General features: G+C 68.1%; 111 protein-coding genes and 2 tRNA genes (2 of these 113 running past the window's edge). 64 read left to right on the forward strand and 49 right to left on the reverse strand.

Annotated elements, in window-relative coordinates; all coding sequences use genetic code 11:
* The 21 genes from pyrF to pyk form a co-directional block, all read left to right on the forward strand.
* Nucleotides 1–32: the 3' portion of an orotidine-5'-phosphate decarboxylase gene (gene pyrF, locus KHB019_RS02230; RefSeq protein ID WP_337458003.1), read on the forward strand. 817 nt of this gene lie to the left of the window's left edge; 32 of the gene's 849 nt are visible here — the last part of the coding sequence; its start codon lies off the left edge, out of view; it ends in the stop codon at nt 30–32.
* A complete protein-coding gene (gmk, locus tag KHB019_RS02235) occupies nt 25–930 on the forward strand; it encodes a guanylate kinase (RefSeq protein ID WP_337458004.1) in 906 nt (301 codons plus the stop codon). The genes pyrF and gmk overlap by 8 nt, the downstream gene beginning before the upstream one ends.
* Nucleotides 931–995: 65 nt before the next feature.
* On the forward strand, nt 996–1,253 hold the full coding sequence (gene rpoZ, locus KHB019_RS02240; protein WP_033107065.1) for a DNA-directed RNA polymerase subunit omega: 258 nt from the start codon (nt 996–998) through the stop codon (nt 1,251–1,253).
* Nucleotides 1,254–1,267: 14 nt separating this feature from the next.
* Nucleotides 1,268–2,464, forward strand: a complete 1,197-nt coding sequence (gene metK / locus KHB019_RS02245) for a methionine adenosyltransferase (protein ID WP_230103219.1) — start codon at nt 1,268–1,270, stop codon at nt 2,462–2,464.
* A gap of 22 nt (nt 2,465–2,486) precedes the next feature.
* Nucleotides 2,487–4,427, forward strand: a complete 1,941-nt coding sequence (locus KHB019_RS02250; RefSeq protein ID WP_325470650.1) for a primosomal protein N' — start codon at nt 2,487–2,489, stop codon at nt 4,425–4,427.
* A gap of 35 nt (nt 4,428–4,462) precedes the next feature.
* Nucleotides 4,463–5,383, forward strand: coding sequence for a methionyl-tRNA formyltransferase (gene fmt / locus KHB019_RS02255; RefSeq protein WP_337458005.1), 921 nt, complete (start codon nt 4,463–4,465; stop codon nt 5,381–5,383).
* Nucleotides 5,380–6,810, forward strand: a complete 1,431-nt coding sequence (locus KHB019_RS02260; RefSeq protein WP_230103222.1) for an RsmB/NOP family class I SAM-dependent RNA methyltransferase — start codon at nt 5,380–5,382, stop codon at nt 6,808–6,810. The genes fmt and KHB019_RS02260 overlap by 4 nt, the downstream gene beginning before the upstream one ends.
* On the forward strand, nt 6,807–7,502 hold the full coding sequence (gene rpe, locus KHB019_RS02265) for a ribulose-phosphate 3-epimerase (RefSeq protein ID WP_290368260.1): 696 nt from the start codon (nt 6,807–6,809) through the stop codon (nt 7,500–7,502). Before KHB019_RS02260 ends, rpe begins: the two co-directional genes overlap by 4 nt.
* A complete protein-coding gene (locus KHB019_RS02270) occupies nt 7,499–7,762 on the forward strand; it encodes a phosphoribosyl-ATP diphosphatase (protein WP_230103223.1) in 264 nt (87 codons plus the stop codon). The genes rpe and KHB019_RS02270 overlap by 4 nt, the downstream gene beginning before the upstream one ends.
* Before the next feature lie 37 nt (nt 7,763–7,799).
* Nucleotides 7,800–8,639: an ATP phosphoribosyltransferase gene (hisG, locus tag KHB019_RS02275; RefSeq protein ID WP_230103224.1), complete on the forward strand. Its 840-nt coding sequence runs from the start codon at nt 7,800–7,802 to the stop codon at nt 8,637–8,639.
* A gap of 14 nt (nt 8,640–8,653) precedes the next feature.
* On the forward strand, nt 8,654–9,415 hold the full coding sequence (gene hisF, locus KHB019_RS02280) for an imidazole glycerol phosphate synthase subunit HisF (protein WP_337458006.1): 762 nt from the start codon (nt 8,654–8,656) through the stop codon (nt 9,413–9,415).
* Nucleotides 9,412–9,783: a phosphoribosyl-AMP cyclohydrolase gene (hisI, locus tag KHB019_RS02285; RefSeq protein ID WP_337458007.1), complete on the forward strand. Its 372-nt coding sequence runs from the start codon at nt 9,412–9,414 to the stop codon at nt 9,781–9,783. The genes hisF and hisI overlap by 4 nt, the downstream gene beginning before the upstream one ends.
* 11 nt (nt 9,784–9,794) lie before the next feature.
* Complete coding sequence (locus tag KHB019_RS02290) at nt 9,795–10,385, forward strand: Trp biosynthesis-associated membrane protein (protein ID WP_230103227.1); 591 nt, start codon at nt 9,795–9,797, stop codon at nt 10,383–10,385.
* Nucleotides 10,386–10,431: 46 nt separating this feature from the next.
* Complete coding sequence (locus KHB019_RS02295) at nt 10,432–10,662, forward strand: HGxxPAAW family protein (RefSeq protein WP_230103228.1); 231 nt, start codon at nt 10,432–10,434, stop codon at nt 10,660–10,662.
* A gap of 2 nt (nt 10,663–10,664) precedes the next feature.
* Entirely contained in the window at nt 10,665–11,462 is a 798-nt protein-coding gene (gene trpC, locus KHB019_RS02300) for an indole-3-glycerol phosphate synthase TrpC (protein WP_337458391.1), read from the forward strand.
* Complete coding sequence (gene trpB, locus KHB019_RS02305; RefSeq protein ID WP_337458008.1) at nt 11,459–12,673, forward strand: tryptophan synthase subunit beta; 1,215 nt, start codon at nt 11,459–11,461, stop codon at nt 12,671–12,673. Before trpC ends, trpB begins: the two co-directional genes overlap by 4 nt.
* Nucleotides 12,670–13,473: a tryptophan synthase subunit alpha gene (trpA, locus tag KHB019_RS02310; RefSeq protein WP_337458009.1), complete on the forward strand. Its 804-nt coding sequence runs from the start codon at nt 12,670–12,672 to the stop codon at nt 13,471–13,473. Before trpB ends, trpA begins: the two co-directional genes overlap by 4 nt.
* A gap of 10 nt (nt 13,474–13,483) precedes the next feature.
* Nucleotides 13,484–14,485: a prolipoprotein diacylglyceryl transferase gene (lgt, locus tag KHB019_RS02315; RefSeq protein WP_337458010.1), complete on the forward strand. Its 1,002-nt coding sequence runs from the start codon at nt 13,484–13,486 to the stop codon at nt 14,483–14,485.
* A 112-nt stretch (nt 14,486–14,597) separates the two neighbouring features.
* Nucleotides 14,598–19,163: a glutamate synthase large subunit gene (gltB, locus tag KHB019_RS02320; RefSeq protein WP_337458011.1), complete on the forward strand. Its 4,566-nt coding sequence runs from the start codon at nt 14,598–14,600 to the stop codon at nt 19,161–19,163.
* A complete protein-coding gene (locus KHB019_RS02325; RefSeq protein WP_230103233.1) occupies nt 19,156–20,622 on the forward strand; it encodes a glutamate synthase subunit beta in 1,467 nt (488 codons plus the stop codon). The genes gltB and KHB019_RS02325 overlap by 8 nt, the downstream gene beginning before the upstream one ends.
* 56 nt (nt 20,623–20,678) lie before the next feature.
* Nucleotides 20,679–22,127, forward strand: coding sequence for a pyruvate kinase (pyk, locus tag KHB019_RS02330; protein WP_230103234.1), 1,449 nt, complete (start codon nt 20,679–20,681; stop codon nt 22,125–22,127).
* Nucleotides 22,128–22,179: 52 nt separating this feature from the next.
* Here pyk and KHB019_RS02335 read toward each other — a convergent pair whose 3' ends face one another.
* Together KHB019_RS02335 and KHB019_RS02340 are read right to left on the reverse strand one after the other, a co-directional pair.
* Complete coding sequence (locus KHB019_RS02335; protein WP_325471529.1) at nt 22,180–23,286, reverse strand: magnesium and cobalt transport protein CorA; 1,107 nt, start codon at nt 23,284–23,286, stop codon at nt 22,180–22,182.
* 59 nt (nt 23,287–23,345) lie between these two features.
* Nucleotides 23,346–23,428 (reverse strand) — tRNA-Leu (locus KHB019_RS02340).
* 95 nt (nt 23,429–23,523) lie between these two features.
* Between KHB019_RS02340 and KHB019_RS02345 the strand changes: the two genes are divergently transcribed.
* Nucleotides 23,524–24,153, forward strand: coding sequence for an ANTAR domain-containing response regulator (locus KHB019_RS02345; RefSeq protein WP_414684026.1), 630 nt, complete (start codon nt 23,524–23,526; stop codon nt 24,151–24,153).
* Nucleotides 24,153–24,716, forward strand: a complete 564-nt coding sequence (locus tag KHB019_RS02350) for a GNAT family N-acetyltransferase (RefSeq protein ID WP_337458392.1) — start codon at nt 24,153–24,155, stop codon at nt 24,714–24,716. The genes KHB019_RS02345 and KHB019_RS02350 overlap by 1 nt, the downstream gene beginning before the upstream one ends.
* Here KHB019_RS02350 and KHB019_RS02355 read toward each other — a convergent pair.
* Nucleotides 24,697–25,101, reverse strand: coding sequence for a hotdog fold thioesterase (locus tag KHB019_RS02355; RefSeq protein WP_230103447.1), 405 nt, complete (start codon nt 25,099–25,101; stop codon nt 24,697–24,699). The two genes, KHB019_RS02350 and KHB019_RS02355, sit on opposite strands and share 20 nt — an antisense overlap.
* A 60-nt stretch (nt 25,102–25,161) precedes the next feature.
* Here KHB019_RS02355 and polA point away from each other — a divergent pair, with 60 nt between their 5' ends.
* The 9 genes from polA (at nt 25,162) to KHB019_RS02400 (ending at nt 35,276) form a co-directional block, all read left to right on the forward strand.
* On the forward strand, nt 25,162–27,795 hold the full coding sequence (gene polA, locus KHB019_RS02360; protein ID WP_337458012.1) for a DNA polymerase I: 2,634 nt from the start codon (nt 25,162–25,164) through the stop codon (nt 27,793–27,795).
* A gap of 35 nt (nt 27,796–27,830) precedes the next feature.
* Nucleotides 27,831–29,507, forward strand: a complete 1,677-nt coding sequence (locus KHB019_RS02365; protein WP_230103237.1) for a DUF885 domain-containing protein — start codon at nt 27,831–27,833, stop codon at nt 29,505–29,507.
* A gap of 2 nt (nt 29,508–29,509) precedes the next feature.
* On the forward strand, nt 29,510–30,535 hold the full coding sequence (locus tag KHB019_RS02370; protein ID WP_230103238.1) for an LLM class flavin-dependent oxidoreductase: 1,026 nt from the start codon (nt 29,510–29,512) through the stop codon (nt 30,533–30,535).
* A complete protein-coding gene (locus KHB019_RS02375; RefSeq protein WP_337458013.1) occupies nt 30,532–31,878 on the forward strand; it encodes an MFS transporter in 1,347 nt (448 codons plus the stop codon). Before KHB019_RS02370 ends, KHB019_RS02375 begins: the two co-directional genes overlap by 4 nt.
* Before the next feature lie 34 nt (nt 31,879–31,912).
* Nucleotides 31,913–32,665, forward strand: coding sequence for an SGNH/GDSL hydrolase family protein (locus tag KHB019_RS02380; protein ID WP_230103240.1), 753 nt, complete (start codon nt 31,913–31,915; stop codon nt 32,663–32,665).
* Entirely contained in the window at nt 32,662–33,288 is a 627-nt protein-coding gene (gene yczE, locus KHB019_RS02385; protein WP_230103241.1) for a membrane protein YczE, read from the forward strand. The genes KHB019_RS02380 and yczE overlap by 4 nt, the downstream gene beginning before the upstream one ends.
* Nucleotides 33,285–34,031 carry a formylglycine-generating enzyme family protein gene (locus KHB019_RS02390; protein ID WP_337458014.1) on the forward strand — a complete coding sequence of 249 codons (747 nt, stop codon included), beginning with the start codon at nt 33,285–33,287 and terminating at the stop codon, nt 34,029–34,031. Before yczE ends, KHB019_RS02390 begins: the two co-directional genes overlap by 4 nt.
* A gap of 22 nt (nt 34,032–34,053) precedes the next feature.
* Entirely contained in the window at nt 34,054–34,881 is an 828-nt protein-coding gene (locus KHB019_RS02395) for an arginase family protein (protein ID WP_337458015.1), read from the forward strand.
* A 131-nt stretch (nt 34,882–35,012) separates the two neighbouring features.
* Nucleotides 35,013–35,276 carry a DUF6458 family protein gene (locus KHB019_RS02400; RefSeq protein WP_230103244.1) on the forward strand — a complete coding sequence of 88 codons (264 nt, stop codon included), beginning with the start codon at nt 35,013–35,015 and terminating at the stop codon, nt 35,274–35,276.
* A 15-nt stretch (nt 35,277–35,291) separates the two neighbouring features.
* Here the strand turns inward: KHB019_RS02400 and KHB019_RS02405 are convergent, their stop codons facing one another.
* Both KHB019_RS02405 and KHB019_RS02410 read right to left on the reverse strand, forming a co-directional pair.
* Complete coding sequence (locus KHB019_RS02405; protein ID WP_337458016.1) at nt 35,292–36,632, reverse strand: MFS transporter; 1,341 nt, start codon at nt 36,630–36,632, stop codon at nt 35,292–35,294.
* Between the two features lie 9 nt (nt 36,633–36,641).
* Complete coding sequence (locus tag KHB019_RS02410; protein WP_337458017.1) at nt 36,642–37,862, reverse strand: methyltransferase domain-containing protein; 1,221 nt, start codon at nt 37,860–37,862, stop codon at nt 36,642–36,644.
* Between the two features lie 43 nt (nt 37,863–37,905).
* On the opposite strand from KHB019_RS02410, the gene KHB019_RS02415 reads away from it, so the two are divergent.
* A complete protein-coding gene (locus tag KHB019_RS02415) occupies nt 37,906–38,337 on the forward strand; it encodes a HEAT repeat domain-containing protein (protein WP_337458018.1) in 432 nt (143 codons plus the stop codon).
* Nucleotides 38,338–38,357: 20 nt separating this feature from the next.
* Here KHB019_RS02415 and KHB019_RS02420 read toward each other — a convergent pair whose 3' ends face one another.
* The 3 genes from KHB019_RS02420 to KHB019_RS02430 all read right to left on the reverse strand — a co-directional run bounded on the left by KHB019_RS02420 (nt 38,358) and on the right by KHB019_RS02430 (nt 42,219).
* A complete protein-coding gene (locus tag KHB019_RS02420; RefSeq protein WP_337458019.1) occupies nt 38,358–38,762 on the reverse strand; it encodes a GrpB family protein in 405 nt (134 codons plus the stop codon).
* A gap of 279 nt (nt 38,763–39,041) precedes the next feature.
* A complete protein-coding gene (locus KHB019_RS02425; protein ID WP_230103250.1) occupies nt 39,042–39,839 on the reverse strand; it encodes a class I SAM-dependent methyltransferase in 798 nt (265 codons plus the stop codon).
* A 22-nt stretch (nt 39,840–39,861) separates the two neighbouring features.
* The gene (locus KHB019_RS02430) at nt 39,862–42,219 is read right to left on the reverse strand and encodes an ATP-binding cassette domain-containing protein (protein WP_230103251.1); all 2,358 of its coding nucleotides are present in this window, start codon (nt 42,217–42,219) and stop codon (nt 39,862–39,864) included.
* Between the two features lie 95 nt (nt 42,220–42,314).
* Here KHB019_RS02430 and KHB019_RS02435 point away from each other — a divergent pair, with 95 nt between their 5' ends.
* The gene (locus KHB019_RS02435) at nt 42,315–42,911 is read left to right on the forward strand and encodes an HdeD family acid-resistance protein (protein ID WP_325471518.1); all 597 of its coding nucleotides are present in this window, start codon (nt 42,315–42,317) and stop codon (nt 42,909–42,911) included.
* 55 nt (nt 42,912–42,966) lie between these two features.
* On the opposite strand, the gene KHB019_RS02440 is transcribed toward KHB019_RS02435, so the two are convergent.
* Nucleotides 42,967–43,731, reverse strand: coding sequence for an SDR family oxidoreductase (locus KHB019_RS02440; protein WP_230103253.1), 765 nt, complete (start codon nt 43,729–43,731; stop codon nt 42,967–42,969).
* A gap of 122 nt (nt 43,732–43,853) precedes the next feature.
* On the opposite strand from KHB019_RS02440, the gene KHB019_RS02445 reads away from it, so the two are divergent.
* The 4 genes from KHB019_RS02445 to KHB019_RS02460 all read left to right on the forward strand — a co-directional run bounded on the left by KHB019_RS02445 (nt 43,854) and on the right by KHB019_RS02460 (nt 46,545).
* The gene (locus KHB019_RS02445; RefSeq protein WP_230103254.1) at nt 43,854–44,327 is read left to right on the forward strand and encodes an NfeD family protein; all 474 of its coding nucleotides are present in this window, start codon (nt 43,854–43,856) and stop codon (nt 44,325–44,327) included.
* Between the two features lie 24 nt (nt 44,328–44,351).
* On the forward strand, nt 44,352–45,281 hold the full coding sequence (locus KHB019_RS02450; protein WP_230103255.1) for an SPFH domain-containing protein: 930 nt from the start codon (nt 44,352–44,354) through the stop codon (nt 45,279–45,281).
* On the forward strand, nt 45,278–46,048 hold the full coding sequence (locus tag KHB019_RS02455) for a glycerophosphodiester phosphodiesterase family protein (protein ID WP_230103256.1): 771 nt from the start codon (nt 45,278–45,280) through the stop codon (nt 46,046–46,048). Before KHB019_RS02450 ends, KHB019_RS02455 begins: the two co-directional genes overlap by 4 nt.
* Before the next feature lie 113 nt (nt 46,049–46,161).
* A complete protein-coding gene (locus KHB019_RS02460) occupies nt 46,162–46,545 on the forward strand; it encodes an RNA polymerase-binding protein RbpA (RefSeq protein ID WP_230103257.1) in 384 nt (127 codons plus the stop codon).
* Nucleotides 46,546–46,554: 9 nt separating this feature from the next.
* Here the strand turns inward: KHB019_RS02460 and lnt are convergent, their stop codons facing one another.
* The 9 genes from lnt to KHB019_RS02505 form a co-directional block, all read right to left on the reverse strand.
* Nucleotides 46,555–48,093 (reverse strand): apolipoprotein N-acyltransferase, encoded by a 1,539-nt coding sequence (gene lnt / locus KHB019_RS02465; RefSeq protein ID WP_230103258.1) that lies wholly within the window; start codon nt 48,091–48,093, stop codon nt 46,555–46,557.
* 11 nt (nt 48,094–48,104) lie between these two features.
* The gene (locus KHB019_RS02470; RefSeq protein WP_325471517.1) at nt 48,105–50,579 is read right to left on the reverse strand and encodes a DEAD/DEAH box helicase; all 2,475 of its coding nucleotides are present in this window, start codon (nt 50,577–50,579) and stop codon (nt 48,105–48,107) included.
* The gene (tatC, locus tag KHB019_RS02475) at nt 50,576–51,337 is read right to left on the reverse strand and encodes a twin-arginine translocase subunit TatC (protein WP_337458020.1); all 762 of its coding nucleotides are present in this window, start codon (nt 51,335–51,337) and stop codon (nt 50,576–50,578) included. The genes KHB019_RS02470 and tatC overlap by 4 nt, the downstream gene beginning before the upstream one ends.
* Before the next feature lie 62 nt (nt 51,338–51,399).
* A complete protein-coding gene (tatA, locus tag KHB019_RS02480; RefSeq protein ID WP_230103448.1) occupies nt 51,400–51,663 on the reverse strand; it encodes a Sec-independent protein translocase subunit TatA in 264 nt (87 codons plus the stop codon).
* 48 nt (nt 51,664–51,711) lie between these two features.
* The gene (locus KHB019_RS02485) at nt 51,712–52,683 is read right to left on the reverse strand and encodes a helix-turn-helix transcriptional regulator (RefSeq protein ID WP_230103261.1); all 972 of its coding nucleotides are present in this window, start codon (nt 52,681–52,683) and stop codon (nt 51,712–51,714) included.
* Nucleotides 52,683–53,666, reverse strand: coding sequence for a helix-turn-helix transcriptional regulator (locus KHB019_RS02490; RefSeq protein WP_230103262.1), 984 nt, complete (start codon nt 53,664–53,666; stop codon nt 52,683–52,685). Before KHB019_RS02490 ends, KHB019_RS02485 begins: the two co-directional genes overlap by 1 nt.
* Nucleotides 53,666–54,643 (reverse strand): FKBP-type peptidyl-prolyl cis-trans isomerase, encoded by a 978-nt coding sequence (locus KHB019_RS02495; RefSeq protein WP_230103263.1) that lies wholly within the window; start codon nt 54,641–54,643, stop codon nt 53,666–53,668. The genes KHB019_RS02490 and KHB019_RS02495 overlap by 1 nt, the downstream gene beginning before the upstream one ends.
* Nucleotides 54,644–54,653: 10 nt before the next feature.
* A complete protein-coding gene (locus tag KHB019_RS02500; RefSeq protein WP_337458021.1) occupies nt 54,654–55,667 on the reverse strand; it encodes a tRNA (adenine-N1)-methyltransferase in 1,014 nt (337 codons plus the stop codon).
* Complete coding sequence (locus KHB019_RS02505; protein WP_290368261.1) at nt 55,664–56,344, reverse strand: HAD family hydrolase; 681 nt, start codon at nt 56,342–56,344, stop codon at nt 55,664–55,666. Before KHB019_RS02505 ends, KHB019_RS02500 begins: the two co-directional genes overlap by 4 nt.
* Nucleotides 56,345–56,436: 92 nt before the next feature.
* Between KHB019_RS02505 and KHB019_RS02510 the strand changes: the two genes are divergently transcribed.
* Nucleotides 56,437–57,291: a PAC2 family protein gene (locus KHB019_RS02510; protein WP_230103265.1), complete on the forward strand. Its 855-nt coding sequence runs from the start codon at nt 56,437–56,439 to the stop codon at nt 57,289–57,291.
* A 6-nt stretch (nt 57,292–57,297) separates the two neighbouring features.
* Here the strand turns inward: KHB019_RS02510 and KHB019_RS02515 are convergent, their stop codons facing one another.
* Together KHB019_RS02515 and KHB019_RS02520 are read right to left on the reverse strand one after the other, a co-directional pair.
* Nucleotides 57,298–58,125: an undecaprenyl-diphosphate phosphatase gene (locus KHB019_RS02515; RefSeq protein WP_325471516.1), complete on the reverse strand. Its 828-nt coding sequence runs from the start codon at nt 58,123–58,125 to the stop codon at nt 57,298–57,300.
* 30 nt (nt 58,126–58,155) lie between these two features.
* Nucleotides 58,156–59,451 (reverse strand): M20/M25/M40 family metallo-hydrolase, encoded by a 1,296-nt coding sequence (locus KHB019_RS02520; protein ID WP_325471515.1) that lies wholly within the window; start codon nt 59,449–59,451, stop codon nt 58,156–58,158.
* Nucleotides 59,452–59,561: 110 nt separating this feature from the next.
* On the opposite strand from KHB019_RS02520, the gene KHB019_RS02525 reads away from it, so the two are divergent.
* A tRNA-Leu gene (locus tag KHB019_RS02525) sits at nt 59,562–59,644 on the forward strand.
* A 53-nt stretch (nt 59,645–59,697) separates the two neighbouring features.
* Here KHB019_RS02525 and KHB019_RS02530 read toward each other — a convergent pair.
* Together KHB019_RS02530 and KHB019_RS02535 are read right to left on the reverse strand one after the other, a co-directional pair.
* Nucleotides 59,698–60,798 (reverse strand): VIT1/CCC1 transporter family protein, encoded by a 1,101-nt coding sequence (locus tag KHB019_RS02530; protein WP_230103268.1) that lies wholly within the window; start codon nt 60,796–60,798, stop codon nt 59,698–59,700.
* Between the two features lie 143 nt (nt 60,799–60,941).
* The gene (locus KHB019_RS02535) at nt 60,942–62,684 is read right to left on the reverse strand and encodes a DEAD/DEAH box helicase (protein ID WP_325471514.1); all 1,743 of its coding nucleotides are present in this window, start codon (nt 62,682–62,684) and stop codon (nt 60,942–60,944) included.
* Nucleotides 62,685–62,809: 125 nt separating this feature from the next.
* Here KHB019_RS02535 and KHB019_RS02540 point away from each other — a divergent pair, with 125 nt between their 5' ends.
* Nucleotides 62,810–63,640: an SGNH/GDSL hydrolase family protein gene (locus KHB019_RS02540; RefSeq protein ID WP_337458022.1), complete on the forward strand. Its 831-nt coding sequence runs from the start codon at nt 62,810–62,812 to the stop codon at nt 63,638–63,640.
* Here the strand turns inward: KHB019_RS02540 and KHB019_RS02545 are convergent, their stop codons facing one another.
* Nucleotides 63,641–64,450, reverse strand: coding sequence for a TrmH family RNA methyltransferase (locus tag KHB019_RS02545; protein ID WP_230103271.1), 810 nt, complete (start codon nt 64,448–64,450; stop codon nt 63,641–63,643). It abuts the gene before it with no gap.
* Nucleotides 64,451–64,514: 64 nt separating this feature from the next.
* Here KHB019_RS02545 and KHB019_RS02550 point away from each other — a divergent pair, with 64 nt between their 5' ends.
* Both KHB019_RS02550 and KHB019_RS02555 read left to right on the forward strand, forming a co-directional pair.
* Nucleotides 64,515–65,354: a Sir2 family NAD-dependent protein deacetylase gene (locus KHB019_RS02550; RefSeq protein WP_230103272.1), complete on the forward strand. Its 840-nt coding sequence runs from the start codon at nt 64,515–64,517 to the stop codon at nt 65,352–65,354.
* Nucleotides 65,351–65,935 (forward strand): histidine phosphatase family protein, encoded by a 585-nt coding sequence (locus tag KHB019_RS02555; protein ID WP_230103273.1) that lies wholly within the window; start codon nt 65,351–65,353, stop codon nt 65,933–65,935. The genes KHB019_RS02550 and KHB019_RS02555 overlap by 4 nt, the downstream gene beginning before the upstream one ends.
* Nucleotides 65,936–65,947: 12 nt before the next feature.
* On the opposite strand, the gene KHB019_RS02560 is transcribed toward KHB019_RS02555, so the two are convergent.
* From KHB019_RS02560 to KHB019_RS02580, 5 genes are read right to left on the reverse strand one after another with little or no spacing between them, the layout of a single operon-like run.
* Nucleotides 65,948–66,754 carry an HpcH/HpaI aldolase/citrate lyase family protein gene (locus KHB019_RS02560; RefSeq protein ID WP_337458023.1) on the reverse strand — a complete coding sequence of 269 codons (807 nt, stop codon included), beginning with the start codon at nt 66,752–66,754 and terminating at the stop codon, nt 65,948–65,950.
* Nucleotides 66,751–67,242, reverse strand: a complete 492-nt coding sequence (locus KHB019_RS02565) for a MaoC family dehydratase (RefSeq protein WP_337458024.1) — start codon at nt 67,240–67,242, stop codon at nt 66,751–66,753. Before KHB019_RS02565 ends, KHB019_RS02560 begins: the two co-directional genes overlap by 4 nt.
* Nucleotides 67,239–68,387, reverse strand: coding sequence for an acyl-CoA dehydrogenase family protein (locus KHB019_RS02570; RefSeq protein ID WP_230103276.1), 1,149 nt, complete (start codon nt 68,385–68,387; stop codon nt 67,239–67,241). The genes KHB019_RS02565 and KHB019_RS02570 overlap by 4 nt, the downstream gene beginning before the upstream one ends.
* On the reverse strand, nt 68,384–70,354 hold the full coding sequence (locus KHB019_RS02575) for an acetyl/propionyl/methylcrotonyl-CoA carboxylase subunit alpha (protein WP_337458025.1): 1,971 nt from the start codon (nt 70,352–70,354) through the stop codon (nt 68,384–68,386). Before KHB019_RS02575 ends, KHB019_RS02570 begins: the two co-directional genes overlap by 4 nt.
* Before the next feature lie 5 nt (nt 70,355–70,359).
* Nucleotides 70,360–71,913 carry a carboxyl transferase domain-containing protein gene (locus KHB019_RS02580; RefSeq protein WP_230103278.1) on the reverse strand — a complete coding sequence of 518 codons (1,554 nt, stop codon included), beginning with the start codon at nt 71,911–71,913 and terminating at the stop codon, nt 70,360–70,362.
* Nucleotides 71,914–72,009: 96 nt separating this feature from the next.
* Here KHB019_RS02580 and KHB019_RS02585 point away from each other — a divergent pair, with 96 nt between their 5' ends.
* Nucleotides 72,010–72,597 (forward strand): TetR/AcrR family transcriptional regulator, encoded by a 588-nt coding sequence (locus tag KHB019_RS02585; protein WP_337458026.1) that lies wholly within the window; start codon nt 72,010–72,012, stop codon nt 72,595–72,597.
* 13 nt (nt 72,598–72,610) lie between these two features.
* On the opposite strand, the gene KHB019_RS02590 is transcribed toward KHB019_RS02585, so the two are convergent.
* From KHB019_RS02590 to pdhA, 3 genes are read right to left on the reverse strand one after another with little or no spacing between them, the layout of a single operon-like run.
* Nucleotides 72,611–73,984 (reverse strand): dihydrolipoamide acetyltransferase family protein, encoded by a 1,374-nt coding sequence (locus KHB019_RS02590; RefSeq protein WP_337458027.1) that lies wholly within the window; start codon nt 73,982–73,984, stop codon nt 72,611–72,613.
* On the reverse strand, nt 73,981–74,991 hold the full coding sequence (locus KHB019_RS02595) for an alpha-ketoacid dehydrogenase subunit beta (RefSeq protein WP_337458028.1): 1,011 nt from the start codon (nt 74,989–74,991) through the stop codon (nt 73,981–73,983). Before KHB019_RS02595 ends, KHB019_RS02590 begins: the two co-directional genes overlap by 4 nt.
* Nucleotide 74,992: 1 nt before the next feature.
* Nucleotides 74,993–76,105, reverse strand: coding sequence for a pyruvate dehydrogenase (acetyl-transferring) E1 component subunit alpha (pdhA, locus tag KHB019_RS02600; protein WP_230103282.1), 1,113 nt, complete (start codon nt 76,103–76,105; stop codon nt 74,993–74,995).
* Nucleotides 76,106–76,274: 169 nt separating this feature from the next.
* Here pdhA and KHB019_RS02605 point away from each other — a divergent pair, with 169 nt between their 5' ends.
* Nucleotides 76,275–76,748: an Lrp/AsnC family transcriptional regulator gene (locus KHB019_RS02605; RefSeq protein WP_230103283.1), complete on the forward strand. Its 474-nt coding sequence runs from the start codon at nt 76,275–76,277 to the stop codon at nt 76,746–76,748.
* On the opposite strand, the gene KHB019_RS02610 is transcribed toward KHB019_RS02605, so the two are convergent.
* Nucleotides 76,720–77,655 carry an alpha/beta fold hydrolase gene (locus KHB019_RS02610; protein WP_325471504.1) on the reverse strand — a complete coding sequence of 312 codons (936 nt, stop codon included), beginning with the start codon at nt 77,653–77,655 and terminating at the stop codon, nt 76,720–76,722. The genes KHB019_RS02605 and KHB019_RS02610 overlap by 29 nt on opposite strands.
* Before the next feature lie 77 nt (nt 77,656–77,732).
* Between KHB019_RS02610 and KHB019_RS02615 the strand changes: the two genes are divergently transcribed.
* The gene (locus tag KHB019_RS02615) at nt 77,733–78,461 is read left to right on the forward strand and encodes a 3'-5' exonuclease (protein ID WP_230103285.1); all 729 of its coding nucleotides are present in this window, start codon (nt 77,733–77,735) and stop codon (nt 78,459–78,461) included.
* A 47-nt stretch (nt 78,462–78,508) separates the two neighbouring features.
* Here the strand turns inward: KHB019_RS02615 and KHB019_RS02620 are convergent, their stop codons facing one another.
* The 3 genes from KHB019_RS02620 to glgA all read right to left on the reverse strand — a co-directional run bounded on the left by KHB019_RS02620 (nt 78,509) and on the right by glgA (nt 80,843).
* Nucleotides 78,509–78,763, reverse strand: a complete 255-nt coding sequence (locus KHB019_RS02620; protein WP_230103286.1) for a type B 50S ribosomal protein L31 — start codon at nt 78,761–78,763, stop codon at nt 78,509–78,511.
* A gap of 92 nt (nt 78,764–78,855) precedes the next feature.
* A complete protein-coding gene (locus KHB019_RS02625) occupies nt 78,856–79,641 on the reverse strand; it encodes an ABC transporter ATP-binding protein (protein WP_337458029.1) in 786 nt (261 codons plus the stop codon).
* Between the two features lie 17 nt (nt 79,642–79,658).
* Complete coding sequence (glgA, locus tag KHB019_RS02630) at nt 79,659–80,843, reverse strand: glycogen synthase (protein ID WP_230103288.1); 1,185 nt, start codon at nt 80,841–80,843, stop codon at nt 79,659–79,661.
* A 46-nt stretch (nt 80,844–80,889) separates the two neighbouring features.
* Here glgA and KHB019_RS02635 point away from each other — a divergent pair, with 46 nt between their 5' ends.
* From KHB019_RS02635 to KHB019_RS02645, 3 genes are all read left to right on the forward strand, one after another.
* Entirely contained in the window at nt 80,890–82,134 is a 1,245-nt protein-coding gene (locus KHB019_RS02635; RefSeq protein ID WP_230103289.1) for a glucose-1-phosphate adenylyltransferase, read from the forward strand.
* A 36-nt stretch (nt 82,135–82,170) separates the two neighbouring features.
* The gene (gene serB, locus KHB019_RS02640) at nt 82,171–82,806 is read left to right on the forward strand and encodes a phosphoserine phosphatase SerB (protein WP_230103290.1); all 636 of its coding nucleotides are present in this window, start codon (nt 82,171–82,173) and stop codon (nt 82,804–82,806) included.
* Between the two features lie 63 nt (nt 82,807–82,869).
* On the forward strand, nt 82,870–83,559 hold the full coding sequence (locus KHB019_RS02645; RefSeq protein WP_230103291.1) for an alpha/beta fold hydrolase: 690 nt from the start codon (nt 82,870–82,872) through the stop codon (nt 83,557–83,559).
* Between the two features lie 10 nt (nt 83,560–83,569).
* On the opposite strand, the gene KHB019_RS02650 is transcribed toward KHB019_RS02645, so the two are convergent.
* Complete coding sequence (locus KHB019_RS02650; RefSeq protein WP_230103292.1) at nt 83,570–84,280, reverse strand: beta-ketoacyl-ACP reductase; 711 nt, start codon at nt 84,278–84,280, stop codon at nt 83,570–83,572.
* 131 nt (nt 84,281–84,411) lie between these two features.
* Between KHB019_RS02650 and KHB019_RS02655 the strand changes: the two genes are divergently transcribed.
* The 4 genes from KHB019_RS02655 to KHB019_RS02670 all read left to right on the forward strand — a co-directional run bounded on the left by KHB019_RS02655 (nt 84,412) and on the right by KHB019_RS02670 (nt 86,399).
* Nucleotides 84,412–84,948 carry a DUF4190 domain-containing protein gene (locus tag KHB019_RS02655; protein ID WP_230103293.1) on the forward strand — a complete coding sequence of 179 codons (537 nt, stop codon included), beginning with the start codon at nt 84,412–84,414 and terminating at the stop codon, nt 84,946–84,948.
* Nucleotides 84,949–85,024: 76 nt separating this feature from the next.
* Nucleotides 85,025–85,390, forward strand: a complete 366-nt coding sequence (locus KHB019_RS02660) for a DUF3099 domain-containing protein (protein WP_230103294.1) — start codon at nt 85,025–85,027, stop codon at nt 85,388–85,390.
* Complete coding sequence (locus KHB019_RS02665) at nt 85,387–85,578, forward strand: hypothetical protein (RefSeq protein ID WP_230103295.1); 192 nt, start codon at nt 85,387–85,389, stop codon at nt 85,576–85,578. Before KHB019_RS02660 ends, KHB019_RS02665 begins: the two co-directional genes overlap by 4 nt.
* Nucleotides 85,575–86,399 (forward strand): SURF1 family cytochrome oxidase biogenesis protein, encoded by an 825-nt coding sequence (locus KHB019_RS02670; RefSeq protein ID WP_337458030.1) that lies wholly within the window; start codon nt 85,575–85,577, stop codon nt 86,397–86,399. The genes KHB019_RS02665 and KHB019_RS02670 overlap by 4 nt, the downstream gene beginning before the upstream one ends.
* Before the next feature lie 9 nt (nt 86,400–86,408).
* Here the strand turns inward: KHB019_RS02670 and trmD are convergent, their stop codons facing one another.
* The 4 genes from trmD to rpsP are packed head-to-tail and all read right to left on the reverse strand — an operon-like array spanning nt 86,409 to nt 88,377.
* A complete protein-coding gene (gene trmD / locus KHB019_RS02675; protein WP_325471494.1) occupies nt 86,409–87,101 on the reverse strand; it encodes a tRNA (guanosine(37)-N1)-methyltransferase TrmD in 693 nt (230 codons plus the stop codon).
* 22 nt (nt 87,102–87,123) lie between these two features.
* The gene (gene rimM, locus KHB019_RS02680; protein ID WP_337458031.1) at nt 87,124–87,747 is read right to left on the reverse strand and encodes a ribosome maturation factor RimM; all 624 of its coding nucleotides are present in this window, start codon (nt 87,745–87,747) and stop codon (nt 87,124–87,126) included.
* Nucleotides 87,710–87,940 carry an RNA-binding protein gene (locus KHB019_RS02685; RefSeq protein WP_337458032.1) on the reverse strand — a complete coding sequence of 77 codons (231 nt, stop codon included), beginning with the start codon at nt 87,938–87,940 and terminating at the stop codon, nt 87,710–87,712. Before KHB019_RS02685 ends, rimM begins: the two co-directional genes overlap by 38 nt.
* A gap of 5 nt (nt 87,941–87,945) precedes the next feature.
* The gene (rpsP, locus tag KHB019_RS02690; protein WP_230103300.1) at nt 87,946–88,377 is read right to left on the reverse strand and encodes a 30S ribosomal protein S16; all 432 of its coding nucleotides are present in this window, start codon (nt 88,375–88,377) and stop codon (nt 87,946–87,948) included.
* Between the two features lie 261 nt (nt 88,378–88,638).
* Between rpsP and KHB019_RS02695 the strand changes: the two genes are divergently transcribed.
* A complete protein-coding gene (locus KHB019_RS02695) occupies nt 88,639–89,727 on the forward strand; it encodes a glutamate--cysteine ligase (RefSeq protein ID WP_443193193.1) in 1,089 nt (362 codons plus the stop codon).
* Nucleotides 89,728–89,729: 2 nt separating this feature from the next.
* Here the strand turns inward: KHB019_RS02695 and glpK are convergent, their stop codons facing one another.
* Nucleotides 89,730–91,229 carry a glycerol kinase GlpK gene (gene glpK, locus KHB019_RS02700; RefSeq protein ID WP_337458034.1) on the reverse strand — a complete coding sequence of 500 codons (1,500 nt, stop codon included), beginning with the start codon at nt 91,227–91,229 and terminating at the stop codon, nt 89,730–89,732.
* Nucleotides 91,230–91,333: 104 nt separating this feature from the next.
* A complete protein-coding gene (locus tag KHB019_RS02705) occupies nt 91,334–92,299 on the reverse strand; it encodes a sugar-binding transcriptional regulator (RefSeq protein ID WP_230103303.1) in 966 nt (321 codons plus the stop codon).
* A gap of 88 nt (nt 92,300–92,387) precedes the next feature.
* On the opposite strand from KHB019_RS02705, the gene KHB019_RS02710 reads away from it, so the two are divergent.
* Nucleotides 92,388–94,106, forward strand: a complete 1,719-nt coding sequence (locus tag KHB019_RS02710) for a glycerol-3-phosphate dehydrogenase/oxidase (protein ID WP_230103304.1) — start codon at nt 92,388–92,390, stop codon at nt 94,104–94,106.
* Between the two features lies 1 nt (nt 94,107).
* On the opposite strand, the gene ffh is transcribed toward KHB019_RS02710, so the two are convergent.
* The 4 genes from ffh to KHB019_RS02730 are packed head-to-tail and all read right to left on the reverse strand — an operon-like array spanning nt 94,108 to nt 97,452.
* Nucleotides 94,108–95,658: a signal recognition particle protein gene (gene ffh / locus KHB019_RS02715; protein ID WP_337458035.1), complete on the reverse strand. Its 1,551-nt coding sequence runs from the start codon at nt 95,656–95,658 to the stop codon at nt 94,108–94,110.
* 13 nt (nt 95,659–95,671) lie between these two features.
* Nucleotides 95,672–96,178 carry an RNA polymerase sigma factor gene (locus KHB019_RS02720; protein WP_337458036.1) on the reverse strand — a complete coding sequence of 169 codons (507 nt, stop codon included), beginning with the start codon at nt 96,176–96,178 and terminating at the stop codon, nt 95,672–95,674.
* Entirely contained in the window at nt 96,175–96,828 is a 654-nt protein-coding gene (locus KHB019_RS02725) for a hypothetical protein (protein WP_337458037.1), read from the reverse strand. Before KHB019_RS02725 ends, KHB019_RS02720 begins: the two co-directional genes overlap by 4 nt.
* A 36-nt stretch (nt 96,829–96,864) precedes the next feature.
* Complete coding sequence (locus tag KHB019_RS02730) at nt 96,865–97,452, reverse strand: TetR/AcrR family transcriptional regulator (protein WP_337458038.1); 588 nt, start codon at nt 97,450–97,452, stop codon at nt 96,865–96,867.
* Between the two features lie 188 nt (nt 97,453–97,640).
* Here KHB019_RS02730 and lipB point away from each other — a divergent pair, with 188 nt between their 5' ends.
* The 4 genes from lipB to KHB019_RS02750 are packed head-to-tail and all read left to right on the forward strand — an operon-like array spanning nt 97,641 to nt 102,477.
* Nucleotides 97,641–98,312 carry a lipoyl(octanoyl) transferase LipB gene (gene lipB, locus KHB019_RS02735; protein WP_325471484.1) on the forward strand — a complete coding sequence of 224 codons (672 nt, stop codon included), beginning with the start codon at nt 97,641–97,643 and terminating at the stop codon, nt 98,310–98,312.
* Nucleotides 98,309–99,301, forward strand: coding sequence for a lipoyl synthase (lipA, locus tag KHB019_RS02740; protein ID WP_325471483.1), 993 nt, complete (start codon nt 98,309–98,311; stop codon nt 99,299–99,301). The genes lipB and lipA overlap by 4 nt, the downstream gene beginning before the upstream one ends.
* 57 nt (nt 99,302–99,358) lie before the next feature.
* Entirely contained in the window at nt 99,359–101,782 is a 2,424-nt protein-coding gene (locus KHB019_RS02745; protein ID WP_337458039.1) for a hypothetical protein, read from the forward strand.
* Entirely contained in the window at nt 101,779–102,477 is a 699-nt protein-coding gene (locus tag KHB019_RS02750; RefSeq protein WP_337458040.1) for a GNAT family N-acetyltransferase, read from the forward strand. The genes KHB019_RS02745 and KHB019_RS02750 overlap by 4 nt, the downstream gene beginning before the upstream one ends.
* A gap of 13 nt (nt 102,478–102,490) precedes the next feature.
* Here the strand turns inward: KHB019_RS02750 and KHB019_RS02755 are convergent, their stop codons facing one another.
* Genes KHB019_RS02755 through smc form a run of 3 tightly spaced genes read right to left on the reverse strand, consistent with a single transcriptional unit; the run spans nt 102,491 to nt 107,493 of the window.
* A complete protein-coding gene (locus tag KHB019_RS02755; protein WP_230103313.1) occupies nt 102,491–102,991 on the reverse strand; it encodes a DUF2004 domain-containing protein in 501 nt (166 codons plus the stop codon).
* Between the two features lie 21 nt (nt 102,992–103,012).
* Entirely contained in the window at nt 103,013–103,888 is an 876-nt protein-coding gene (gene ftsY, locus KHB019_RS02760) for a signal recognition particle-docking protein FtsY (protein ID WP_230103314.1), read from the reverse strand.
* Between the two features lie 53 nt (nt 103,889–103,941).
* Nucleotides 103,942–107,493 (reverse strand): chromosome segregation protein SMC, encoded by a 3,552-nt coding sequence (gene smc, locus KHB019_RS02765; RefSeq protein WP_337458041.1) that lies wholly within the window; start codon nt 107,491–107,493, stop codon nt 103,942–103,944.
* 506 nt (nt 107,494–107,999) lie between these two features.
* On the opposite strand from smc, the gene KHB019_RS02770 reads away from it, so the two are divergent.
* The 5 genes from KHB019_RS02770 to KHB019_RS02790 form a co-directional block, all read left to right on the forward strand.
* The gene (locus tag KHB019_RS02770; RefSeq protein WP_230103316.1) at nt 108,000–108,302 is read left to right on the forward strand and encodes a hypothetical protein; all 303 of its coding nucleotides are present in this window, start codon (nt 108,000–108,002) and stop codon (nt 108,300–108,302) included.
* A gap of 13 nt (nt 108,303–108,315) precedes the next feature.
* Entirely contained in the window at nt 108,316–109,404 is a 1,089-nt protein-coding gene (locus tag KHB019_RS02775) for a GNAT family N-acetyltransferase (RefSeq protein ID WP_230103317.1), read from the forward strand.
* Complete coding sequence (locus tag KHB019_RS02780) at nt 109,401–110,492, forward strand: GNAT family N-acetyltransferase (protein ID WP_230103318.1); 1,092 nt, start codon at nt 109,401–109,403, stop codon at nt 110,490–110,492. The genes KHB019_RS02775 and KHB019_RS02780 overlap by 4 nt, the downstream gene beginning before the upstream one ends.
* A 114-nt stretch (nt 110,493–110,606) precedes the next feature.
* Nucleotides 110,607–111,323, forward strand: a complete 717-nt coding sequence (locus tag KHB019_RS02785) for an ABC transporter ATP-binding protein (protein WP_230103319.1) — start codon at nt 110,607–110,609, stop codon at nt 111,321–111,323.
* Nucleotides 111,320–112,514: the 5' portion of an FtsX-like permease family protein gene (locus KHB019_RS02790; RefSeq protein ID WP_230103320.1), read on the forward strand. 125 nt of this gene lie beyond the right edge of the window; 1,195 of the gene's 1,320 nt are visible here — the first part of the coding sequence; the start codon lies at nt 111,320–111,322; the stop codon falls past the right edge of the window. The genes KHB019_RS02785 and KHB019_RS02790 overlap by 4 nt, the downstream gene beginning before the upstream one ends.

Genomic DNA, 112,514 nt, shown 5'->3' on the forward strand with positions numbered 1-112,514 from the left:
TCGCCGACTACCGGAAGGCTCTCGATGGCTGAGCGAACCGTTCCCGAAGTCGATCGTGCGGCGGCGGCCCGCCGCGCGGTGGAACGCCGTCAGGCGCGTGCGTCGCTCAAGCGCGACCTGAGCATGCGCGTCGTGACCCCGCAGACCGTCGCGGCTCAGGCCTTCGCGGACGCCGACTCCGTGGCCGGATCGATGCGGATCACCGACTTCCTGCTCGCGCTCCCGGCGATCGGCGTCGGCAAGCGGGACCGTATCCTCCTCGACCTCGACATCTCACCCGTGAAGCGGCTCGGCGGCCTCGGCGTGCGCCAGCGTGCGAGCCTCACGCACTGGCTCGACGAGCGGTTCCCGGTTTCGGAGCCCCGCGCCGGGCGCAGCCGCCTGCTCGTGCTTGCCGGCCCGACCGCGGTCGGCAAGGGGACTGTCGCCGCGCACATCCGTGAGAATCATCCGGAGATCCATCTGTCGGTCTCGGCAACCACCCGCGCGCCGCGCCCCGGTGAGATCGACGGCGTGCACTACTTCTTCGTCGACGACGCCGAGTTCGATCGTCTCATCGCGGACGGCGAACTCCTCGAGCACGCGGTCGTGCACAACAGATCCCGATACGGCACTCCGCGCGCGCCCATCGATGCCGCTCTCAGCGAGGGCAAGACGGTTCTCCTCGAGATCGACCTGCAGGGCGCCCGTCAGGTCAGGGCGGCGGAGCCGTCGGCCACGCTCATCTTCCTGCTGCCTCCATCGTGGGACGAACTCGTCCAGCGGCTGGTCGGCCGAGGCACCGAGAACGAGGAGGAACGCACCCGTCGGCTGCGCACCGCGAAGGTGGAACTTGCCGCTCAGGGAGAGTTCGATTACCGCATTGTGAACGAGGACGTCGCCGCAGCAGCGCGCGAGGTCGTAGAATTGTCTGAGGCTCCAGCGCGCTGAACGCTTTCGCGCGCCCGCCGATTCGACTTCGCGACGAACCCGTCGCCTGATCTGGAGGTCCCACCATGGCCGGACACCACACCAAGGGCATCATCGACCCGCCCATCGACAACCTGCTCGACCGCGTCGAGTCCAAGTACGAATTGGTCATCTACGCGTCCAAGCGCGCGCGCCAGATCAACGACTACTACGCCGACCTTCACGAGGGCAACCTGTTCGACAACGTCGGACCGCTGGTCGACTCGTCCGTCGAGGACAAGCCGCTGACCATCGCGCTGCACGAGATCAACGAGGACAAGCTCCGCCTTCGCCACGCTGAGTGACGGCGGCCTCCTCGATGAGCGCGCTGCGCCTTTTCACGTCTGAATCCGTCACCGAGGGCCATCCGGACAAGATCTGCGACCAGATCTCGGACAGCATCCTCGACGGCCTGATCGCCAAGGATCCGGCATCCCGTGTCGCGGTGGAGACCCTGGTCACCACCGGTCTGGTGCACGTCGCCGGCGAGATCCGCACCGAGGCGTACGTCGACATCCCCACCATCGTCCGCGAGGTCGTCAACGGGATCGGCTACACCTCCAGCGACACCGGATTCGACGGCGACTCGTGCGGCGTGAGCGTCTCAGTGGGGGAGCAGTCCAGCGACATCGCCCACGGCGTCGACCTCGCCCAGGAGCACCGCGACGGCACCTCCAGTGATGCGCTCGACGGCCTCGGCGCCGGCGACCAGGGCATCATGTTCGGGTTCGCGACCGTCGAGACTCCCGAGCTCATGCCGATGGCAGGGCACACGGCTCATCGCATCGCGGAGCGACTCACCGAGGTGCGCCGCTCCGGAGAGCTCGACTTCCTGCGTCCGGACGGCAAGACGCAGGTCACGCTCGGCTACGAGGGCTTCACGCCGAAGACGATCGATGCGGTCGTGCTCTCGACGCAGCATCACCCCGACGTCTCGCAGGATGAGCTCAAGGATCAGGTGCGCCGTCTGGTCATCGATCCGGTTCTCGAGGGTACCGGGCTCGAGATGCCGTCGAGCGACCGCTACTTCATCAACCCCGCCGGGCCGTTCGTCACCGGCGGCCCTAAGGGGGATGCCGGACTCACCGGCCGCAAGATCATCATCGACACCTACGGCGGCGCTGCCCGTCACGGCGGCGGGGCGTTCAGCGGCAAGGATCCGTCCAAGGTCGACCGCTCGGGCGCGTACGCCATGCGCTGGGTCGCGAAGAACGCCGTCGCCGCCGGTCTCGCAGATCGGCTCGAGGTGCAGGTCGCGTACGCGATCGGCGTCGCCCGCCCCGTCGGCCTCTACGTCGAGACGTTCGGCACCGGCAAGGTGTCCGACGAGGTGATCACGAACGCGATCCGCGAGGTCTTCGACCTGCGGCCGCAGGCGATCATCGAGCAGCTCGATCTGCTGCGTCCGATCTACCGCCGAACGGCGGCATACGGCCACTTCGGGCGCGAGCTGCCGGAGTTCACGTGGGAGCGGACCGACCGAGCCGACGAGCTGCGCCGCGCCGCAGGGCTGTGATGCGCAGGCGCGGAGCCCGGCGTTGAGCCGGCGCATCGCGCGCGTGCTGCTGGACTCGCCACTGCCGCAGCTCGACCGCCTGTTCGACTACGTCCTCCTCGAGGAGTTCGGCGACGTTCCGGTCGGCGCCCGCGTGCGGGTGCCGCTGCGCACGGCCGGGCGGCTGGTCGACGCCTTTGTCGTAGAGGTGGCGGAGGAGGACGATTCCGAGCGCGCCCTGTCGACCGTCGACAGCGTGACCTCCCTCGTGCCCGTTCTGCCGGAGCGGCTCTACCGCCTCGCGCGCCGCGTGGCCGATCGTGCGGCGGGGTCGGCGTCCGACATCCTTCGACTCGCGATTCCGAAACGTCAGGTCCGCGTCGAGAAGGCATGGAAAGCGGACGCCGCGGCCGTCGCGCCGTCCGACGAGGCGATCGCGAGGGCGGAGGCCGTCCTCGGCGAGTACTCCGGACTCGCCGGTCTGCTCGACGAACGCGGGCGAGGCGCTGTCGAGGCCGTCCCAGGGGTCCGTGATGGGATGCTGCCGTGGACGCAGCTGCTGGCGGCCTCGGCGACGCGGATGCTCGCATCCGGCTCCTCCGTCATCATCGCGCTGCCCGATCACCGCGACCTCGATCGGCTGCTCACGACGCTCGAGACGTTCGTGCCGGCCGAGGCGATCGTGCGCCACGACGCCCGGCAGACCAATCCAGAGCGCTACCGGGGGTTCCTGCGGACCATCGAAGACGCTCCGTGCGTGGTCGTCGGCAACCGCTCGTCCGTGTACGCCCCGGTGGAGGCCGGTCTCATCGCCATCTGGGACGACGGAGACCCGCTGTACAGCGAACCGCTGGCGCCGTACGTGCACACCAGAGACGCGATGCTCGTCCGTCAGGAGCAGGAGGGGTCTGCGCTGCTGTTCGCCGGTCACACGCGCACGAGTGATGTCGAGCGTCTCGTGCAGCGCGGGTGGCTGACCGAAGTTCGTGCGGAGCGCCGCGTCACACCCCGTGTCGTGCTGAGCAGTCCGCAGGAGATGGAGCAGCCGGCGCAGCGCGTGCATTCCACCGCCTACGCCGCCGCACGGAAGGCCAGCGAGGAAGGCCCCGTACTCGTGCAGGTCGCGCGCCCCGGGTTCTCGCCGACGCTGGTGTGCGCCGACTGCCGTGCCCCCGCTCGTTGCGCCCACTGCGGCGGTCCGCTCGGAGCTTCGCACCGCGGTGCTGTGCCGGTCTGCGGCTGGTGCGGCCGTTCGGCCCGCGCCTGGCACTGCCCGTCCTGCTCCTCGACCCAGCTCCGCCTTGCGTCCTCCGGGAGCGAGCGAACGGCCGACGAACTCGGTCGCGCCTTCCCCGGCGTGCGCGTGATCGTCGCAGACAGCGCGCACCCCGTCGAGTCGGTGCCTGCGAGACCGGCTCTGGTGGTCGCCACCAGGGGAGCCGAGCCGCTCGCCGATGGCGGGTACCGCGCCGTGCTGCTTCTCGACGGTCCACGGATGCTGCAGGCTCCTGACCTCCGCATCGCGGAGTCGTGCCTGCGCTGGTGGTCGAATGCCGCAGCCCTCGCAGCTCCTGGGGCGCCGATCCACCTGGTCGGGGTCGACGGTCCGGTCGGCCGAGCACTCGCGACGTGGACGCAGGCCGCGTACGCACGAAGCGAGCTCGAGAGCCGGGAACCACTGCATCTGCCGCCTGCGACGCGTGTCGCGCTCGTCGAGGGGCTGCCGCCGTCGGTGTCCAGAGCACTCGCTGCGCTTCGCGATCTGCCCCTGCCGGCGGACGCCGTCCTCGGACCGGTGCCGATCGAGACCGACGAGGGCCGGGTGCGCGCTCTCGTCCGCTTCGAGTACGCCGCCGGCCCCGCCGTCACCACCAGGCTCAGAGCATCCGTCGTCGCCGAAGCGACAGGGCGTCGTCGTGGACGGGGCCAGAGCAATCGGATCCCGCTCTCGGTGCGTCTGGATATGCTCGATCCTGAGCTTTGACAGTTTCCGAGCTTCCATCCATCCGGAGCACCTTCATGCGTCTTGTCTTCGCCGGCACCCCGGCAGCCGCGATTCCCACCCTTCGCACCCTTGCGATGATCCACGAGATCGCAGCCGTCGTCACCCGGCCCGATGCGCCGCTCGGCAGAAAGCGCGTGCTCACCCCGTCGCCGGTCGCGCAGGTCGCAGAGGAACTCGGAATCCCGGTCATCAAAGCGGCCAAGCTCGATGACGATGCCACCGGCCGCATCGCAGCCCTCCGCGCTGAGCTCGGAGTGATCGTTGCGTACGGCGGACTCGTGCGCGAGCCGCTGCTGTCGACCCCGCAGCACGGATGGATCAATCTGCACTTCTCGCTGCTGCCGCAGTGGCGCGGGGCTGCGCCTGTCCAGCGAGCGCTCATCGCCGGGGATGCCGTGCTCGGCGCGAGCGTCTTCCAGCTCGTCCCCGCGCTGGACGCCGGAGACGTCTTCGCAGCGCGAAGCGTCGCGGTGCCGCCGGACGCCACGGCAGACATCGCCCTCGAGATCCTCGCGGAGGACGGGGCGCAGCTCACCGCAGACGTCGTCGCCGGCATCGCCGACGGCACCGCCGCGTCGCGGCCGCAGGAGGGCGAGCCGACCACCGCCCCGAAGCTGACCGTCGAGGACGGCGCACTGGATTGGACGCAGCCGCTCGACGCCGTCTTCGCACGATTCCGCGGTGTGACACCGGAGCCGGGTGCGCACACGGTCGTCGGAGACCTGAGGGTGAAGATCCTGGCAGCCGCACCGTCTCAGGACGCGGAGCCGCTCGATCCGGGCGCCGTCGCGGCGACCAAGGACGCACTGCTGATCGGCACGGCCACGCAGCCCCTGGCGGTGACGCGCGTGCAACCGGCTGGCAAGCCGGCGATGGACGCGACCGCCTGGTGGCGCGGCTTCCGCGGAGACGAGACCGTGCGAGCGGGCGCATGAGCGGGCCGTCGCAGCGCCGCCCAGCACGACGCCCCACCGGCAGTGCGCCGCAGACCCGGCGCGTGCAGCCGGCCCGTCGAGTGGCCTATGACGTGCTGAGAGCAGTGAGCGAGTCGGATGCCTACGCGAACCTGCTGCTGCCGTCCGCGATCAGCGACGCCCGGCTGACGCCGCAGGACGCGGCTCTCGCAACCGAACTGACCTATGGCACGCTGCGCCGACGAGGCACCTACGACGCGGTCATCGAGGCGGCGGCCGGCCGTTCGACAGCGGACATCGACCCCGCAGTGCTCGATGCCCTGCGGCTCGCGGCGCATCAGCTGCTCGCCACACGCGTGGCCTCGCACGCCGCGGTCAACGAGTCCGTGAACCTCGTCACCGCCGAGGTCGGCAGAGGTCCGGCCGGCTTCGCTAACGCGGTGCTGCGGCGGATCTCGCGCGATACGCCCGGTCAGTGGCAGGAGCGCATCGAGCAGGGCGCGCGGTCCGACGATGAGCGACTGGGTCTGCGCACGGCGCACCCGGTCTGGATCATCCGCGCGCTCCGCAGAGCTCTGGCGGCCGACGGCCGGGTCTCGGAGCTCGAAGAGCTGCTCGACGCCGACAACGTCTCACCGGAGGTCACGCTGGTGGCGCTGCCCGGGCTCGCCGAACCAGGAGAACCGCGCCGGCCATACGCACCGACGGCCTTCGGATCCCCCGGAGGCGATCCGCTCGCGCTGATCAGTGCCTCCGGCGGGACAATCCGGGTCCAGGACGAGGGGTCGCAGCTCGTCGCACTGGCGCTGGCCGGCGCGAAGCCGATCACGGCGGGGGAGAAGTGGCTCGACCTGTGCGCCGGCCCAGGGGGCAAGACCGCGCTGCTCGCGTCGATCGCACGCGAGAACGAGGTCGTCCTCGAGGCGAACGAGGTCGTCCCGACACGCGCCAGGCTCGTCCGCAATGCGCTGAAGGCTGTGCCCGGCGAGGTGATCGTCCACGAGCAGGACGGCAGGCACCTCACCCAGGAGAACCGGGGCGTGTTCGACAGGATCCTCGTCGACGCCCCGTGCACCGGCCTCGGCGCGCTGCGCCGCCGCCCTGAGGCGCGCTGGCGCAAGTCGCCTTCCGACGTCGCCGAGCTCGCCGAGCTCCAGACCGAACTGCTCGCCGGTGCTCTGGACGCGCTGGCACCGGGCGGCGTCGTCGCCTACGTGACCTGCTCGCCGCACCTCGCTGAGACCTCGGGGATCGTCGCAGAGGTCCTGAGGACCCGTGACGACGTGACCCGGCTGGATGCCGCGGCCGTCATCAGCGACGTCGCCATGAGTCCGATCGACCTCGCCGGCGACGGCAGCGGTCACGTTCAACTGTGGCCGCATCGTCACGGCACAGACGCCATGTTCCTCGCGCTGCTCCAGCGCGATTCGAAGGGAGAAGACCGGTGAGCCTTCCGTCCTCGCTGCGTTCTGAAGCACCGCGCATCAACCCCAGCATCCTCTCGGCCGACTTCGTGAACATGCAGCGCGATCTCGCCCGCATCGAGACGGCCGACTTCGTGCACGTCGACGTGATGGACAACCACTTCGTCCCGAATCTGACGTTCGGACTGCAGATGGTCGAGCGCGTCCAGGCGACCAGCCCCATCCCGCTCGATGTGCACCTGATGATCACGGACCCCGATCGCTGGGCTCCTGGCTACGCCGAGCTGGGAGCGGCCAGCGTCACGTTCCACCTCGAGGCGGCATCCGACCCCGTCGCCCTCGCCAGGCGGCTCCGCGACATGGGCGCACGTGCCGGGGTCGCGATCAAGCCGGGTACCGCCGGCGACGCGCTCTACGACATCCTCGACGAGTTCGATCAGATCCTGGTCATGACGGTCGAGCCGGGATTCGGCGGACAGAGCTTCATGCCCGAGACGATGCCGAAGCTGCGTGCGCTCGTGGATGAGGCCAGGCGCCGCGGCTCGAACACCTGGTTCCAGGTCGACGGCGGCATTTCGGATTCGACGATCGAACAGGCTGCGGCGGCCGGCGCCGACACCTTCGTCGCAGGATCCGCGGTCTACGGCGCCGACAGCATCGAGGCGGCCGTCACGGGACTTCGGGACCGCGCGCGAGCCGCTAGCCTGGAAACGTGAAGACTTTCGACGAGCTGTTCGCCGAGCTCAGCGCCAAAGCCGAGAACCGTCCAGAGGGTTCTCGCACCGTCGCAGAGCTCGACGCCGGCGTGCACACCATCGGCAAGAAGATCGTCGAGGAGGCCGCCGAGGTGTGGATGGCCGCCGAGTACGAGTCGGATGCCGAGGCCGCCGAGGAGATCTCCCAGCTGCTCTATCACCTGCAGGTCATGATGATCGCGAAGGGGCTGACCCCCGAGGACGTGTACCGACATCTCTGATGCGCTCCGTCTCGTACCTCTGATCTGAAAGTTCCCCATGCTGCGCATCGCTGTTCCCAACAAGGGCTCGCTCGCCGAGACCGCCGCCGAGATGCTCGCCGAAGCCGGATACACCGGCCGTCGCGACTCCAAGACCCTGCACGTCGTGGATGCCGCGAACGACGTCGAATTCTTCTTCCTCCGTCCGCGCGACATCGCCACCTACGTGGCATCCGGAGCACTCGACGTCGGCATCACCGGCCGCGATCTGCTGCGCGACGTGCCGCAGCAGGCCCGCGAGATCGAAGCGCTCGGCTTCGCGCACTCGACGTTCCGCTTCGCCGCCCCACCAGGACGGTTCCAGACCCTCGAAGACCTGGCGGGGGTCCGGATCGCCTCGGCCTACCCTGGACTCGTCGACGCGTTCCTCCGCGACCACGGTGTCGAGGCGACCCTCGTGCCGCTCGACGGCGCGGTGGAGTCCGCCGTTCAGCTCGGCGTCGCCGACGCGATCGCCGACGTCGTCGAGACCGGAACCACGCTCCGCCAGGCGGGACTCGAGATCTTCGGACCCGTGATCATCGAATCCGAGGCCGTCCTCATCAGCCGAACCGGCGACGTCGACGGGACCGAGCGGTTGCTGCGTCGCCTCCGCGGAGTGATCGTCGCCCGGCGCTTCGTGCTGCTCGACTTCGACCTCCCCGCCAGCCTCGTGGAGAAGGCCGCCGCGATCGCCCCCGGCCGTGAATCGCCGACCATCTCACCGCTGCAGGATCCGGATTGGGTCGCCGTGCGCGTGATGCTGCCGCGCAAGGGCATCAACCAGGTGATGGACGATCTGTACTCGATCGGCGCACGCGCATTGCTGGTCACCGCCATCCACGCTGCGAGATTGTGATCACGGAGACCCAGATGACTCTGACCAGCCGTGTCATCCCGTGCCTCGACGTCGCCGCAGGACGCGTCGTCAAGGGCGTCAACTTCGAGAACCTGCGCGACATGGGCGACCCGGTCGAACTGGCTGCGCACTACGCGGCGCAGGGAGCCGATGAGATCACGTTCCTCGACGTCACGGCGACCGTCGACGACCGGTCCACGACGTACGACGTCGTGCAGCGCACGGCCGAGAACGTGTTCGTGCCGCTCACCGTCGGCGGAGGAGTCCGCTCCGTCGAGGACGTCGCCCGGTTGCAGGGAGTCGGAGCGGACAAGGTCGGCGTGAACTCCGCCGCGATCGCACGCCCTGACCTCATCGGCGAGATCGCCGACCGATTCGGTGCTCAGGTGCTCGTGCTCTCCCTCGATGTGAAGCGCGCTGGGGCCACGGCGTCCGGGTTCGTCGTCACGACCCACGGCGGGCGCACCGAGACGACGCTGGACGCCCTCGAGTGGGCGCGCGAGGCGATCGAGCGCGGCGCGGGGGAGCTGCTCGTGAACTCCATCGACGCCGACGGCACGCGCGACGGCTTCGACCTCGAGCTCGTCGGCCTCATGCGCGAGGTGTCCTCCGTCCCCGTCATCGCCTCCGGCGGCGCCGGTGCCGTGACCGACTTCGCACCGGCTGTCAAGGCGGGGGCGGACGCCGTGCTCGCCGCGAGCGTCTTCCACTCCGGTGCCCTGACCGTCGGCGACGTCAAGGAAGCCATGCGCGCAGAAGGGATCGTCGTGCGATGAGCGAGGCTTCGAAGAGTGGTCTCGAGGCACGGATCGCCCAGGTCGCGTGGAACGCCGACGGCCTGGCACCCGCGATCGTGCAGCAGTGGGACTCGCGCGAAGTGCTCATGCTCGCCTGGCTCGATGCCGAGGCGCTGCGACGCACTCTCACCACAGGTCGCGTGACGTACTGGTCGCGCTCGCGTCAGGAGTACTGGCGCAAGGGCGACACGTCGGGCAACATCCAGCGCATCCGCGAGGCCAGGCTGGACTGCGACGGCGACGCGATCCTGCTGCTCGTCGATCAGACGGGTCCCGCCTGCCACACCGGCACCCGGACGTGCTTCGACGCGGCCGACCTCGAGGCCGTCGACGGCGTGACCGGATGAGTCGGCCCAGAATGAGCATCGCCCAGCGCGGCCGCAGCATCGCCGTCATCGGTTTCCTCCTGGCCGGAGCCATCGGCATCATCTCCTCGACCCAGACGTGGCTCACGGTGACGCGCGCCGACTCCGGCGAGCCGATCCTCGTGGCGGGCGCCGATGCCCTTGCGCTCCTCGCCCCGCTCAGTCTCGCCGTCCTCGCCGTCGGGGCGGCTCTCGCGATCGTCGGCGTGGTGCTTCGATACGCCCTGGCCGCGCTCGCTCTGCTCGCCGGCGGACTGCTCACGTGGTGGACAGCCGACATCCTCTTCTCGACACCGCTGCCAGCCGTCGCACCGACGGTCACGCAGGCCACCGGGCTCGCAGGCAGCAGCACGCTGATGGACATGATCGCATCGATCGAGCCGTCCGCCTGGCCGGTGCTCGCCCTCATCGGCTGGGTCGTGCTGATCATGTCGGCGCTCTTCGCGCTCATCACAGCGCACCGCTGGAAGCGCGGTGGACGCCGCTATCGCACGGATGCCGCGGCGCACGGTGATCACGACGGGCCTGTCGACGCGATCGATTCCTGGGACGACCTGTCGCGTGGCACGGACCCCACACGGTGACCCCGATAGACTGGCTGAGAAACCCACGACCGCCTCGGAGGAGAACATGACCAACCCGATCGCCGACCCCGGCCACGGACACTCGCCTGCGGCCTGGACTGCCGTGATCGTCATGCTGTTCGGCTTCTTCGCCGGCACGATCGCCTTCTGCTTCGAGCAGCCCGTCTTCGTGTGGGTCTCGGTCGGAATCATCGTGATCGGGCTGCTGCTGGGTTGGATCCTCGCCAAGGCCGGTTACGGCGTCAACGGACCCAAGTACGCGCCGAAGGGCCACTGATGGTGCTCGCCGACCTCACGGCCGGCGCAGTCGAGGACGCGGAACGTCGTGCACTCGCCCGGCCCCTGTCCGAGGTCGAGAAGGCGGCTGCGGCACGCCCGGCAGCACTCGACGTATCCGCCGCTCTCGCGCCGGCATCCCGTGTCAAGATCATCGCCGAGGTGAAGCGCGCGAGCCCGTCCCGCGGAGCGCTTGCCGAGATCCCCGATCCTGCGCGCCAGGCTGCGCTCTACGAGACGGGCGGAGCATCGGCGATCAGCGTCCTCACCGAGGAGCGCCGGTTCGGCGGATCGCTCGCAGACCTCGAGGCCGTGACGGAGCGCGTCGCGCTTCCCGTGCTCCGCAAGGACTTCATCGCCACCCCGTATCAGGTGCTCGAAGCCCGCGCCGCCGGCGCCGATCTGGCGCTGCTCATCGTCGCAGGGCTCGAGCCGAAGGTGCTCAGCGAACTGCACGGGCTGATCCTCGAGCTCGGCATGACGCCGCTCGTCGAGACCCACACCGCCGCCGAGCTCGACGTCGCGATCGACCTCGGCGCGACGCTGATCGGTGTGAACGCCAGGAACCTCTCGACCTTCGACCTCGACCGCGATCTGTTCGGCCGTCTCGTCGATCGCATCCCTTCAGGCGTCATCAAGGTCGCCGAGTCGGCCGTGCTCGTCCCCGAGGACGTCGCGCACTACCGCGAGGCCGGGGCCGACGTCGTACTGATCGGCGAGGCTCTCGTCACCGGCGACCCCGTCGCCACTCTGCAGAGCTTCCTCGCCGCGGGAGACTTCGAAGGGAGTCGTGCGCTGTGAGCCTGCGCGACCAACCAGGTCCGTTCTTCGGAGAGTTCGGCGGGCGGTACATGCCGGAATCCCTGATCGCGGCGATCGACGAACTCACCGTCGCCTACGAGCAGGCGATCGCCGACCCCGATTTCCGCGCAGAGCTGGCAGGCCTCCTCAGCTCGTACGCCGGCCGGCCGTCCGCCCTCACGGAGGTGCAGAGGTTCGCCGAGCACGCCGGGGGAGCGCGCGTGTTCCTCAAGCGCGAGGACCTCAACCACACCGGCAGCCACAAGATCAACAACGTCCTCGGGCAGGCTCTTCTGACCAAGCGACTCGGCAAGAGCAGAGTGATCGCAGAGACCGGCGCGGGGCAGCACGGCGTCGCCACCGCGACCGCAGCGGCGCTGTTCGGCCTCGAGTGCACGATCTACATGGGCGAGGTCGACACCGAGCGGCAAGCGCTCAACGTCGCCCGCATGCGTCTGCTCGGCGCGGAGGTCGTGCCGGTGACCACGGGTTCCCGCACGCTGAAGGACGCCATCAACGACGCGTACCGCGACTGGGTCGCGACCGTGGAGTCGACCAACTACATCTTCGGCACCGCTGCCGGTCCTCATCCGTTCCCTGCCATGGTGCGCGACTTCCAGAAGATCATCGGCGAAGAAGCGCGCCAGCAGCTTCTCGACGAGATCGGCCGACTGCCTGACGCCGTCGTGGCGTGCGTCGGCGGCGGCTCGAATGCGATCGGCATGTTCGATGCGTTCCTCGACGACGATACCGTGAAGCTGTACGGCGTGGAGGCAGCCGGCGACGGCGTCGACACCGGGAAGCACGCGGCATCCATCGAGCGAGGGCGTCCAGGCGTGCTGCACGGCTCGAAGACCTACGTCCTGCAGGACGAGGACGGCCAGACGATCGAATCCCACTCGATCTCCGCCGGACTCGACTACCCCGGCGTCGGACCCGAGCACTCCTGGCTCGCCGACATCGGCCGCGCCGAGTACATCCCGGCCACCGATGACGAGGCGATGCAGGCCCTGCGGCTGCTGAGCCGCACCGAGGGCATCATCCCGGCCATCGAGTCGGCGCACGCGCTGGCCGGCGCGTTGCGCCTGGGTCGGGAGATGGGTCCGGATGCCGTGATCGCCGTCTGCCTGTCGGGCCGCGGAGACAAGGACATGGACACCGCTGCGAAGTATTTCGACCTGTACGACGAAGGCGTGGAGGAGGCACGATGAGCCGCGTCGCCGCCGCGATCCAGAAGGCGAAGGATGCGGGACGCGGAGCGTTCATCGGATACCTGCCTGTCGGATTCCCCGATCTGGAGACGAGCATCCAGGCCGCGATCACGCTCGCCGAGAACGGTGTGGACGTCATCGAACTCGGGCCGCCCTACAGCGACCCGGTGATGGACGGCGTCGTCATCCAGCAGGCCACCCAGGCCGCGCTCGCGGGTGGCTTCAAGATGCGCGACCTCTTCACCGCGGTGGAGGCGATCACCGCGGCAACGGACGTTCCCGTCGTCGTGATGACGTACTGGAACCCCGTCATGCAGTACGGGGTCGATCGCTACGCGGATGACCTGCTCGCCGCCGGCGGCGCCGGCCTCATCACGCCCGACATCACCCCTGAGGCGGCCGAGGACTGGATCGCCGCCAGCGAGAGGACGGGCCTCGACCGCATCTTCCTCGCGGCTCCCACGTCGACGGACGAACGACTCGATCTCGTCGTCAAGTCGTCGACCGGCTTCGTCTACACCGTCTCCACGATGGGCATCACCGGCGAGCGTGCCTCACTCGACCAGGCTGCACGCAGCCTCGTCGCGCGGCTTCGCGAGCACGGGGCCGAGAACGCCTGCGTCGGCATCGGCATCTCCACCGCCGATCAGATCGCAGGCGTGGTGGACTACGCTGACGGCGCGATCGTCGGCACCGCTCTGGTCAGAGCTCTCGGCGACGGGGGCCTCGACGCCCTGGCCGAGGTCACCAGGAACCTCGCTGCAGGCACGCCGTCCGCAGTCCGCTCACACGAGAACTAGAATCGCACTCATGTCCCTCGCGCTCCACCCTGCACTCAGCGGCGTGCTCACCAGCATCCCGAGCCCTGACGTCAGCTACATCGACCTCGGCCCGCTGCGGATCCACTTCTACGCCCTGTGCATCATCGCCGGCATCATCGTCGCCACGCTGCTGACCAACCACCGCCTCACCAAGCGCGGTGCGGAGCCGTGGGTCGTCATCGACATCGCGATCCTCGCGGTGCCGCTCGCGATCATCGGTGCGCGCATCTTCCACGTGCTCACCCACCCGAACTTCTACTTCGGCGAGGGCAAGAACACCTGGAACCCGTTCGAGCCGGGCTCCGTCTGGGCGATCTGGGAGGGCGGCATCGCCATCTTCGGCGCCCTCCTCGGCGGCGCGGTCGGCGCGTACCTGGGCTGCAGATGGACCGGCATCCGGTTCTGGACATTCGCGGACGCGCTCGCCCCCGGCATCCTGCTCGCACAGGCCATGGGCCGCTTCGGCAACTGGTTCAACCACGAACTGTTCGGTCTGCCTACCGACCTGCCCTGGGGCCTGGAGATCGAGTCGGACAACGCCGCGTTCCCCCCGGGTCTCGCCGAGGGCACCCTGTTCCACCCGACGTTCCTGTACGAGGTCATCTGGAACGTGCTGGGCGTGCTGTTCATCCTGTGGATCGGCGCCCGCCTGAAGCTGCAGTGGGGCAAGCTCTTCGCCGTGTATCTCATCTGGTACAGCGCGGGGCGCATCGTGTGGGAGTCGATCCGCATCGACCCGAGCGAGATCATCCTGGGGCTGCGCAGCAACGTCTGGGCCGCCATCCTCGGCGTGGTAGTCGGTATCGTGATTATCATCGTCCAGACGCGACGTCACCTCGGCGTCGAGCCCAGCCCGTACATGCCGGGCCGCGGCCGGAAGGATGCCCCCGCTGATGTACAATCGCAGAACGATCTCGATGACTTCGTCGACGTGAGCGAGCCTCCCGCTGAAGTCACCGTCGGAGCCACCGCCACAAGCACTGCTCCCTAGAGCGAGGGCAGCTCCCGACAAGCACCTCCTCTTCGAGTGAGGAATCCACTGCACTGAACGAGCGGGCCGACGGCGTCCCCGGTGTCACCTGATTACCTGAGGGCGGTAATAGATGTACTTCCAGCCTCCTTACGGTGCCTCCGGCGCCTACCCCCCGAAGCAGGGTCTGTACAACCCGGCATTCGAGAAGGATGCCTGCGGCCTGGCCATGGTCGCCACCCTGCGTGGAACCGCAGGACACGACATCATCGCGCTGGCGCTCGAGGCGCTGCGCAACCTGGAGCACCGCGGTGCGATCGGCTCCGATGCCGGCACCGGAGACGGTGCGGGCATTCTCACCCAGATGCCGGACGCATTCCTTCGTGAGGTCACCGCCTTCGAACTGCCCGATGCCGGCGAGTACGCCGCCGGGCTCGCCTTCCTTCCGCTGCAGGCCTCTGAGCGCCGCAGCCAGAAGGCCGGCGTCGAGAGGATCGCGCGCGAAGAGGGCCTGGAGGTCCTCGGATGGCGCGTCGTCCCCACCGCGAACGAGAATCTCGGCAAGCTCGCCGATGAGGCCCGCCCCGCATTCGAGCAGCTCTTCGTCGCATCCCGCGCTGGGGAGCGCCTCTCCGGCATCGCGCTCGACCGCGTCGCCTACCGTCTGCGCAAGCGCGCCGGCCACGAGGTCGGCGCCTACTTCGTCTCGCTGTCCAGCCGCACGCTCGGCTACAAGGGCATGGTCACCACGCTCCAGCTCGAGCCGTTCTACCCCGACCTGCAGGACGAGCGATTCGCCTCCGAGCTCGCCGTCGTGCACTCGCGGTACTCGACCAACACGTTCCCGTCGTGGCCGCTAGCGCAGCCGCTGCGGATGCTCGCGCACAACGGCGAGATCAACACCGTCGGCGGCAACCGCAACTGGATGCGGGCACGTCAGTCGCAGCTCGAATCGGAGCTGCTCGGCGACATCCGTCCGCTTCTCCCGATCTGCACCCCCGGTGCGAGCGATTCGGCCTCGTTCGACGAGGTGCTCGAACTGCTTACCCTGACCGGACGCAGCCTGCCGCACGCGATCATGATGATGGTCCCCGAGGCATACGAGAAGCAGACCGACATCGACCCGGAGCTGCGCGCGTTCTACGAGTACCACTCCAATCAGATGGAGCCGTGGGACGGCCCTGCGGCGCTCATCTTCACAGACGGCACGCTCGTCGGTGCGACCCTCGACCGCAACGGGCTTCGCCCTGGACGGTGGACGGAGACCACGGACGGCCTCGTCGTCATCGGCTCGGAGACGGGTGTGCTGGAGTTCGAGCCGGAGCGCATCAAGCGCCGCGGTCGCCTTCAGCCGGGCAAGATGTTCCTCGTCGACACGGCGGCTGGTCGCATCGTGGAGGACGAGGAGATCAAGCAGGATCTCGCGCGCCTGCACCCCTGGCAGGAGTGGCTCGACGACGGCGCCGTGCGCCTGGCGGATCTGCCGGAGCGCGAGCACATCGTGCACCCGCCGGCATCCATCACCCGCCGTCAGCGGACCTTCGGGTACACCGAGGAGGAAGTCCGTCTGCTGCTGACCCCGATGGGGCAGACCGGCGTCGAACCGCTCGGCGCCATGGGCTCCGACACGCCGATCGCGGTGCTCAGCGAGCGCCCGCGGCTGCTGTTCGACTACTTCACGCAGCAGTTCGCCCAGGTGACGAACCCGCCCCTGGACTCCATCCGCGAAGAGGTCGTCACGAGCCTGCGTTCATCGCTGGGCCCTGAGCGGAATCTGCTGGCCTGGGGCCCGGACCACACCCGAACCGTCGCCGTCGATTTCCCCGTGATCGACAACGACGAGCTCGCCAAGATCCGCCACATCGACAAGGCGCTGGCCGGCCGTTCGGCTGTGACGATCAGCGGCCTCTACCACTTCGACGCCGGCGCCCACTCGATGCAGGAGCACCTCGAAGAGATGTGCGCAGAGGTGGATTCCGCGATCGACGGCGGCGCGGAGTTCATCATCCTGTCCGACCGCGACTCGAACAAGGACCTCGTCCCGATCCCGTCGCTGCTCATGGTCTCGGCCATCCACCACCACCTGATCCGCCGCGAGAACCGCATGAAGGTCGGTCTGCTCGTCGAGGCCGGCGACGTCCGCGAGGTGCACCATGTCGCGACGCTCATCGGCTACGGGGCCTCGGCCGTCAACCCGTACCTCGCGATGGAGACCGTGGAGCACCTCGTTCGCACCGGCTTCATCACGGGCGTCACGCCGGAGAAGGCCGTCCGCAATCTGATCTACGCGCTCGGCAAGGGCGTGCTGAAGATCATGTCGAAGATGGGCATCTCGACGGTGTCCTCCTACGCCGGCGCGCAGGTGTTCGAGGCGATCGGCCTCAGCCAGGAGTTCGTCGACGCGTACTTCACCGGTACGGAGACCAAGCTCGGCGGCATAGGCATCGAGGACGTGTTCGCCGAGAACCAGGCACGGCACGACTTCGCCTACCCGGAGGACGCGGCTGCTCGCGCACATGAGCGGCTATGGACCGGCGGCGAGTACCAGTGGCGCCGCGACGGCTCCCCGCACCTGTTCAACCCGGAGACCGTGTTCCGGCTGCAGCACTCCACGCGCAACCGCCGGTACGACATCTTCCGCGAATACACGAAGCTCGTCGACGATCAGGCTGCTGAGCTGAAGACACTGCGCGGGCTGTTCACGCTGCGCACCGGGGCGCGTCCTGCCGTACCGCTCGACGAGGTCGAGCCGGTCAGCTCGATCGTCAAGCGCTTCTCGACCGGCGCGATGAGCTACGGCTCGATCTCGCGCGAGGCCCACGAGACGCTCGCGATCGCGATGAACCGCATCGGCGGCAAGTCGAACACGGGGGAGGGCGGCGAGGACGTCGACCGTCTCCTCGACCCCGAGCGCCGCAGCGCGATCAAGCAGGTGGCCTCAGGCCGGTTCGGCGTCACGAGCCTGTACCTGACCGAATCCGACGACATCCAGATCAAGCTCGCGCAGGGCGCGAAGCCCGGAGAGGGCGGCCAGCTGCCGCCGACCAAGGTGTATCCCTGGGTCGCGCGGACCCGTCATGCGACGGCCGGCGTCGGTCTCATCTCGCCGCCGCCGCATCACGACATCTATTCGATCGAGGATCTCAAGCAGCTCATCTTCGACCTGAAGCGCGCGAACCCGAACGCCCGTATCCACACGAAGCTGGTCAGCCAGTCCGGCATCGGCGCGGTGTCGGCCGGTGTCGCGAAGGCGCTCAGCGACGTCATCCTCGTCTCGGGACACGACGGCGGCACCGGCGCGAGCCCGATGAACTCGCTCAAGCACGCCGGCACCCCGTGGGAACTCGGCCTGGCCGAGACGCAGCAGACGCTCATGCTCAACGGCATGCGCGACCGCGTCGTCGTCCAGGTCGACGGTCAGCTGAAGACCGGTCGCGACGTGATCATCGGTGCGCTGCTTGGAGCGGAGGAGTTCGGTTTCGCTACCGCTCCGCTGGTGGTCAGCGGCTGCATCATGATGCGCGTCTGCCACCTCGACACCTGCCCCGTCGGCGTCGCGACGCAGAACCCGGCCCTGCGGGAACGGTTCACCGGCAAGCCGGAGTTCGTCGTGAACTTCATGGAGTTCATCGCCGAGGAGGTGCGTGAGATCCTTGCCGAGCTCGGATTCCGATCGCTCGACGAGATCATCGGCCGCGCCGACCTCATCGAGGCGAACGCGGCGATCGAGCACTGGAAGGCCGACGGGCTCGACCTGGCGCCGATCCTCGAGGGTCCGGATTTCCCGGCATCCGAGCCTCGCCGCCACGGCCGCGAACAGGATCACGAGCTCGATGAGCACTTCGACGTGCAGCTCATCTCGATGGCGCAGGACGCGCTGAGGGAGCGGGCTCCCGTCATGATCGAGCTTCCGATCCGCAACACCGAGAGAGCCGTCGGCACAATGCTCGGCCACGAGGTCACCTCGCGCTTCGGCGCCGAGGGGCTCGCGCGAGAGACGATCGATGTCATCCTGCACGGCACGGCCGGGCAGTCCCTCGGGGCCTTCCTGCCCGCGGGCATCATGCTCCGCCTGGAGGGCGACGCGAACGACTACGTCGGCAAGGGGCTCTCCGGCGGTGATATCGTCGTGCGCCCGCACCGCGACTCGCACATGGCCCCGCATGAGAACGTCATCGCCGGCAATGTGATCGGCTACGGCGCCACGTCGGGCTCGATGTTCATCTCCGGTGTCGTCGGCGAGCGGTTCCTCGTGCGCAACTCCGGGGCGACGGCCGTCGTGGAGGGAGTGGGCGATCACGCGCTCGAGTACATGACCGGCGGCCTCGCCGTCATCCTCGGATCGACGGGACGCAACTTCGGAGCCGGCATGTCCGGGGGCATCGCCTACGTCCACGCGCTGTCGGCCGACAAGGTCAACCAGCAGTCCCGCGACAGCGGTGAGCTGCGACTGGAGACGCTGGACCGCGCGGATCTCGAGGTGCTGCGGAGCCTGCTGGCCGAGCACGTCGAGCGAACCGACTCGCCGCTCGCCACGGGCATGCTGGCGGACTTCGACACCGTCGCGGCCGAGTTCGTGAAGGTGCTGCCGCGAGACTTCGCGGCCGTTCAGACCATGCGCCAGGAGGCCGAGGCCTCCGGCATCGACCCGGACGGCGACGCCGTCTGGACCCGCATCCTGGAGGTGACCGGTGGCTGATCCCAAGGGCTTTCTGAAGGTGACCGAGCGCGAGCTGCCGGCTCGCCGCCCCGTCCCCGTCCGCATCATGGACTGGAAAGAGGTCTACGAGCCGGGCGACAAGAACGTGCTGCGCCGACAGGCCGGCCGCTGCATGGACTGCGGCGTGCCGTTCTGTCATCAGGGCTGCCCGCTCGGCAACCTGATCCCGGAGTGGAACGACCTGACCTGGCGCGGCGAAGACCGCTCGGCGATCGAGCGCCTCCATGCCACGAACAACTTCCCCGAGTTCACCGGGCGGCTCTGCCCTGCACCGTGCGAGAGCTCGTGCGTGCTGGGGATCAATCAGCCGGCCGTCACGATCAAGCAGGTCGAGGTGTCGATCATCGACGAGGCCTTCTCCCAGGGATGGGTGGAGGCGCAGCCTCCTGAGCGGCTCACCGGCAAGACCGTCGCCGTCGTCGGATCGGGCCCTGCCGGGCTCGCCGCCGCGCAGCAGCTCACTCGGGCGGGGCACACGGTCGCCGTGTTCGAGCGCGACGACCGGATCGGCGGTCTGCTGCGCTACGGAATCCCTGACTTCAAGATGGAGAAGAGCCACCTCGAGGCGCGCCTGCGTCAGATGCAGGAGGAGGGCACCCGCTTCCGCGCCGGCGTCGAGATCGGCAAGGACATCAGCTGGGCAGATCTGCGCGCACGCTACGACGCGGTCGTCCTCGCCACCGGTTCGACAGTCCCGCGCGACCTGCCGATCCCCGGCCGCCACCTGGACGGCGTGCACTTCGCGATGGAGTACCTCGTCGAATCCAACAAGGCCGTCGCGGGGGACTCCGTCCCGAACCAGATCACCGCACAGGGCAAGCACGTCATCGTGATCGGCGGTGGCGACACCGGAGCGGACTGCATCGGCACCGCACACCGTCACGGCGCACTGAGCGTCACAAACCTCGCGATCGGCAAGCAGCCTGGCCTCGACCGCCCGGAGCACCAGCCGTGGCCCATGATGCCGACCGTCTTCGAGGTGCAGTCCGCGCACGAAGAGGGCGGGGAGCGCCACTACCTGGCATCCACCGTCGAGTTCCTCGCGAACGAGGCCGGAGAAGTGCGCGCGCTGCGCGTCGCCGAGACCGAGTACGTCGACGGCCGCCGCGTCCCCAAGAGCGGCACGGAGCGTGAGATCCCCGCCGACCTGGTCCTCATCGCCATGGGCTTCACAGGTCCGGAGACCGACAGCTTCGCAGCGGATGTCCGTCCCGAGACCGCTGATCGCGGTGCGTTCCTGCGCGATGACTCGTACGAGTCCACCGTCCCCGGCGTGTTCGTCGCCGGGGATGCCGGACGCGGGCAGTCGCTCATCGTGTGGGCGATCGCGGAGGGCAGGGCGGCCGCAGCGGGCGTCGATCGCTATCTGATGGGGACGACGGTGCTGCCGGCGCCGGTCGCCCCGTCCGATGTCGCAATCGGTCTGCAGCCCGCGTAGGCTGGCGACGGCACTGTCGCCATAAAATTCCCCCACCTCTTACCCTGGAGATTCTGTTGAGACGCGCGAAAATCGTCGCCACCCTGGGCCCGGCAACCTCGAGTTACGAGAACGTCCGAGCCATCATCGAAGCGGGGGTCGACGTCGCTCGACTGAACCTCAGCCACGGTGACTACTCCGTCCACGATGCCAACTACGCGAACGTCCGCCGCGCTGCGGACGACGCGGGGCGCGCGGTCGCCGTGCTCGTCGACCTGCAAGGGCCGAAGATCCGGCTGGGCAAGTTCGAGGCCGGCCCGTACGAACTCGCCGAGGGCGACATCTTCAAGATCACCACCGAGGACATCATCGGCAACCGCGAGATCTGCGGCACGACCTTCAAGGGCCTTCCTCAGGACGTGAAGCCCGGTGACTTCCTGCTGATCGACGACGGCAAGGTCCGCGTCGAGGTCGTCGAGACCGATGGCACCGTCGTGACGACCAAGGTGATCGTCGCCGGCGCCGTGTCCAACAACAAGGGCATCAACCTGCCGGGCGTCGCCGTGAACGTGCCCGCACTGAGCGAGAAGGACGAGTCGGATCTGCGCTGGGGCCTTCGCACCGGTGCCGACATCATCGCGCTGTCGTTCGTGCGCAACGCAGCCGACGTCGATCGCGTCCACGAGATCATGGCCGAAGAAGGTGTCAAGGTCCCCGTCATCGCCAAGATCGAGAAGCCGCAGGCCGTCGACGCGCTCGAGGAGATCGTCGACGCCTTCGATGGCATCATGGTCGCTCGCGGCGACCTCGGCGTCGAACTGCCGCTCGAGGCCGTGCCGATCGTGCAGAAGCGCGCCGTCGAGCTGGCCCGTCGAAACGCCAAGCCGGTCATCGTCGCCACGCAGATGCTCGAATCGATGATCTCCAGCCCGGTCCCGACGCGGGCTGAGACCTCGGACGTCGCCAACGCCGTCCTCGACGGTGCAGACGCCGTGATGCTCTCGGGCGAGACGAGCGTGGGCGACTACCCGATCGTCGTCGTCGAGACGATGGCCAGGATCGTCGAGTCAACGGAGGAGCACGGGCTGGAGCGCATCGCGCCCCTCACCAGCAAGCCGCGCACTCAGGGGGGTGCGATCACGCTCGCCGCTCTCGAGGTCGCGGAGTTCGTCGACGCGAAGTTCCTCTGCGTGTTCACGCAGTCCGGCGACTCCGCTCGCCGCCTGTCGCGCCTGCGCTCGCGCATCCCGATGATCGCGTTCACGCCGGAGCCCAGCATCCGTCGGCGCATGGCGCTGACGTGGGGCATCCGCTCGACCCTCGTCGAGATGGTTCAGCACACCGACCTCATGTACCACCAGGTCGACGAGTACCTGCTCGGCAACGGTCTCGCCGCCGAAGGGGACAAGGTCGTCGTGATCTCCGGTTCCCCTCCCGGAATCGTCGGATCCACGAACGACATCCGCGTCCACAAGGTCGGGGATGCCGTGAACGGAGCGGCGCCGATCTACAAGGCCGGCGCGTAAGAGCTGCCCCCTTACCGAAGAAGGACCGTCCCACCGGGGCGGTCCTTCTTCGTCACATCCACTTCTGGCGTTTGAAGATCACATAGAGCACGAGCGCGAACACGATCATCGCGCCGACGGCCAGCGGATAGCCGAAGGCCCAGTGGAGCTCGGGCATGTTGTCGAAGTTCATGCCGTAGATCGCGCCGATCAGCGTCGGGGCGAAGAGGATCGCGGCCCAGCCGGAGATCTTCTTCATGTCCTCGTTCTGACGCTGAGCGACCAGCGTGCCGTTGACGGTGAGGATCTGCGAGAGCGAGTCACGGAGTTCTCCGACCCGCGTGTCCGCCCTGCTGAGATGGTCGGCGACGTCCTGCAGGTACGACTGGAGCGCGTCGGGGATGTCGTAGCGGTGGAAGCCCGCACGGAGCGCCGCCAGCACCTCTGTGAGCCCGGACGTCGCCTGCTGGAGGTCGATGACCTCCTGACTGAGTCGGTAGATGCGCTCGGTCACCGACGCGTCGCCGCTGAACACTTGACGCTCGATCTGCTCCCGGTCGATCTCGAGACCGCGGAGGACGGGGGAGTAGCCGTCGACGATCGCGTCGAGGAGTCGATAGACGATCGCCTCGGGCCCGTGCTGCAGCAGTCGCTCATCGTCGAGGAGCGTCCGATCCCCGCGGTCCGCGGCGCCGGAGGCGTCATCGGCGTCGACGCCGTCGATCCATCGGCCGTCCTGACAGAAGACCGCGACCGCTCGCGGTCGCACGAGGATGTGGAACTCGGCGAAATCGACGTCCTCAGCGGCATCGACGTACCACGCGGAGCGGACGACGAGGAAGAGAGCGTCGTCGTAGCGTTCGAGTTTCGGGCGCTGACCTGCGTGCAGGAGGTCCTCGACGACGAGCGGATGGAGGTTCCAGGTGCTTGCGAGCTCGGCGATGTCCTCCGGCGACGGCTTGGGATAGAGCAGCAGCGCCGTCCGCCCCTCGCCCGCGTCCGTGAAAGTCATGGTGTCCGCGACGCTCGTGTCGCGCGGCGCCAGCACCAGATGTCCGTCGTCGACGTATCGCGTGCGGCGCGTGGCGCCGAACGCAGTGTCGGACTCCGTCGCCCAGCGGCGGCGGAAGACCCCGCCGCGTCTGGCGTGCACCTCGTCGCGTCCAAGCGGCTGCACCATGGCGGTTCCCTTCCCTATGCGGAAGGGCCGCCCGTTTGCCGGACGGCCCTTCCGCGATGTGCCGGCGGTGGGACTCGAACCCACACGTCCTTTCGGACAAAGCATTTTGAGTGCTCCGCGTCTACCATTCCGCCACGCCGGCGCGGTGGTCGCGCCTTCGACTTTAGCGCAGCGCACCGTGCCCTCCCGTCCACACCTGGGGCGGATGCGGCGGGCTGCGAGCCGCCGTCCCCTAGAATGGAACCTGTGACCGAGCAAGAACTGTCTGAGCAGCCCACGGCATCCGCCCCGCGACGCGTCGTCGTCGCCGAAGACGAATCGCTGATCCGACTCGACATCGTCGAGATCCTGCGCGACAACGGCTTCGACGTGGTCGGCGAAGCAGGTGACGGTGAGACGGCGGTCGCCCTCGCAACCGAACTGCGACCCGACCTCGTCATCATGGACGTCAAGATGCCGCAGCTCGACGGCATCAGCGCCGCTGAGCGCCTGCACAAGGCGAACATCGCACCCGTCGTCCTCCTCACCGCCTTCAGCCAGAAGGAGCTCGTCGAGCGTGCCAGCGAGGCCGGCGCTCTGGCGTACGTCGTGAAGCCCTTCACGCCGAACGACCTGCTGCCCGCCATCGAGATCGCCCTCGCCCGCCACGAGCAGATCATCACGCTCGAGGCCGAGGTCGCCGACATGGTCGAGCGCTTCGAGACGCGCAAGCTCGTCGATCGGGCCAAGGGTCTGCTCAACGAGAAGATGGGACTGTCGGAGCCCGAGGCGTTCCGCTGGATCCAGAAGGCGTCGATGGACCGCCGACTGACGATGCAGGACGTCGCCAAGGCCATCATCGAGCAGCTGGCACCGAAGAAGTCCTGATCGAGTTCGGAACGGACGTCCGGCTCCGTCCGCTCGAAGCGCACGACGGGGAGGCTCTCGCCGCGGCGTTCGCCCGCAACCGCGCGCATCTCGCGCCGTGGGATCCAGAGCGGGACGAGTCGTTCTTCAGCGAGCGCGAGCAGCGGCGACTGATCGTCGCACTGCTGGCGGATCGGGATGCCGGACGCAGCGACCCGTTCGTCCTCATCCGCGCGGACGACGACGCGATCGTCGGCCGCGTGAACCTCAGCAACATCGTTCGCGGCGCGTTCCACAGCGCCGACCTCGGCTACTGGATCGACTCAGCCCTGGCCGGTCACGGTCTGATGACCAGAGCGGTCGCGGCGGTCGTCGAGCACGCGGCGTCCGCGTTGGAGCTGCACCGCCTGCAGGCCTCGACGCTGCTTCACAACGCCGCATCGCAGCGGGTGCTCGCGGCGAACGGCTTCGAACGCATCGGCATGGCACCTGCGTATCTGCGGATCGCGGGGGAGTGGCAGGACCACTACCTCTTCCAGCGGATCCTCACTCGAGACGGACTCGTCAGGCCGGCAGCGGTCTGATCATGTTCGTGATCCGGATCGTCGAGCAGCGCCTGCCCTGATCGTCGCTCACGACGATCTCATGCACCATCATGCTGCGTCCGAGGTGGATCGGTGTGCACACGCCCGTGACGATGCCCGATGTCGCCGAACGGGTGTGCGTGGCGTTGATGTCGACGCCGACGGCGAGCTTCCCCGGGCCGGCGGCGAGGTTCGCCGACATCGAGCCGAGGGACTCGCCCAGCACGACGTACGCGCCGCCGTGCAGCAGCCCGACCGGCTGCGTGTTGCCTTCGACGGGCATCGTGGCGACGCTGCGCTCGATCGAGAACTCCGTGAACTCGATGCCCATCTTCTCGGCAAGGGCCCCCATGCCGCGCTGCGTGGCCCACTCCAGTCCGGTCATCCGGGTCTCGGTCACGGATCCTCCTCAGCGGGTGTCTGCCGTCCTCGTTAGGCTGTCAGAGTGACGGACTCCGCAAAGCCTACCCTCATGGTCGTCGACGGCCATTCGCTCGCATACCGGGCGTTCTTCGCTCTTCCGGTCGAGAATTTCACGACCAAGGACAACCAGCACACGAACGCCATCTACGGGTTCCTGTCGATGCTCGTGAACCTCATCAAGGCAGAGCAGCCGACGCACATGGCGATCGCCTTCGATACGTCACGGCACTCCTTCCGTACCGACGAGTACCCCGAGTACAAGGCGACCCGCTCCGAGACCCCGCAGGAGTTCCGCGGGCAGATCCCGCTGCTGCAGGACTGCCTCGCCGCGATGTCGATCCCGGTGCTGACGAAGGAGGGCATCGAGGCTGACGACATCCTCGCAACGCTCGCCAAGCAGGGGTCGGAGCAGGGTTTCGACGTGCTCGTCGTCTCGGGCGACCGAGACACCATCCAGCTCGTCAACGACGAGGTGACGCTGCTCTACCCGTCCGTGCAGGGCGTCTCGCAGCTGAAGCGCTACGACCCGACGACCGTGCAGGAGCGCTACGGCGTCCGCCCGGAGCAGTATCCGGACATCGCAGCACTGGTCGGCGAGACCAGCGACAACCTTCCCGGCGTTCCGAAGGTGGGTGAGAAGACCGCGGTCAAGTGGCTCACGCAGTTCGGGTCGCTCGATGAGCTTCTCGATCGCGCGGAGGAGATCAAGGGCGTCGTCGGCGGCAACCTCCGCGATCACATGGACGACGTGCGCCGCAACCGCAAGCTAAACCGCCTCCTCACGGACGTCGAGCTGCCCGTCGCCCCGGCCGACCTCGTCGTGGTTCCGGCCGATGTGCAGGCGATCCGCGACATCTTCGCCCGTCTCGAGTTCCGCACCCTCCTCCCACGCGTGTTCGACGCCGTCGGCACCGGCGAGGATCCCGCCGAGTCAGAGCCCGCTGTCGCTCTGCCCAGTCCCGTCGAAGCCGACGTGACCGCCCTCGTCGCCTGGCTGCAGGCACAGCAGGGCGAACTGGCGGTGACCGTCGTCACGAACGGCGGCCTCGCCACTCGGGTCGGTGTCGCGAGCCTCTCCGAACTGCGCGAGACGAACTGGTCCGACGACGCAGCCGACGCGCTCCGGCCCTGGCTCGAATCGGATGCCGCGAAGGTGTTCAACGACGCCAAACCGCAGGTGAAGGCACTGCTGCGCGCGGGGATCCGCCTCGGCGGGCTCGCCTACGACACGCTGCTGGCCGGCTGGCTGCTGCGCCCGAGCCTCCCCGACAAGACGCTCTCGCACCTGGTCGAGCGCTATCTCGGCGAGAAGCTCCCGGTCGCAGATCCGACACAGCTCGTCCCCGAGACCGACGGCGCGACGCCGTCGCAGGAGGCGTGGTTCACGCTTCGCACCGCCGCCGCACTCCGCGAGGACGTGCCAGAGTCGGTGGCATCCGTCCTCCTCGACATCGAACTGCCGACACTGCTGACCCTCGCCGACATGGAGATGGCCGGCGTCGCCGTCTCCCACGACGTCCTCTCGACCTTCTCCGGCGAACTCGCGACGCGCACAGATGGCCTCGCGACCGAAGCGTTCGCGCTGGTGGGCCGCGAGTTCAACCTCGGGTCGCCGAAGCAGCTGCAGGAGGTGCTGTTCGAGGATCTGCAACTGCCCAAGACACGCAAGACCAAGACCGGCTACTCGACGGATGCCGCTGTCCTCGCCGACCTGCAGGAGAGCCACCCGCATCCCTTCCTTGACCTGCTGTTGCAGCACCGCGAGGCGACGAAGCTCCGGCAGATCATCGAGACCCTGGACACCGCGATCAAGGATGACAGCCGCATCCACACGACGTACGTGCAGACCGGCAGCCAGACCGGACGCCTGTCCAGCACAGATCCGAACCTGCAGAACATCCCGGTGCGCACCGAGGAGTCGCGTCGCATCCGCAGCGCCTTCGAGGTCGGCGAGGGGTACGAGACTCTGCTGACGGCCGACTACTCGCAGATCGAGATGCGCATCATGGCGCATCTCTCAGGAGATGAGGGGTTGATCGAGGCGTTCAACAGCGGTGAAGACCTGCACCGCTTCGTCGGCGCCCGTGTCTTCGGCGTCGAGCCGGCCGACGTCACATCGGCGATGCGCACCAAGGTCAAGGCCATGTCGTACGGCCTGGTCTACGGGCTGAGCGCATTCGGCCTGTCCAAGCAGCTGCGAATCGAGCAGTCCGAGGCGAAGCAGCTCATGGTCGAGTACTTCGCGCGGTTCGGAGCCGTGCGCGACTATCTGCGCGCGTCGGTGATGAAGGCGAAGGAAGACGGGTACACCGAGACGATCTTCGGTCGTCGTCGGCCGTTCCCCGACCTGTCCAGCCCGAACAGGGTGCTGCGCGAGAACGCCGAGCGCGCCGCGCTCAACGCACCCATCCAGGGCAGCGCGGCCGACGTCATGAAGATCGCCCTGTTCCGCATCCACGCCGACCTGCGCGCCGCGGACATGCGCTCGCGCGCCCTGCTGCAGATCCACGACGAACTCGTCGTGGAGGTCGCACCGGGCGAGTGGGATGCCGCCGAGCAGATCGTCCGGTCTCAGATGGCGGGCGCCGCGGACCTGACCGTCCCGCTCGATGTTCAGGTGGGCCGTGGCCGCGATTGGAACGAGGCGGCCCACTAGACGTTGCGAGCCGGCGCGGCGCTACGCTGAACTTCATGACGCAAACCCCGCGCACACCCACAGCCATCGACAAGGTCGCTGACAAGTGGGTCGACACCCTCGCAGACCTCGACCCGACTCTCGGCACCTATATCGGCCGCGACGAGGGGAACGACCGCTACGGCGACCTCAGCCCCGAAGGGCACGAGCGCTACATCGCCGCCGTGCGGCAGACCCGCGATGAGCTTGCCGCGCTCAACCCGTCCGACCCCATCGACGAGGTCACGAAGACCGATCTGCTGAGCGAGCTCGACCTCGAGCTGGAGTTCGACGACGCGCAATGGCACCTGCGCGATCTGAACGTGATCGCCTCCGCAGCCCAGGACGTCCGTCAGGTCTACGATCTGATGCCCACGGCGACAGCCGATGACTGGGAGACGATCGCCAAGCGCCTCGCGGCGGTCCCTGCTGCTCTGCGCGGCTACGCGGCAACGCTCCGTCAGGGCATCGACAGCGGCGTGGTCCCTGCCCGGCGGCAGGTCGTCGAAGTCGCGGGTCAGATCGTCCGCTACACCGCGGATGACGGATTCTTCGCCTCCTTCGTCGCCGATGCCGCACCGGCCGAGGGCGGGCTTCCCGCATCCCTCGCCCGTGATCTCGCCGACAGCGCGTCGGCCGCCCGCGTCGCCTACGACGAGCTGCGCGACTTCCTCGTCGGAACACTGGCACCAGCGGCATCCGACGTCGACGCGGTAGGTCGCGACGTCTACGCACTGCATTCCCGGCGGTTCCTCGGAGCGAAGATCGACCTCGACGAGACGTACGAGTGGGGTCGAGAAGAGCTCGCACGCATGGTCGCAGAGCAGACCGCGATCGCGAACGAGATTCTGCCCGGATCCACCGTCGAGGAGGCCGTCGCTCATCTGGAGGCCGACCCGTCGCGCAAGCTGCACGGCACCGAGGCGCTCCAGAAGTGGATGCAGGAGACCAGCGACCGGGCCGTCGCCGAGCTCGCAGCGACGCACTTCGACATCCCCGAGAAGATCCGCACGATCGAGTGCATGATCGCTCCCACGCAGGAGGGCGGCATCTACTACACCGGCCCGACAGACGACTTCTCGCGTCCAGGGCGCATGTGGTGGTCCGTGCCGGAGGGCGTGACCGAGTTCGACACCTGGCGCGAGCTGACGACGGTCTATCACGAGGGCGTCCCGGGCCATCACCTGCAGATCGCGCAGGCGGTGTACAACCGTGCGGAGCTCAACTCCTGGCGGCGTCTGCTCGCCGGAACCTCGGGTCACGCAGAGGGCTGGGCCCTGTACGCCGAGCGGCTGATGCAGCAGCTCGGATACCTCGACGACCCGGCGGATCGCCTCGGCATGCTCGACGGCCAGCGCATGCGAGCCGCTCGCGTCGTGCTCGACATCGGCGTTCACCTCGGCAAGGCCCGGCCTGACGGGGACGGCATCTGGGAGGCCGACTACGCTCTCGACTTCATGCGCCAGAACGTGAACATGTCGGATGAGTTCGTGCAGTTCGAGGTCAATCGATACCTCGGCTGGCCCGGACAGGCGCCGTCGTACAAGGTCGGCCAGCGGATCTGGGAGCAGGTCCGCGATGCGTACCAGGCCGAGCAGGGCGACGGATTCGACATCAAGAGCTTCCACAAGCGCGCGCTCGACATGGGCGGTGTCGGGCTGGACACTCTGCGCACGGCTCTGCTGAAGAAGTAGGCATGGACATCGAGTTCGGTCTCGACACGTTCGGCGACATCACCCGTGACGCTGACGGGCAGCTGCTGACGGCCGCGCAGACGATCCGGAACATCGTCGCACAAGCGGAACTGGCGGACAGCGTTGGCGTGGACTTCTTCGGAGTGGGGGAGCACCACCGCACCGAGTTCGCCGTGTCGGCGCCCGAGATGGTCCTCGCCGCGATCGCATCGAAAACGCAGCGCATCCGTCTCGGAACAGCGGTGACGGTGCTCTCCTCGGATGATCCGGTCCGCGTGTTCGAGCGTTTCGCGACGCTGGATGCCGTGTCATCCGGTCGTGCGGAGGTCGTGCTCGGTCGCGGTTCGTTCATCGAGTCCTTCCCGCTGTTCGGATTCGACCTGCGCGACTACGAGGCGTTGTTCGAGGAGAAGCTCGAGCTGTTCGTCGAGCTTCTGAAGGAGCAGCCGGTAATCTGGTCGGGCACGATGCGGCCGAGCTTGGAGGGGGCGGACGTGTTCCCGAAGACCGAGAACGGTCTTCGCACATGGGTGGGTGTGGGCGGCAGTCCGGAGTCGGTCGTCCGCGTGGCCCGGCACGGACTGGGGCTCATGCTCGCGATCATCGGCGGCCCAGCGGCGCGCTTCAAGCCGTTCGTGGATCTCTACCATCGCTCGGTCACGACATTCGGGACGACGGAGCATCCGATCGCCGTCCATTCGCCCGGCCATATCGCTGCAACCGACGAAGAGGCGTGGGAGGCCGCGTACCCGGGGTTCGAGTCGATGAACAGCACCATCGGCAAGGAGCGCGGGTGGCCGCCGTACAGTCGCGCCCGGTTCCAGAACGACGTCGGCGAGGCGGGGGCGATCTACTCCGGTTCGCCCGAGCGCGTCGCGGAGAAGATCGCGGGCACGATCCGCACGCTCGGGATCGGCCGCTTCGACCTCAAGTACGCGACCGGCACACTCGGCCATGATCAGATGATGCGCAGCATCGAGCTGTACGGCACCGAGGTCATCCCGCGCGTGCGAGAGCTGCTCGCATGACCGAGGCCGTGCCGAGCCGGGCGACGCTCGCACACCGGCTCGATGACCTGCCGTTCACCCGCCGCCACCTGCGCCTGCTCACCGGCTCCGGCCTCGGTTGGGCCCTGGACGCCATGGACGTCGGGCTCATCTCGTTCATCCTCGCAGCGCTCGCCCAGCACTGGGACATCACGAAGACCGAAAGCGGCTGGATCGCATCGGTCGGCTTCATCGGCATGGCGCTCGGGGCGAGTCTCGGCGGACTGTTGGCAGACCGGTTCGGGCGTCGTCAGGTGTTCGCGATCACCCTGCTCGTCTATGGCCTCGCGACCGGCGCGAGCGCCCTGGCCGGCGGCGTGGCGATTCTGCTGGTGCTGCGCTTCTTCGTCGGACTGGGCCTCGGCGCCGAGCTGCCCGTCGCATCGACGTACGTAAGCGAGTTCGCACCGGCCAGGATCCGCGGCCGCTTGATCGTGATCCTCGAGGCGTTCTGGGCGGTGGGCTGGACGGCTGCCGCACTGATCGGCTATTTCGTCATCCCGGCATCCGCCGACGGCTGGCGCTGGGCTTTCGCGCTCGGCGCGGTCCCGGCGCTCTACGCTCTGATCGTGCGCTGGGGCCTGCCGGAATCGCCGCGCTGGCTCGCCTCGCGCGGCAAGTTCGCAGAGGCGGAGCGGATCGTCGCGAAGTTCGAGGCCGACGCCGGCGTCGTGGCGAGCCCGGCACCGCGTTCCGGACCGACCAGGGTGATCGCCGCGTCGGCGGCGGCACGGCTCAGCACGCTGTGGTCCACCGAGTTCCGCGTGCGCACGCTGTGCATCTGGCTGGTCTGGTTCTGCGTGAACTTCGCCTACTACGGCGCCTTCATCTGGATCCCGAGCATCCTCGTCGATGCCGGGTACGACCTCGTCCGCTCCTTCGGGTTCACGCTCATCATCACGCTGGCGCAGCTTCCCGGCTACGCGGTCGCGGCCTGGCTCATCGAGGTGTGGGGGAGGCGGGCGACCTTGTCCGTCTTCCTCGTCGGGTCGGCCGTGTCCGCCATCCTCTTCGGAACGGCGAGCGGCGAAGCCGCAATCATCGGCTCCGGCATGGCGCTGTCGTTCTTCAATCTCGGAGCCTGGGGTGCGCTGTACGCTGTGACGCCGGAGATCTATCCGACGTCGCTGCGCGGCACCGGGTCAGGCTGGGCGGCAGGCGTCGGCCGGATCGCGTCGATCGTGGCGCCACTGCTCGTTCCCTCGTTGCTCGTCGCCGGGGGAGCGCCGCTGCTCTTCGTCGTGTTCGCCGCGTTCTTCGTGGTCGCAGCGCTTGCAGCATGGGGACTCGTCGATCGCCGTGGACAGGCGCTCGACGACCGGTGACGCGCGGCCCCCCGGACGGGAATAGGCTGGCTGAGTGAGTGGTGTGAGGTTCGTGGCGATCGGTGATTCGTTCACCGAGGGCGTCGGTGATGAGCTGCCGGATGGTCGCGTACGCGGTTGGGCCGATATCGCTGCCCAGGGCTGGGCGGATGCTGTCGGCCACCCGATCCAGTACGCGAACTTCGCCATCAGAGGCAAGCTCGCCTGGCCCATCGTAGAGGAGCAGCTCGAGCCGGCGCTCGCACTGCGGCCGACGCACCTGTCGTTCAACGGCGGGGGCAATGACATGCTGCGGCCCCGCACGCGTATAGAGCACATCGCCGATACCTTCTCGCGCGTGCTCCGGCGCTGCGACGAGGAGGGCGTCACCCTGATCCTGCTGTCGGGCGCCAACCCGGCGGGCCAGCTTCCGATGGGATCCCTGATCCAGCGTCGTGGCGACGAGCTGTCTGCCGCGGTGCTGCGCAGGGTCGCCGACCGTGACGACGTGATCCGCGCCCTGAACTGGCCCGATCGCGAGCTCTCGACCGGCGCCTACTGGTCGGAGGACCGGCTGCACATGAACGCCAACGGGCACCACCGCGTCGCCGCGCGCGTGCTCCAAGGGCTCGGCTACGAACCGCCGGCGGCGTGGTGGTCCCCGGCGTCGCAGATCGGCGGCGCCTCTGGACTGGCGTACTACCGTCAGCACGTCGGACCCTGGGTCAAGCGCCGGCTCACGCGCACCTCGTCCGGCGACGGACGAACACCCAAGTATCCGACCTGGGTGGAAAGAGCTCCGCAGTGAGCCGCGTGCGCGGCCGTCGGCTCCCTCGTCGGATCGCGCAGCTGCTCATCGGCCTCTTCCTGTACGGCATCGGCATCGCCTTCATGGTTCGCGGCGAGATCGGTGCCGCCCCGTGGGACGTCCTTTCGCAGGGGATCGCGCGCCACGTGCCGTTGACGTTCGGGGTGATCACGATCCTGACGAGCGTCGTCGTGCTGCTGCTGTGGCTGCCGCTGCGGCAGCGGTACGGCATCGGCACGCTGCTGAACGCGCTGCTCGTCGGGCCATCCGCTGACGTGGGCTTGTTCCTCATCCCCACGGGGCAGCCGCTCTGGCTGCGCGTCTGCTTCTTCGTGATCGGCCTGCTCGTCCTCGCCGCTGCGACCGGTCTCTACATCGGGGCTCACTTCGGGCCAGGACCGCGCGACGGCCTCATGACCGGCCTGCACAGGCGCACCGGGTGGCCGATCTGGATCGTGCGCACGAGCCTCGAGATCGTCGTGGTCGCGGTCGGGTGGTCGCTCGGCGGCAATGTGGGGATCGGAACCCTGGCGTTCGCCCTGCTCGTAGGGCCGCTCTGCCAGTACTTCATGCGCGTCTTCGCCGTGCGCGTCCCTGCTCGTACCGAGAGCGGCGCAGCGTGAGCGACTTCGAGATGGCACGCATCCCTGCGGGCACGGTGACATTGCACGATGCGCGCACGAGGACCCGGCGGACCGTCGATCTCGAATCCTTCGAGATCGGGGCGTACGCGGTGACCGAGGAGCAGTTCGCCGAAGTGCTCGGCATTACGGCGCAGCATCCGCGGCGTCCGGCATCCGATCTGAGCTGGCTGCGCGCGATCCGCTTCTGCAACGCGGCATCCGAGTGGGAGGGCCTCAACCGCGCCTACTCGTTCGACGGCGAGCAGATCACGTGGCACGTCGACAGCGACGGGTACCGGCTGCCCACGGAGGCCGAGTGGGAGCACGCCTGCCGGGCCGGTTCGACAGCACCGCACTACGGACCCTTGACCGAGATCGCATGGACCTCGACCGATGGCGTCAGCAGCCCGCAGAATGTCGGTGCGCGGCTACCGAATCTGTTCGGTCTGTTCGACACGCTCGGCAACGTGTGGGAGTGGTGCTGGGACCTGCTGGATCCGGCCCGCTACGACGAGTACCGCGTGTTTCGCGGTGGCGGGTACAGCGACGACGCGTGGAGCGTGCGAGCCTCGGTCCGCCGTGGCGGAGCGCCGCGCATGCACCACGAGGATGTCGGGATGCGTCTCGCGCGTGGCGGGTTCGACACGGTCGATGCCGCACAGGGCTGGTCCGCAGCGGTGGATGCTGAGCGCGGAGACACGGACGGTGCGCTGCCCTCGGGGTGGACGCCACGCGGACGATGACGGGTTCGCAGAAGGAGAGAGCATGACGCAGGTGAATGATTCGACACGGAACTTCGGGCTCATCGTCTCGCAGGGTCGCGTCGCCGACCGCACGGACGGTGCGCTGCTCGGAGCGCGAGCTGCGGCGGACGCGTTGGAGGAGTATCTGGGCACGACCGCAGTCGTCACCGGATCGCCGGAGGCGGGCCGCATCGACGACTGGACGGCCGCGCTTCCGGCCGCTCAGGACACGCTGCACGGCCTTCGCGATGCCGTCGCGGATTCATTGGATGCCGGCGACACCCCCGTGCTGCTCACGAACACCTGCGCCGCGAGCCTGGGGACGCTGCCGACCGTGGCTCAGCGTTTTCCGGATGCCGTCGTGCTGTGGATCGACGCGCACGGAGACTTCAACACGCCCGAGACCACGGAGTCCGGATATCTCGGGGGCATGGTGCTGGCTGCGGCGTGCGGCCTGTGGGACAGCGGTCACGGCGCCGGGCTGGATCCTGAGCAGGTCATCGTCGTCGGCGGACGCGATATCGATGAGGCCGAAGGCGAGCTGCTGTCGTCCGCCGGTGTGCGCGTGCTCGCCCCCGCAGAGGTGACGGCGGCGCGCGTCGCCGAACTCGTTGCTGGTCGGGACGTCTGGATCCACGTGGACTGGGACGTTCTCGAGCCGGGGTACATCCCCGCCGCCTACCGCGTGCCGGGCGGCCTCCGCCCTCACCAGATCGCGGATGTCTTCGCGGCGCTGCGTGATCAGGTCAGGGGAGTGGAACTCGCGGAGTTCGAGTACGGCGACACGGATGTGCCCTCACCCGTGAGCGTCGAGCTGATCCTCGAGACCTTCCAATCCCTCGTGCGCTGACTGACCTATGCCGTACGTCGCGATACCCTGTCAACCCGTTGCCGCGTGAGCGGTCTTCCTGCCAGTATCGAGGTCTCACAGGGGCGTGGCCCCTGGACGTGTGCCGAAACGCGGCACCGGAAGGGAAGACCATGAGCATCGGTACAGGAATCGTCTTGTTCGTGATCGGCGCCATTCTGGCGTTCGCGATCAACGTCGAGGTGGAATGGGCGAACCTCGACATGATCGGCTACATCCTCATGGGTGCAGGAGCCGTGATCTTCATCATCGGGCTGATCCTGGTCGCCCGGCGTCGGCAGAGCAATTCCATCAGCCAGACGACCGTGGACCCCGCTTCCGGGTCGCAGACGACCCGTCGCACCACCAGCGCGCCCGACGACGCAGCCGGGCTCTGAAGCGGCCTGACCCCTCTACTGGACCCGTGAGCGCCGAGTCCGCTCCGGGTCCAGTCCCATGCGGATCCTGGTGTGCTTGCGTTCGATGAGGATGAACGTCATTCCGAGCAGCCACAGCGGCACCTGCATGAGGAACGCCAGGCGGAACGCGTCAAGCGAGTAGGTGTCGGGGGTTCCGGCCCCCTGCAGGTCGAGCGCTATGCCGATGAGGAAGACCGCGAGCAGCGCTGCGATGAATCCGCCCGCGTTCGTCAGCCCGGTCGCGGTGCTGAGCCGATGCGCAGGGTTGTGCGTGCGGGCATGATCGAAGGCGATCATCGACGCGGGGCCGCCCGACGCGAGCGCGACCGCGAGCACGTAGAGAAGCCACAGCGGCGCCGGCCCTGGGTAGCCGATGACTGCCACCCAGGCGAGCAGCTGAACCGTGACCGTGGGGATCACCAGCGCAAGCGATCGCCGATTCGGAATGCGCCGCGAGAGCTCGCCCAGGATAGGGCCCAAAAGCATGCCGACAGCGACATATACCGAGATCAGGGTCGCTGCTTCAGCGGGGGAGAGCCCTTCGCCGGCGGTGAGGAAAGGCATGCCCCACAACAGGACGAACGCTGTGCCGGCGAACGGTGTCGCGAAGTGCGACCAGAACGCCAAGCGGGTGCCAGGGTGCGCCCAGGCCGCGCGGATTCCGATGCCGGTGTCCACGGCTGATGTGACGACGCGCACGACACCGGTGTCGGTGTTGACGGTGACGTCGGCGGCGGCCTCGGGAGGGCGGTTGCGGATCACGGCGAACACGAGGATCGCGAAGAGGATGCCGAGACCGGCGATGCTGCCGAAGGTGATCGTCCACGTCGTGGCGTGGAGGAGGGCCGCGACCGGGATCAGCGCGACGAGCTGCCCGCTCTGCCCGAGCACGCCGGTGAGCTGCACCATGAGCGGACCGCGCTGCGCCGGGAACCATGTCGCGACCAGACGCAGGACAGCGGGGAACACCATGGCGTCGCCCGCGCCGAGAAGGACCCGAGCGAGGATCGCGATGCCGATGCTGGGGGAGAGCGCCATCGTCAGCTGACCTGCGGCCATGAGGACCATGCCCAGGGTGATGATCGGCCGTGCTCCGTAGCGGTCGAGGGCGACGCCGATCGGGATCTGCATGCCGCCGTAGACGGCGAGCTGCACGACAGCGAATAGCGAGAGCGTCGCAGCATCCGCCTGGAAGCGCTCGGCGGCGTCGACGCCGACCGCCCCGAGCGAGGTCCGGTTCGCGATGGCGAGCACATACGCTGCGACGCCGACCGACCAGATCAGCCAGCTGCGCCACCCGGGTGTGGAGACAGGGGAGCGGGTGACATCGGGCACCCTTCCACGCTACTCGTGCTGGGCGCTGCCCAATCGCAGGCCATACAGACAGAGTTCGGGTGATTCGCCCAGATGCAGCGCTGTCGCGACCTCCGCCCAGCCTTGCCGGACGTAGAACTCTCGCGCTCGGCTGGCTTCGGAGTAGGCGGTCAGAACCGCGGTGGAGTAGGGGAGGCCATGGGTGAGTGCGCGCAGGAGCGATCGTGCGACGCCCGCCCGACGATGCTGCGGCGCGGTCGCGAGCTCGACCACGGCGAACGCCGATTCCCCGAACCAGGTCGCGGCGGTGGCAGGCGGCAACTGCGGGGTGATGCGGTCGCGCCACCAGTCGCCGGCGCTGATCCCGCTGCCGAGCGCGAGTCCGGCGATCTCGTCGTCACGCGTGGCGAGAACCAACCGGAAGTCCGGCTTGGTACGCCCGTACGTGTCGACGCGAGCCAAGAACGACGCACGGCTGGCAGCGGGGTCCTCATCGTACGGCGCCTCGGAGAACACAACGGCGTAAAGCTCGGCGGCCTGTGCGAGCTCGTCGGCATCGCCGGCCCACGTGCGCACGGTGACCTGGTCTGGCTCAAGTGTCATCGGGGGGTCCTCCCATACCGCGGTGTACCGCCAGAACAGACGCCGTCGCATCCGGATGCTGGGGAGCAGGCGATGCGCGACCGCTTGGATCTGGTCGAAAGTCTGCCGCGCGTCGACGGTGGGTGCCTGCATGTGCAGGGGAGTGGCCGGCGCGCGTCGCGGGTGTCGGATGAATCCGACCAGCGGATTGAGGACGAGGGATGCTGCGCTTCGGAGCCTGTCGGATCGGGTTTCGCTCGCGACACCGACGATCACGATACGACCTCCTGTGCGCAAGGATGCTCGTGCATCGAGGAGTGCGTCCTCCAGCCGCATGTGGTGCAGGGACGCGACGAACACGATCAGATCGTATGCGCCTTCCGCTTCGCCGCCGAACGGGCGCTGCTGGATGGTGACGGCATCCGTCATCTCGAATCGATGGGCCGCGGCCGCAGCGACGTCGACGTCGAGTTCGATGCCGATCACGTGCGGAAAGATCGCCGAGAGCCGCTCGACGAGATTGCCGGTACCGCATCCGACGTCCAGCGCGCTCACACCGCCGCGCCGTCGAACGGCCTTGGCGTTTCTGAGCACAAAGGCTGCGTACGCATCGTTGTGGGACCAGGGGTGGGCGGCGTTGAAGCGCGCGAGCGAGGTCAGGATCCGCACCAACTCATCCTACGGATGCACGAGGTCGCGCTACCGTCGACTCATGGACGCGATCCCGGATCGTCGGCTAGGGCCGGCTGCGAACGCGCGCAACGCAGCGGAACTGTTCGGGCGGGACGTCCTCATCGACTGGTGTGAGGCGCTGTTGCGGGGTGACGCACTGGATGACGATCCGCGCTATCCCGACATCGCGTGGCTGTGCGGCACAATCGGCTGGCCGAGTCACTGGGCGCGTGTGTGGGGTGCTCGAGGACTTCTGCATCTCGGTCCGCCCGCGAACTCAGAGGTTGTTCTGCACGCGCTGAACGACGAGGCGTGGCGAGTTCGGGAGATGGCGCTCAAAGTGATCATCCGGCATGAACTCGACGATCCGCACGGCGCTGTCGCTGCGCTCGTCGCCGACACGAACGAACGGGTGCGCTTTCAGGCTCTTCGCGCGCTGGGGGTGCCTCCGTCGGACCGCTGTGGACTGTGACGACCAGGGGAGCGGTGCGATCAGACTGGATGGTTCTTCCGAGCCCACGCCGTGAACGCGTCCTGCACCTCATCGAAGAACACCGTCTTCGCGCGGGTGTAGTCGTCGTAGTCGGGCTTTCCCGCGTTCGCCTCTGAGAGTCGGACCTTGAGGTCTTCGTAGCGTTCGCGCTCCTGCGGATGGGCACGCACCCAGTCGCGGAACCAGACGGTGTACCGGCCCCAGGGAGAGTCGGCGCGACGGATGTGCACGATCGCCTGCACATCGTCGTTGGTGAAGATGCTCTTGTCCCAGACCTCGTCCGGTACCGCCTCGTCGCCGCGCGGGACGTCGCGGTAGACACCAGGGGAGTCGGGCCGCGATCCGTGGGCCTGCGCGTAGCCGAGTGGACCCAGCCGGTCAGAGAGCTCCCGAACGTCCGGCATCGGCAGCAATCGAACCTGCAGATCGATGAATGGCTTCGCCCGTAGACCGGTACGGATGTCGATCCGATGTGGTCGTAGATCGCGACATCCACGCCGGGGATTGGGCAATCGCTTCCAGCTGCCCGGATGCGCGTGTCAGCCACGCAGGATCGTGCGGGTGCAGCTCTGCGGCATTCTTCGGCATGCGAGGAAGACTACGGGACGGAAGGGAGGGGTGGTCGTTCTCGTGTACTGACATAATGTGCATTATCGGCGTTACCGCGATCAAGCGGGCACTCGTTACGGAACGCGACCGATCGCCAACAGGTGGGCGCTCATGTCTCTCACACCGGCGTGCTCGGACGCAGCATCCGCCAGACGCGCCGCGGCACTCTGCAGCTCCGGATCGACGTCGACTGGCAACTGCTCCATGAACACGCCGGCCGGTCCTTCGACGCCATGGACATGCACGTCGACGACGCCCGCCTCCAGCAGCTCCCGCTCCAGCGACTCCGCCGTGTGGAAATGTCCGGCCGGAAATCGCAGTCGCCTCGACGGAGCACCATCTCGCAGCAGAGCGACCCATTCCTCGACGTCCGCTTCAGCGGGATCCCGCGTCAGAAAGATCTGACCAAACGCGACATATCGTGAAATCGCCCCCGCGAAGATCCACCCACCGGAGTCGGTCACACGGCGCGCTTCCTCGATCGCGCGACGCCGGTCGGATGCGGCGCGCAGGTGGTACAAGGGCCCCAGCATCAGAGTCGCGGCGAACGAAGCATCCTCGAAGGGAAGATCACGCGCGTCGCCCACCTGAGCGTCGAGACCCGCTTCCCCGGCGACGGACACGTGCTGCGCAACAGGATCGATGAGCGACACGGCGTACCCACGACCCTGAAGGGTGATCGCATGCGCGCCGGTGCCGCCGCCGATGTCGAGGATGCGCGCACCGGCTGCGACGCGGTCGCAGACGAGCTCCTGCACCCGCCGATGCTCCAGTCGTCCTTGCGCCGAGCGGGAACGAAGCCTGGCGTGCTCATCGAACGCGCCGCCGTAGTACGCCTGGATCCGATCGTCGAGATCCTGTTGATCTGCCACTGTGTCCTCCGCCTCTGCTCGCTCAGGCGCCGACATATTCCGCGAGGTGCTCCCCCGTCAGCGTCTGCTTCGTAGCGACGAGCTCGGCCGGCGTGCCCTCGAACACCACACGACCGCCGGCGTGGCCCGCGCCGGGGCCGACGTCGATGATCCAGTCCCCGTGGGCCATGACCGCCTGGTGATGCTCGATCACGATGACCGTCTTGCCCGCATCCACCAGTCTGTCGAGCAGCCCGAGGATCTTGTCGACGTCCGCGAGATGCAGGCCGGAGGTCGGCTCGTCGAGAACGTAGACATCGCCCTGACCGCCCATCTGGATGGCCAGTTTGACGCGCTGACGCTCGCCGCCGGACAGCGTCGACAGCGGCTGCCCGAGCGACAGATACCCGAGCCCGACATCGTCGAGGCGTTCCAGAATCGCCACGGCAGCCGGGATCTTCGAGTCCGGCTGCGAGAAGAACTCGCGCGCCTCGGCGACAGACAGGTCCAGCACCTCGGTGATGTCCTTGCCGCCGAGCTTGTATTCGAGGACCGCCGCTTGGAACCGCTTGCCGCCGCAGTCCTCGCACGGCGTCTCGATCGTGTCCATGAAGCCGAGCTCGGTGATGATGACGCCGGAGCCCTTGCACGACGGGCACGCACCCTCGGAGTTCGCGCTGAACAGCGCCGGCTTGACCGAGTTCGCCTTGGCGAACGCCTTGCGGATCGGCTCCAGCATCCCGGTGTAGGTCGCCGGATTGCTGCGACGCGAGCCCTTGATGGCGCTCTGGTCGATCGACACGACGCCATCGCGCTTGGACACCGACCCATGGATCAGCGAGCTCTTACCGGAACCGGCGACCCCGGTGACGACCGTGAGCACACCGGTCGGGATGTCGACGTCGACGTCCTGCAGGTTGTTCGTGGACGCGCCGCGCACCTCGATGGCACCTCTCCCCTGCCGGACCGTCGTCTTCACCGTCGCCCGATCGTCCAGATGGCGTCCCGTGATCGTCTCGCTCGCACGCAGACCGTCGACGGTCCCCTCGAAGCAGATCTCCCCTCCCCTGCTTCCCGCGGCGGGACCGAGGTCGACGACGTGGTCGCCGACCGCGATGGTCTCCGGCTTGTGCTCGACCACGAGCACGGTGTTGCCCTTGTCGCGCAGCTTCAGCAGCAGCGAGTTCATCCGCTGGATGTCGTGCGGATGCAACCCGATGGTCGGCTCGTCGAAGACGTAGGTGACATCGGTCAGAGACGAACCGAGGTGGCGCAGCATCTTGATCCGCTGCGCCTCTCCCCCGCTGAGCGTGCCGGACGGTCGCTCGAGGCTGAGGTATCCGAGTCCCAGCGTCACGAACGCGTCCAGGTTGGCCTTCAAGGCGTCCAGGAGCGGACCGGCTCCCGGCAGATCGAGTCCGTTGACCCAGGCAGCGAGATCGGTCACCTGCATCCGGCAAGCCTCGGCGATGCTGATCCCATCGATCTTGGACGACCGCGCGCCTTCCGTCAGGCGCGTCCCGTCGCACTCGGGGCAGGTGGTGAAGGATGCCACGCGCTCCACGAACGCGCGGATGTGCGGCTGGAGGGCGTCGAGGTCCTTCGACAGCATCGCCTTGGTTATCTTCGGGATCAGACCTTCATAGGTCATGTTGATGCCGCTGATCTTGACCTTGGTGACCTCTCCGTAGAGGAAGAGATGGCGCTGCTTGTCGCTGAACTCGCTGATCGGCTTGTCTGCCGGGTAGAAGCCGGATGCCGAGAAGCCCTTCACCATCCAGCCGTCCGCGGTGTAACCCGGCACCATGATGGCGCCCTCGTCGAGGGACTTCGACTCGTCCACGATCTGGGCGAGGTCGAGATCCGATACCGCTCCCCTGCCTTCGCACCGCGGGCACATACCGCCGAGGTAGATCGCATCCTTCACGATCTTCTTCTCGCCGCCCGGGCCCGTCATCACCCCGCTCGCCCGCTGCGTCGGGATGTTGAACGAGAAGGCGGTCGGGCCGCCGATGTACGGCTGACCGAGTTTCGAGAACAGGATGCGAAGCATCGCATTGGCATCCGTCACAGTGCCGACCGTCGAGCGAGGGTTCGCACCCAGCCGCTCCTGGTCGACGATGATCGCGGTGGTGAGCCCTTCGAGCACATCCACGTCGGGCCGCGGCACCGAGGGCATGAACCCCTGCACGAAGGCGCTGTAGGTCTCATCGATCATGCGACGCGACTCAGCTGCGATCGTGTCGAAGACGAGCGAGCTCTTGCCGGAGCCCGAGACGCCGGTGAAGACCGTGAGCCTTCTCTTGGGGATGTCGACGCTGACGTCCTTGAGATTGTTCTCCCTCGCTCCCCTGACGCGGATCAGATCGTGCGAGTCGGCGGGGCGTGGCGCGTCGGTCATGAGGAAGATCCTGCCACGCACCTCCCCCATCCAGAACCTTCAGCGCGCTACGCTGAGCACATCCTCCGCAGGATCGTCAGAGAGAGGCGTTTCTCATGTCTGAATCGCTCACGGAAGCGAAGTCGCTGTTCAAGTCCATTCGGGTCACGCTGGCGGTCTCGGGCGCGATCGCTCTCATCGCCGGAATCGTGGTGCTCGCCTGGCCGCTGAAGACCGCATTCATCGTCACCGGGATCATCGCGTCATACCTGGTCATCGCCGGCCTCGTCTACATCGGCCTGGGGATCTTCTCGGGCAAGAAGGGCGGGTGGGCCCGCATCGGCCACATCGTCCTCGGTCTGCTCTACATCGTCGCCGGCGTGGTCGCGTTCACCAATCTCGCTGCAGCCACGGTCACACTCGCCGTCGTCACCGCCGTCTTCCTCGGCGTCAGCTGGATCTTCGACGGAATCGTCGCCCTGACGCTGCTGAACAAGGACGGATCGAAGGCGTGGACGATCCTGTACGCGATCCTGAGCATCGCAGCCGGCGTCATCGTACTGTTCGCTCCGCTGCTGGCCGCCGCAGCGCTCTGGTGGGTCCTCGGCATCGCGATGGTCGTGCTCGGCATCATGCAGATCGTTCGAGCCATCACGCTGGGCCGTGACGAGCAGACGATCGCGTCGCCCCTCACCGGCGCCAGCACAATCTGATCGCAAAGACGAGAAATGCCCTGCCGATCGGCAGGGCATTTCTCGTGTCAGTGCGTCACTCCGCGACGAAGCCGCTGGTGTCGCCGACAAGACGGGTGTTGTCGGCGGGAACCGCGTCGAGTGCGGCCTTGGCGACCTCGGCCGCGAACTCCGACACGTTGTAGAGGCGCCCGGCGTCCTCACGCCGAGCGGAGATGGCGCCGGGGTTGGCGCGCTCGAGCAGCGTCGCCGTGATCGTGCCTTCGATCATGTCTCCCGAGACGACCGTGAAGCCGATCCCCTCCTCCTCGAGCGACGGGATCAGCTCCCGCAGGGCATCCTCGCCAGCGCGCTTGGACAGCGCGACCGGCTCGTACTCGGGCATGGTGGGCGTGGTGCGGATGAAGTGCGCCTGGTGGCTCGTGACGAACACGACCCGCGATCCGTCGGCGAGAAGCGGGCGGGCCGCATTCAGCACGTTCAGCTGCGCGTCGCGGTTCAGCGTCAGCGCGTAGTCCTCGGCCATGCCGGACTCCATGCCGCCCGATGCGTTCAGCACGAGGATGTCGAGACGGCCGAACTCGGCACTGACCTGCTCGAACATCGATCCGACCGAGGCCGGGTCGGTGAGGTCGGCGCCGACGACGAGCGCACGCACTCCGTGCTCGCGCAGCTGCGACGCGAGCTTCTCGGCACGCGGAGCCTTGTTGCGGAAGTTGATGACGACGTCTGCACCGGCCTCGGCGAAATAGCGGACGGTGTCCGCGCCGATGCCACGGGACGAGCCGGTTACGAGCGCGACCTTTCCGGCCAGGGAACCTGCGGGCAGAACGTCGGTCACGGTGACTCCTCATGCGGTGGTGAACGCCGCGGAAAGCACGGCCCGTTCACTTTACCAACCGCCCGACACGGGCCGTCTGCGCGTCACTGCTGCGTGATAGGTTGACCGCAAAGGAGGGCGCCATGAACGACGCATCCGTCTTCATCGAGCTGGTCACGGAGTGGGCGTGGATCGGCTGGCTGGTTCTCATCGCGGTATTCCTCGTGATCGAGATGCTCACTCTCGACTTCACCTTCCTCATGCTCGCCCTCGGCAGCGCGGTCGGCCTCATCATGGGCCTCATCGGCCTGCCCCTCTGGGCGCAGCTGATCATCGCCGCAGCCGCCGCCGCGCTGTTCATCCTGATCATCCGGCCGCCGCTGCTGCGGCGTCTGCATCGCGGCGAAGACCCGACCAAATCCAACGTCGACGCTCTCATCGGCCTCCGTGGCACCGCCCTCGCAGACGTGACCAACGTCTCAGGGCAGGTGAAGGTGAGCAACGGCGACACGTGGACGGCACGTGCTGACGGGAGCGTGACCATCCCGGTCGGCGCACCCGTTCTCATCACCGCGATCAACGGGGCGACGGCGATCGTCCGCCCCGCCAACGACTAGCACCATCGACGACTAGGAGAAGCAGTGGACGACTCATCGTTCATCCCGACAGCGATCGGATGGATCCTCGCGATCGCCGTCATCATCTTCGTGGTGGTGACGGTCGCGCGATCGATCCGCATCATCCCTCAGGCCACGGCGGGCGTCGTCGAGCGCCTCGGGCGCTATCACAAGACCCTCACGCCCGGTCTGAACATCCTGGTGCCCTTCATCGATCGTCTGCGGCCCCTGATCGACATGCGCGAGCAGGTCGTCTCGTTTCCGCCGCAGCCGGTGATCACCGAGGACAACCTCGTCGTCTCGATCGACACGGTCGTCTACTTCCAGGTCACAGACGCCCGCGCCGCCACGTATGAGATCGCAAACTACCTCGGCGCCGTCGAGCAGCTGACGACCACCACGCTCCGCAACGTCGTCGGTGGCCTCAACCTCGAAGAGGCGCTCACGAGCCGCGACAACATCAACGGCCAGCTGCGCGTCGTGCTCGATGAGGCGACCGGCAAGTGGGGCATCCGCGTCGGACGCGTCGAGCTGAAGGCGATCGACCCGCCCCTGTCCATCCAGGACTCGATGGAGAAGCAGATGCGTGCCGAGCGCGACCGTCGCGCAGCGATCCTGACCGCCGAGGGGACCAAGCAGTCCGCGATCCTGGAGGCAGAGGGTGCGCGTCAGGCTGAGATCCTTCGCGCAGAGGGTGACAAGCAGGCAGCCGTCCTCCGCGCTCAGGGTGAGGCGGAGGCGATCCAGAACGTGTTCGCCTCGATCCACCAGGGCGCGCCGGACGACAAGCTCCTCGCGTACCAGTACCTGCAGATGCTCCCCAAGATCGCCGACAGCGAGTCGAGCAAGCTGTGGATCATCCCCAGCGAGCTCACCGAGGCGCTCAAGGGCATCGGCGGGGCGTTCACTCCGCGCCCGGGCGGCCAGCCGCCGGCTGGTACGACGGGCGCGTGACGCACCCGTACTTCGCGAAGGCACGGCATCCGCGGGTTCTCGCACACCGCGGACTGGTATCGCTCGAGGGCACAGGGCCCGTCGTCTGGGAGAACACCGCCGGTGCGTTCGCTACTGCACACGCGGCCGGTGCGGAGTACGTCGAGACGGATTGTCAGGTCACCGCCGACGGCGACATCATCCTCTTCCACGATGACGATCTCGAGCGCCTGGTCGGCGACGCCCGCCGGATCGATCAGGTGCGCACCGCCGAACTCGTGGAGATCTTCGCACCGCACGGTGGCCTGCTGACCGTGGCCGAACTCCTCGAGACGTTCCCGGAGACGCGATTCAACATCGATGTGAAGACGGATGCCGCTGCCGCTCCCCTGGGCCGCATCGTCGCTCCGCACGCGCACCGCGTGCTGCTGACCAGTTTCTCGGACGCGAGGCGCAGGCGGGCGGTCGACGCCGTGATGGATGCCGGTGCGAGCGTGCGACCGGCGACGTCGGCCGGCCGGTCGAGCATGATGCGGGTCAGGCTGCTGACGGCGCTGCGCCTCTCCCCCGCTCGTGTGCTGCGCGAGATCGATGCGCTGCAGATCCCCGAGCGGTACGGGCCCGTACGAGTCCTCACGCCGTCTCTGCTGCGCGCGGCGCATCGGCACGACGTCGAGGTCCACGTGTGGACGGTCAACGATCCGCAGGACATGCGCCGGCTCGTCGACACGGGGATCGACGGCATCGTCACCGACCGCGCCGACGTGGCCATCGAGACCGTCAACTGACGCCCTACCCTCTAGGGCTGGGATTCGACTGTGAATACCCGCGCGATCATTGGTGCGTTGAGCGCGCGCACAGGCGAGAGCGGTATACCTGAGGTCGACGAGAGGACCACAAAATGGCAGATCGCAGCCTGCGCGGCATCCGACTCGGCGCCCAGAGCCTACAGAGCGAAGAGGGCGTCGTTTTCATGGAACGCCGCGAGACCACCTACAAGTGCGACACGTGCGGAAGCACCAGTACCCTGATGTTCGCCGCTGACGCAGAGCCGCCGCAGAAGTGGGAGTGCCGCACGTGCGGTGCCGAAGCCGTGCTCAGCGTCGACGGCAAGACCATCACGCCGGACGCGACGGACGAGAAGATCGCCCGCACCCACTGGGACATGCTGATGGAGCGCCGCACGCGCGCCGAGCTCGAAGAGCTGCTCGAGGAGCGCCTCGCGTTCATCCGCGCACGCCGCGGAGCGGGTGAAGACCCCACTCGGGAGAAGATCGGCGCCTAACGGCCCTGGTCACTTCCCACCACGGGCGCGCCACCACCCGAACAGGAGCGCGCCCAATCCGCCCCACATCAGCACCTGCTGAATCCAGGGGCCGAGGATCACACCAGCGGTGAGGCCGGAGCGAAGCTCGACATCGTCGAGCAGGGCTCCGGCCTCATCTGCGTCCAACGAGGCGATCGTCCGGCCCTCAGGGGTGATCATCTGGCTCGTGCCGACCGTGGAGATGTTGACGACGCTGCGTCCGGTCTCGATGGCGCGCATGCGGGCGAAGGCGAGCTGCTGCAGATTCTCGTCGGTGCCGCGGAAGTCGGCGTTGTTCGTCTGGAACACCAGCACCTGAGCTCCGCCGGTGACGCCCTCGGCGATGACCTGGTCGTAGATCACGTCGAAGCAGATGGCGAGGCCGATCTTCACACCGTCGACATCCATCACGGGTGCGTTGGTTCCGTGAGAGTACTCGCGCCCGATCAACCCGATGAGGTCGGGGACGATCGCGTAGTAGAAATCACGATCGGGCACGTACTCCCCGAAGGGAACGGGGAAGCGCTTGTCGTGCGTCTGCTCCGCGATGCCGGAGGGCTCCCAGAGCATCGACGTGTTGAAGAACTCGTCGCCGCGCGCCGTGGCGGCGTTCGCGAGCAGCGGCGCATCCACCCGGTTGGCGACCAGGGTCATCCGGCGAGCCAGCGCACTGTCCTGGAACGGGTCGCCGCCGAGCCCGCCCTCCGGCCACACGAGCAGATCCATATCCTCGCCGTACAGGGGCTCCGTGGCGTCCGTCTGCGCCTGGACGACCGCGTAGGGCTCCCGATGATCGAAGTACCCCGTGGGGCCGTTGCCCTGCACGGCGCCGATGCGCATGGTGCCGGCATCCGTCGTGGGGAACGCCGGGGTCACGAACAGCAGAGCGATGATCACCACGGGTGCGACGAGTCGCAGCGGACGGCGCCAGAGGCGAAGCCTCACGCTCTCGATCAGCATCGCGACCGCGAACACCATCAGGAAGCTCAGGCCGCTCACGCCGACCCAGGAGGACAGCGTCGCGAGAGGACTCTCGGACTGCGTCATCCCCAGGCGCGCCCAGGGGAACCCGGTGTACGGCCACGAACCGAGGAGCAGCTCTCTGAGCACCCAGAGCGCTCCGACGACGGCAGGGAGCAGCACCAGGCGGCCGGCCGTGCCGGGGAACGCGCGCGGCAGCCAGCGATAGGCCAGCGCGATGAGCGTGACCGCGACAGCCGTGAGCGCGGCCTCGAGTGAGGCGAGCGCCGCCCAGGGGATCACGCCCAGATAGCGCGACGTCCACGACACCAGCAGGAAGAAGAACACGCCTCCGTAGACGAGTCCGACCAGCGCTGCGGCCCAGAACTGTCGCCCGGTCAGAGCCAGAAGCAGGAGCGCGACGGCGGGGAACGCCAGGATCCACGCGTTCGCCGACGGGTATGCGAGATCCATCAGCCACCCGGACAGCGCCGCAGACGCAACGGCGAGCCACAGCGGCAGCAGCGGACGGGGCCGACGCGAGGGCTCGGCAGAGGGCGATGGCATCCGTCTCATTCTCACATCGTCGAATACGCGACGATGCCGCGGCGCACGCCGTCGAGCGCCTGCCTCGCCGTACGAGCCACGGTGAGATCCTCGGCCACGATCGACAGTTGATCGAGCAGGTCGATCGTCTGCTTCGCCCACCGAACGAAGTCGCCGGCCGCCATGTCAGCGTCGACGAGCACACGATCGAGCAGGGCGCCACGAGCCCAGGCGTGCATGGCGCCGGCGAGACCGGCCGCGAGCGGCTCGGACCCTGGCAGGCTGTGCGCCTGCTCCAGGTCATCCAGCTCGGCCCACAGGGCGGTGGTCTTCTCGAACGCCGCACGGAAAGCGCCGCGCGGGAGCCCCCGCTCCCCCGAGTTCGCCTCGTCGCGGCGCGGTTCGTACACGAGGCAGCATGCCATCGCGGCGAGAGAAGGGGCGTCCAACCCCGTCCACAGGCCCTGGCGCAGCGACTCCGCCACGAGCAGGTCGCGCTCGCCGTAGATGCGCCGCATCGTGCGACCGTCCTCCGTGAGGGCGGTGTCGTCGCCGGTTCCCGTGACGTAGTCGAGCGTGGCGAGCACGTCGACGATCCGGTCGAACACACGAGCCACCGTGCCCGTTCGGTTCTCGATCTGCCGACGGGTGCGATCGGTCTCGCGCTTGAGCTTCCAGTACCGCTCGGCCCAGCGGGCGTGCGCCTCGCGGTCGGGGCACCGATGGCATCCGTGGCGCTGCATCCGGGTGCGCAGGGACTGGATCTTCTTGAGGCGCTTGTCTCTGGCGGCCCGCGGCCCGTGGGAGTCCTGCTTGTTCTTCTTCTCGAGATCGCTCAGCTCACGTCGGATGCCGGCGTAATCGAGGAAGTCCCCGTGATCGCAGGTCATCGCCTTGACGTATCCGTTCAGCGACTCCTCCGCCTCGCGGACCTGTCTGGCCAGGCCGACGACCGCGCGGTCGGCTTGGAACTGGGCGAACGACGATTCCAGGACCTGCCTGGCCCTCGGCCGACCGAACATGTCGATGAGGTTCACGGCCATGTTGTACGTCGGACGGAAGCTGGAGTTCAGCGGATACGTGCGCCGGGAGGCGAGAGCGGCGACGGCCTGAGGGTCCATGCCCTCCGTCCACTGCACGACCGCGTGGCCCTCGACGTCGATCCCCCGACGCCCTGCGCGACCCGTCAGCTGGGTGTACTCCCCCGAGGTGATGGCCACGCGCGCTTCGCCGTTGAACTTCTCCATCTTCTCCAGGACCACGGTGCGCGCTGGCATGTTGATGCCGAGCGCCAGAGTCTCGGTGGCGAAGACCACTTTGACGAGCTTGCGACGGTACAGCTCCTCGACGACCTCCTTGAAGGCGGGCAGAAGGCCGGCGTGATGGGATGCCACGCCCCGCTCGAGGTTGTCCACCCATTCGAAGTAGCCGAGGACGCCGAGATCCTCATCCTGCAGGGTGCGCGTGCGCTCCTCGACGAACTCTCGGATCTCGCGCCGTTCCTCCTGCGAAGTCAGGCGGATGCCGGAGCGTCGCACTTGCTGCACAGCTGCGTCGCACCCGACGCGGCTGAAGATGAAGAAGATCGCCGGCAGCAGGTTCGTGCGCTCGAGCAGCTGGATGACGTCCGGGCGGTCCATCCGCTCGATGCGCTGAGCGTTCGATGCACGCACGGGGCGGCGTCCGCCGCGCTGCGGGCGGGGGCTCTGCCTGCCGGCGTGCCGTGAGCTGACGTACGACTGCGCGCGCTTGTTGTTGTCGTACCGTGACCCGGTGAACGACCGGATGCGCATGAGCTCCTGGTTGACGGTCGCCGTGGCGATACCCGCCCGGTCGTCGAACAGCGGCAGCAGATCGTCGCGCACCAGGACGTGCTGCTCGAGCGGCACCGGCCGGATCTCGGAGACGATGACCTCGGTGTCGCCCCGGACGGTGTCGAGCCAGTCGCCGAACTCCTCGGCGTTCGAGACGGTCGCGCTGAGCGAGACGAGCCGCACCGCGGAGGGCAGGTGGATGATGACCTCTTCCCACACGGCGCCGCGGAACCGATCGGCGAGGTAGTGGACCTCGTCCATGATGACGAAGCGGAGGTCGGTGAGAGCCGAGGAGCCGGCGTAGATCATGTTCCGCAGCACCTCGGTCGTCATCACGACGATCCGGGCGTTGCCGTTGATGTTCGTGTCCCCGGTGAGCAGTCCGACGTTCTCCGCGCCGTAGACCTCGACGAGCTCGCGGAACTTCTGGTTCGACAGCGCCTTCATCGGCGTCGTGTAGAACGCCTTGTCACCCGGCGTCTGCATCGCGAGGTGGATCGCGAACTCGCCGACGATGGTCTTGCCTGCGCCGGTGGGTGCGGCGACGAGGACGCTGCGCCCGCGCTCGAGTGCGTGACATCCCTCCACCTGGAAGGGGTCGAGATCGAACTTCTGACGTGCGGCGAACGCGGCGGTGTGCGGGTGCGCAGCGCTGTCTCGAGCGGCGGCGTAGCGCTCGGCCGGTGAGCTCATGCGTCCGCGTCCGGGAGCAGCCCTTCGGCCGCCATCTGCTGCTTCTTGCGACGGTCGAACAGCATCGACAGCCCGGCGGCCGCGAAGAACAGGACCACCAGGATGCCGGCCAGCAGCAGCATGCTGACCACGTCCGCCGCGGGCGTCGCGAGGGCTGCGAACACCGAGGCGATGAGTACGGCGACGCGCCACCCCTTCAGGATCGCGCGACCGGTCATGACGCCGGACAGGTTGAGGGCGACGAGGAAGACCGGCAGGACGAACGAGACGCCCACCACGAGCATGAGCTTGAGGATGAAGTCGAAGTAGAGCTTTCCCTCGTAGAGGTTGTTGGCGCCCTCGGGCGTGAACTCCGCCATGAGCTCGATCACGTGCGGCACGACGAGCGAGCCGACGTAGCAGCCGGCGAAGAAGAGCGGGATGGCTGCGGCCACGAAGCCGATCGTGTACTTGATCTCTTTGCGCGTCAGCCCTGGCATGATGTAGGCCCAGATCTGCCACAGCCAGATGGGAGCCGCGAGGAAGATGCCGATCGAGAACGCCATTCGCATGCGCAGATCGAACGGTGCCGTCACGGAGGAGAACGTGAGGCCGACGATCACCTCAGGATGACGGTCGGCTATCGCCTCCACCGGGGCTGTGATGAAGTCGATGATCGGGTCGGTGACGAAGAACGCCACGATCATCGTGACGACGAGCGCCGCGGCGCAGATCATCAGCCGTCGACGCAGCTCCACGAGGTGGGCGCCGAGCGACATACGGCGTTCATTGCGTGGTCTGTCACTCGCGGCCGACTTCTTGTCGATCGCGGTCACCGTCGTCAGCTGGTCGGGCTGCTGGGGGCGCTGCCGTCTGCCCGCTGCGAAGTGGTGCTGGGCTCAGCAACCGTGGATGCGGCGGTGGTGTCGCCGGCATTCTGCTGCGGTGTGCCGTCCTCTTCCTTCATCGCCTTCATCTCGCCCTTGAAGACACGGGCGGACTGGCCCATGCTCTTCGCGAGTGCCGGCAGCTTCGCCGCACCGAACAGGAGCAGGATGATGAGGACGAGGACGAGCAGGTGCCAACCGGTCAATCCAGCCATGATTCCCTCCCGGGGTTGAAGTCTTCGTGCAGTCTACCCGGGCATCCTTTGTCAGGGGTTCGCGTAGAGCGCGAGTCCGGCTGCAGCCCATTCCCGGGTCGCGGTGCGCGCGATGTCCGGGTCGACGACCTGGAGCTGACCTCCGAACCGAGCCGCGACGCGCTTGATCGCTCGGGAGTCGGACAGCCGGATTCGAACGACGACATCATCGCCGTCCTCCCGTGCGTTGTCTGCTCGGACGTAGTCGCCGAGAAGAGGCACGAGGCGGTGCGGCAGCCGCACGGTGACCTCCGGGTCGTCGCCCTCTCCCCCGAAACCCTCTGGTACGGGCGCATCGGCATGCGTGATCGGAATGTCGGTCAGAACCGGCTCGCTGACCCTGTCGAGGTGGAAGGTGCGCATCGCCTTCCGCAGATGGCACCAGCCCTGCAGATACCACTGACCGTTCGTGATCAGCACCTGAACAGGGTCGACGGTGCGGGTCGTGGGCGCGGCATCCGGCGCCTGATAGCGGAACGACACGGCCACACCGTCGCGGAGCGCGTCCGCGACGGCGTCGCGCACCTCGTCGACCGCGCTCGGAGCGATGACGACATCAGCCGGGGCATTCGCCGCAGCGCGCGCGAGCTTCGCGAGCAGGCCGGCCACCAGCCCCGAGTCGGAGACTGCGGGAACGGATGCCACGAGCTGCAGGCCTGCGAGCAGTGCGGCCGCCTCGCGCGCGGTGAAGCGCGGCACGCGGCGGAGTCCGACGTCGTTCGTGATCTCGATGACGTCCTCTTCATCGAGGAGATCCCAGTTGATGTCGAAGAGCTCGTGCGGCTGCTGCCAGTACCCGCTGTCACCGGGCAGCCCGATGACCGTGAGCTTCTCGACCATGCCCCGCATCTCGGCGGTCGACACGTCGAACTCCCTGGCGGCCTCCTCCAGCGAGACCTGCCCACGCTCAAGCAGGTACGGCACCAGCGTCAGGTAGGCGCGCACCCGATCGGCCGCGAGCGGTGTCTTGGGCTTGTCCGCCATCACTCCCCCGCTCCGTGTGCCGCGACGATGGCAGCGAGTCGCTCGATCACGGCATCCCGCAGCACCGCGGGCTCGACGACACGAACCTCCGGCCCGTACGAGGCCAGCTCGTCGGCGAAGATGTGCAGATCCACGAAGGGCACGCTGAACCCCTGCTTCTCGGCCCGCGCGCGGCGGCCCAGACGCAGGGCCGCCTCCGTGCCCGGCGTGATCTCGACCAGCGCGGAGTTTCGCGCGGCGACCGCGTTGAGACCGGCGAGAGCACGCTCGCCCGCTCCGTCACGGAGCCCGGGGGCGAAGGACGTGCGCGTCACGGTGACATCGCCGACGATGCGGCTGAGCAGGAACGTGCGCTCGTCGTCGGCATCCTGGTCGATTCCATAGACGTGCCAACGGGCTTCGAAGTCCAGCAGGGCCAGGGGTTCGAAGGTCCGCCGGCGCGGCATCGCCTCCCCCGGCTTCAGATAGTCGAACGCGACCACGCGGCAATCCTCGATCGCGGACTGGAGCGGCGCGAAGCTGTTCTCGCGCGGCGTGATCCGCGGGGCGAATCCGATGATCGGCTCGTCGCCGTCGATGCCGAGCGCGCGGATCTTGCGTACGCCGGCCTGTGCGTCGGCTGAGGCGGATTCCGCGCTCCACACGCTGCCGGCGAGCTGCAGGACGGCGAGCTCCGCCGGGCTGAACGAGATGTCCTCCGGGAGGTCGTACTCGGCCTTCGGGATGCGATACCGAGCCTCACGAAGATCGTTCGGGTCGCTGGAGTCACCGATCGTCTCGATCGGGACGCCCAGCGCGCGCAGCTCGTCCTTGTCGCGCTCGAACATCTTCTCGAGCGCGTCCATCCTGACGCCGGTCTCCGCGCGCTGGCGGTAGCCGGACACACTGTCGAGGATCTGCTGCTTGGTGAGCCCGATCTCCGTGGCCATCAGCGCCACGACGAGATTCGTCTGACGCTCCTCCGGGGGGATTCGGGCTGCCATCACTGCTGCGCTGAGGCCGGAGGATCGATGCCGAGGATGTCGACCACGAACACGAGGTCCGCGTTCGGCGGGACGGCTCCGCTGCCCTGTTCGCCGTAGGCGAGCTCGGAGGGAATGACCATGAGCACCTGAGAGCCGACGGTCTGGCCAGCCAGCCCCTGCGTGAAGCCGGGGATGACCGCGGTCATGTCGAACGTCGCAGCGGTTCCGCGGTCCCACGACGAGTCGAAGACGGTGCGGTCGTCCCACGTGACTCCGGTGTAGTTGACGAGGATGCTGTCGTCGTCGGCGACCTTCGCCCCGTCGCCCTTGATGAGGGTCTGCACGGTCAGATCCTTCGGCGCAGCGCTGTCGGGGACGATGATGCCCGGGCGCCCGTCCGGCGCACGGACCACCGTCGGCATGCCGGCGGCGTCGTTGTACTGCAGCGCGCCCTCTGCTCGACTCGGGTAGACCTTGACGACATCGAAGACGGCGACCACCGACTCATCCTCGGCCAGGCCGAAGCCGGTGAGGTTCTGAGGGCCGAAGTCCTCCGGCGTGACGGCGGCTACGACTCGTGAGCCCTCGGTCGCGCACTCGAGCGCCGTGCCGAACGCGGGAACGGTCTGCGCCCAGTAGCCGACGCTCGCGAGCTGCGCCTTCTCGGCGTCGTAGGCCGTGCTGGCGATCGGGTCGCCGGTCTCGCCCGAGAAGAGCGAGAACTCGATGACGGCGCTCTGCCCCGGCGACGTGAGTGCGCGTCCATCGCCGACCACGGCGTCGCCGAACGCGCTGGTGTCCCCGCCGACGGGCGTGAACAGCTCGACGTCGGGCTTCGTGCCGACCTTGCCGGAGAGGTTGGCGAGGTCCTCGATGCCGCTGCCGGCCCCTGCTCGATCGCAGGCGACGCCGTCGTACGCGGGCCCTGCCGTGCAGCCCGTCAGGGCGAGGGCGGCGAGGGCGAGAGTGGCCAGAGCGGCTGAGGTTTTACGCACGCGCTCCAGTCTATTCCGATCGGTGATCGACGTCGCGCGACGCGGCGGCGCGACGTGCACCCTCGGCGGCCTTGGCGGCCTCTCTGGCGCGCTTGCGCAGGTTCTTGTCCGTGATGTCCCGGTCGCCGACGGCGCCGGGGGTCCACAGCTCGACATCCTCGTCGCCGTAGCTCGACTTCGACGCACGACGCTTCACCTCGGGGGCGATCGTCCCCGGAGCGAGCCGCCGCGCCGTGAGCAGGAAGCCGGTGTGCGCGACCATGCGGTGATCGGGGCGCACGGCCAGCCCCTCGACGTGCCAGCCTCTGACCATGGTCTCCGACGCGTCAGGGGCGGTGAAGAGTCCGGTGCCGCGGATGTACTCCGCGACCCGCGAGAGCTGCGTCGCGGTGGCGACGTAGCAGAGCACCACTCCCCCCGGCGTCAGCGCCTCAGCGACGGCATCCACGACCTCCCACGGGGCGAGCATGTCGAGCACGACGCGGTCGACGCTGCCGGCCGGCATGGTCTCCGGAAGAGCGTGCAGCAGGTCGCCGACGACGACTTCCCAGGTGTCGGGCGCCCCGCCGAAGAAGGTCTCGATGTTCGAACGCGCGACCTCGGCGAAGTCATCACGTCGCTCGAATGAGACCAGACGCCCCGCCGGGCCGATGGCGCGCAGCAGCGACAGCGACAGCGCACCGGACCCGACGCCGGCTTCGACGACGGTGGCACCGGGGAATATGTCGGCCTGCATGACGATCTGCGCGGCATCCTTCGGGTAGACGATCGCCGCGCCGCGCGGCATCGACATCGCGAAATCGCGAAGCAGCGGGCGCAGCGCCAGGTACTCGTGCCCTGAGCTGTTCGTCACGACGGACCCGTCGGCCAGGCCGATGAGGTCGCGGTGGAACAGGACGCCGTGATGCGTGTGCATCTCGCCGTCTGCAGCGAGCGTGATCGTGTGCAGCCTGTTCTTGGGCCCGGTCAGCTGCACGCGATCGCCCTCGCGGAAGGGGCCGCTCGGCCGTGCCGTGGTGCTCATCGTCCGACCTCCACGCTCGTGACGGCCGCGTACAGATCGACGATGTCGCCGGCCGTGCGGCCCTCGAGCGTCGGCCAGAGGGCGTGCGCGCCCAGACCGTCCAGCGGGACGATGTGCGGCACGCCGAGGGTCACGGCCCCCGAGGCGATGCCGGCTCGCAGACCGGTGGGCGAGTCCTCGATGACGAGAGCGTCGGCGATGTCGATGTCGAGAAGCCTCGAAGCCTTCAGATACGGCTCGGGGTGCGGCTTGGGATAGTCGACCTCATCACCGGGGACGACGACGTCGAACGCGGGGAAATCGATGAGATCGATGACGCTGCGGGCCATGCGGCCGAGCGACATCGTCACCAGTGCGCTGGGAATCCCCGCGACCTGCAGATCGCGCAGCAGTTCGCGCGCACCAGGGCGGAACGGCACGCCCTGCGTCTCGAGAAGCTCGCGCACGGCGTCCGTGAGGTGCGAGACGATCGCGTCGGCATCCATGTCGACCCCGGCGGCCCGCAGGATCTCGGCGCTCTCGTGAAGCCCGCTTCCGACCAGCTGCAGAGCCTGCTCGTGGCTCCAGGTGCCGCCGAAGGATTCGACCAGCGCCGTCTCCGCTGCCATCCAGTACGGCTCGGTGTCGACCAGTGTTCCATCCATGTCCCAGAGGACTGCCTGCGGCTTGTGAGTCACCTGACCATCGTATCCGGGGCGGTACGCCGCGTCGGCCGAGCGCGGACTAGCCTGGAGGGATAGCCGAAGTCCGTCGTCGAAGGGAGAACCGCATGGATGCACTCGGAGACCGCATCGTCGTGGTGGCCTTCGACGGGTGGAACGACGCCGGCGAGGCCGCCAGTGGCGCGATCGAAGCGCTGCGCGAGAGCGGAGACTACGAGGTCGTCCATTCCGTCGATCCTGAGCTGTACTTCGACTACCAGTACACGCGCCCCTCATCCAAGATGGATGCCTCCGGCAAGCGCGACCTGCGCTGGCCCGAGGCGTCCCTGTGGCGCCCGCGCGGTGACGCAGAGGACGGCGCACCGGAGTTCTGGCTCCTCACCGGCGTCGAACCGGCCAGAACCTGGCAGGCGTTCGCGAACGAGTTCATCGATGTCGCGCTTCGCGATGACATCACCGGGTTCATCTTCCTCGGCGCGATGCTCTCGGATGTGCCGCATACCCGCCCGATCTCGATCTTCGCCGCGAGCTCGAACGAGCAGGTGCGAGAGGCTCTCGGGCTGGAGCGCTCGCTCTACGAGGGGCCGGTCGGCATCCTGAGCGTCATCGAGCACTTCGCGGAGGGAGCGGGCATCCCGACGGCCACACTGTGGGCGAGCGTCCCGCACTACGTCGCCTCGGCGGCTCCGTCTCCGAAGGCCACGCTCGCACTCCTCGACCGGCTCGAAGAGCTCACCGGCGTCGACATGCCCCGCGAGGGGCTCCGAACGGATGCCGCCACGTGGGAGGCCTCTATCGACGCCGCCGCGGCGGACGACGAGGAGATGACCGAGTACATCCACCAGCTGGAGCGCACGCGCGACACCTGGGACTCCCCCGAGGCATCCGGCGACGCCATCGCGCAGGCGTTCGAACGCTACCTGCGTCGCCGCGACGACGGGCCGGGCGACCGCAAACGCTAGCCCGACCTACCCCGCGATCACTCCGGTGCCGAGCAGGATCAGCAGCGTGACGCCGAGCAGGATCCGGTAGATCACGAACGGCAGGAAGCTGTGCTTCGAGATCCAGTTCATGAAGAACGCGATCACGCCGAGAGCGACGACGAACGCGATGCCGGTCGCTGCGACCGTCTCGCCCATCGTGAAGTACTGGTCGGGAGCGTCCCAGCTCTTGAACACCTGGAAGAAACCGCTGCCGAACACGGCCGGGATGGCCAAGAGGAACGCGTAGCGGGCCGCCGCGGCGCGCTCGTAGCCGAGGAAGAGTCCCATGGTGATCGTGCCGCCGGAGCGCGAGACGCCGGGGATCAGGGCCAGCGCCTGCGCAAAGCCGTACAGGATGCCGTGCGGGTAGGTGATCTGGTCGAGTCTGCGGCGCTTGGCACCCACGTAGTCGGCGACGCCGAGCAGGATGCCGAACGCGATGAGCATGATCGCGACGATCCACATCGAGCGCAGCACGGTCTCGATCTGATCCTGGAACAGCAGCCCCAGGACGACGATCGGGATGCTGCCGATGATGATCAGCCAGCCCATGCGCGCATCCGGGTCGTTGCGCGGCAGCTTGCCGACGAGCGAGCGGAACCAGTGCCCGATGATCCGGGTGATGTCGCGCCAGAAGAAGACTACGACGGCGGCCTCGGTGCCGATCTGCGTGATCGCGGTGAAGGCCGCCCCCGGGTCCTCTCCGGAGCCGGTGAACGTTCCGACGATCCGCAGATGTGCGCTGGACGAGATGGGGAGGAACTCGGTCAGTCCCTGGATGATGCCGAGGAACAGCGCTTCGAGCAGGTGCATGGAGGGGCCTTCTGAGTAGAGCGAGATGCGTCAGTACGTGCGCAGCAGATCGGTCAGAACGTGCTGACCGAAGACAAGCGATTCTACGGGGACGCGCTCGTCGACCCCGTGGAACATCCCCGTGAAGTCCAGATCCGACGGCAGACGGAGCGGCGCGAAACCGTAGCCGGTGATGCCGAGCGTCGTGAGCGCCTTGTTGTCGGTACCCGCTCCGAGCAGGTACGGGATGACGGGAACGCCGGGGTCGTGGCGGCCGAGAGATGCGACCATGGCTTCGACGAGCTCACCCTCGAAGGGCGTCTCCATGCCGATGTCGCGCACGACGGTCTCGATGGCGATGTCGTCGCCGACGATGCGCTGCAGCTCCTCCAGCACGTCGTCCTCCGTTCCGGGGATCACGCGGACGTCGATGAGCGCCTCCGCGTGCTCGGGGATGACGTTGTGCTTGTATCCGGCCGTGAGGACCGTCGGGTTCGTCGTCGTGCGGAACGTCGAGCGCAGGAACGCCTCGGCGGGGCCGGATGCCGCAGCGAGGGCATCCGGATCGTCGAGCGGCCGCCCGGTGAGGTCGCTCAGCCCCTGCAGCAGCGCGGTCGTCGTCGGGGTGAGCCGGATCGGCCACCGCGTGCGCCCGATGGCGGTGACGGCTTCGGCGAGCTTGACGATCGCGTTGTCCTCATGCAGGCGGCTGCCGTGGCCCGCACGCCCCTTGGCCACGAGGCGGATCCAGATGAGCGCCTTCTCCCCCACCTGCAGCAGGTAGGCGCGACGATCGTCGACGGTGATCGAGTAGCCGCCGACCTCGCTGATCGCCTCCGTGGCACCGGCGAACCACTCAGGCCGGTCCTTCACGACCAGAGAGGAGCCCTCCACACCGCCGTTCTCCTCATCGGCGAAGAAGGCCAGGACGAGGTCGCGCTCCGGCTGCTCACCCGCGCGCAGGATCTCCGCGACGGACGTGAGGATCATGGCATCCATGTTCTTCATGTCGACGGCGCCGCGGCCCCACAGCATCCCGTCGCGCACGATGCCGGCGAAGGGATCGACGCTCCAGTCCTCGGCCATCGCGGGGACGACGTCGAGGTGGCCGTGCACGACCAGCGCCGGCTTGCGGGAATCGCGACCGGGCACTCGGGCCATCACGTTCGTGCGCCGAGGAATCGGCTCGTAGTACTCGGTCTGCAGCCCGAGGCTCTCGAGGTGGGCCCCGACGTACTCCGCGGCCTCCCGCTCCCCCTTCGCGTTCCCACCGCCGAAGTTCGACGTGTCGATGCGGATCAGGTCCTGCGCGAGGCGCACGACCTCCGGAAGCTGAGGCTCGGACATGACTCCAGGCTATCGAAGCGCGTGCGGCACGCCCGAGCGGTGCCCTGGTTCGTCCGCTGTCGCGAAACCTGGTAACGTTTCTCTTCGGTCGGCAACGACCTTCACCACCTGCGCGGGTGGCGGAATGGTAGACGCGCTACGTTGAGGTCGTAGTGCCCGTAAGGGCGTGGGGGTTCAAGTCCCCCTCCGCGCACAAACAGAAAAGCCCCCTGATGGGGGCTTTTCTTGTATCCGCTTCGGCTCGTGTCACACGGCGCCCACGCCGAACACCAGGCCGAGGACGTAGGTGACCGCCGCGGCCCCGAAGCCGATCGCCAGCTGACGGATGGCCCGTCGCAGCGGCGGCCCGCCCGAGAGGATGCCGACGGTCGCACCAGTGGCCAGCAGCGCGACGCCGACCAGCAGCAGCGCGACGAGGATCGCCGTGAGCCCCTGCAGCCCGAAGATCCACGGCAGCACCGGAATGATCGCACCGGACGAGAACAGGAAGAAGCTGGACAGGGCAGCTGTCCAGTCGCTTCCCACGATGTCGTGGTCGTTGCCGGCGCCGTGCGCGTGGACGGGCCCAGTAGCGGTGCGTCGCACTCCCTCGTGGGCTGCCGCGATGACCCGACGCGAGCGGGTGAGCGCCTCGGCCTGATCCATGCCTCGCGCCCGATAGACGAGGGCGAGCTCGTTCTCGTCGATATCGAGGTCTCCGGCTGACTGCGCGGCATCCTCGTTGGCCTCGGTCGACGCCAGCAGCTCCCGCTGCGAGCGGACGGAGACGAACTCCCCCGCCCCCATCGAGAGCGCTCCTGCGAGGAGCCCGGCGATGCCGCTGAACAGTACGAAACTCGACGAGACGCCGGTCGCGCCGATGCCGAGGACGAGCGCCAGGTTGCTGACGAGACCGTCGTTGGCACCGAAGACCGCTGCGCGGAATGACCCGGACAGGCGCCGGCGGCCGCGTGCCGCGAGACCGCGGACGACCTCGTAGTGGATCTTCTCGTCTGCGCGCATCGCGGGTGTCGCATACAGCTCGGTGTCGTAGGGCGATCGTGCCTCGGCGCTCTGCGCGAGCACCAGCACGAAGATGGATCCGAATCGGCCGGCCATCCAGCCCAGCAGGCGGGATCGCATACCGGCGCGGGGCAGGCGCTGCGGCTCCTCACCGAGCAGATCGAGCCAGTGCTGCTCGTGACGCCGCTCGGCATCGGCGAGGCTCTGCAGGATCTCCTTCTCCTCGCCTTCCTTGCTGTCGGCGAGCTTCTGGTAGACGAGGCCCTCGGCGCGTTCCTCGACCAGGTAGCGTGCCCAGCGTCTGCGGTCCGCTGCGGTCGGCTCTGCGTGAGCAGGCGCACTCATGAGTCCTCCAAGTCGGGGTGGCGTAGGTGCCGTCGGGCGACATCCACGCTATCTGCGGCGGCACGGCGACCTGCTCGAAAAGCCCGGATTGCCAGCATTTCGGGGCTCCTAAGGGGGCTCGAGATTCGCCGGTGCCGGCTGCGCTACGAGCGGACGCGCTTGCGGAGCAGATCGATCCGCTGCTGCAACTGGGCGACTGTCGCCTGTGCGACCGCTGGACCGCCGCACAGGCGGCGGAGTTCGGCATGGACGGCACCGTGCGGCTCGCCCGCCTGCCGTGCGTAAAGGCCGACGAGGCTGTTGAGGAGCTGGCGCTGCTCGCGCAGAGTGCGGTGCAGGGGCTGCGGCAGCGTCGTGACCGCCTCCGGCCCGGTCTGCGCCTCTCTGGCCTCGCGGAGTCTGGACTGGCGCGACTGCCGCTGCATGAGAAGCTCGTGCACGTGCTCGGGCTCGAGAAGCCCGGGAATGCCGATGAACTCCTCCTCCTCCGGCGTCCCCGGTTCTGCGAGCTGCCCGAACTCCTGCCCTTCGAACACGACCCTGTCGAAGTGCGCGAGCGAGGAGATCGCCTGATAGGTGAACTCCTGCGTGAGCGCGTCGGACGCCTCCTCCTCGCGATTCGCGCTCTCCAACAGCGAGTCCTCGAGTCCGTCGTCGTCCTTGCTCTGCCGGTCGAGCGCGTGATCGCGCTGCTTCTCCAGCTCGTTCGCGAGGCCCATCAGCACGGGGACGTTCGGCAGGAACACGCTCGCCGCCTCACCTCGGCGTCTGGCACGCACGAAACGGCCGATCGCCTGAGCGAAGAACAGCGGCGTGGACGACGACGTCGCGTACACGCCGACCGCGAGACGCGGGACGTCGACGCCCTCCGACACCATGCGCACCGCGACCATCCAGCGCGAATCGTTCGCGCTGAACTTCTCGATGCGCTCGGATGCCGTGGCGTCGTCGGAGAGGACGATCGTAGGTTGCTGACCGGTGATGCTGTGCAGGATCTTCGCGTACGCGCGTGCGACCGTCTGATCGGTGGCGAGCACCAGTCCCCCGGCATCCGGGACATGGTTGCGGATCTCGGTGAGACGGCGGTCCGCAGCCGACAGCACAGCGGGCATCCACTCGCCCTCCGGATCCAGAGCCGTGCGCCAGGCCTGCGAGGTGACGTCCTTCGTGTTGTCCTGCCCGAGGTGCGCCTCGAGCTCGTCGCCGGCGCTCGTGCGCCACCGCATCTTTCCGGAGTACATGTGGAACAGGACGGGCCGCACCACGCCGTCCGCGAGGGCCCGGCCGTATCCGTACGCGTAGTCGGTCGTCGAGATGCGCGCGCCCGACTCGTCGGGCGCGTAGGTCACGAACGGGATCGGAGCGGTATCGCTGCGGAAGGGCGTTCCGGACAGCGACAACCGTCGTTTCGCCGGCCCGTAGGCGTCGCGGATGCCGTCGCCCCAGCTGAGCGCGTCGCCGCCGTGGTGCACCTCATCGAGGATCACCAGCGTGTGCGCGTCCTCTGTCAGGTGCCGGTGCACGGACGGTTTCGCCGCCACCTGTGCGTACGTGACGACGACACCGTGGTACTGACGCGATGGGGCCCAATGGCTGTTGCGGAACCGGGGATCCAGCCGGATGTGCACGCGCGCGGCTGCATCGGCCCACTGGGTCTTCAGGTGCTCTGTCGGAGCCACCACGATGACGCGGTTGATCTCGCCCATGCGCAGCAACTCGACCGCCAGCGTGAGCGCGAACGTCGTCTTTCCTGCGCCAGGGGTCGCGGCGACGAGGAAGTCCCGCTGATCACGCGCGAAATAGAGGTCGAGAGCCTCCCGTTGCCACGCGCGGAGCTTGTCCGCCGTCCCCCATGGGGCGCGCTGGGGGAAGGACGGAGAGAGCATCGACTCAAGGGTAATCGCAGTCGCAGACATCGCTCGCCGCCCACGTGCGCCGTCTGCGGCGCGGAGTAGGCTCGATCTCTGCGCGACCACGACTCCGGGCCGCGCGCACGTCGAAGGAGAGACTGATGACGGATCCAGAATCCTCCCGGACCCCCTACATCGCCAACGAGGGATCGCACCCGTGGCGCCGATTCGTGGCTGTCGGCGACTCCTTCACCGAAGGGATCGGCGACCCGGATCCGAACGCTCCGGGCGGCAACCGCGGATGGGCGGACCGCGTCGCAGAGGTGCTCGCCGCCCAGGTCGACGACTTCGCGTACGCCAACCTCGCCGTCCGCGGCAAGCTCATAGCTCAGATCGTCGCCGACCAGGTCGAACCGGCTGTCGCTCTGCGCCCTGATCTCATCTCGATCTGCGCCGGCGGCAACGACGTGATCCGTCCGGGAACCGACCCGGACGACATCGCATCCCAGCTCGACGACGCAGTCTCGCGTCTGGCATCCACAGGCGCGGCGATCATCCTCTTCACCGGCATCGACACAGGCTTCACTCCCGTGTTCCGCCGCGTCCGCGGCAAGGTGGCCATCTACAACGAGAACGTGCGTGCGATCGCCGATCGACACGACTGCATCGTCGCCGACCAGTGGGCGTTGAAGACGGTCCAGGACGCGCGCTTCTTCGACGACGATCGCCTGCACTACAACGCGCTCGGCCATCACGAGGTCGCCCGGATGGTGCTGCGCGCCCTGAACGTCCCCAACAGCCTGCAGGCGATGCAGCCGGACCCGCTGCCGATGCGCACGTGGCGCGCAGCGCGCGCCGAGGATCTCGGATGGGCTCGCGAGCACCTCGTCCCCTGGGTGCTGCGGCGGCTGCGGCACCAGTCGTCGGGTGACCTCATCACCGCGAAGCGGCCGGAGCCGTCGCCGGTGCTCCTCGTCGCGGACGACAAGTGATCAGCGCGTGCTGCTCGTGAGCGCCCACAGGGCCACGGCCGCAGCCGAGGCGACATTGAGCGAGTCCACTCCCCCGCGCATCGGGATCGTCACGATCGCATCCGCTGCCTCCAGTGCCGCGTGCGAGAGCCCGTCGCCCTCGGTGCCCAACAGAAGCGCGACCTTCTCGGGTCGGTCCGCCGCATAGGCGTCCAACGGCACCGCGTCGTCGCTGAGAGCCAGCGCCGCGATCGCGAAACCTGCCGAACGCAGCTCCGCGAGACCAGCGCTCGTCTCGTCGATGCGCGTCCACGGCACCTGGAACACCGTGCCCATGCTCACCTTGACGCTGCGGCGATACAGCGGATCGGCGCAGCGCGACGTCACGATCACGGCATCCGCACCGAGTCCGGCCGCCGCCCGAAAGGCAGCGCCGACGTTCTGGTGCTCGATGAGGTCTTCGAGCACCAGGACGACCCGTGCATCGCGCAGCACCTCGCTCAGCCGCGGGAGGGCAGGGCGATGCATCGACGCGAGTGCGCCGCGGTGCACGGCGAATCCGGTGACCTGCTCGGCGACGTCATCCGGGACGAGGTAGACCGGGACGTCGACGTCTGCGAGCAACGCCTTGAGGCCCGTCACCCATCGCTCCTGCGTGAGCACCGAGCGCGGCATGTGATTGGCCTCGATCGCGCGCTCGATGACCTTCGCGGACTCAGCGATGTACAGGCCGCCCTCCGGTTCCTGCACGCGTCGCAGGACGGTGTCGGTGAGGTTCCGGTAGTCGGCGAGCCGCGGGTCGGCGGCGTCCTCGACGGGCTCGATGCGCATGCCTCAACTCTGCCAGCACGCCCCGGCCTGCGACGCCGCACCGTAGACTCGTCGGGGAGGTCCTGTGAGCGCGACGATCACTGCCGAGCTGTCAGCCGGCATCGAGAGGTCCGCCGAACTCCTCCGCGGCCGCCGCATCGCCGTTCTCACCGGTGCCGGCATCTCCACCGATTCCGGCATCCCCGCCTACCGCGGCGAGGGCGCACGCACCCGCGCCGACCCGATGACGGGCCAGCGCTACCTCGCCGATGAGGCGGCCAGACGCCGCTACTGGATCGGCGGGCACCTGGGCTGGCGCGCGTTCGCGTCCGCCCAGCCGAACTCCGGGCACATCGCGCTCGCAGAGATGGAGCGCGACGGCGTCGTCTCCGGCATCGTCACGCAGAACGTCGACGGTCTGCACCTGCGCGCGGGGAGCACCAGAGTGGTCGAGGTGCACGGCACGATGCGTCGAGTCCTGTGCCTGCACTGCGGTCAGGTCTTCGACCGCCGGGACATCGCGGAACAGATCGAAGACCTCAACCCCTGGATCACTGTTCCCGAGAACATCGCGCTCAACCCCGACGGCGATGTCGCGCCGGAGAGCAGCGACGGCTTCATCGTGCCCGTCTGCACGGTCTGCGGCGGGATGCTGAAGCCCGACGTGGTCTTCTTCGGCGAGTTCGTACCGGCCGATCGCTTCCGCTCGGCGGAGTCGCTGCTGCGCGGGAGCGATGCCCTGATCGTCGCCGGTTCCTCCCTGGTCGTGAACTCAGGGGTGCGGCTGGTCGAACGAGCCCGGAGACGCGGCATCCCCCTCATCATCGTCAACCGCGAGCCGACCCGCGCCGATCCGTGGGCGCACGCCGTGCTGGCCGGCGGAACAGGCGACGTGCTTCCGGCCCTCAAGGAGCTGCTCACGTGACTCTCATCACACTCGTCCGGCACGGTCAGACCGATTGGAACCTCGCGCGACGCATCCAGGGGTCGACCGACATCCCGCTGAACGAGACCGGCCGCGCCGATGCGCTCGCCGCCGCCGAACTGCTCGGCGAGGTGACGCATCACGCCATCTATGCGAGCCCTCTGGTGCGCGCTCACGAGACGGCGCGGATCATCGCGGGACACCTCGGCCTCGACGCTCCGGGGCTGGCCGACGACCTGCGTGAGCGCGAGTTCGGCGAGGGCGAGGGGATGCTCGTCGAGGAGTACCTCGAGCGGTTCGAGAACTGGCACTCCGCGCCCTCAGGCGCCGAGAGCCTCGACGTCGTCCGCGACCGTGCACTGGGAGCACTCGACGTGATCGCCCGGGGGTCCAGGCGTCGTTCGGCGCCGACTGCGGAGTCGATCATCGTCGTCACGCACGGCGGTGTGATCCGCTCGTTGCTCGGCCACGCATCGGGCGGCACGCTGCCGCGCGAGGGGGACGTGCTGCGCAACGGCTCCCTGCACCGGTTCGAGGCGGGGCCGGGGCTGTTGCGGCTGCTGGACCCTGTCGCGATCTAGCCGCCGGAGGGACTAGACCCCGCGCGCCGCGACGGAACGTGCGTGTCGCAGCAACGGCTCGTCGATCATCCGTCCGCGGAAGCGGAACACGCCGCGCTCCCCCTCGGCCGCTGCCAGCACGTCGCGCGCCCAGGTCAGGGTTTCGGCATCCGGCGCGTAGGCCTCCCGAATGGTCGCGACCTGACCCGGGTGGATGCACGCCGTCGCGCGGAAACCGGAGGCCGCGGCATCCACCGCCTCTGCCGCGAGTCCTGCGGCGTCGTCGATGTCGATGTGCACGGCGTCGATCGCCGCCTTGCCGTGAGCGCCTGCTTCCATCAGGACGCGAGCTCTGGCGTACCGGGCGACGTCGCGGTAGCGCCCGTCGCTGTACCGGCTCGAGGTGCCTCCGAGCGAGGCGACGAGGTCCTCGGCGCCCCACATCAGAGCGATCACTCGATCGTGGGCGGCAATGCGGTCGGCCGCACTGACACCGCGCGCTGTCTCGCACAGCGCGATGACCGAGTACGTCGCGTCGAAGACATCGAGCGCGGCCGGGTCCTCCGTCTTCGCGACCATCACCGTACGGAACGGAGAGCCGGCGAGCATCGCGAGGTCTGCGACGAAGTCCGCCGTGTCCGGCGCATTGACGCGCACGATGACGCGTGCCGGGTCGAGATCGGATGCCGCGACGAACGCCCGGGCGTCGGCCTTCGCATCCGCTGACACGGCGTCCTCCAGATCGAGGATCACGGCGTCCGCGCGTTCAGCGGCCTTCGCGAAGCGCTCCGGTCGATCGCCGGGGCAGAACAGCAGGGCGGGCCCGGCGTCGAAAGTCATCCGTCCTCCTGCGGTGCGCAGTGGATGAGCGTCGTGCGCGTGGCCGTGGCGACGACGACGCCGTCCTGGTTGCGCCCGGTGTGGGCGATCGTGACGATGCCCTGCCCCTCACGCGACCTCGACAGCCGCTTCTCCGTGATGACGCTCTCGGTGTACAGCGTGTCACCGGTGAACAGAGGGTGCGGGAAGGCGATCTCCCCGAGCCCGAGCTGGGCGACGAGCGTACCCTGGGTGAGCTGGGCGACGGATGATCCGACCATGGTCGACAGCGTCCACATCGAGTTCATCAGACGCTGACCGAACTCCTGCGACGCCGAGAACGCGGCGTCCAGGTGCAGCGCCTGTGTGTTCATCGTGAGCGTGGTGAACAGAACGTTGTCGGCCTCGGTGGCCGTGCGACCAGGACGATGCAGGTATCGCGCACCGAGTTCGAACTCCTCGAAGTACAGGCCGCGCTGGAGGATCTCTTTTGAACCCGTGTCGGTCACATGAGCCCCAATCCGCGTGCGATCACCAGCAGCTGCACCTCTGTCGTCCCCTCGCCGATCTCGAGGATCTTCGAGTCACGATAGTGCCGACCGACGGAGAATTCGTTCATGAAGCCGTTGCCGCCGAAGATCTGGGTGGCGTCGCGTGCGTTGTCCATCGCGGCGTCGCCGGCGACGAGTTTGGCGATCGCAGCGGCTTCGGCGAACGACTTGCCCGCGTCGCGCAGTCGTGCGGCGTGGTGCCAGGCGAGCCGGGCCGTGTGCACCCGTGCGCGCATCCGGGCGAGCGTGAACTGCGCGTTCTGCCGCGTGCTGAGTGCGGCGCCGAAGACCGTGCGGCTCTTGGCGTACTCGACGGCGGCCTCCAGGCATCCCTCGGCGGCGCCCGTCGAGAGCGCGGCGATGGCGATGCGCCCCTCGTCGAGGATGCTGAGGAAGTTCTTGAACCCGGAACCGCGCTCTCCGACGAGGTTGCCCGCCGGCACCCGGACGCCGTCGAACGTGAGCGGGTGCGTGTCGGAAGCGTGCCATCCGACCTTGTCGTACGCCGGCTCAACCGTGAAGCCGGGCGTGCCGTTCGGGATGATGATCGTGGAGATCTCCTTGCGGCCGTCGTGCACACCGGTGACGGCGGTGACCGTGACGAAGCGCGTGATCGGGGTTCCGGAGTTCGTGATGAACTGCTTGGAGCCGTCGACGACCCACTCGTCGCCGTCCAAGCGCGCGGTGGTCCGGGTGGCACCGGCATCGCTGCCGGCCTCGGGCTCGGTGAGGCCGAAACCGGCCATCGCCCGGCCGGCGAGCAGGTCGGGCAGGTGCTCCTCGCGCTGGGCGTCGTTTCCGAAGCGGAAGATCGGCATCGCGCCGAGGCTGACACCCGCCTCGAGCGTGATCGCGATGGACTGGTCCACCCGGCCGAGACCCTCGATCGCAAGACACAGTGCCATGTAGTCGCCGCCCTGACCGCCGACCTCCTCGGGGAACGGGAGCCCGAAGAGTCCCAGCTCGCCCATCTGGCCGACGACATCCATCGACAGCGTGTGCGTGCGGTCGGCCTCGTACGCCTGCGGGGCGACGACGGTGTCGGCGAACTCGCGCACCATCGCGCTGAGCTCGAGCTCCTCCTCCGTGAGATCGATGGTCATGATGCTCCTTCGCTGTCTGCGGGTCCTGAGTGTTCTGTCACGGTCGCGACGACCTGGTCGCGCCGTGCCTGATCGCCGACGGCAACCATGAGGTGCACTGTGCCGTCGTGCGGCGCGAGCACCGGATGCTCCATCTTCATCGCCTCGATCGAGACGAGGGGTTCGCCCTTCGCCACGGCCGCCCCCTCGTCCACATGCACGGCGACGACGTTGCCCGGCATCGGAGCCCGAGCCTCTGGACTCGTCTCGGCGTCGGTCGGCCCGGCGGCCGCGAGTCGATGCTTCATGCGTGCCCGACGATCCAGCGGGCGCAGCCGGACGGATCGCCCGCCTTCGCTGACCCACACCGCCCCGTCCGCGTCGATCGCCGCCGGGACGCGGGCCGCAGCGATGCCGGCGGCATCCGCTTCGGCAGAGGCCCCGGTCTCAGCATCCGCCCGTCCGTCCAACAGTTCACCCGCGTCCGTCAAGAACGCGACCTCCCGCGCCCCCGCATCCGTCAGCGCCGCCCACACGTCGCCCGCCCGTGAACTGCCTTGCGCGACGAGACTTGCGCTGGCAACAGCATCCTCACCCCGCAAAGCAAGTCTCGCAGCGTCGACCATGCGGGGCGAGACAACCGCGGGGGCGACAGGCAGCAGCGTCTCGATCAGCCCGGTGTCGAGGTCTCCTGCCACCACGCGCTCGTTCGTCACGAGCATGCGCAAGAACTCGACGCTCGTCTCGACGCCGAGGATGACGACATCGGCCAGCGCCGCGTCGAGCTGCTCCAGCGCCGAGCGCCGGTCCGTCCCGTGGGCGACGACCTTCGCGATCATCGGGTCGTAGAAGGCGCTGACCTCGCTGCCCGTCTCGATCGCGGCATCCACGCGCACCCCGGAGGGCGCGTCGAAGCGCAGAACTCGACCTGTCGAGGGGAGGAACCCGGTCGAGGGCGACTCCGCGTAGACGCGCGCCTCGACAGCGTGCCCGGTGACCGGCGGCACAGCCGGCAGGGCGTCTCCTGCCGCGACCGCGAGCTGCAGCGCGACGAGGTCGAGTCCCGTGACGGCTTCGGTGACCGGATGCTCCACCTGGAGCCGCGTGTTCATCTCGATGAAGAAGAACTCCTGGGGGGCATCCGCGTCGACGAGGAACTCGACTGTCCCCGCACCCACGTAGGACACGCTCTCCGCCGCACGTACTGCCGCGTCGAACAGCCGCTCGCGCACTCCGTCCGGCAGACCGGCCGACGGCGCCTCCTCGATGACCTTCTGATGTCTGCGCTGTAGAGTGCACTCGCGCTCGCCGAGAGCGACGACTGTGCCGTAGGAGTCGCCGAACACCTGCACCTCGATGTGCCGAGGACGGGAGATCAGGCGCTCCAGCAGCAGCGCGTCGTCCGAGAACGCCGCCTTCGCGACGCGACGAGCGGAGGCGAGGGCGGCATCCAGATGCGCCTCATCCGCGACGACCTCCATGCCCTTGCCGCCGCCGCCTGCGCTGGGCTTGACGAGCAGCGGGTAGCCCACCTCGGCAGCGCGGACCGCGATCTGCCCGTCCGTCAGGCCGGTCGCGTCGAAGCCGGGGACGACGGGAACATCGCGCGCTGCGACCTGCTCTCGTGCCGTGGCCTTGTCGCCCATGATCTGCAGCGCCTCCGTGGACGGGCCGATGAAGACCACACCGGCGTCGGCGCAGGCCCGGGCGAGGGCCACGCTCTCGGACAGGAACCCGTACCCGGGGTGGATCGCCTGCGCACCGGTGTCGCGGGCGGCGCGCATGACCGCGTCCACGTCCAGGTAGGACTCGGACGCCGGCGCGGGGCCGATCCGTACGGCGACATCAGCCTCGCGGACGTGCGGAGCGTCGGCGTCGGCGTCGCTGTACACCGCGACGCTGCGCAGGCCCTGCTGCCGAAGGGTGCGGATGATCCGTCTGGCGATCTCGCCGCGGTTGGCGACGAGGACGGTGTCGAAGGTCGTCATGGGTCTCACATCCGGAAGACGCCGAAGCGCGGTTCGGGCAGCGGGCTGCGGGCGATGACGTCGAGTGCGAGCCCGAGGCGGTCGCGGGTCTCGTCCGGATCGATGATGCCATCGTCCCAGAGCCTCGCCGTGGCGTAGTAGGGCTCACCCTGGTTCTCGTACTGGGCGCGGATCGGCTCTTCGAAGGCGGTACGCTCGTCGGCGCTCCACGAGTCGCCACGGGCGGTCAGCTGGTCCTCCTTGACGGTGGCCAGTACGGACGCCGCCTGGTTCCCGCCCATCACCGAGATGCGACTCGCCGGCCACGTCCAGAGGAAGCGCGGCGAGTACGCACGGCCGCACATCGAGTAGTTGCCCGCACCGAACGAGCCCCCGATGATCACCGTGAGCTTGGGGACGCGTGTTGTGGCGACGGCGGTGACCATCTTGGCGCCGTCCTTCGCGATGCCGCCGGCCTCGGCATCGGATCCGACCATGAAGCCGGTGATGTTCTGCAGGAACAGCAGGGGGATGCCGCGCTGGTCGCACAGCTCGATGAAATGCGCGCCCTTGAGTGCGGACTCGCTGAAGAGCACGCCGTTGTTGGCGATGATGCCGACCGGATGCCCGTGCAGGCGCGCGAATCCCGTGACGAGCGTCGTGCCGTACTCGGCCTTGAACTCGCGGAACGAGTCGCCGTCGACGAGCCGGCTGATGACCTCGTGCACGTCATAGGCGGCGTTCACGTCGACGGGGACCACGTCGTACAGACTGGATTCGTCGTCAGGTGCCCTGGATGCCGTCACCTCCCAGGCCGGTTGAGCAGGGGCCGGCAGCGTCTGCACGATATCGCGGAGGATCTCGAGGGCGTGCTCGTCATCCTCGGCGAGATGGTCGACGACGCCGGAGCGTCGAGCGTGCAGCTCTCCCCCGCCCAGTTCCTCGGCCGTGACGACCTCGCCGATCGCGGCCTTCACGAGCGGCGGGCCGCCGAGGAAGATCGTTCCCTGATTGCGGACGATCACCGTCTCGTCGCTCATCGCCGGCACGTAGGCGCCACCAGCGGTGCACGATCCGAGGACGGCCGCGAGCTGCGGGATCCCCTCGGCGCTCATGCGCGCCTGGTTGAAGAAGATGCGTCCGAAGTGGTCCCGATCCGGGAACACCTCGTCCTGCTTGGGGAGGAAGGCTCCCCCGGAGTCGACGAGGTACAGGCACGGGAGACGGTTCTCGATCGCGATCTCCTGTGCGCGCAGATGCTTCTTCACGGTCATCGGCAGGTAGCTGCCGCCCTTGACCGTCGCATCGTTGCACAGCACCATGACGTGCCGCCCGTGGACGAGCCCGATGCCGGCGATCACGCCGGCTGCCGGCACCTCGCCACCGTACAGGCCGTCAGCGGCGAGCGGAGCGACCTCGAGGAACGGACTCCCCTCGTCGAGGACTCTTGTGATGCGCTCGCGTGGCAGGAGCTTGCCCCTGGCCACGTGGCGCTGGCGCGACGACTCCGGCCCCCCGGCGGCCGCTACGGCCAAGCGCGCATGCAGCTCGGCCGCGAGCGACTGCTGTGTCACTGACATCGTGTCGTCCTCCTCGACTCACGTGGTGGCATCCATCGCACGTTTTCGGTTAGTGTTCACTAACCCGATAATTTAGGTTAGCGAGCGTTAACTGAAATGACAAGCCCTCTCACCGCCAGGGATCGTGCGAAGGCCGAGCGCGCCGATGCGCTCCTGGCCGAAGCGGCACGCCTGTTCGCGGAGCGCGGATACTCCGGCGTGAGCCTGGAGGACATCGGCGCGGCCGTCGGCGTCTCCGGCCCAGCCGTGTACCGCCATTTCAGCGGAAAGCAGGCGCTGCTCGGCGCCGTCCTCATCAAGGTCAGCGAGGACCTCGTCAGCGGGGGCTTGCGCGTCGCCGAGGAGGAGCAGAGCGCCGAGGATCGGATGCGGGCGCTCGTGGGCTTCCACGTCGACTTCGCCCTCGGGAACGCCGACGTGATCCGCGTGCAGGACCGGGACCTCGCGCATCTCTCCGATGAGGACCGTGCCGACGTGCGCCGGCTGCAGCGCGAGTACATCGACATGTGGATCTCGGCACTCTCGCCGCTGCACAATGCGCCGGCGGACGAACTGCGGCTGCGCGTTCAGGCGTGCTTCGGCCTGATCAACTCCACGCCGCACAGTACCCGAAGCGCCACACGCTCGAAGAAGTCGACCGCGGCGATCCTCAGCGCGATGGCGCACGCTGCGCTCATCGCCTGAGGATCGCCTGCGCTCACCCCAGCAGCATGGCGCGGCCGGGCTCCTCGAGGATGTCGGCCACGTCCTTGACGAAGCGCGCGCCCTCGGCGCCGTCCACGATGCGGTGATCGAACGAGAGGCTCAGCGTCATGACCTGGCGAAGGGCGATCTCTCCGCGGTACTCCCAGGGCATCCGCCGGACAGCGCCGACAGCCAGGATGCCCGACTGCCCTGGCGGCAGGATCGGCGTGCCTGCGTCGATTCCGAACACGCCGATGTTTGTGATCGAGAACGTGCCGCCGGCGAGGTCGGCCGGCGACGTCTTGCCCGACCGCGCGGTCTGCGTGAGCGCACCGAGCGCATCGGCCAGCTGCGGCAGCGTCATGCGATCAGCATCGCGGATGTTCGGCACGATCAGGCCGCGTTCGGTCGCTGCCGCGATGCCGAGATCGACGTAGTGCGGCTGAACGATGTCACCCGCTTCCTCGTCCCAGCGGGAGTTCAGACCCGGGGTGCGACTGAGCGCCAGGCACGCGGCCTTCGCGACGACGACCAGGGGTCCGATTCTGTGCTCGGAGAGCGAGCGGTCGGCCTTGAGGCTCGCGATGAGATCCATCGTGGCCGTGACATCGACCGTGTGGAACGTCGTCACGTGCGGTGCCGTGAACGCGCTCTGCACCATCGCTGCGGCCGTGTGCTTGCGGACGCCGCGGATCGGGATCCGCGTCTCGCGCTCCGTCGAGCCGGTGAACAGAGTCGGCTGCGCAGCAGGAGCCGCCTGCACCTCGACGTGTCCGCCCACGCGCTCGGCGTACGCGTCGATGTCGTCGCGCGTGATGACCCGATCGCCGACCTCAGCCGCGACGAGCGCGATGTCGACGCCACGTCGCTTGGCATGGGCGCGGACCGGCGGTGTCGAGCGGGGCCGCTCGCCGACCGCGGCGGCAGCGGCGGTCTCCGGCAGCGCATCGTGCGGTGCTGCTTCCAGGACGGCGGTGTCGGCGGCGACGGACGCTGCGGCGCCACGACGGGCGCGACGTGCAGGGCGGGCCTTGCTGGAGGGCGCGGCGCCGTAGCCGACGAGGTTCGGGGGCGTCTTCTCCTCCGCCGCGTCCTCGACCGGTTCCTTGGCAGCGGCATTGTCGCCCGGACCCGTCGCCGGCTCGTCACCCGCGACGTCGAACTCGATCAGTGGAGCGCCGACGTCGACGGTCTCACCCGCTTCTGCATGCAGCGTCGTCACTGTTCCGTCATAAGGCGATGGCAGCTCGACGACGGCTTTGGCCGTCTCGACCTCTGCAAACGTCTGGTTCAGCGTGACTGTGTCGCCGGGGGCGACGAGCCACTGGACGATCTCGGCGTCGGCGAGACCTTCACCGAGGTCAGGGAGGCGGAACTCCTGGATCATGACTCGGCTCCCGTCAGGCTGTTGGGACGGTCGAGGACGCGGTCGACGGCATCCAGGATCCGGTCCAGGTCCGGCAGATGGAACTTCTCGAGCTTCGCCGGCGGGTACGGCACATCGTGCCCTGTGACGCGCACCGGAGCGGACTCCAGGTATTCGAAGCAGCGTTCGGTGATGCTCGCGATGACCTCAGCCGCGACACCGGCCTCGCGAGAGGCCTCGTGTGCGACGACGACACGGCCGGTTCGACGGACGGATGCCGCCACCGTGTCGTAGTCGACCGGCGAGATCGAGCGCAGATCGATGACCTCGAGCGACAGGCCTTCGTCCTCGGCTGCGGCCGCCGCATCGAGCGCCGTCGTGACCATGGCACCGTAAGTGATTACGGTGGCGTCGGTGCCCTCCCGGACGACGTGCGCGAGCCCCATCGGAGGCGCGTCGGCGAGCGGGGCGTCCAGATCGACCTCGCCCTTGTGGTGGTACAGGCGCTTGGGCTCGAAGAAGATCACCGGATCGTCCGAGGCGATGGCCTGCTGAAGGCAGCGGTAGGCATCCTGCGGATTGGACACGGTGATGACGCGGAGTCCAGCCGTGTGCACGAAGTAGGCCTCAGGGGACTCGGAGTGGTGCTCGGCCGCCCCGATGCCGCCGGCCCACGGAATGCGGATCGTGATCGGCATCTTTACGCGGCCCTGCGTGCGGTAGTGCAGCTTGGCGACCTGCGACACGATCTGATCGAACGCGGGATACACGAAGCCGTCGAACTGGATCTCGACCACGGGGCGGTAGCCGCGGTAGGCCAGACCGACCGCCGTGCCGACGATGCCTGACTCGGCGAGCGGCGTATCGATGACACGCGCGGCGCCGAACTCGTCGAGGAGTCCGTCGGTGATCCGGAAGACGCCACCGAGCTTGCCGATGTCCTCCCCCATGATGACTACCTTGTCGTCATCATGCATGGCCTTGTGAAGGCCGGCGTTCAGTGCTTTGCCGAGGGTGAGCTGCGTCATCTCAGGCCTCCTCGAAAGTCGCAAGGTACGCGGCGTACTCGTCGCGCTGGCGGTCGATGCCGCAGTGCGGCTCCGCGTACACGCCGTCGAAGACGGCGAGCGGCTCGCGGGTGACCATGCCCAGGCATTCGGCACGCATCTCGCGGGCCATCTTGTCGGCGTCGGCGTGCGCTGCGGCGATCTGCTCGTCGTCGATCTCGCCGAGGCTGCGCAGGTACGACTCGACTCGGGCGATCGGGTCCCTCGTCTTCCACGACTCGAGCTCTGCCGGGTCACGGTACCGGGTGGGATCGTCGGACGTCGTGTGCGGACCCATCCGGTAGGTCACGGCCTCGATGAAGGCGGGCCCCTTGCCGGAGCGCGCGTGGTTCAGCGCCCAGCGCATGGCGGCCATGCAAGCGAGGATGTCGTTGCCGTCGACACGCATGCTCGGGATGCCGAAACCGGGCGCTCGGCCGGAGATCGGGTACTGCGACTGCAGTGCGACCGGCTCGGAGATCGCCCAGTGGTTGTTCTGACAGACGAACACGACCGGCGCCTGGTACGACGCGGCGAACACCATCGCCTCGTTGACGTCGCCCTGACTGGTGGCGCCGTCGCCGAAGTATGTGACGGCGACCTCGGGGGCCTGCTCGTGCTTGATGCCCATCGCGTAGCCGACGGCGTGCAAGGACTGCGCTCCGATGATGATCTGCAGCGGAGCGACCCGCATCTGCATCGGGTCGTACGGAGCACCCTCCTCGCCGCGCCAGACGCGGACGAAATCGCCGGGCTGGGCGCCACGAGCGTAGATCACACCGGTTTCGCGGTAGCTCGGGAAGACGAAGTCGATCGGGTCGAGCGCACGGGCGGTGCCGATCTGCGAGGCCTCCTGCCCGTTGCACGGAGCCCACAGTCCGAGTTGTCCCTGCCGCTGCAGAGCGACGCCCTCGGCGTCGATGCGGCGCAGGATCACCATGTCGCGGTGGAGCGAGCGCAGTTGTGCTGGATCGACATCGGCGACGAACGGGTCGAGCTCGGGGTTGCTGAGTCGGGTTCCGTCCGGGGCGAGAAGCCGCTCGGCGAGTTCAAGATCCTGCGCTGTGTCTGCGATCGGAGTGGTCTGCGATGACATCTTCGTCCTCCTGTCGTGTGTGTCCCTTGTGGGGACGTTCACGCCGTGCACCGACGTCTTCATCGGTTAGTTCGAGGGTACGTCCGTTTGTCAGCACGCTCAAGCATCTACGCCGCACTTGAGCATGTTGCGCAATTCGGAGCGTGCGCACCTGCTATGGTTTGGCACTATGTCCGCCCTCGATCGTGTAGACCTCGAACTGCTGAGTGTCCTGTCCGAAGACCCGCGCACAACGGTCGTCTCGCTCGCCGAACGCCTCGGCCTGTCGCGCAACACCATCCAGGCCCGGATGGCTCGACTCGAACAGACCGGCGTCTTCCTGTCGTACGAGCGATCGTTCTCGCCTGAGGTACTCGGCTTCCCGCTCCAGGCGTTCATCAGCATCGGACTGCGTCAGACAGAACTGCCGCGGATCACCGCCGAGCTGGCGAGAATCCCTGAGGTGCTGCAGGTGCACGGACTCAGCGGATCGATCGATCTTCTCGCCCGCGTCGCGTGTCGCGACGCCAGGCATCTCTTCGACACGGATGCCCGGATCCTGTCGATCGAGGGCGTCGAGCGAACAGAGACCTCCCTCGCCATGGGCGAGGTCATCCCCTACCGTGTCGCCGGACTCATCGGCCTCGCGCGACGGGAACCCTGAGGAAGCGGCGGATCGCTCCGGCAGCCTCCTCCGGAGTCTCGTAGTGGATGAGGTGGCCGACGTCGGCGATCTCGACGAGTTCGGCGTCGGAGAAGAGCGTCGCCAGACGCCGCTCCGCCTCGATCGGGGTGATGTCGTCGTCCTGCGCGGCGATCAGCAGCGTCGGTACGTCGATATCAGGAGCGAACTCGCGCACGTCGTGCGACACGCTCGCGACGAAGGCGTCACGGAGCACGTCACGATCGGCGAAGTCGGAGAAGTACGTGTCGTGCTGGCCGTGGATGAACCGGCGCAGGTCGGAGTCCTTCGTCTTGGCCATGGCGATGCTCATGCCGCGGACGATCAGCCCGTTGCGCAGCAGCGCGGTGCCCAACGCGGCCGGGAGCTTCGCTCCGAGGCCGTAGTACAGCACGGCGAGCTTCGTCAGCACACCCTTCGGACCCTCGAGTGCCGGCGCACCGATCGGGTTGATCAGGATGAGCCGTGGGGTCTCGAGGCCGCCGGCGACGGCGGCCGACGCGACGATGGATCCGAAGGAATGCCCCAGGATGACCGCGTCGGGGGCGACCGCCGCCGCGAACTCCGTGAGCCATTGGGCGTACGTGTCGAGATCGTGCGTGCGACCGGGCAGCGGCGCGGTCTCCCCGAAGCCCGGAAGATCCGGCGCGATGACCCGCAGCTCCGGCAGGTGGGCCAGGACCGGCTCGAGGCCGTGGTGCTCACCGCGGAAGCCGTGCACCGCGATCACGGTCAGCGGCGCGCGCTCATCACCGCCCTCGCTCGGCGTCTGTGCTTCCGTCGATGGTCCGTACGTCCAGTAAGCGGTCCGCCCACCGGTCACATCGACCTCGTGCCGTTCGATCTGGATACGGCTGAGCCGTTCGGCGTAGGGCGACGGGATGGGCATGCATTCAGTCTACGGGCGAGCCTTCGCCGCCATGTCGGTGGCCATCCCTACCGTTGGGCGAGACAGAGGAGAATTTCATGGCAATCGATCAGGAGCTCCCGAACTGGCTCGGGCGCATCGGCGTCTTCGATCTCGAAACCACCGGCGTCGACGTCACGGCAGACCGCATCGTCACAGCGCACGTCGGAGTGCTCGACGCGAAGGGACGCGAGATCGCCGCTCGCTCATGGATAGCGGACCCGGGCGTTCCCATTCCGGACGGCGCCGCCGCCGTGCACGGGATCTCGACGGAGCACGCACGTGCGCATGGCCGTCCGGCCCGTGAGGTCGTGACGGAGATCGCCGGATCACTGCGCGCCCTGTTCGACCAGGGCCTCCCCGTGGTCGCGTACAACGCCTCATACGACTTCTCACTGCTGACCAACGAGTGCCTCCGGCACGGCATCCCGCCGCTCGAGGCGCCGGGCCCGATCATCGACCCGCTCGTCATCGACAAGGCTTTCGACCGCTACCGAAAGGGCAAACGCACGCTCGAAGTCGTGGCGGAGCATTACGGCGTCTCATTGGACGGCGCGCACGAGGCCTCGGCCGACGCGATCGCCGCAGGGCGTGTCGCACAGGCCATCGCGCGCAGCTTTCCGCTCGCCGAGACCGCGCAGGAACTGCACACCCGTCAGATCGGCTGGGCGCGAACGCAGGCCGAGAGCCTGACCGAGTACTTCGTCCGCATCGGCCGCATCGAGCCGGAGGAGGCGCTCGACGGGACCTGGCCCGTGAGAGGGCGCGCCCCGCAGCACGAGGCCTGAACACGAAGAAGGCCCCGCCGGAGCGGGGCCTTCTTCGTGCGATCAGCTTACTTGCTGCCGCCGAAGCCCTTGAAGCGCTGGTTGAACTTCTCGACGCGACCGGCCGAGTCCATGATGCGCTGCTTGCCCGTGTAGAACGGGTGCGAAGCCGAGGAGATCTCGACGTCGATGACCGGGTACTCCACGCCGTCGAGTTCGACGGTCTTGTCGCTGGTGACGGTGGAGCGGGTCAGGAAGGTCTCGCCCGAGCCCAGGTCGCGGAACACGACGTTCTTGTAGTCGGGGTGAATGTCAGTCTTCATGGGGTTCCTTAGATGGTGCCCTGGATTGTGCCAGGAGCGAGGGAAGTCTGCGGCGCGAAAGCACCAAGGATCGATTCTAGCAGATCCTCGGCTCAGGACGTGGCGCGGGCCGCGTAGCGGCCGTCCTCGGCGGACAACGTGATCGGCATGCCGAACGCCTCGGTGAGAGCATCCGCCGTCAAGGTCTGCTCGATCGGGCCGGCCGCGACGACGCCGCCGTTGCGGAGAAGCAGCACGTGCGTGAAACCGACGGGTATCTCCTCGACGTGATGCGTCACCATCACCATCGCCGGTGTGGTCGGCGACGAGGCGTAACCGCTGAGGAGCCCGAGCAGCTCTTCGCGGGCTCCGAGGTCGAGGGACGCTGTGGGCTCATCGAGCAGCAGGAGCTCGGGATCCGTCATCACCGCGCGGGCGATCTGGACGCGCTTCTGCTCGCCGTCGCTGAGCGTGCCGAAAGTGCGATCGGCGAGGTGGTCGAGCTTCCACTCCCCCAGCACGCGCAGCGCGCGGCGCTCGTCGATGTTCTCGTACTGCTCGTTCCATCGGCCGGTGACCGAGTAGGCGGCGGTGAGCACGACGTTCAGGACGCTCTCCTCGCGCGGGATGCGCTTGGCCATCGCCGTGGACGCGAAGCCGATCCGCGGACGGATCTCGAAGACGTCGGTGCGCCCGAGGGTCTCGCCGAGGATCTCGACGCTTCCCGACGTCGGGTGCATGAGCGTGTCGGCCAACTGCAGCAGGGTGGTCTTGCCGGCGCCGTTCGGCCCGAGCACCACCCATCGCTGGTCGTCTGCGACCTGCCAGGTCACATGATCGACGATGTTGCGCCCGTCACGGCGCACGACGACATCGGTGAAATCAAGAGCGCTCGGCATGCACCCAGCCTATCGGCTCAGTCGATCAGCTCCGCGTAGAGGGCGCGCGTGGTGTCGGCGATCGCCGCCCAGCTGAACTCGCGTGCGGCTCGCTCCCGCCCGGCGCGGCCGTACTCGGCGGCACGGTCGACATCGGAGACGACCTCGGTGAGAACGGCTGCGAGATCGGCGACGAACCGGTCGGGGTCGAGCGGTGTTCCCGTCCCGTCCTGCGCCTGATCGATCGGGACGAGGCGGCCTGTGACGCCGTCGTCCACGACCTCGGGGATGCCGCCGGTGGCCGTGCCGACGACGGCTGCTCCGCACGCCATCGCCTCGAGGTTCACGATGCCGAGGGGTTCATAGACCGATGGGCATACGAATGTCGTGGCCGCCGCGAGGATCGCGCTGAGCTGTTCGCGGGGCAGCATCCGTTCGATCCAGATCACGCCCTCACGGGACTGCTGGAGGCGGCGCACCCCCTCCTGCACCTCGGCCATGATCTCCGGCGTATCAGGGGCCCCTGCGCAGAGCACGAGTTGCACGTCCGGCGGCAGCAGCTCCGCCGCGCGGAGCAGGTACGGCAGGCCCTTCTGCCTCGTGATGCGTCCGACGAACACCACGGACGGGCGTGTCGGATCCATCCCGACAGACGCCAGGAACTCCGGGTCGTCGACGGGCTTCCACCGGTCGACGTCGATGCCGTTGTGGATCACGCGCACTCGCGCGGGGTCGACGTTCGGATAGCTGCGCAGGATGTCCGCCCGCATACCGGCGGACACGGCGACGATAGCTGTGGCGTTCTCGTAGGCGAGCTTCTCGACTCCGCTGGAGACCGCGTAGCCGCCGCCGAGCTGTTCGGCCTTCCACGGCCGCAACGGCTCGAGGCTGTGCGCGGTGAGCACGTGCGGGATGCCGTGCAGCTGCGATGCGAGGTGCCCGGCGAAGTTCGCGTACCAGGTGTGGCTGTGGACCAAGTCGGCTCCAGCGACGTCGGAGACCATCGTGAGGTCGGTGCCGAGCGTCTGCACGGCGGGATTCGCATCCGCAAGCTCGCGAGGCGTCCGGTACGACTGCGTCCCCGGCTCGGAGCGCTCGGCACCGAACGCGCGCACCCGCACGTCGATGGATTCGCGCAACGCGGCGACGAGCTCGGCGACGTGCACTCCAGCGCCCCCGTAGATCTCCGGTGGGTACTCTTTGCTGATCATGTCCACGCGCATGTCTGAACGCTAGTACAGCGACCCGTTCGGGTTCTATGGTGGAGCCATGGCAGCCCCAAAGAAGGTCTTCGGCATCATCCTCGCCGGCGGTGAGGGCAAGCGGCTCATGCCGCTGACAGCGGATCGCGCCAAGCCGGCCGTTCCGTTCGGCGGCCAGTATCGGCTGATCGATTTCGCGATCTCGAACCTCATCAATTCGGGCCTGCGCCAGATCGTGGTGCTCACCCAGTACAAGTCGCACAGCCTCGACCGTCACATCACGCAGACCTGGCGGATGTCGGCACTGCTGGACTCGTACATCACCTCGGTCCCGGCGCAGCAGCGTCTGGGCAAGCGCTGGTTCTCGGGTTCTGCGGACGCGATCCTGCAGAGCCTGAACCTCATCAACGACGAGAAGCCGGACATCGTCGTCGTCATCGGCGCCGACCATGTGTACCGGATGGATTTCCAGCAGATGGTGGATGCGCACATCGCCTCTGGTGCCGCGGCGACCGTCGCCGGCATCCGTCAGCCGCTCGCCCTCGCGAACCAGTTCGGCGTGATCGATGCCGACCCCGACGGATCGGGACGGATCCGCGCATTCCTCGAGAAGCCGACGGATGCCACGGGTCTCGCCGATTCGCCGCACGAGGTGCTCGCGTCCATGGGCAACTACATCTTCGACGCCGACGCCCTGATCGCGGCGGTGGAGGCCGACGGAGAGGTCGCCACCTCGAACCACGACATGGGCGGCGACATCATCCCCTACTTCGTCGAGCGAGGCGAGGCGGCGTACTACGACATGAAGCAGAACGACGTGCCGGGTTCCTCGCCGCGTGATCGCGCCTACTGGAGAGACGTCGGCACCATCGACTCCTTCTTCGACGCGCACATGGATCTCATCGCGACGCTGCCGGTGTTCAACCTGTACAACACGCTGTGGCCGATCCGCACGCAGAGCGTGAACGCGCCCCCTGCGAAGTTCGTCCGCGACGCCGTCGGCCGCATCGGCAACGCGATCGACTCGATCGTGTCACCGGGTTCTGTGCTCTCGGGCACGCACCTGGAACGCAGTGTCATCGGGCCAGGCACCCTCGCCGCAGGCGGCTCGACGATCACCGACTCGGTGGTCTTCGACGGGGTCGTCGTCGGCCAGGGAGCGCGGGTTCACCGAGCGGTGCTCGACAAGAACGTCGTGATGCTCGACGGGGCGACGGTGGGCGTCGACCGCGACCGCGATCTGGACCGCGGATTCACCGTGACCGAGTCCGGGATCACCGTGGTCGGCAAGGGCGAGCTCATCGAACGCTGATCAGCGGGCCATCGATTCGGCGCTACGCTCGATCGCGTGACTGCTGCGCGTTTCCTCGTCGTCCTCGATGCCGATTCCACGCTGATCCAGGATGAGGTGATCGAACTCCTCGCCGATGAGGCGGGTCGACGCGACGAGGTGCAGGCCGCCACAGAAGCCGCGATGCGCGGCGAGATCGACTTCGCCACGAGCCTGCGCTCACGCGTCCACGCGCTGACCGGTGTCGGAACTCGTTCCTTCGAGCGCGTGCGCGCCAGGGTCAGGCCGACGATCGGCGTCCGCGAGCTCACGTCCGCGATTCACGAGCGCGGAGGTGTCGTCGGCGTCGTCTCCGGCGGGTTCCACGAGATCCTCGATCACGTCGCCCCGGAGCTGGGCGTGGATCGATGGCGCGCGAATCGCCTGGCCGTCACGGATGACGCTCTGACCGGTGCTGTCGACGGCGAGATCGTGGATGCCACGGTCAAGGCGGGTTCGCTGATCGACTGGGCACGCGAGCTCGGTGTTCCTCGGCGCGCGACGATCGCGATCGGCGACGGCGCGAACGATCTCGAGATGATGGCGGTTGCCGGGCTCGGGCTCGCGTTCAACGCCAAGCCCATGGTGCGCGCGTCCGCGGATCTCGTGATCGGCCAACAGGATCTGCGCGCGGTCATCCCACTGCTGCCGTGATGTTCCCCGGGCTCGATCGCCCATGTCTGGTCGATGTCCGAGGGTTCGCGTAACGTTCGCGACATGGACATCATTCTCGTGCCTGGTCTCTGGCTGGATGCCTCCTCGTGGGACGATGTCGTCCCTGCCCTCGAGGCCGCTGGGCTCCGCCCGGTCCCGGTGACGCTTCCCGGCCTCGGCGAACCCGCCGAGACATCGGCCGGCATCGGCATCTCCGACTGGGTCGACGCCGTGGTGCAGCAGATCGATGCGGCGTCCGAACCCGTCGTGCTCGTCGGGCACAGCGGCGGCGGCAACGTCGTGTGGGGTGCGGCCGACGCCAGGACAGACAGGGTGGCGCGGGTGATCTTGGTCGACACCGTGCCGCCTCCGCCCGAATCGGTCATCTCCGAGTTCGCGCTCGTCGACGGTGTCATCCCGTTCCCCGGGTGGGACTTCTTCCCCGATCAGGACGTCTACGACCTCGATGAGCAGACTCGGGCTCGCACCCTTCCGCTGACGCGTTCCGTGCCGGCGCGCGTACCGACCGACCCCATCCAGCTCAGCGGTGCACGGCACACCGTGCCCGTGACCATGCTCATGGGCGGGATGAGTGCGGAAGAGTTGGAGAGCGAGCTCGACCAGTGGGGCTCATACGGCGACGAGTACCGCGCGCTCCGCGACGTCACCGTCACAAAGGTCGGCAGCGGGCACTGGCCGCAGTTCTCGCAGCCCGCACGGCTGGGCGAGCTGATCGCCGCCGCCGCCCGCTAGGTTTCGTTGGTCAGTGGCCCATTCCCAGGCCGCCGTCGACGGGGATGACCGCGCCGGAGATGTAGGCAGCGTCGTCGCCGGCGAGCCAGGTGACGACACCCGCGACCTCTTCCGGCGTCGCGAAGCGGGCAGCAGGGATGTTCGCCTTGTACTGCTTCTGGGTCTCTTCAGGCAGTTCGGCCGTCATGTCGGTCTCGATGAAGCCGGGGGCGACGACGTTGGCCGTGATGCCTCGGGCGCCGAGTTCACGAGTGAGCGAGCGCGCGAACCCGACCAGCGCGCTCTTCGACGCGGAGTAGTTGACCTGTCCTGCGGAGCCGTACAGGCCCACCACGCTCGAGATCAGGATCACGCGGCCGAACCGTGCTCGCAGCATGCCCTTCGAAGCCCGCTTGACCACGCGGAACGTGCCGCCGAGGTTCGTCGCGACCACACTGTCGAAGTCGTCCTCGCTCATCCGCATGAGCAGCGTGTCCTTGGTGATGCCTGCGTTGGCCACGACGACTTCGACGGGGCCGAGCTTGTCCTCGACCTCGGTGTACGCCGCGTCGATGGAGGCGGCATCCGTCACGTCGGCGCGCACCGTGAGCGTGCCCTCCGGACCCTCACCGCTTCGGGCCGTGACGGCGACGCGGTATCCGTCGCGGACGAACCGCTCCGCGATCGCGCGGCCGATGCCGCGATTGCCGCCGGTGACGAGGACGACGCGTTCTGAACTCATGAGTGCACTCCCGGAGGGCTGTTCGAAGGGACCCGAGCCATCCTATCCGGGCACATCTCCCCGCCCCGGGACACGAGATTCACGACAAGATGGATACGACCACCGAACGGCATCCGATGAAAGGTACCGCGATGAGCGACAGCACGAACCAGGGCGATCACCCGGCGCTTCCGCCGCAGGCCCCGCCCTACTCGCCACCGCCCGCAGCCGCGCAGTATCCGGCGCAGCCCGCTCAGCCGCCGTACCCCGCTCAGCCGCCGTACCCCGCGGCACAGCAGTACCCGCCGCAACAGCAGTACCCGGCTCAGCAGCAGTACCCGGCCGCGCAGCCGTATCCCGGAACTCAGCAGTACCCCGGCGTCCAGCCGTACGCACCGTCCCGGCCGACCAGCGGTCTCGCTGTGACGTCTCTCATCACCGGCATCGCAGGAATCGTCCTGAGCTGGGCCTTCCTGCCGCTGCTCGCCTCGATCGCCGCCGTGATCACCGGTCACATGGCGCTCAAGCAGACACGCACCAACCCGGCACTCGGCGGACGAGGCATGGCGATCGCCGGCCTCATCCTCGGGTACGTCGGGGTCGCGATCCTCGCCTTGACCCTCATCTTCGGGATCCTCTCGCTCTTCGTCATCGGCAGCGCGGGCTTCGTGCCCTTCCTGCTGTCCTGACACGCGTGCCCCGACGCGGCGATCCTGCCGCGATTGCGACTCCGGCATCGCCCGCGCGGCGTAGGCTGGAGAGATCGTGAAACAGTCGCATGCCGCACCTGTGACCTCGCTCCCGCAATCCCCGCAGGACGAGGCATCCGGTCGTGTGCGCCGGTACTGGATCACCATGGGGATCCGAATGGTGTGCTTCGCGCTGACCGTGCTCGTGACGCCGTACGGCTGGTACACCTGGGTGTTCGCGGCAGCGGCTGCGATCCTGCCGTACATCGCCGTCGTGTTCGCGAATGCGGTGAGTCCGACGGCCACGCCCCCGGCCGAGTCGCCGACGCAGGAGCTCAGCGCCCCGGCTCCTGCGGCGCCTCCCGCTGCCGCCGATCCGACCATCATCACGATCCAGGAGCGTCCAGCTGTGACCGAACGCCGCGAGGACGACGAGAAGTGACGCACGAATGCTCCCGCGCCGGCTGCCGGCGCGACGCGACGCAGCACATCGTGTGGCGCAACCCGCGGATCCACAGTGCCGATCGCGAGAAGATCTGGCTCGCCTGCGATGAGCATGCGGTGTTCCTGCGCGATTATCTGGCGGCGCGGGACTTCCCCGTCGCCGTCCGTGAGGGGCTTCCTGCGTGAACAACCGGTTCGTCCGCTGGGGCGTCTACCTCCTCATCGCAATCGCCTTCGCGATCGCCTGCGTCTTCCTTTCGCAGTGGCAGTTCGACCGCAACGAGACCCGCGCCGCGGACATCGCGCTGGTCGAGCAGAACTACGACGCCGACCCGGTGCCGCTGGACGACCTGATCGGAACCGACGGCGGGCTCGGCACCGACGACGAATGGCACCCTGTTCTGCTTCAGGGCGAGTACCTCGCCGACGAACAGGTCCTCGTTCGCAACCGTCCGCACGGCGGGACAAGCGCGTTCGAGGTTCTGGTGCCCTTCCAGAACGAGGACGGCAGGATCCTCATCGTCGACCGCGGCTGGGTTCCGGCAGGCGAAGGCGATACCCCGGATGCCGTCCCCGCGCCGCCGTCCGGCACCGTGGAGGTCACTGTCCGCCTGCGGCCGGGCGAACAGCTTCCGTCTTCGGGACGCAGCGCCCCCGAGGGACAGGTGCCGACGATCCACCTGCCGACCGTCGCAGCCGGCCTCGACGGCGACGTCGTGACCAGCGCCTACGGCCGGCTCGTCGACGAGACCCCGTCACCGGAGACAGCACTCGGAGGGTTCGAGTCGCCGACCGACGATCCGGGCCCGCACCTGTCCTACGCGATCCAGTGGATCCTGTTCGGCGTGATGGGTTTCATCTTCATCTTCTACATGATCCGCACCGAGGTGCAGAAGCATCGCGAAGAGGCGGAAGGCCGTCCCGCTGCGGCTCCGAAGGTGCGCCGGCGCGACCGGGATGCCGCCGTCGAGGACGAACTCCTCGACGAGGTCGACAGCGGGCGCTGAGCCCCGCCGTCAGTCAGCGAGCAGATCGGGGCGGCGCAGCCGCGTGCGCTCAAGCTGCTGCGCGCGTCGCCAGGAGGCGATGGCCGCATGGTTGCCGCTGAGGAGCACATCCGGCACCGCGCGCTCGCGCCACGCCGAGGGCTTCGTGTACGACGGGTACTCGAGGAGCCCGTCCTCGTGGGATTCCTCGACGAGACTCTCCGGGTTGCCGACGACACCGGGGATGAGTCGTCCGACGGCTTCGATCATCGCCATCGCGGCGACCTCTCCCCCGTTGAGCACGTAGTCGCCGAGGCTGACGAGGCGGACTTCGCCCAGGGTGGCGGCGTACTCGAAGACGCGCTCGTCGATCCCCTCGTAGCGGCCGCAGCCGATGATGAGATGCTCGCGTTCGGCGAAGCTGCGGGCCGTCGCCTGTCGGAACACCTCGCCGGCCGGTGACGGGAAGATGATGGTCGGGCGTTCGGTGCCGGACTCGCCGGTCAGCTCGTCCAGTGCGAGCGCCCACGGCTCCGGCTTCATGACCATGCCGGCGCCGCCGCCGTAGGGCGTGTCGTCGACGGTGCGGTGTCGATCGCTCGTCCAGTCGCGCAGGTCGTGGACGCGCAGATCCAGGATGCCGGATTCGCGCGCTTTGCCGAGCAGCGAGAGCGCGAGACCGTCGAAGTACGACGGGAAGATCGAGATGACGTCTACGCGCATGGGGCGATCGTACTCAGCACCGTCAGTCGGCGTCTTCGGCAGCGGCCGCGCCGTCGGCTTCAGGGAGCTCTTCGAACAGCCCTGGGGGCGGCGTGACAGTGACGCGGCCGGCGGCGATGTCGACGGACGGAACGATGGCCTCCACAAACGGGACCATCACCTCGCGCTCGCTCGCCTTGATGATGAGCAGGTCCTGCGCAGGCATGTGCTCGACGCGCACGACCTTGCCGATCACCGCGTCCTCCCGGACGACATCGAGGCCGACGAGCTGGTGGTCGTACCACGCGTTGTCCTCGGGCTCGTCGGCATCCTGGTCGATCCACAGGATGGCGCGTACGAGTCCTTCCGCACCCTCGCGGTCATCGACGCCGTCGATGAACACCACGGGGTTGCCGTTCATCACGCGGTACTCGCGGACGGTGATCGACTTGCCGTGCCACGGAGATGCCTCTGGCACCTGCAACGTGAACTCGGCCCCGGGGACGAAACGTCGCTCCGGGTTGTCGGTGTACAGCTCGAGCTTGAGCGCGCCCTTGAGGCCGTGGGCCTTCACGAGGCGGCCGACGCGCAGCTGGTTCTTGCCCTGGCCCCTGTCGCCCTGGACCACGTCAGTCGTCCGCGACGTCGACGCGGACACGCTGCCCATCTGCCAGGGCGGAGATGAGCGTGCGCAGTGCCTTCGCGGTGCGGCCGCCGCGCCCGATCACGCGTCCTCGGTCCTCGGGGTGCACGCGCACCTCGAGGAGGTCGCCTCGCGGCGAAGTGGAGGAGCTGATGCGGACATCGTCCGGGTGATCGACGATTCCCTTGACGATGTGTTCGAGCGCGGCGGCGAGCACGGCGATTACTCTGCGTCGGCGGCGGGAGCCTCAGCGGCCTCCGCGTCGGCGGCGGGAGCCTCCTCAGCAGGAGCCTCCTGCTTCTTCTCAGCCTTCGGCTTCACGACGGACTTCTTCGCCGAGTCGACCTCGAACGGAGCCTTGGGCTCTGCGACCTGGACGGTGGACTTCGCGTCCTTGTCGCCCTTGAACTTGCCCCAGTCGCCCGTGAGCTTGAGGATGGCGGCGACCTGCTCGGTCGGCTGAGCACCGACGGACAGCCAGTACTGCGCGCGCTCCGAGTCGACCTCGATGAACGAGGGCTGCTCAGTCGGGTGGTACTTGCCGATCTCTTCGATGACGCGACCGTCGCGCTTGGTCTTCGAGTCGGCGACGACGATGCGGTAGTAAGGCGCGCGGATCTTGCCCAGGCGCTTGAGACGAATCTTTACAGCCACGATTCTCCTGAATGGTGTGGAAGGAACGAACTGATCGCCTGGAGAGTGGGGTGCACACCCGGCGGAAGCTCAAATGAGTGGACGCGGTCTGGATAGAGGGTCGAGAACGTCGTCCGACCTTCTATTCTGCCAGATCCCGCGCCGCACGCGAAACCACGCGACACGCATGTCGGGAGTTACGGGGCGGCGTGTCAGACTGTGCTCGTGAAGCAGGAGTTCGCAGATTCGCCGCGCTCGACAGTCGGTCTCGAGTGGGAGATCATGCTCGCCGATCCCGACTCGGGTGATCTGGTCGGGCGCGCACCGGAGCTTCTCACTGCGCTCGAGGACGAGAGCGCACCTGAACGCCACACCGTCACCGGCGAGCTCCTCACCAACACGATCGAGGTGACCAGCGGCATCGGCGACTCCGTCGAGCACGCCATCGGCGACATCGCGGCGGCCATCGCGGCTGTCAGGGCACGTACCGACCCGGCCGGCGTCGAGCTGCTCTCTGCGGGGAGCCACCCGTTCGCGCAGTGGTTCGACCAGCGCGTCACCGACAAGAGCCGCTATCACAAGCTCATCGAGCGCACCCAGTGGTGGGGACGCAACATGATGATCTGGGGCATCCACGTCCACATCGGCGTCGAGGATCGTGACAAGGTGATGCCGATCATCGGCGCGCTTTCGGCGTACCTGCCGCATCTGCAGGCCCTCACATCGTCGAGTCCGTTCTGGGCGGGTGAGCGAACCGGCTACGCCTCCAACCGCGCCCTCGTGTTCCAGCAGCTGCCGACCGCCGGACTCCCCTGGCCGATGCGCGATTGGTCCGACTTCGAGCGCTATCTCGACGACATGGTGCGAACGGGCGTGATGGCGGACGCCACCGAGGTGCGCTGGGACATCCGGCCGGCCCCGCGCTGGGGCACGATCGAGGTCCGGGCATGCGACGGCCTCTCCACCCTGACCGAGATGGCGGCGATCGCCGCGCTCGTGCAGGTTCTCGTCGAGCATCTCTCCCGCCGCCTGGATGCCGGTGAGACGCTGCCGACCATGCCGCCGTGGTTCCACCGCGAGAACAAGTGGCGCGCTGCGCGATACGGCCTGGAGGCGCGGGTCATCGTCCACGAGGACGGCTCCCAGCGCCTGATCCGCGAGCACGTGTCGGAACTGCTGAGCGAGCTCTCACCGGTCGCCGAAGAGCTGCACTGCGGTGCGGAGTTCGCCGGTGTGCGCGACATCCTCAGTTCCGGTGCGAGCTACGAGCGTCAGCTTCGCGTGGCGGATGCCGCCGACGGCGACCTGCACGAGGTCGTCCACCATCTGATCCGCGAGTTCCGCTCCGGGCCGGGCGTCCCTGTGGTCTGAGCTCAGTTCTCGTCGACCCAGTCGAATGTACGCGTGACGGCCTTGCGCCACCGCGCGAGCAGCCGCTCGCGCTTCTCGTCGTCGATGCCGGGCTCCCAGCGCTCGTCCTCCCGCCACATGGCCCTGAGCTCATCGCAATCAGCCCAGACGCCCACCGCGAGTCCTGCGGCGTAGGCGGCACCGAGCGCTGTCGTCTCGATGACGGCGGGGCGGACGACGGGTAGGCCGAGCACATCGGCCTGGAACTGCATGAGGGTGTCGTTGCCGACCATGCCGCCGTCGACGCGGAGCTCTTCGAGCTTCACCTGGGTGTCGGCTGTCACGGCATCCAGCACCTCCCTGGTCTGGAAGGCGACCGCCTCGAGCGCCGCACGCGCGATGTGGCCCTTGTTCGCGAACCGCGTGAGGCCGAGGATCGCGCCGCGCGCATCCGGTCGCCAGTAGGGGGCGAACAGACCGGAGAAGGCCGGCACGATGTAGACGCCCCCGTTGTCCTCGACGCTCAGCGCCAGGGACTCGACGTCAGGCGCCTGATCGAACAGGCCCAGGTTGTCGCGCAGCCACTGCACCAAGGATCCGGTCACTGCGATCGATCCCTCCAGCGCGTAGCGGGGTGCTTCATCGCCGAGCTGGTAGGCGACCGTGGTGATGAGGCCGTTCTCGCTCTCGACGATCTCCTCTCCTGTGTTCACGATGAGGAAGTTCCCCGTGCCGTAGGTGTTCTTCGACTCTCCGCGCTCGAACGCGGCCTGGCCGAAGGTCGCGGCCTGCTGGTCTCCGAGGATCGCCGCGATCGGAGTGCCGTCGAGAGCGGTACCCTTGGCCTCCCCGTAGAGCTCCGACGATGAGCGGATGCTGGGCAGCATTGCCCTCGGCACGCCGAACGCGCTGAGCAGACCGTCGTCCCAGTCCAACGTGCGCAGGTCCATCAGGAGGGTTCGGCTGGCGTTGGTGACGTCGGTGGCGTGGACGCCGCCGTCCGGACCGCCGGTCAGATTCCACAGCACCCAGGTGTCAGGCGTGCCGAACAGCAGGTCGCCGGTCTCCGCGCGCTCTCTGGCGCCGTCGACGTTCTCGAGAATCCACGCGATCTTGGACGCGGAGAAGTATGTCGCGAGCGGCAGTCCGGTGATGTCCGCGAAACGACGGATGCCGCCGTCCGCCGCGAGCTCGTCGATGAGCGGCTGCGTGCGGGTGTCCTGCCAGACGATCGCGTTGCAGATCGGCTCCCCTGTGCTGCGGTCCCAGACGATCGCCGTCTCACGCTGATTCGTGATCCCGATTCCGGCGACCTCCGACGCGTCGATGCCTGCGGCCTCGAGCGCCTCGCCGATCACGGCACTGGTGTTGGTCCAGATCTCGGCGGCGTCATGTTCGACCCATCCGGCGCGCGGGAAGATCTGCTCGTGCTCGCGCTGACCTGTTGCGACGATGGTGCCGTTGTCGTCGAAGACGATGGCCCGACTGCTGGTGGTGCCCTGATCGATGGCGACGATGTGCATAGGTTGTTCTCTCCAGCCGGTGACGGCGTTGTCTGGTCTGATCCACAGCCTAGGGCGGCCGGCGTCTCACGCCCCGCGTGCGTGCACGAACGTGCAGCTCGAGCTCACGTTCCGACGAGCTGGTCCGCGAGATGCTCGTCGAGGATCAGGTCGGTGATGAGCCGCGCTGCGATCGCGCCACGAAGGCTCGCGAGCTTCTGGGTTCCCGAGACGACGCAGATCCGCCGGGCGGCACGAGCGAGCACCGAGAAGCCGGGCCCCGTGGCCCGGCGGTTCAGTTCGATGTCCTTCCAGCTCCCGTCCTCACGGTAGAAGACCGTCGCGACGTCCCCGACGATCCTCCCGTCGCGGATGCTCCGATAGTCGGAGCGGTCGAGATAACCGCCGATGTAGACGCGACTCGGCACCTCAGCGAACGGTGAGCCGAGACCGAATATCACGACGTCGGCGCGTGATTGCAGGTCCAGGACGCGCCGGGTGCTGCGCTCGCGCCACATGGCCTCCTTCGTCATCGGATCGTCGAAGAACGCGGGCACGGGGAACTGCTGGACTGCGGCCCCGAACGCCTGGCCGAAGCGGTGCAGGATCTCGCTGGCATAGTCGACACCGCTCGTGAACGTGTTGCCTGCCCCGTTGAGCTGCACCACGGTCGAGTTGTGCGTCTCCTTCTTCGGCAGGTGCCTGCTGATGGCATCCAGGGTCGATCCCCAGGCGATGCCTACCGTCATGTTCGAGTCGATGTGCAGTGGAAGCTGTCGTGCGGCGCTGAGCGCCACCCGCTCGAATCTCTCCACGTCCGAGAGCGTCCGCGGCGCGGGGACGACATGAGCGGCGATCCCGAAACGGGCTCGGATCGCCTCCTCGAGCCGGAGCTCCTGGCCCTGCGGCGGATGGATGCGCACCTCGACGAGACCGGTCTCCCGCGCATGGCTGAGAAGACGAGACACCGACGACCTCGAGGTTCCGAGTTCGGTCGCGATGGCATCCATCGTCATGTCCTGGAGGTAGTAGAGCTGGGCCGCCCGAAGGGCGGATGCCACCTTCGGGTCATCCGGTGATCGATCGGGCATCGCGTTCTCCTTGCACGTTCGTGCAGCCCGCTTGCGCAGGTGTGCTGACCGGCTCAGGATATACGGTGAGGCACCAACGAGGAGAGATATGAGCGCGGTCAGCATCCCGAACGAGCGAGCGAGCGTCACGGCAGTGCGCGAGAGCGGACGCACGAGCGTCATCGTGATCGGTGCGGGCATCAACGGCATCTCGACCTTCCGCGACCTCGCGATGCAGGGCGTCGATGTTCTGCTCGTCGAGCGCGCAGATTTCGCCTCCGGTGCGACGGCAGCTTCGAGCCACATGATCCACGGCGGCATCCGATACCTCGAGAACGGCGAGTTCCGCCTCGTCAAGGAGTCCGTTCAGGAACGCAACGGCCTGCTCAAGATCGCACCGCATTACGTCAAGCCCCTGCAGACGACGATTCCGATCTACTCGACGTTCTCCGGCATCTTCACCGCCCCCCTGCGTTTCCTGACGCACAAGCAGGGAAAGCCGCAGGAGCGCGGGGCATTCCTGATCAAGATCGGCCTGACGCTCTACGACACGTTCTCCCGCGACGGCGGCAACGTGCCGCGGCACCGTTTCGTGGGTCGCAAGAAGTCACTCGAGCAGCTGCCGCAGCTCGACCCGGCCATCAAGTACACCGCCACGTACTACGACGCATCGATCCACGACCCGGAACGCCTCGCGCTCGACGTTCTTCGCGACGGCCAGGCCGCGCACGCGGGCGCCAGGGCGCTGAACTACGTCGAAGCCGCGGGGCTCGTTCCCGAAGGACTCCTCCTGCGCGATCTCGAGACCGGCAGCGAGTTCCCCGTGCAGGCCGACGTCATCGTCAACGCCTCCGGACCATGGACCGATCTGACCAACGAGACGCTCGGCACCGATACGGCTTTCATGGGCGGCACCAAGGGCTCGCATATCGTTCTCGACCACCCCGAGCTGCTGGACGCCACGGGCGGCCGCGAGATCTTCTTCGAGCACTCCGACGGCCGCATCGTACTGATCTATCCGCTCAAGGGCCGCGTGCTCGTCGGCACCACGGACCTGGAAGCCGATCCTCGTGAGCCCGCGCTGTGCACGGAGGAGGAGGTCGACTACTTCTTCGACCTCATCGGGCACGTGTTCCCGACGATCGCTGTCGACCGTTCGCAGATCGTCTACCGCTACTCCGGCATCCGTCCGCTCCCTCACCACGACGACACCGCGCCCGGATTCGTGTCACGCGACTATCGGATCGAGCGCCGCAAGGACGCTGGGCTCCCGACCGTGTTCAGCCTCGTCGGAGGCAAGTGGACCACATTCCGCGCGCTCGGTGAGAATCTCGCCGACCACGTGCTCGAGGAGCTGGGCCGCCGGCGAAGCGTCGGCACCGCCGGCGTCCGGATCGGCGGCGGCAACGGCTACCCCAAGACGCCGCGACGCAAGCTCGAGTGGCTGCGCGAGAACGTCGGCGATGACGAGCGCGGTCGCGTGCTGTTCACCCGGTACGGGACCAGGGCAGCGGAGGTCGCGTCGTACATCGCGGATGGCGAGGACGCACCGCTCGTGGGCGTCGCACTGTCGACACGCGAGCTCGCGTGGATGGTCGAGCACGAGATGGTGCGGCATGTCGCGGACGTGATCTTCCGGCGCACGAGTCTCGCGTTCACGGGTGATGCCGACGCCGGTGTGGTGCGTACGATCGCGGCCGTGCTCGCGCCTCTCATGGACTGGGACTCGGTGCGAGTGGATGCCGAGATCGACGACGCCCTCACCCAGCTGCGCGAGGCGCACGGCGTCGGCATCGCCGCGGAGGCCGCAGCAGACGTGAGCTCCTGACTCAGCCCTTGCCGAAGAGCTTCTGGATCTCGGCGAGATCGGCCTCGCTGGGGGCCTTCTGACCGCCGAGGCCGAAGCCGGAGCCCGTCGAAGGGCCGGTCGGGACTCCAGCGTTCTCCGCTGCGCGCTTCGCCGGGTTGCCCGAGCGCGAGCCGCCGGACGACTTCCCCTTCTTGCCGCGCTTTGTTGAGGCGCCAGGGCGTCCCATGCCGGGTACCGGGCCCATGCCCGGGATGTTCGGGGTTCCACCGCGCGCGACGGTCTTCATCATCTTGGCTGCCTGGTCGAAGCGCTGCACAAGCTGGTTGACGTCGGTGACCGTCATGCCGGAGCCCTTGGCGATGCGCAGGCGACGCGAGCCGTTGAGCACCTTGGGGTTGCGCCGCTCCCCCGGCGTCATCGAGCGGATGATCGCCTCTGTGCGGTCGATCTCGCGCTCGTCGAAGTCATCGAGCTGCTGCTTCATCTGGCCCATGCCCGGCAGCATCCCGAGCATCTTCTTCATCGACCCCATCTTCTTCATCTGCTGAAGCTGGTCGAGGAAGTCCTCGAGGGTGAAGGCCTCGTTCGCGAGCTTCTCGGCGACCTTCTGCGCCTCCTCCTCGTCGAACGCCTGCTGGGCCTGCTCGATGAGGGTGAGGATGTCGCCGAGGTCGAGGATGCGGCTCGCCATGCGGTCGGGGTGGAACGGCTCGAGGTCGTCCAGCCCCTCGCCGGTCGAGGCGAAGATGATCGGGCGCCCGGTGACGGACGCCACGGAAAGCGCCGCACCACCACGCGCATCGCCGTCGAGCTTGGACAGCACGACACCGGTGAAGTCGACGCCCTCCTGGAACGCCTTGGCCGTGTTCACGGCATCCTGACCGATCATCGCGTCGATGACGAACAGGACCTCGTCGGGGTTGACCGCCTTGCGGATGTCGGATGCCTGCTTCATGAGCTCGGCGTCGACGCCGAGGCGCCCGGCGGTGTCGATGATGACGACGTCGTGCTGCTGACGACGTGCGTGCTCGACGCCGTCGCGGGACACCTTGACCGGGTCGCCGACGCCGTTGCCCGGCTCAGGGGCGAAGATCGTTGCGCCGGCCTGCTGCGCGACGACCTGCAGCTGGTTCACGGCGTTCGGGCGCTGGAGGTCCGCAGCGACGAGGAGCGGGGTGTGGCCGTCCTTCTCGAGCTGCTTGGCGAGCTTGCCGGCGAACGTCGTCTTACCCGAGCCCTGGAGGCCTGCAAGCATGATGACGGTCGGCGGGGTCTTGGCGAACTCCAGGCGGCGCTGTTCGCCGCCGAGGATGCCGACGAGCTCTTCATTGACGATCTGAACGACCTGCTGCGCAGGGTTGAGCGCCTTGTTGACCTCGTCGCCGAGGGCGCGCTCGCGCACCTTCGCGGTGAAGTCCTTCACGACGGCGAGTGCGACGTCGGCGTCGAGGAGCGCGCGACGGATCTCGCGGACGGTGCCGTCGACGTCGGCGGCGGTGAGCTTTCCCTTCGTGCGCAGGTTGCGGAAGGTCTCGGTGAGCCGATCGGAGAGCGTGCCAAATGTAGCCATGGTGCTCTCGATTCTACGCGAGCGGCGCCTCCAGGCTCAGCGCGGCGCGAAGCTGTTCCCTGGCCTTCTGATAACGCCCGCGGGCGGTGGATGCCGGGATGCCGAGCAGCTCGGCCGCATCGGCCAGGCTGAGCCGGTCCCAGTGCACGAGCCGGACGAGTTCTGCGAGCTCGGGGTCGAGCCGGGCGATGGCGTCACGCACGTCGGCGCCTTCGTCGGCTGCCGGCGCCGTGGCGCCCTCGCGAACGCGTCCGCGGATGCGATCGGCCAGGGCCCAGCGGCGGCGCTCCCCTCTGGTGTGATTCTGCAGCGTGCCGCGGGCGATGCCGAACAGCCACATGCGAGCGCGCTCCGGGTCGGCGGGCAGGTCCTTCACCCTGCGCCAGGCGACGACCATGGTCTCGCCGAGAAGGTCGGGCGCATCGTCGGCGTTCGTTCGGCGAGAGAGGTAGGCCAGGAGATCGGCGGCATTGCTCTCGAACGCTCCGACCAGTGCCCGGCTCTCAGGCTCACGCCTCATTCGGCGGCACCCGTTCCGTCCCAGTCCTCGCCCTCGCAGTGGAGCTGGCTGTGGGAATCGGTCCCGGCAAGCGCTCCGCTGTCGTAGCCGTGCATCTTCAACTCCATGTGCAGCGCCTCCGAGAGCGCCTGCTCGTGGGCAGTCCATGCCTCAAGGTCCGGCAGCCGCGGGTCCGCGCTGTTCTCGGCGTCCCGGCTGTCCGCCATCACCGCCAGGTACTTCGCGACGAAGGGCTCGGCCGCGGCCTCGACGTCGGTGTTCGCGAACCACTCGTCCACGACGCGGTTCACGTCACCCTGGATCAATGGCTTGTGGGTGTCGAATCCGCTGAAACGGATCTCGCACTCACCCCACGTCGGTGAGGTGTAGGCATAGCTCCGGTCGGGATTCTCCAAGCCGTCGCCCCAGAGCCAGTCCGAAGACGCCGTCGCGACCCCCGCTCCTCCGGCCATGAGAATCGCCAGCACACCCGTGATGACTGCGGCCCGCTTGGCCCGCGGGGCGACGCGAACCTCCTTACGAGCGTCCGTGACCATCGCGAGCACGTCGCGATCGTCGACCGTCGCCGCCGGCGGTGCGGCAGCATCCAGCAGATCATCCAGAGCATCCCTGGTCATGAGTTCCTCCTCGTCGGGGGTGGGTTCACTCATGACGTGTCCGGCAGCGGCGATTTCGTCCGCGGCGCGTCAGATCTTCCACGGCAGGTCGTGGATGCCGCCCAGCGCCTCCTGCGCGAGTGACTCCGGCGTGCCGTGCCCTGCCCCGCGCTCCGCCCAGACACGCAGCGCCGACAGAACAGCGGTCGCGTGGGCCGCACCGAGGATGTCGGCGGGGATCGCAGCGATTCCGCTGCGGCGCGCGGCCTGCGAGATTCCGTCGGCGAGTCGCGCGCTGCGCAGCCCGGTGTCGCGGACCAGCTCCTCCTCCAGCCCCATCGCGCTCGCATTGCGCAGCGCGAGTGCGAGCGGGTCTGGGGCGAAGTCGTGCACGACGTGCAGCAGGATCCCGCGCACCGGATCGGCGCCGGCTGCCGCACCCAGCGCGGTGAGCGCCTCGAGCGCCTGATCGATCCGTGCGTCGAGCCCCGACCACAGCACATCGCTCTTCGAGGAGAAGTAGTTGAAGAAGCTCGATCGGCTCACCCCGGCTCGCCGAGTGATGTCGGCGACGGAGGTCGCCTCGTACCCCTGCTCGAGGAACAGCTCGCACGCTGCCTCGGCGAGCGTCTCGCGCGACGACGCGCGAGGGCGTCCTGGGCGCGGCTCGTTTCTCACGCATTCACCGTATCGCGCCGGCGTCCGCAGGAAGCGACGGCGATGGAAGAACAGTTTTCCGGCTTCGCACGCGTCGGAAGGCACGATTTCCTTCTCGCATCGCTGGCACTCCGCGTCGCATGGGCGTCGACGAGTCACCTCGTCGAGGGGTATTGTTAGACAGCATCCAATAACCCGGGAAGGCGATCATGCTCGACATTCTCACCGCGGGACTCGCACCGCGGTTCGTCCCGTATGTGGACGGCTGGGAGCTGCAGCGCAACGTCCACCACGACGTGGCCTTCGGCAGCCGCCCAGACACGCTCATCCTTCTCGAGCACGAGGCCGTTTACACCGCAGGCAAGCGCACCGAGCCGCAGGAGCGGCCGCAAGACGGCACTCCCGTCGTCGACGTGGATCGCGGCGGCAAGATCACCTGGCACGGTCCGGGACAGCTTGTCGGGTACCCGATCGTGCGTCTGCCGGAGCCGATGGACGTCGTCGCGCATGTTCGCCGGCTCGAGCGCGTGCTCATCGAGATCCTCCGCCCGCTGGGCGTCGCCGGCTATCAGGTCGAGGGGCGCAGCGGCGTGTGGGTGCGCCGGCCGCTCAGCGAGGACAAGATCGCCGCGATCGGCGTACGAGTGCAGAACGGCGTGACCATGCACGGCTTCGCCATCAACTGCGACAACACGCTTTCCGGGTTCCGCGGGATCATCCCCTGCGGCATCACGGATGCCGGCGTCACGACCATCAGCGAGGTCGTGGGCCGTGACGTCTCCCCCGCTGACATCGTGGATGCCGTCGCCGAAGCCTTCGTCGACGAACACGCGGATGCCGAGTCCGTGCCGACTGCCCAGTACGAAGGAGTTTCCGCGTGAGCGCCGCTGCCCCCGAGGGCCGGAAGCTCCTGCGCCTCGAAGTCCGCAACGCCGAGACGCCGATCGAGCGCAAGCCGGAGTGGATCAAGACGAAGGCGAAGATGGGCCCGGAGTACCAGGCCCTGCACTCGTTGGTGAAGGACGAGGGCCTGCACACCGTCTGCCAGGAGGCCGGCTGCCCGAACATCTTCGAGTGCTGGGAGGACCGCGAGGCGACCTTCCTCATCGGCGGCTCGCAGTGCACGCGTCGCTGCGACTTCTGCCAGATCGACACCGGCAAGCCCGATGCGTACGACACCGACGAGCCGCGCCGCGTCGCCGAGAGCGTCACCCGGATGGGTCTGAGGTACGCGACCGTCACGAGCGTCGCCCGCGACGACCTCCCCGACACCGGCGCATGGCTGAACGCCGAGACAGTGCGCCGCATCCACGCCGAGAACCCGAACACCGGCGTCGAGCTGCTCGCGAACGAGCACAACGGCGACCCGGAGTTCCTGGGTCAGATCTTCGACGCTCGGCCCGAGGTTTTCGCGCACAACGTCGAGACCGTGCCGCGCATCTTCAAGCGCATCCGCCCGGCGTTCAAGTACGAGCGGTCGCTGGATGTCATCACGCAGGGGCACGCAGCCGGACTCATCACCAAGTCCAATCTCATCCTCGGCATGGGCGAAGAGCCCGAAGAGGTCGTGCAGGCACTCAATGACCTGCACGAGGCCGGCTGCGACATCATCACGATCACGCAGTACCTTCGCCCGACGCCGCGGCACCTGCCGGTGGCCCGCTGGGTGAAGCCCGCCGAGTTCGTCGAGTTCAAGGAGGAGGCCGAGCGCATCGGGTTCCTCGGCGTTCTCGCCGGCCCGCTCGTGCGCTCGTCGTACCGTGCCGGGCGCCTGTGGGCGCAGTCGATGATCTCGAAGGGGCGCGAGATCCCGCCGCACCTGGCACACATCGCCGAGGGCGCGGACCTGGGTTTCGCGCAGGCCGTCTGAAATTCCTCGCTTGCTCTCGCCGCGACCCCTACACTGGTCCGCATCGAGAGGAGCCTCGTGGACCGCGACGACCCGACGTCGCCGGCATCCGTCTTCGCATCCGTCGACGTCGACGCGGATGCTGCCCGGCAGTGGATCGCTGACGGCCTCACACGGCAGGCCGAGCTCGGCGAACGCCACGCGTTGAGCGCGAGTCAGCGCGCCGATCTGACTCACCTGCTCAGCGGCACGTGGTGGGAGGCGATCTTCGAGAGCGAGGGCGACGCCGACGAAGAGCCGCGCGCGCTGCTCGAACGCGCGCTGCCGCCGGTCGTCCGCGCCGCCGACCGGCTTCCGGCCGGCGGACTGGTCCTCTCCCTGTACCTGCGCAACCTCGTCAACAGCGCGTGGGCGCTCACGTGGGACCACGAGACGCTCGCACTCGCCATTCGCGTCGCGTGCGCGGCCGCCGCCGCCGCGCGGAAGCGCCGCGCCGATCCGCTGTGCACGCTCGGCTGGCACCTGCTGGAGTTCCTGCTGCTGGAGTTCCGCGTCGAATCCGCTCTGCTGGCGGGCCGGCTCGACATCGTGGACCGAGCGGCGGACGATGCAGTGGACGCTGCGGCCGTCATCGTCGAAGCCGTCCGAGCTCTGACGATCGACGACGCGGATGAGCACGCCAGGCGAGGGCACGGTGTTCTCGAGGCCGAGGCGTCCAACGAGCTGGCCTATTACCGCACGGTCCGCGACGGCGCCCGCCTCGCACAGAGGATGCTGGAGGGCTTCGTCGGCGACGCTGACGAAGAGCTCGAACGCTTGCGCGTCCGCGTCGCGACCACTCCGTTCAACCCCGTCGACGCCAGCGAACTGCGCGGTCATCTGACGGCCATCGGGACGGTATGCGTCTCTCAAGATCGCGACCGCCTCCACATCGACGAGGGGCGCGTGCGCTTCATATACCCGTTCGGGGTGCGCAGTCGTCACCATCAGACACACATCGAGATCACGGAATCACTCGTCCTCGCTGCGCAGCGAAGACGAGCCGACGGCGGGACGATCGGCGGCGTGCCGATCAAGGGGGTGCGCCGACGTCTCGATCTGAGCGACGTGTGGCAGGGAACGGACAGCTTCGGGCGCGGCTATCGCGGTGCGACGATCGAGCTCGGCGACATCCGGGTCGAGCATCCGGGTAACGATCGAACGCCGCAGATCATCAGAACGCGTGTCCAGCTGTCTCATCTGGGAAACAATGCGATCATCTTCGAGATCGATCTGGCCGACCATGCGGCGCACCACGTGGCCGAGACCGTCCATCTCGCGACGCCTTCCTTCGGCGATCTCAGGGAGATTCCAGAACTGCTGCGCATGCGCAGCGACGCCGGCGACCTGGCCGGGCTGCCCCAGCTCGTCGACGATCTCCTCGACGACATCGGCGCACTCGATCCGGAGGCGACGGTCGCCGCACGCGAAGGATCGTTCGGCGTGATCACCAGTGTGCTCGCAGCGTCGAGGGTCCGTGGGCGCACACGGACGGCGCTCACGAGCGCTGGCGAGCTCCTCGATGTGTGGGGAAACCAGCCGCTCATCCACCCGTTGCCGAGCGGCGCAGCCAGCATCGCCGACTGGACGATGTACGACCTCGACGGCATCCACACCTGGTCTCTCCTGCATCTGAACAGCGAGATCCTCGCCTCCAACAGCAACGTCTCGCTGCTCGCGAGTCTCGGATCTCCGGATTTCGCCGTTCAGGACATCGAGAGCTTTCTGGAGTTCGCACACAGCATGCACGGCATGTACCAGGGCTGGCAGGACACGATCCGCTACTTCGCCGAGCAGATCGCTCAGTTGCTGCGCGATGCGGAACTGCTTCTGTCCCGTGCCGAGTCGACGCCGGACTCGGCCGACGCGCGCGCAGGCGCCATCGGCGAGCTGAACGAACTCGTGAACCGCGTCGAGCGCACCGAGTTGGCGCTGCAATCGTTCGTGCAGTCGAACGAGGCGATCATGCTGTTCATCGAGTCGCCGACGATCGTGACCTCTCCCCCGCTGCGAGTCGACCTCGACACCGTCCTGAGATCGAACGGCTACACCCGACTTCGGGACGGCTTCACCCGGGCGGTGCACGATGTGCTCGGTACGAGGCTGCAGCCGCTTCTCGAAGTCGTGCACCGGCGCATGGAACAGGCCTTCGCCGCGGAGCAGGCGCTGCAGGTGCGCGAGCAGCGCGAGCACCAGGCGGCGATGGAGGAGTTGCGCGAGGCGCGCGAGCGGCGCAACTCACGGCTGCTCGAGCTGCTCGGGGCCGTATTCGCCGTCGTTGGGTTCGCCGGTCTCGCCTCGGTGCTCCAGGCCGGGCATCCGGAATGGGGCGCCGATGAGGCGTGGATGCTGTTCGCCGCAGTGCTCGGCCTGGCAGCGCTAACGGGTGCGGTGCTCGCCGCTGTCACGCGTGCCGGCCGCCGCAGCCGCCGCGGCAGCAGACCCCGAGACGAGCCCGGATGAGCATGCGCATCGAACCGACAGCGGATGCGCGCGTGCTCGAGACTGTCTATCTCGAGATCCTCGAGCCGAGTTTTCCCGCGAAGGAGCTCACCCCGCGCGCCGCGTTCCTCGAGCAGGTGCGGGATGGTGATCTCGATGCGCTTGTCGCCCGTACGGACGGCGCAGTGTGCGGGGCGATCGTCGGCGAACGCGTCGGATCGACCGTCCTCATCGCCTGGCTCGCTGTGACAACGAACCGGCGCGACCGCGGCGTCGGTTCAGCGCTCCTGGCTGCCGGGATCGAGCGCTGGTCGGCATCACCGGACGTAGACCTCGTACTGGCGGAGATCGAGCGGCCCGACATGCATCCCGCGGACACCGCGTTCGGCGACCCGTATCGACGCATCGAGTTCTACGCACGACACGGAGCGGCCGCACTCGTCATGCCCTACTATCAGCCGCCCATCTCCGAGGGGATGCCCCGGGTTCGCGGCCTCATCCTCGCACTCGTCGCCTCGGCCACCCGCGCACCCGTCCCACGGATGCTCGACGCCGCCGAAGCGGAAGCCCTTCGGGGCTACCTGCTGGAGACGTTCGGCCCCGCGCATCGCGCGCATCGCGGCGATGACGAGACGGTGCGCATACACGCCGCAGCCGGCGCCGCTGATGGCATCCGCGTCATCGCCCTGAACGACTACGAAGAGATTCCGGTCTGAGCACGCCTCAGCGTCAGTCGGCGCTCATCACCGACTGGACGGTGCCGTCCGAGGCGAGATTCACCAGCAGCACTTCGTCTGTGTCATCCGCATCGAGGGCGTACTCGAGGACGGCGAAGGGTTCGCTGCCGCCGTGCTCGTCGGCCAGGATCGTCATGCTCATCAGGCGGAGCGAGCGGATGATGTCGACGGCTGCGTCTCCGCTGACATCGATCAGCAGGTCAGGCAGATCCTCGCCGTAGGCCTCCTGCTGCTGCAGGATGAACTCGGTCACCTCACTCGTGCGATCGTCGACCTCGGCGAGCATGCCGCGGCGTGCCGTCGCATCCACGTTCTCGATCCCGGAGATCAGCGCGGCGGCGATGTCGAGGGCGTCGGGCGAGATGTCGTCCTGGTCCGGCGCGGTGAGGTCGACAGTCACCGTCTGGTCGCCGAGATCCACCGTCTCGCTCCAGAAGATCGATCCGTCCGGCCCCGAGGACAGGAGCCCGAAGTAGTCGTGTTCGATCGCCATAACGCTATGAAACCAGTCCGATCACTGCCCGACAAGGGATGCCACGAAGACATGCGGTGTGAATCCGGTGAGGTCGTCGATCCCCTCTCCCTGACCGAGGAGCTTCACCGGGATGCCGGTGCGCTCCTGCACCGCGAGAACGAAGCCGCCCTTGGCGGAACCATCGAGTTTTGTGATCACCAGACCGGTGACGCCGGCATGCTCGAGGAACGCCTCCGCCTGCATGACACCGTTCTGACCTGTGGTGGCATCGAGAACCAGCAGCACCTCGCTGATCGGTGCCTGCTTCTCGATCACGCGGCGGATTTTGGACAGCTCGTCCATCAGCCCGCCCTTGGTGTGCAAGCGGCCGGCGGTGTCGATGATCGCGATCTCGATGCCTTCACGCTGGGCGAATTCGATGGTCTGGTAGGCGACGGATGCCGGATCCTGGCCCTCCTGCTGCGGCCGGACGATGGCGGCTCCCCCGCGCTGCGCCCACGTGGCGAGCTGATCGACCGCCGCTGCACGGAACGTGTCCGCTGCACCGACGACGACGCTGCGCTGGTAACCGCGCAGGAACTTCGTGAACTTGCCGATCGTCGTGGTCTTGCCGACTCCGTTCACGCCCACGACGAGCACCACGGCCGGACGCTCGGTGAGTTTGAGCGTGGTGTCGAACTTCGCGAAATGCTCTTCGAGGGTCTCCCGCAGCATCCGCTGCAGATCCTTCGGATCGGTCGTGCGGTAGCGCTCGACCTTGTCTCGCAGCTCATCGACGATGCGCTCAGTGATATCGGGCCCGAAATCAGCGGTGATCAGAGCTGTCTCGAGGTCCTCCCACGTCGTCTCATCGATCGTGGGTTTGACGAACATGCCGCGCAGCGCGCGGCCGAGGGACCAGGACTTCTCCGCCATGCCTCCAGCCTATGCGGTGCCGGCCCCGTGCAGTTGCGGCGGACGCCGGATGCTCAGCTCGCGGCGGCGGCGCGATCGCCCACGCGCTGTCCGACCACAGCGGAGACGCCGTCCTGGCGCATCGAGACGCCGTACAGGGCGTCAGCGATCTCCATCGTGCGCTTCTGGTGGGTGATCACCAGCAGCTGCGAGCTCTCACGAAGCTGCTCGAACACGCTGAGAAGACGACCGAGGTTGGCGTCGTCCAGGGCCGCCTCGACCTCGTCGAGGATGTAGAACGGGCTCGGCCGCGCTTTGAAGATCGCTACCAGCAGCGCGACAGCCGCCAGCGACCTCTCGCCGCCGGAGAGCAGCGAGAGCCGCTCGATCTTCTTGCCGACGGGCCGGACCGACACCTCGATGCCTGTGGTGAGCATGTTGTCCGGATCGGTGAGCGAGATGCTGCCGGACCCGCCGGGGAACAGCAGCGGGAAGACCTCGCCGAACGCCTGCTTGGTGTCCTCGAACGCGCTCGCGAAGATCGTCTGCATGCGCTCGTCGAGGTCGGCGATGATCGTCAGCAGATCCTGCCTCGTCTGCGTGAGGTCGGCGAGCTGCTCGGTGAGGAACGCATGCCGCTGCTCGAGCGCGGCGAACTCCTCCAGAGCGAGCGGGTTCACGCGCCCCAGTTGCGAGAGCTTTCGCTCCGCCTCGGCGAGCCGACGCTCCTGCATGCGCCGGTCGTACGGGATCGCGGTGGGGTTGACGCCATCGATCGCGTCTGTGACCGGCTCGGCGAGCGGGTCGCGGGGAACGAGCTCATCCGGCCCATATTCCGCAATGAGAATATCTTCGTCGAGGGCCAGTTCGGATGCCACGCGCTCGAGCAGGCTCGTCAGGTGGAGCTTCTTCTCGTGGATCTGCAGCTCGAGGCCGTGCACGCTCTCAGTGAGGCCTGCGAGCCGTTCGCGCAGGGATGACTCCTGGGCACGGAGCGCCGTGAGCTCCTCGTTCTGCGCCGACCGCGCGCTCTCGGCACCGCTGAGTGCGACGCGCGCCTCGGTGACTGAACGATCCAGAGAATCCAGGATGCGGGGCAACTCAGCCGCGACCCCTGATGCCGCCTCCCGCTGCGCACGCCGGATCACAGCGCGACGTGCGGCCTCGGCAGCGGCATCCCGTTCCTGCTCGCGCTGACGCTCCAGGCCGGCGACCCGCGCCTGCGCCGCGCGCACCCGCTCGCGCAGTGTCTCGATCTCGAGGCGGGCGCGGACCTCGCCCTCGCGTGCACTCTCGAGCGCCTCGAGCAGACCATCGCGCGCCGAGGCATCGAGCACGGGGCGCGGTGTGGCCTCTGCCTGTTCGAGCTCGGCCGTCGCCGCTGCCGCAGCCGTCTCGGCATCCGAGACAGCAGCCTGGGCCTGGACGAGTCCGGTCTCGAGACGCTCGCACTCCGCGACTGCGGACTCATGCCGAACCGTCACACGGTTGACCTGCTCGGCGTGCGTCGCGAGCGCCGCGTCGTGCTCGCGCAGGGACCGAAGGGCGTCCTTCGCGTGTCGACGGGTGGTGTCGACACGCTCCGAGGCCTCTTCGCGCGCCTCCCGCAGCGAATCCACGATCACCCTCACCTCGGAGAGGCGCTCCTGCGCAGCATCGCGCTCGGCCGTCAGCTCGAGGCGTGAACGCTCTCCCCCGGCGCCCGTGCGCAGCGTCTGTGCCGTTATGACGTCTCCACCCGTCGTGACGATCGTGACGGCGGTGTCACCGAGCGCGTCCAGCGCGGTGCGTGCACGCCTGGCCGCATCGAGGTCGTCGGCGATGAGCACGTGCGAGAGCACGCCGAGCACGCCGTCCGGCGCGGTGACGACCGAGGCGGCAGGTGTGACACCTGCGACCTCTGGCAGATCCACCGAGCCGCGAAGCGCATCGGCGATCACGAAGTCCACGACGCCGCGCTTGTGCTCGACCGCCGAGGCGGCCAGTGCGTACGCGGCATCCGCATCATCGACGAGCACGCCCTCGGTGAGCGGCCCCAGCACGGCCGCGATCGCCGCCTCGAAGCCGGCGGTGACCTGCACCGCGTCGCCGACGAGACCCCGTACGCCGGTGGCTGCCGACTTCACGACCTCGGCGGCACCGCCGGAGAGCGACAGTGCGCTCGAAAGGGCCGATGCCTTAGCCGTGAGCGACTCGGCCTCGCGTTCGGCGGAGTGCAACCGCTCACGCAGCGCCTCCAGCTCGCCCTCCGCAGCCGTCGCGTTGCGCTGCGCGGTCTCATACGCCGCCGCGTGCTCGGCCGCGCTGCCCTCCGGCGCTTCGGCGTCCTCGAAGTGCTCGAGCGCCTCTGCGGCCTCACGACGACGCTCGTTCGCGGCTTCGAGCGCGTTCTCCTGGCGCACGACAGCGCCGCGTACGGCGGCCAGTGCGGATGCCGCGGCCTCGGCTGTCCCTCGCAACGCGCTCAAGCGCATGTCGTGCTGAGAGACGAGCGCGCTCTGCTCGGCGATGTCGACATCCAGGGTGTCGAGCTCGGCTCGTGCGCCGATGACCTCGCGGCTCGCCGCCGAGGCTGCGTCCTGCGCGTCGCCGAGTCCGGCGGATATCTCCGTGATCTGATCCTTGGCCTCGTCGATGGTCGCCTGCGTCACGGTCACTGATGCGACTGCAGCATCGTCCTCCTCGGAGCCGAGGAGCGCGAGCCGCTGATTGGCCAGCGTGTACAGGGACCGCATCCGCTCCTGGACCTGCTCGAGTCCGAACGCCACTCGCCGGGCCTCGTCGACGGCGGCCGAGTTCTGATCGGCCTCGAGCTTCGCGATCCCTGACCGGACGGTGTCGGACTGCTCCGTGAGCACGAGTCGCTCGGTGTGGCGCTCCTGTTCCGTACGCGCATGATCGGCGAGGGATGTCCGAAGCGCGACGACGTCATCCGCGAAGATCCTCGCCTTGGCATCGCGCACGACCGCGGCGATCGTCTGCGCCTCTCTGGCGATCTCGGCCTGCCGCCCCAGCGGCTTCAACTGGCGTCGGATCTCGCCCGCGAGGTCGCTGAGCCGGGTGAGGTTGGCCTCCATGGCGTCGAGCTTGCGGAGAGTCTTCTCCTTGCGCCGCCGGTGCTTCAGAATGCCGGCTGCTTCTTCGATGAACCCTCGACGGTCCTCCGGCGAGGCCTGCAGGACCGTGTCGAGCCGGCCCTGACCGACGATGACGTGCATCTCACGGCCGAGGCCCGAGTCGCTCAGCAGCTCCTGCACATCGAGCAGGCGGCAGTTGGATCCGTTGATCGCGTACTCGCTAGAACCGTTGCGGAACAGCGTGCGGCTGATGGTGACCTCTGCGAACTCGATCGGCAGCGCTCCATCGCTGTTGTCGATCGTCAACTGCACCTCGGCGCGACCGAGCGGGCCGCGAGTGGAGGTGCCGGCGAAGATGACGTCCTCCATCTTGCCGCCGCGAAGCGTCTTGGCGCCCTGCTCTCCCATGACCCAGGCGAGCGCATCGACGACGTTCGACTTTCCGGAGCCGTTCGGCCCGACGATGCAGGTGACTCCGGGCTCGAAGACGAACGTCGTGGGTTGCGCGAAGGACTTGAAGCCCTTGAGGGTCAGGCTCTTCAGATGCATGGGCGCACCGCCCGGGGAGCGAGAGGACGTCCAGCGAGAATCACGCGGCAACGCTATCGGAATTCCGCGGTTTCCCCGGCATCCCGCGCTGCGGGGAGCCGGATCCCTGAAGCGCACGACACGCCGATGGAGGAACAAATGCTTGACGCCCTGGCGGATCAGGCACTAACTTTGCAACCCGGATCGCTCACGAAAGGAGGACGCTCATGATTTCCACAATCAACACCGCAGCAGCTGCAGGCTTCGATACCGCGCACACTGTCGGCAAGGCGTCCTCGGCATTCGGCGTCCGTCGCAGCGCGCTCGCGTAGAACCGCAGCCAGAGGTCTCCGCCGATTCCGGCTGACCTCCACCGGTTCCGCAGCCCCGTGCATCCGTCGGTCTCTTCGACCGTCTGCATGCCCCAGGTGACCTCTCCATCCTTCGAGATCGCACCTGCGCCCCCGCCACCCGCGGGTCAGACGCATCACTCCTTCCGCACCGTTCGACAAGAAACGAGCACTCTCGTGAGTACCCAAACGCTGCTTCGCAGCACCGCCCACCCACCATGTCCGCAGGAACAGGAGATCCTCGAGATCGCCGTCCCCGCAGACCGAACCGAACTGGCCCTCACCGACCGGCTGTCGCTGCGTCTCGGTCTCTGGCTGATGCTGCGAACGCAGCGCCAGCGCCGCAACCGGAACACCACGATGAGCCGCGATGAGGCTCTGCGCCTGCTCAGCGCCCGCCGCAACGCGGGCATCGAACACTTCACCGACCGTGAGAGCCTCGCCATGCTCACGTACGACATGCAGCGCCACATGCTGTGACCCTGGAGTCCCGATGAGCATTCGACTGAACGAAACCGCGACGCTGCATCCGCTCGAGCTTCCCGCTCGGGCGGATGCAGCGCCCACCGATCTCGTCCGCACTTACGCCGACGTGCGCAACCGGTCCATCCGCGAAGTCAGCGGACGTTCCGACGAAGACATGAGTGCCGAGTCGCTGCTGCCCCTGCTCCGCTCGACTCCGGAGTTCACGCGGCGCCAGTGGTGCGTGCGGGACGGCGGAGACATGGTCGGCGTCGCGACTCTGAACATCATGGCCGACGCGGACGGGCGCACCGCGATCACCGTCATCAGCCTGCTGCGCAGCGCCTGGGGCCGCGGCATCGGCTCCGCCGTGCTGCCGCATATCGAGCGCGTGGCCAGGGATGCCGGTGTCGTCCGTCTTCTCGTCTGGGTCGAGCATCCGGCATCCGACGAACCGGCGCTCGCCGCGCCGACCGGATTCGGTGAGATCCCCCGCGACCACCACGCCCGCTTCCTGCTCCGGCACGGATTCTCGCTCGAGCAGGTCGAGCGGGTCAGTATGCTCACCTGGTCGGATGCCGTGGTCGACCGCATCCGCGCCGCACGAGCGGTCGCCGAGCAGAAGTCCGCCGGTTACCGCGTGGTGCAGTGGATGCTGCCGACGCCTGCCGAGCACGTCTCCGGGTACGCCTGGATGAAGGAGCACATGTCCACCGACGTCCCGGACGCCGACCTGGGCATGCCGCCGGAGAAGTGGGACGCCGAGCGGGTCGCCAGGCACGACGAGCGATATGCACAGCGCGGCACCACCGTGCTGGTCACAGCGGCCGAGCACATCGCCACCGGCGAACTGTGCGCATACAACGAACTGGCGATCGACACCGACCCCGGCGACACCTCGCATCAGGAAGACACGCTCGTGCTGGCATCCCATCGCGGTCACCGTCTGGGCATGCTCGTCAAGACCGCTGGGCTCCTCGCATGGCACGATCAGCATCCGGATTCACCCGGCGTTATCACCTACAACGCCGAGGAGAACCGTCCGATGCTCGACATCAACGAGGCCATCGGATTCGCGCCCATCTCGTACGAGGGCGCCTGGAAGAAGGAACTGCAATGACCGACACGACACTGGTCGATCTCGTCATCACCGACATGATCGTCCCCACCCGCGCCGACGCGTCCGATGGTGCGGAGTTCCGCGCCATGGTCGAACTCGGCAATCGCTCGGCGGAACTCGACGCCGGCATCGACGACCTCAGCGACACCCCGGAGCAGGTGCTCCCTGGGTGGCTCGATCAGACCGATCGCCTGCGCCGCGGCTTCATCGCACGACGCGGAGGCGAGATCGTGGGAGCGGCCGTGCTCACCACCGCGTCTGCTGCAGGGACGACCGCGGCCGAGCTCGAGCTCATGGTCGTCCCGCCGCACTGGCAGACCGGGGTCGGGAGGGCTCTTCTCGAGCGCACCGAGCAGGAGGCGAACGCACTGGGGCGCACCGTGCTGCACCTGTGGACCCTGCATCCGACGACGAGGACCGACGGGATGCTGTCACCGGCCACCGGGTGGGGCGAGGTGGCTCCGACGTCGCTGAGCGAACTCCTGGCAGCGAGCGGATACGCACTCGAGCAGGTGGAGCGCAACAGCGTGCTGCTGCTCGACGGCCCCCTCGAGATGGCAGAGCAGCGGCTCGCCGAGGCAACGGCGTTCGCCGGGCCGGAGTACCGCGTGGTCGCGTGGACCCTGCCCACGCCGCCGGAGTTCCGGAGCGGCTACGGCGGGGTCATCGCGCGGATGGCAACGGACGTGCCGAGCGGCGATCTCGAAATCGATGAGGAGGTCTGGGACGACGGGCGCGTGGCGCGTCGCGATGCGACGCTTCTCGCGGGCGGGCAGACGATGTCGGTCGCGGCCGTCATCCACGAGCCGACAGGAGACATGGTCGCATTCAACGAGCTTCTGATCGGCGCGGACAGAACCGGGGTCACGCACCAGTGGGGAACGCTCGTCACGAAGGAGCACCGAGGAAAGCGGCTCGGCACGATCGTGAAGTGCGCGAACCTGCTGCGCTGGCGCGATGTCGCCCCCGAGTCTCCCAAGATCTCGACGTTCAACGCAGAGGAGAACCGTCCGATGCTCGACATCAACGAGGCGATCGGCTTCGTGCCGGCGTCGTACGCCGGTGCGTGGCAGAAGCGTCTGCGCTGAGGCATGACCTGACCCTCGTGACCGGCCGTAGATCATCCTCTCGGTGTATCTTCGGCCGGTCATGTCGGTCGGCAGGCTGACGACGTCGACCCGGCGACTGACGATGCTGGAAGCATGAACTCTCCCGTCATCGAAGCGCAGTCCCTCGTCAAGGCCTTCGGGCCGACCACGGCCCTCGCCGGCGTAGACCTCACCGTCCGAGGCGGTGAGTCCGTCGCGATCATGGGGGCATCCGGATCGGGCAAGACCACGCTCCTGCATGTGCTCGCCGGCATCACCGCCCCCGGCACCGGACAGGTTCGGTTCACGCCGGCAGATGGCTCCCCGGTCGACGTGACCGCGATGAATGAACGCGATCGTTCGCGCCTGCGCAGGGAGTCCTTCGGGTTCGTCTTCCAGCAGGGGCTGCTCATTCCTGAGCTCACCGCGATCGAGAACGTCGCGCTTGCGCTGATGATCAACGGGACTCCGCGCCGCCGGGCCCTCGAGCACGCAGCGGGGTGGATGGCATCGCTCGGTCTCGCCGGATTCGAGGAGCGCCGCATCGGTGAGTTGTCGGGCGGGCAGGCTCAGCGCGTCGCGATCGCGCGATCGCAGGTCACCGGCGCAGAGCTCGTCTTCGCCGATGAGCCGACCGGAGCGCTCGATTCACAGACCTCCGCGGACGTCATGGATGCGCTGCTGTGGTCGACGACAGGGCAGGGCCGCACGCTGATCGTGGTGACGCACGACGCTGAGGTCGCTGCGCGCTGCTCTCGCACGGTGCACATGCGTGACGGCGGCATCGTCGCAGGTGAAGTGTCCGCCGCGGTGAACGAGGCGCGGTCGTGAACGCCCGCGTGCTCGCCCTGCTGCTGCGTCCTGCCCCCGGCCGCAGCGGTGTCGTCGCGCTGCCGGCGACTGCCTTCGCGCTGGTGACGTCGCTCGTGCTCGTCGTGGTGGGCGGGGCCCAGGCGTTCTGGACGTGGACCGATCCGGATGCCGGTCTCTACCAGGCGCTCGCCGCGATCGCGCTGGTCCTCCTGATCGTTCCGCTCGCCGGTCTCGGCGGCGCGGCGGCCAGGCTGTCAGCGCGCCGCAGGGATGAGCGCCTGTCGACGCTGCGTCTTCTGGGGGTCTCCCCCGCCGGCGTCGTGGGCGCGACGGTTCTCGAATCTACGCTGGTGGCGGCATCCGGCGCCGTGCTCGGAGCTGTCGCGTATCTCGCCGCGGCACCGCTGGTCGGCATGATCCCGTTCCGCGGATCGCCGCTCGGGCTGGATGCCGTGACGCTCCCTCCCCTGGCGATCACCGGGGTCGCAGCCGGCGTCACCGCGCTGGCGGGAGCGAGCGCGGCGATCGGTCTGCGCCTGGTCGTGATCTCACCGCTCGGAGTGCGAACGCGGACTGCGGTACCGCGTGTGCACTGGATCCGCTGGGTCATCGCGGTCGGAGTCGTCGTCCTCGCCTTCGCCACCATGCAGTTCTTCCCCGGTACCGCCGGCCTGATGATCACGATCGTCGTCGTGGCCGGCATGTTCGCCGCTGCGCTCGCCGTGCTGAACCTGATCGGGCCGTGGGCGCTGAAGGTGCACGCCAACCGCACGCTGCACCGAGCGGAGGTGCCCACGAAGCTGCTGGCAGCGCGGCTCGTCCTCGACTCGCCGAAAGCGGCGTGGCGTCAGGTGAGCGGTGTTGCGATGGCGAGCTTCATGGCCGTGTTCGCCGGTACTGGCGTCGCGATGGTCGACGCCATGAGCGCGCCGGGCGCCGGTGCCGAGGCGTACCTGGGCGCAGACATCCGCACCGGCCTGATCATCACCCTGATCGCGTCGTTCCTCATGGTCGCCGTCTCGGTCGGGGTGAACCAGGCCTCGAGCATCCTCGACCAGCGCGAACTGCACCGAAGCCTGCACTTCCTCGGCCTGCCTGTGGAGACGGTCGACCGCGCGCGAACCCGTGCCGTGATGGCACCGCTGCTGCTCACTGCGATCGGGTCCGCCCTGTGCGCCGGCGTGCTCGTCCTGCCGCTGATCGGAATCG

The organism is Microbacterium sp. KHB019, from assembly GCF_037285405.1.
In the GTDB taxonomy this organism is placed as follows: domain Bacteria; phylum Actinomycetota; class Actinomycetes; order Actinomycetales; family Microbacteriaceae; genus Microbacterium.

What these genes read in the sequence shown, in the direction of transcription:
- gmk (WP_337458004.1), top strand. Translation starts at nt 25, where the DNA reads ATGGCTGAGCGAACCGTTCCCGAAGTCGATCGTGCGGCGGCGGCCCGC.
- KHB019_RS02430 (WP_230103251.1), bottom strand. Translation starts at nt 42,219, where the DNA reads ATGACCGACGCGCCACGCCCCGCCGACTCGCACGATCTGATCCGCGTC.
- lnt (WP_230103258.1), bottom strand. Translation starts at nt 48,093, where the DNA reads ATGCCATCGCCCTCTGCCGAGCCCTCGCGTCGGCCCCGTCCGCTGCTG.
- KHB019_RS02395 (WP_337458015.1), top strand. Translation starts at nt 34,054, where the DNA reads ATGACGCAGGTGAATGATTCGACACGGAACTTCGGGCTCATCGTCTCG.
- KHB019_RS02545 (WP_230103271.1), bottom strand. Translation starts at nt 64,450, where the DNA reads ATGCGCATCGAGCCCGTCGAGGACGCCGCCGACCCGCGGCTCGCCGAC.
- rimM (WP_337458031.1), bottom strand. Translation starts at nt 87,747, where the DNA reads ATGGGCAGCGTGTCCGCGTCGACGTCGCGGACGACTGACGTGGTCCAG.
- KHB019_RS02625 (WP_337458029.1), bottom strand. Translation starts at nt 79,641, where the DNA reads ATGCCGAGCGCTCTTGATTTCACCGATGTCGTCGTGCGCCGTGACGGG.
- KHB019_RS02355 (WP_230103447.1), bottom strand. Translation starts at nt 25,101, where the DNA reads ATGACCGGACTGGAGTGGGCCACGCAGCGCGGCATGGGGGCCCTTGCC.
- KHB019_RS02520 (WP_325471515.1), bottom strand. Translation starts at nt 59,451, where the DNA reads ATGTCCGAGCCTCAGCTTCCGGAGGTCGTGCGCCTCGCGCAGGACCTG.
- glpK (WP_337458034.1), bottom strand. Translation starts at nt 91,229, where the DNA reads ATGCACATCGTCGCCATCGATCAGGGCACCACCAGCAGTCGGGCCATC.
- KHB019_RS02590 (WP_337458027.1), bottom strand. Translation starts at nt 73,984, where the DNA reads ATGATCCAGGAGTTCCGCCTCCCTGACCTCGGTGAAGGTCTCGCCGAC.
- KHB019_RS02500 (WP_337458021.1), bottom strand. Translation starts at nt 55,667, where the DNA reads ATGAGCACCACGGCACGGCCGAGCGGCCCCTTCCGCGAGGGCGATCGC.
- KHB019_RS02610 (WP_325471504.1), bottom strand. Translation starts at nt 77,655, where the DNA reads ATGCCCATCCCGTCGCCCTACGCCGAACGGCTCAGCCGTATCCAGATC.
- KHB019_RS02655 (WP_230103293.1), top strand. Translation starts at nt 84,412, where the DNA reads ATGAGCGACAGCACGAACCAGGGCGATCACCCGGCGCTTCCGCCGCAG.
- KHB019_RS02785 (WP_230103319.1), top strand. Translation starts at nt 110,607, where the DNA reads ATGAACTCTCCCGTCATCGAAGCGCAGTCCCTCGTCAAGGCCTTCGGG.
- KHB019_RS02595 (WP_337458028.1), bottom strand. Translation starts at nt 74,991, where the DNA reads ATGACGCAGCTCACCCTCGGCAAAGCACTGAACGCCGGCCTTCACAAG.
- KHB019_RS02605 (WP_230103283.1), top strand. Translation starts at nt 76,275, where the DNA reads ATGTCCGCCCTCGATCGTGTAGACCTCGAACTGCTGAGTGTCCTGTCC.
- KHB019_RS02540 (WP_337458022.1), top strand. Translation starts at nt 62,810, where the DNA reads ATGACGGATCCAGAATCCTCCCGGACCCCCTACATCGCCAACGAGGGA.
- KHB019_RS02420 (WP_337458019.1), bottom strand. Translation starts at nt 38,762, where the DNA reads ATGCCGGACGTTCGGGAGCTCTCTGACCGGCTGGGTCCACTCGGCTAC.
- KHB019_RS02750 (WP_337458040.1), top strand. Translation starts at nt 101,779, where the DNA reads ATGAGCATGCGCATCGAACCGACAGCGGATGCGCGCGTGCTCGAGACT.
- KHB019_RS02515 (WP_325471516.1), bottom strand. Translation starts at nt 58,125, where the DNA reads ATGCACCTGCTCGAAGCGCTGTTCCTCGGCATCATCCAGGGACTGACC.
- KHB019_RS02370 (WP_230103238.1), top strand. Translation starts at nt 29,510, where the DNA reads ATGGACATCGAGTTCGGTCTCGACACGTTCGGCGACATCACCCGTGAC.
- KHB019_RS02620 (WP_230103286.1), bottom strand. Translation starts at nt 78,763, where the DNA reads ATGAAGACTGACATTCACCCCGACTACAAGAACGTCGTGTTCCGCGAC.
- hisF (WP_337458006.1), top strand. Translation starts at nt 8,654, where the DNA reads ATGACTCTGACCAGCCGTGTCATCCCGTGCCTCGACGTCGCCGCAGGA.
- KHB019_RS02415 (WP_337458018.1), top strand. Translation starts at nt 37,906, where the DNA reads ATGGACGCGATCCCGGATCGTCGGCTAGGGCCGGCTGCGAACGCGCGC.
- KHB019_RS02575 (WP_337458025.1), bottom strand. Translation starts at nt 70,354, where the DNA reads ATGACGACCTTCGACACCGTCCTCGTCGCCAACCGCGGCGAGATCGCC.
- KHB019_RS02290 (WP_230103227.1), top strand. Translation starts at nt 9,795, where the DNA reads ATGAGCATCGCCCAGCGCGGCCGCAGCATCGCCGTCATCGGTTTCCTC.
- KHB019_RS02335 (WP_325471529.1), bottom strand. Translation starts at nt 23,286, where the DNA reads ATGGTGCAGCCGCTTGGACGCGACGAGGTGCACGCCAGACGCGGCGGG.
- KHB019_RS02530 (WP_230103268.1), bottom strand. Translation starts at nt 60,798, where the DNA reads ATGAGTGCGCCTGCTCACGCAGAGCCGACCGCAGCGGACCGCAGACGC.
- KHB019_RS02365 (WP_230103237.1), top strand. Translation starts at nt 27,831, where the DNA reads ATGACGCAAACCCCGCGCACACCCACAGCCATCGACAAGGTCGCTGAC.
- KHB019_RS02695 (WP_443193193.1), top strand. Translation starts at nt 88,639, where the DNA reads ATGCTCGCCGATCCCGACTCGGGTGATCTGGTCGGGCGCGCACCGGAG.
- KHB019_RS02510 (WP_230103265.1), top strand. Translation starts at nt 56,437, where the DNA reads ATGGATGCACTCGGAGACCGCATCGTCGTGGTGGCCTTCGACGGGTGG.
- KHB019_RS02780 (WP_230103318.1), top strand. Translation starts at nt 109,401, where the DNA reads ATGACCGACACGACACTGGTCGATCTCGTCATCACCGACATGATCGTC.
- hisG (WP_230103224.1), top strand. Translation starts at nt 7,800, where the DNA reads ATGCTGCGCATCGCTGTTCCCAACAAGGGCTCGCTCGCCGAGACCGCC.
- hisI (WP_337458007.1), top strand. Translation starts at nt 9,412, where the DNA reads ATGAGCGAGGCTTCGAAGAGTGGTCTCGAGGCACGGATCGCCCAGGTC.
- KHB019_RS02375 (WP_337458013.1), top strand. Translation starts at nt 30,532, where the DNA reads ATGACCGAGGCCGTGCCGAGCCGGGCGACGCTCGCACACCGGCTCGAT.
- glgA (WP_230103288.1), bottom strand. Translation starts at nt 80,843, where the DNA reads ATGCGCGTGGACATGATCAGCAAAGAGTACCCACCGGAGATCTACGGG.
- trpA (WP_337458009.1), top strand. Translation starts at nt 12,670, where the DNA reads ATGAGCCGCGTCGCCGCCGCGATCCAGAAGGCGAAGGATGCGGGACGC.
- KHB019_RS02585 (WP_337458026.1), top strand. Translation starts at nt 72,010, where the DNA reads ATGACAAGCCCTCTCACCGCCAGGGATCGTGCGAAGGCCGAGCGCGCC.
- KHB019_RS02775 (WP_230103317.1), top strand. Translation starts at nt 108,316, where the DNA reads ATGAGCATTCGACTGAACGAAACCGCGACGCTGCATCCGCTCGAGCTT.
- KHB019_RS02635 (WP_230103289.1), top strand. Translation starts at nt 80,890, where the DNA reads ATGGCAGCCCCAAAGAAGGTCTTCGGCATCATCCTCGCCGGCGGTGAG.
- KHB019_RS02720 (WP_337458036.1), bottom strand. Translation starts at nt 96,178, where the DNA reads ATGAGGCGTGAGCCTGAGAGCCGGGCACTGGTCGGAGCGTTCGAGAGC.
- KHB019_RS02435 (WP_325471518.1), top strand. Translation starts at nt 42,315, where the DNA reads ATGTCTGAATCGCTCACGGAAGCGAAGTCGCTGTTCAAGTCCATTCGG.
- KHB019_RS02705 (WP_230103303.1), bottom strand. Translation starts at nt 92,299, where the DNA reads ATGCCCGATCGATCACCGGATGACCCGAAGGTGGCATCCGCCCTTCGG.
- KHB019_RS02580 (WP_230103278.1), bottom strand. Translation starts at nt 71,913, where the DNA reads ATGTCAGTGACACAGCAGTCGCTCGCGGCCGAGCTGCATGCGCGCTTG.
- KHB019_RS02485 (WP_230103261.1), bottom strand. Translation starts at nt 52,683, where the DNA reads ATGGCGGACAAGCCCAAGACACCGCTCGCGGCCGATCGGGTGCGCGCC.
- KHB019_RS02560 (WP_337458023.1), bottom strand. Translation starts at nt 66,754, where the DNA reads ATGACTTTCGACGCCGGGCCCGCCCTGCTGTTCTGCCCCGGCGATCGA.
- lgt (WP_337458010.1), top strand. Translation starts at nt 13,484, where the DNA reads ATGTCCCTCGCGCTCCACCCTGCACTCAGCGGCGTGCTCACCAGCATC.
- gltB (WP_337458011.1), top strand. Translation starts at nt 14,598, where the DNA reads ATGTACTTCCAGCCTCCTTACGGTGCCTCCGGCGCCTACCCCCCGAAG.
- ffh (WP_337458035.1), bottom strand. Translation starts at nt 95,658, where the DNA reads ATGGCTACATTTGGCACGCTCTCCGATCGGCTCACCGAGACCTTCCGC.
- KHB019_RS02710 (WP_230103304.1), top strand. Translation starts at nt 92,388, where the DNA reads ATGAGCGCGGTCAGCATCCCGAACGAGCGAGCGAGCGTCACGGCAGTG.
- lipB (WP_325471484.1), top strand. Translation starts at nt 97,641, where the DNA reads ATGCTCGACATTCTCACCGCGGGACTCGCACCGCGGTTCGTCCCGTAT.
- metK (WP_230103219.1), top strand. Translation starts at nt 1,268, where the DNA reads ATGAGCGCGCTGCGCCTTTTCACGTCTGAATCCGTCACCGAGGGCCAT.
- KHB019_RS02535 (WP_325471514.1), bottom strand. Translation starts at nt 62,684, where the DNA reads ATGCTCTCTCCGTCCTTCCCCCAGCGCGCCCCATGGGGGACGGCGGAC.
- ftsY (WP_230103314.1), bottom strand. Translation starts at nt 103,888, where the DNA reads ATGGCGGAGAAGTCCTGGTCCCTCGGCCGCGCGCTGCGCGGCATGTTC.
- KHB019_RS02260 (WP_230103222.1), top strand. Translation starts at nt 5,380, where the DNA reads ATGAGCGGGCCGTCGCAGCGCCGCCCAGCACGACGCCCCACCGGCAGT.
- KHB019_RS02295 (WP_230103228.1), top strand. Translation starts at nt 10,432, where the DNA reads ATGACCAACCCGATCGCCGACCCCGGCCACGGACACTCGCCTGCGGCC.
- trmD (WP_325471494.1), bottom strand. Translation starts at nt 87,101, where the DNA reads ATGCGCGTAGACGTCATCTCGATCTTCCCGTCGTACTTCGACGGTCTC.
- pdhA (WP_230103282.1), bottom strand. Translation starts at nt 76,105, where the DNA reads ATGTCATCGCAGACCACTCCGATCGCAGACACAGCGCAGGATCTTGAA.
- KHB019_RS02400 (WP_230103244.1), top strand. Translation starts at nt 35,013, where the DNA reads ATGAGCATCGGTACAGGAATCGTCTTGTTCGTGATCGGCGCCATTCTG.
- rpoZ (WP_033107065.1), top strand. Translation starts at nt 996, where the DNA reads ATGGCCGGACACCACACCAAGGGCATCATCGACCCGCCCATCGACAAC.
- KHB019_RS02755 (WP_230103313.1), bottom strand. Translation starts at nt 102,991, where the DNA reads ATGGCGATCGAACACGACTACTTCGGGCTCCTGTCCTCGGGGCCGGAC.
- KHB019_RS02345 (WP_414684026.1), top strand. Translation starts at nt 23,524, where the DNA reads ATGGAACCTGTGACCGAGCAAGAACTGTCTGAGCAGCCCACGGCATCC.
- KHB019_RS02725 (WP_337458037.1), bottom strand. Translation starts at nt 96,828, where the DNA reads ATGAGTGAACCCACCCCCGACGAGGAGGAACTCATGACCAGGGATGCT.
- KHB019_RS02490 (WP_230103262.1), bottom strand. Translation starts at nt 53,666, where the DNA reads ATGGCAGCCCGAATCCCCCCGGAGGAGCGTCAGACGAATCTCGTCGTG.
- KHB019_RS02645 (WP_230103291.1), top strand. Translation starts at nt 82,870, where the DNA reads ATGGACATCATTCTCGTGCCTGGTCTCTGGCTGGATGCCTCCTCGTGG.
- KHB019_RS02650 (WP_230103292.1), bottom strand. Translation starts at nt 84,280, where the DNA reads ATGAGTTCAGAACGCGTCGTCCTCGTCACCGGCGGCAATCGCGGCATC.
- KHB019_RS02460 (WP_230103257.1), top strand. Translation starts at nt 46,162, where the DNA reads ATGGCAGATCGCAGCCTGCGCGGCATCCGACTCGGCGCCCAGAGCCTA.
- fmt (WP_337458005.1), top strand. Translation starts at nt 4,463, where the DNA reads ATGCGTCTTGTCTTCGCCGGCACCCCGGCAGCCGCGATTCCCACCCTT.
- tatC (WP_337458020.1), bottom strand. Translation starts at nt 51,337, where the DNA reads ATGTCGCTCGGCGCCCACCTCGTGGAGCTGCGTCGACGGCTGATGATC.
- KHB019_RS02445 (WP_230103254.1), top strand. Translation starts at nt 43,854, where the DNA reads ATGAACGACGCATCCGTCTTCATCGAGCTGGTCACGGAGTGGGCGTGG.
- KHB019_RS02615 (WP_230103285.1), top strand. Translation starts at nt 77,733, where the DNA reads ATGGCAATCGATCAGGAGCTCCCGAACTGGCTCGGGCGCATCGGCGTC.
- KHB019_RS02470 (WP_325471517.1), bottom strand. Translation starts at nt 50,579, where the DNA reads ATGAGCTCACCGGCCGAGCGCTACGCCGCCGCTCGAGACAGCGCTGCG.
- KHB019_RS02570 (WP_230103276.1), bottom strand. Translation starts at nt 68,387, where the DNA reads ATGACCATCGATCTCACGGAGGAGGAGCTCGAGCTCAGCGCGATGGTG.
- smc (WP_337458041.1), bottom strand. Translation starts at nt 107,493, where the DNA reads ATGCATCTGAAGAGCCTGACCCTCAAGGGCTTCAAGTCCTTCGCGCAA.